This window comes from Frankia canadensis, assembly GCF_900197875.1.
In the GTDB taxonomy this organism is placed as follows: Bacteria; Actinomycetota; Actinomycetes; order Frankiales; family Frankiaceae; genus Frankia; species Frankia canadensis.
Window position 1 is genome coordinate 1 of the sequence record NZ_FZMO01000112.1, and the last position, 115,343, is coordinate 115,343.

A 115,343-nucleotide genomic window follows, 5' to 3' on the forward strand; every position below is an offset into this window, starting at 1 on the left:
TTTAGCCCTGGCCGCGCGGGTAGGTGGCGGGCGGCGAGGACGTTCCTGGCGTCAGAGAAACGTGCAGATGTCGTCGCATCCCCTCCGCCGGGTCTTCACCCGGCGGTTCACCGTCCTGTTCGCCGTCCCCGCGCTCCTGATCGCGGGCGCGGTCGCGCTCCTGCCGGGGACGGCCGCCGAGGCCGCCGGGACCACGCCGAGCACCCAGACCGCCGCCCGCCCGCCCGCGGGGCACCACCCCCCGATCCCAGCCCAGGGCATCTTCTTCGTGAAGGGCAAGGTCGCCCACCCTGCCCGCCTCACCGTCGCCGACCTGGCCCGGTACCCGCAGTACACCCAGCATGTGACCTTCCAGAGCGGCACCGGGCCCCAGACGCACACCTACACCGGGGCCAAGCTCATCGACATCCTGACCGCTGCCGGCCCGGCCTTCCGTGCCGACGTCAAGAACGACCTGCTCCGCTACGCGGTCCTCGTGCACGCCAGCGACGGCTACGAGGCGGTCCTGTCCTGGCCCGAGCTCGTCGACGGCTTCGGCGGCACCCAGGCGCTGCTCGCCTCCAGTGAGGACGGCCGCTCCCTGGCTACCGAGGGCCCACGGTTGACTGTGCCCGATGACACCAAGGGCGGCCGGTACGTCTCCGGGCTCACCTCAATCACTCTCGTCCGCGTGGGAGCCTGACCAGTCCCATCCCCCAGGGACTCGTGTACCGGCAGCTCCTGGGTGCCGGTACACGGGTCCCTCCACTGCCACTACCGCGGACGTTCGACCGCTGTCTCCGTCTCTGGGAGTGACCGACCAGGCGCAACAGGTGCGCGGCTTCGTCTCTCGCACTGATCAGCCAGGTGGACGAGCTGATGTTCCCCGAGGTCTACGCCCTCGGCGAGGCGTATGAGAAGGTCAACCACGAAGGCGACACGGGAAGCGACGCCGACACCTGACCGCCGGCACTGCCGACGCCCCGCCCAGTAGCCGGGCAGAGCCGGCGGAACTGTAGGCACCGCCAACGAGCCGCCTGCGGATGGTCTCGCGTAGCACGGCCAGGACGCATCGCGGTGCGAGTCGTCATCGAGGCGGGAACCGTCGCGTCGGATCGCGCCTCGGCCCGTGGGCTGCGGCGCGATCAGGCACCGGCGAGCCACGTGTGGCTGGTGTGGTGTCAGAGGCCGTTCACGCGCTCGGCCTCGTCACGGTCGGTGGTGTGTAGCTCCCAGTAGAGCGGAGTGATCTGCTCGGGTTGGGCTGTCGGGAGCCGGGGATGACGGCCATCGGCGTTGCCGGTGTCGATGCTGCGCACCTTGATCACGATCTGCGCGCTCGAGTTCGCCGGGATCTCCTCATCGAGGCGGACCGTGCCCGCGAACTCGGTGAACGAGCCGCGGACCTTCGTCCCTATATGGCGTGGCGAGCCACGAAGCCGATGCGAGTGCGGGCCGGGTCGATGACGTACTCGCCGATGAGATCGGAAATGGGCTGGGCGGTGTCGGACATCTGCCGCTCCTCGCGATGGTGGTGGAAAGTTGATTACTCAACCAACTTACGGCTGGTTAGATGATGCGTCAACCATCTGCAGGGCGCGGTCTTCTCGGACGGCGTGCAGTCCGCTCAGCGGTCCGCCGTCCACCTGCATCAGGCGTCCCATCTCAAGCGGGCCGAGGTCGACGGGCGCGAATCCGAAGTCCTCGACAACGGAGCGGAAGAGATCCTTCGAGGTCCCGTCGTCGCCGGCGTAGAAGAGGATCCGGCGGCCCGCGTCGGTGACGGGGTCGGCGGCGATGTAGGGGCCGTACATGTTGTCGAAGGCCTTGATGACGTGGGCGCCGGGGATCAGTGAGGCGACCAGTTCGCTGCCTCCGATCTCGAGGTGGTCGGCGACGAAGGTGGGGGTCAGGCTGGCCCACTGGTTCGTGGCGTCGATAACGATCCGGCCGTCGCGGGTGGGCAGGTTGCCTACCGCGTCGCGCACCCGTGTCCAGCGCACGGCGAGCACGACGAAGTCCGCGGCTCCCGCCTCGGCGACGGTGCCGGCCGACGCGCGGGGACCGAAGGCGTCGACGACGGCGTCGAGGGTGCCCGGACCGCGACTGTTGCTGAAGACCACGTCGTGACCGGCCTTGACCACGTGGCCGGCGATGGCGCGCGAGACCGTTCCCGCGCCGATCATTCCAAACTTCATGGGTCACTCCTGTTGAGCGGGGGCGTGGGAGCAGCCGGGATCCGGGCGTGCCCGGCGCGGGACGACCCCGCCGGATGGCGTCACGCGCCGGATGCGATGGAGATGTGGCTCTGGCTGTGCAGGCCGACGATGCTCACGATGTGTTTCCCGGAGCGCCGAGATCTTGGTTGACTCGTCGACCGTATTGGCTCTTGGTTGACGTGTCAACCAGCAGGTAATATCGCCGCATGCCGACGGAACCGACCTGGCTCAGCCCCCGTGAAGACCGCGCCTGGCGGGCCTTCATGCACGCGCACCACCAGCTCGCCGTCCGTCTGCGCCGGCACCTTCTGGAGGACTCCGGACTGACGGAGGCCGACTACGAAATCCTCGCTGTGCTCTCGGAGCACGCCACGGGCAGTCTGCCCGCTCGGGAACTGTGCGCCCTGCTGCAGTGGGAGAAGAGCCGCCTCTCCCACCAGACCCGGCGCATGCAGGAGCATGGGTTCATCGTCCGGGAAACCAACCCAGCCGATGCCCGCAGCTCCATGATCCGCCTCCTGCCCGCTGGACGCCGCGCCATCGAGGACGCCGCGCCCCAGCACGTGCGCAACGTCCGCCGGCACTTCATCGACCTGCTCACCCCCGCCGAACTCGACATCCTCACCGCCCTCAACGAACGGATCCTGGGCCACCTCGCCGAGGACCCGTTCCCCGAACACTCCACCCCAGACGAACCCGCGCTCTCGCCCTGAGCGGCGTGACCATTCCGGATCACCGCCACCGCATCCTCGCCAAACAATCAAGGACCGCAGTCAAGGAAGTAGGTCCGAGTTCCCGCGCGGGACTCCTCACAGCGCTGCTCGTGGTAGCGAACGAGTCGTCCTTCGCCGCCGGCCCAGCAGTCGGCCCGTACTTGTTCGGCGCCGCGGGAGTTCGCCTCGCGGATGACCGCGGCGAGCAGATGCCGGCCGACCTCACGGCCGGCATGCGGACGGGAGGTCGCGAATGCTTCGAGGTGGAGCTCAGTCCGGTCGGCGGCCGGCGCGTGAGCGATGCCGAAGCGGGCACGCGTGCTATCTGCGTCCCCGGGCGACGTGTTCGCGTACGGCGGGTATCGATTCGGCGGCGAAGCGTTCGAGCACGTCCGGGTCGTCGCTGGCCAGGATGAAGATGCTGACGCCGTCCTGGAGGGTCATCTGGGCCAGTGCTTCCGGGGTCTGCTGGTCCGGGAAGATGTTGAGCAGACGGGTGATCTCGCGGGGGTCGCGGCCCGCGGCCCGTGCGGCGTCGTCGATGATCGCGTTTCCCTTGGGCAGGCCGCCGGGCTCCATGACCGGCAGCGACGGCAGCCAGCCGTCGGCCTTGCGTCCCACCAGGTCCTGCATCCTCGGCTTGTGGGCGCCGAGCCAGATCGGGATCTCATGTGCGGGCGCGGGTCCGCGCTCGGCGCCGTGGACCTTGTAGAACTCGCCGTCGGCATTGAGGGTGCCGGGCACGTCGACGTCCCAGATCCCGCGGATCACGTCGATGGCCTCGCCGAGCGCCGCCACGCCCTGCAGCGGGGTCAGCCGCCGTCCGCCGGCCGCCTGTACGGCGTCCCAGTAGAAGCCGGCCCCGATCCCGAGGCTCGTCCGTCCACCGGAGAGCAGGTCGAGGCTGGCAGCCGCGCGGGCGAGCACGGCGGGGGGCTGGCGCAGAGGCAGGTTCAGCACGTTGGCGGACACGCCGATGCGCTCGGTCCGCGCTGCCACCCAGCTCAGCAGGGTCCAGGTATCGAGGAAACTCGACTGGTAGGGATGATCCTGGAAGGTGACGAAGTCGAAACCGAGCCGCTCACTGCGCTGCGCCAGCTCGACCGGACGGTCCGCCGGGGAGTTGGCGGGAGAGATGAACGTTGCGAAACGCAGAGGATGGCCGTAGTCAGGCACGGGTGTCTCCTTCAGTCTTTCGTGTGTGGCCAGCCACGATGAGATGTTGTCGCCGACCTGTTTGATGACGTCTTCGCCGGTGCCGGACGCGGGCAGTCCCGGGTCGTCAGAGTCGATTGCCTGCAGGTCGGATGGCACAGGGGCCGCCGACATCCCGGGCAGGCGGAACCCTGCCTGCCCGGGATGGCCGCCTGGTGCCAGTGCGCGGCGCTGGAACTGCAAGCGGGCTTCAGTCCGGGACGTTGACGCCGAGGCTGATGTTGAACCCTGCGCCATGGCTGGCCAGGCCCATCAGCAGCGGGCCCGCCGCCTCCAGCCAGTGCGCCGCCGCCAGGTCGCCGGCATCCAGCGGGCGCAGCCCGAGGCTCTCGATGAACGCCGACACGCTCGCCTTGGCGTCCGCGTCGTCGCCGGCTATGAGCACGTCCAGTGGGCCGCCCTGGGCCAGGACGTGGCCGAAGACGGTGTTGAACGCCTTCACGACATGCGCGCTGGCCGGGGCGGCCTTGGCGATCTCCTGCGCGCCGGACGAGCCGTCAGGGGTGACCAGCGCGGTGGCGTCGGCGTTGAAGGTGTTCGAGATATCGATGACGACCTTGCCGGCCAGTGCGTCCCCGTACTGGGCGAGGACCTGCGCGGCGCTGGTGTAGGGCACGGCGAGGATGACGATGTCGCCGGCCGGCACGGTGCCGAATGTCCCGGCCGTCGCGCCGCCGCCGAGTTCGGCGGCCAGGTCCTTGGCCTTGGCCTGGTCGCGGCCGATGACCTCGACGGCGTTGCCGCCCTCGACTGCGCGGGCGGCTATGGCGCGGGCCATGCCGCCCAGGCCGACGAAGCTGATGCCACTCATGGACGGGTACTCACTTTCTGTAGTCTGGGATGAACTTTTTGCTTTGAAGGGACCGGGGGTCAGCTGCCCGGCCGGATGGCTCAGACTTGACTGAACCCGCCATCGACGACCAGGTTTGCGCCGGTGATGAAGCCGGCGTCCGCAGAGGCGAGGAACAGCGCGGTGGCCGCGATCTCTTCACTGGTCCCCAGCCGTCCCAGGGGGATGGCGGAGGTGATCTGCTCCCGGAATTCCGGGGTGACGGTGCTGAAGAGCGCGGTGTCGATCGAGCCGGGACTGATGACGTTTACCCGGATGCCGCGGTCCTTCAGCTCCGCGGCCCAGGTGCGCGCGAGTGAGCGAACGGCTGCCTTGCTCGCCGAGTAAATCCCGGCGCCGGGGATGCCCTTGGTCGCGCTGGTCGTGCCGTTCAAGATGATCGACGCGCCGTCGCTCATCAACGGCAGCAGGTATTGAACGGTGAACACGGTGCCCCGGAAGTTGACGGCCACGAGCGTGTCGAACGAGTCCGGGGTGATGCTGCCCAGCGGGTCGGATACCGAGCCGATGCCGGCGCTGGCGAACAGGACGTCGACTCGTCCGTGATGCTCCCGCACGGTGTCGGCCAAGCGGGCGAGGTCGTTCAGGTTTCCTGAGTCCGCCTGCACGCCCGTTACGTTGTGGCCGATGGCGGTGACCGCCTCGTCCACTTTGTCTTTGCGTCGTCCGGTGATGAACACGTGGGCGCCTTCAGCCACGAACAGCTTGGCCGTTGCTAGCGCCATCCCAGACGTCGCTCCGGTGATCACTGCGACTTTGCCATCGAGCTTGGGCATGGTGAACTGGCCTTTCTGTTGGTTGTGGTTTGTGTTTTGGTGGTTGGCGCCGCGATCCGTCCTGCCACCGGGGCGCCGCCCGCCACGGGCTGTCAGATCAGTCCGCCGGCGATCTCGTCGAGGGGCTCGGGCTGGCCGGCCTCGTGATGGAGCCGGGTGCCGCCGCGGATCAGGGCACTGCAGAGGACGGCAGCGGCCCAGAAGATGCCAGCGGCCCACCAGTAGCCGACGGTGAACCCGTGCACGGTTGCGCCGACGACGGCAGTGCTGCCGTGGCGGGTCAGGTAGTGGCTGGTGGCGCTGGCGACGAAGGTGCTGATCAAGGCGACGCCGAGCGCCGAGCCGAGCTGCTGGGAGACGTTGTTGAGCGCCCCCGCCGTACCAGCGTCGCGCGGATCGACACCCTGCTGCCCAACCGCGACTGCCACGACGGCGGCAGACCCGATGCCGGTCCCGACCAGGACCAGCCCGGGCAGCACCCAGGCCGCGTACGGGCTGCCCACACCGGCCTGGGTCAGCAACGCGGCTCCGGCACCGGAGGCGATCAAGCCGGCGGCGACGATGACCCGCATGGTCAGGTGCCGCAGCAGCACGCCCTGGGTCAGCGTGGCGACTACGGCGATCGCCGCCATCATCGGCAGGAACGCGACGCCGGTCATGATCGGCGAGTAGCCCAGCACACCCTGGAAGTAATAGGTCAGGAACAGGAACAGCGCGAACACCGCCGCGTTCGCCAGGAAGAGCGTCAGGTAGGCGGCACCACGGTTGCGGTCGGCGACCACCCGCAGCGGGATGAGCGGGTGGCGGGCGACCTGCTGGAGCACGACGAAGCCGGCCAGTAGGAGACCGCCGGCGATGAGCGGGGTCAGTGTGACCGCCGAACCCCAGCCGTCGGTCTGGGCCTTGGCCGACCCGAAGACCAACCCGAAGACCGCCGCCGAGCCGACGACCGTGCTCGGCACGGAAAGCCTGGGCTTGTCGGGCTCGGCGGAGTTGTGCAGCAGTGTGAGGCCACCGATGATCCCGGCGACCGCGAGGACGATGTTGACGTACATGCACCAGCGCCAGTCCACGTAGTCGGTCAGCAGCCCGCCCAGCAGCAGGCCGACGGCGCCGGCGCTGCCGGACACCGCACCGAAGATCCCGAACGCCTTGTTCAGCTCCTTGAGGTCGGTGAAAATCACCGTGATCAGCGACAACGCCGCCGGCGCGAGAACTGCGGCGAACCCGCCCTGGGCGGCCCGGGCGGCGATCAGCGTGCCGATGTTCGGGGCCGCGCCGCCGGCAGCGGAGGCAATCGCGAACCCCAGCAGTCCCACGATGAACATGGTCCTGCGGCCGAGCACGTCGCCCAGCCGGCCTCCCAGCGGAAGCAAGCTGCCGAAGGCCAGCACGTAGGCGGTGATCACCCACTGGCGGCTGGCGTCGGAGAAGCCGAGGTCGGCCTGCGCCGAGGGCAGGGCAACGTTCACGACGGTCGCATCCAGCAGGATCATGATCTGGGCGATGACGAGGACACCCAGAGCCATCCAGCGCCGCTCGTCATCGGGATCGGGCGAAGCGGCCAGGCGCGCTCCGACGGCCTCCGCGGGCCGCGCAGGCGCCTGCGCCCCGGAGGCGGACGGCTCCATAGTGCTCATCTGCTTCGCTCCTCGTGCGGTCAGGTCAGAGCACCAAGATGAGGCACCCCTCCGGTCGTTGCTGTCTACCTGAACGGAGGGGTACCTCACCATATTCCGGAGGGGTGCCTCAAGTTGGCGGCAGTTTCGGGCCTCGACATCTGGCGGCACCAGAGGGATGAGGGGAGACGAGGTGCCCCTCGCCGCCTGGTCGCGGACGCTGCCCGCGACGGCGGGGACATCCAGGCCGGGTACCGCCCGGTCCCGGCAGCCACCCGGCCTGTTTCTCGGCCCTGCCGCCGCGCCCAGGGCGCCGAACGAACGTCATGCTCGCGGGATGGCCACCGGGATCGTCAGCCAGCTGGGCCGCCACGGTGCTGCCGCGCGCCGTCAGCCACGTCGCGCACGACCATGCCGACGAGCTCACCGAGGTCAACCGCGCTCGGCCGGGCTCCTGAGCGGCGCGGAAAGGGAGGTCGCCCTCACCATCGCTGGTAAACTGACGAAGTGAGCGGCCGCGACGTGGAGCAGATGCGACGGCCCCTGCGCCGCGACGCCCGGGAGCGCCGAGACAAGCTCCTCGCCGCGGCGCAGCGCGAATTCGCCGCACACGGCGTGGATGCCTCCCTGGAGAAGATCGCACGCGACGCCGGCGTAGCCATCGGCACCCTGTACCGCCACTTCCCAACCCGCCTGGACCTGCTCATGGCCGCCTTCCAGCCCCGGCTTCAGGAGTTCCTCGACGGGGCCAACAAGGCCCTGGAGATGAACGACCCGTGGGAAGGTTTCGTCTACTACCTGGAGCACCTGTTCGGCATGCAGGCGGGAGACCGGGGTTTCAACGACTTCCTCTCCCGCCGCTTCACCGACAGCGCCGAGACCGAGCGCATCCACGACGAGATGTGCCAACAGATCGTGGACATGCTCACCCGGGCCCAAGAAGCCGGCGAGGCTCGCTGCGATATCACCCTGGCCGACATCGTCAACCTCATCTGGTCGAACGGCAGGATCATCGAGGCCACCAGCGCCACGGCGCCCAACGCCTGGCGGCGTTACCTCTACCTCATGCTCGACGCCTACCGGGCCGAGCGGGCACATCCGATCCCCGAGCCGCCGATGACGTACGAGCAGTTGTACGACGCCATGGTCCATCTCAGCGAGGCGCAGTAGGCGCGGCCGGCACCAGAGCCCATAGCACCGTGTCGGCGCGCGCCGACACGGTCCTATGCTCGTCGACCGGCGCGGGCTAGGTTGAGGCCGCCTCTGGCGGCTGGTTGTCGAGTGTTGGATGCGTGTCGCTACGGATCTGCGCGACCAGGCCGCGGGCGGTGTCGGCGCCGACGTGCAGCCGTTTGCGCAACGTCTCAGCGGAGATTGGGCGTTGGCGGTGCTGCCAGTGCAGGACGTCCTCGGCGCGACCACCAGCGGCACCGTAACGGCCAGGAACACCGCCAGCAGCCCCAGTCCGCCGCCCGCCGCTGATCCGTCGCAACTACCGCTGGCGCCGCCTGCGTGCGGTCACGAGCACCGCGGCGCCTCCGATCGACGCGACGCCACCGACCAGCAGCGGTGTGCTGGCCGAGACGCCGTCAACGAGTACCCCACCGACGGTTGCGCCGACGGCGATCCCGATGTTGCAGACCGTCACGATGGCCCCACCGATCTGCTCGAGTCGTGCCGGCTCGGTCCGGGCGCCCCAGCTCAGGATCGTGGTCGGCACACCGCCGAACGCGAGACCCCACACCGCGGCGGCGATGAACAGGCCGACGACCGAGCCACCGGTCAGGCGCATGACGAGCATCCCTACCCCCAGCGCAGCAGGGAACAGGAACACGCCCACCAGGGGAGCGCGGTCGGCCAGAGGACCACTGAGCACCGTGCCGAGGAAGCTGGCGACACCGAACACGAGCAGCAGCACCGCGAAGCCGGCGTCGTCGATGCCGGACAGGTCCTGCACGGCCGTCCGGATATAGGTGAATCCGCTGAAATGCCCGCCGAAGATCAGCAGTATCGCGAACAGGCCGACCAGGACTATGCTGGAGCGCAGTACCGATCCGAGCGCCCGAAGCCCGCCTGCCGCTGCGGGAGTGACGTTCGGCAGTGTCGCCGCCTGCGCGATCACAGCGAGCACCGCAACGCCGGCGCCGAGCAAGAACACCCCCCGCCATCCCCAGACCCCGCCTAGCCAGGCGCCGAGCGGAACGGCTGCGACAGTGGCGCCCGAGACGCCGGAGTTGATGACGGTCAGCGCTCGACCGACGTGGTCGGTGGGCACCAGGTGCGCGGCCATCGCGGCGGCCATCGCCCAGAACCCGCCGAGCGCGACACCCAGCAGGAGCCGCGCGGCCAGCAGCACGTAGAGGTTGGGTGCGATCGCCACGATCAAGTCGGAGACGGCAGCAAGAACGGTGAGGACGATCATGACGTGGCGCCGATCGGCACGCGGCAGGACCACCGAGATGACCAGAGCCGCCAGGGCGGCAGCGAATGCGGTGACGCTGACGGCCTGCCCCGCCGCGCCGGCCGACACGCGGAGGTCCTCGGCGACGCGTGGCAGCAGACTCGCTGGCAGGAACTCCGACATGACGATCGCGAAGATCCCCAGGCTCAGCGAGACGACACCGGCCCAGGCCGGATTTCCGGCCGTCTCGCCGCGTCCGCCCGCCACGCGCAGGCGAGTATCGGCAAGCTCCAGTTGTTCGCAGGTGCTCACCAGGGCAGCTCTCCTGCCTCGTCCTGAAAGGTCCCGGTCGGGCCGGTCGGGTCCAGGGTGGCCAGACGCACGACGACTCGGGCGCTCTCCTCGACCGGTCGTCCGATGCCGAACGCGGCCGTCATGTCGGTGGCGGTGGTGCCCGGCTCGAGGGCGTTGAACTTGATGCCCGGCTGGGACTTGGCGTAGTGGACCGTGAGCATGGTGGCGGCGGACTTGGACGCCGAGTAAAGCGCCAGCGGCAGACCGAACTCCGGCCGCTCGGGATTGTTCACTGCCCAGAACGACCCGGCGCTGCTGGAGATGGTGACGACGGTGGGGTTCGACGACTTGCGAAGCAGGGGCAGCGCGGCTTCGGTGACGCGCACGATGCCCACCGCGTTCGTGTCGAAGGAGCGCAGAGCCGCGGGGCCGTCGAGCCCGGTCTCCAGCACACCTGCGTTGTGCACCAGGACGTCGAGACGGCCCTCGGCCGCGCCGATCGCCGTCAGCGCGCTGCTCACAGAGGCATCGTCGGTCACGTCGAGCTGGACGAAGCGCGCCCCGAGCGCCGCTGCGGCGGCCTCACCCCGCGCGACATCCCGCGCACCGATATAGACGTCGTGCCCCAGTTCCAGCAGCTGTCTGGCGGTCTCGTAACCGATGCCCTTGTTGGCTCCGGTGATCAGTGTGACGGTCATGTCTGTCCTCTCGAAATGCATGGCCCGACCAGGCCGTTGTGCACGCTATGCGCGGCACACCGACTCACCCAGAGCCCTCCGCAGCCTGGGGTGTGACACGACCCCCCCTGACCGCTGCGCAGCGGCTTAGGCTCGCCGCATGAGCGAGTCGACGAATGCCCTCGGGGGGTATCTGCGTGCCCGACGCGACCTGGTCATGCCGCAGCAGGCGGGCATCCCCGACGCCGGTGTGCGCCGTGTGCCGGGGCTGCGGCGGGAAGAAGTCGCCATGCTCGCCGGCGTCAGCGCCGACTACTACCTACGGCTGGAACGGGGCCGCGACCGCAACCCCTCCGTACACGTGCTCGAGTCGATCGCACGCGTGCTCCAGCTCGACGACGACCACTTCGCCCACCTGCTGGCACTAGTTGCAGAGGTTCCCCGACAGCGGAAACGCCGACCGCGCAAGGAGCCCCCACCCGCTGGCTCGCTGAAGCTCCTGGACTCCCTCATGCAGCCTGCCTTCATCGAAGACCGGTACTTCGACGTCCTCGCCGCGAACCGCATGGCCACCGCGCTCTCACCGGGCCTGGCCGTCGGGGGCAACCAGCTGCGAGACCTGTTCCTGGAGCCGGCCGAGCAGGCACTGTACCCGGAGTGGGAGAATGTCACCGAATGCTTCATCGCGAGTCTGCGGCAGGCCGTGGGCACCGACATCGACGATCCCCGCTTCATCGAACTCACCGGCGAGCTCTCCCTCGCAAGCCCGCGATTCCGTCAGCTCTGGGCCCGGCACGAAGTACGTGGACAGCGCGGAACCCCCCTCCGGATCAACCACCCGCAGGTCGGGGAGATGACGCTCAACCGAGAGCGACTGGCTATCAACGGCACCGAGGGCCTGATGCTCGTCGTATATCACCCGGACGCTGGCTCCAGCGATGCGGACAAGCTGGCTCTGCTGGCCTCCGCTGCCCTGCCCACCTCAAACACCGAGCACGAGTCCCTGAGGCACACATGACGACCATCGGAATCATCGGCGCAGGCGAGGTCGGAAGCCAGATCGCCCGCGCAGCGATCGCGAACGGCTACACCGTCGTCATCGCCAACTCCCGGGGACCGGAGACCCTGAAGGGTCTCATCGCCGACCTGGGACCATCCGCGCACGCCGCCCGTGCCGAAGATGCTGCGGCCGCCGGGGACTTCGCAGTCGTCGCAGTGCCCCTCAAAGTCGTCAACGACATGCCCGTCGAAGAGTTGGCCGGCAAGATCGTGCTCGACACGAACAACTACATGGTCTGGCGCGACGGCCAGATCCCCTTGATAGATTCAGGCACCAAGACTGTTCACGAGTTGCGGCAGGAACAGCTTCCGACGTCGAAGGTCACCAAGGCGTTCACCCACATCCAGGCTCCGAACCTGTTGCGGTTTGGCCGACCCGCCGGAGCCCCCGACCGCATGGCGTTGGCTGTTTCGAGCGACTACCCGGAAGCCGTCGAGCTCGTCACGCGACTGTACGACCAGTTCGGCTTCGACACCGTCGACAACAGCCCGCTGAGCGACTCCTGGCGCTCTGCCCCCGGCACGCCGATGTGGCGCTTTCACGATTCGGGGCAGCACCGCGAGGAGCTGGTCCGCAACCTAACAGCAGCAAAGCCCCCGCACGAGGTCGAACTTGGCGAGGCCTGACCGAACCCGAAGTGATGTCAGGGCCAGCAACCAAGATCAATCGGTTCGGATGCTGGTGCATATGGTCCACACCCCCTGACCTGCGCGTTTGCGGCGATCAGGCCGTTCGTAAGATCGACAACTCGCCCCGGTGGTGCCTGGTGGCGGACTGGCTGCTGGCTCCAACGCAGATCCTGGCCAGCCTCACGGGCGGCGTGGTCCTGCACGACCCGCTCGATCTGCTCACCGCGCGGCGCCATGCGCTGGCCTGGTACCCCGACGATGTCTGGCGTTATGTCCTGGCAGCCGGCTGGTTGCGTGCGAGCCAGGAAGAACCGTTCATCGGCCGCACCGGCGGCCGGGGCGACGACCTCGGCTCGCGCATGCTCGCCGCCCGCGGAGTGGTTCGCGCGGCAGTCGGATGTCGGCGGGCGCCGCACGTACGGCGGTGCCTGGGTCGTGCGGTCATCGTCGTCTGGAGGCGATAATGGTCGGGTGACCGTCGACCTGCGTGACAGCCGGATCGCCGAGGTGTGCCGGCGTTACGGCGTCGCCGAGCTGTCCGTCTTCGGCTCGGTGGCGCGCGGCGAGGACACCGACTCCTCGGATGTCGACCTGCTGTCGGAAGCGATGGAGGCGGCGAAGAGCGCCGCGGCCAGCCATCGGCCACTCGCGGCCAGCAGGGCCACGGCGAGGCCCGTCAGCGCCGCGCCCAGGTAGAACAGCGCATCGGTCCGCGTCGGCCCGGGTCGCGGCGCGCTGGACGGTGAAGGCGGAGCTTCCGGATCCCATGTGTCCGCCGCGTCCCGCGCGTACCTGAGGATCAGCCAGTCCAGTTGATCGGGCTCCACGCCCACCCCGACGTTTCCGTAGCGCCGCACGAGACGTTCTTCCAGATGCGCACGTAGCCCCGCCGTGTGGTCGGGCCAGTTCCCTGCCCGGTGCGGCCGCGCCGGGCTGAAGTGCATCTCGATGAGCCTATGGACGTCCTTGCGGAAGGAGGTCGGCGTCCAGGGGCGTGCCAGGCGCGGGTCGGGTAGCTCGGATTCGCGCCGCAACGCCTCGTCGCGCAGCGCGCTCGTCGCACGTTCCGGTCCGTAGCGCTGTAGGAGGTAGGCCGCCGCAGCCAGGCAGAACGTGGCAAATGCCGCAGCCAGCCCGAACGGCCCGACGGCAAGGGCGCTTACCCCGAGGACCAGCCCGCAGCCGCCCCCGACGGCGTGGGCCCACGCATGGCGCGACGCTGTCCACACGCGGGGCGTGGCTGCGGGGCCGGTTGCTGCTCGCGATCGACGGGTTCGATGTCGGCGTGCGCGATACCGAGAAGAACCCCGCCGAGTTCGGCTACGTCGGGTCGGGTGAGGAGCAGTCGGCCCCGAAGATCCGGGTCGTCGAGTTCTTCGCCGCGTCCCCGCAGGAGGCGCCGGCAGCGATCGGAAGCGGTCTGGACCGCGCTGGTCGGGGTTCACGTGTGGAAACCTCGACGCCTACGAAGCCCTGCTCGACTGGGAAGCCGCGGTCACCGAGTGCGCCTGGCGGGCACTCTTCGATGCCGGTCCGCCCACCCTGGTGGCTGGCGACGGAAACCCGCCCCATGGTCGTCCAGGTATCGCACCGGTTGCTGTCACCCACGAGGTGGTCGTTCGTACTGTAGCCGGATGAGGCGGCCATTTCGAAACAGCGAGATCGAGGACAGCAACTCGGCTTTGATGCCGCGTGCACGACGCGCCGCTGTGCGTTCGTCGTGAAGAATCCAGTCTTCAAGTAGCGCCGGTAGTGAGAACTGGAGCTGAAAGGCTCGTGAACTGTCGGCGGGCACGATCATCCAGTCGCCGGTGACCTCGCGTCTGGTCACGAACTGGATGTTCACGTCTACCTCGGGGCCACGGCGAGCGACGTAGGTATCGAGCGCGGAGAGATCGGAGGGCCGCAGAGCCAGCACAAAGGGCGCGGACGGGAAGGCGAAGACCAGATTCGCGTCAAGCCGTCCGGCAAGCTCGGCCGTGAGGGACTCCAATCGATCGAGGGGAAGTGTCTGAAACTCCCGCTGCGCCGGGTTCAGCTGGTTTGCCAATCGGGCTCGACTCGCGCGCCGCTGGAAGCTCACCGCGTCACCGGCGTCTACGTCATCGATGTCGTCGGATTCCCCGTTGGTCCAGGTGTCGAATGCCAGCCTGAGTGCGGTGCGGACCTGTCCGGTGGGAAATGGTGATACCTGTGCTTCTTCGGCCAGGTCATGAAGTCCCTGCGCGACGCGGTCGGCGGCGCCCAGCAGCCCGGCGAAACCCGGGCTCGACAGGTCCACAAGTGAGATCTGCTGGGCGAGCGCGAACTGCTGGGCCGGCTTGGTGAATCCGGAGGTGGAGAACAGCACGTACCGATAGTGGTAGCGCCGCATCGGGATCGCGCGGGCACCCGCTGAGGCTGTCGAGTGATGCTCGTTGACGTCGTGGATGACTCCATGCGCGTTCCGCACGTCACCGAGACCCGTCTTCGCGGCGCGATATTTCGCCTCGACGAACACGCGCAGAGGTAGCGAGAACGGCACGGGTAAGGTCAACTCGCCGAGCACGTCGGCCTGATGATCGGTGCCCCGGCCGCGAACGAGAAGCCCATGCGCGCCTTGCCTGAGGGCCTCAGGGTCCTGCGTCTCGGACACCAGCAACCGATACCCACTCTCATAAAGAAGACGAGCCAGTACCTCCTCGAGGACGTAGCCCCGCAGTTGCTCCAAACTTGTCATCGCACCACTTCCATGCGCGCCCCGCAGCGGCGCCCGAACCCTGCCGGCCATCCCGTGCGGCCATCCATTGCGCAGGGGCCGAACCAGCTACGACATCCCCCGTCCGCCATGGACACAGCGTCCCAGAACCTGTGCACGCAGCACAAACAAGCCGCAACCATGCCTGCGGCCAGCCCCTGCACCAGCCGGCCTGCGACCAACACCGCCGCGACCAGCGCCAGCGACGCGGTCGGTGGCGTTCGGCGGCTCATCACCGCCCTTCGGGTTCGTTCAGGAACGCCAGCAGCCAGGGCAGCGTCCGCCGCATCGCCGACGGGTCGCCCGCAGCGGCCATCCGCTCCCCGAGGTAGTCGCCGTGGACTCCCGGGACGATGAGCACGCGCGCGCCCGGCGTAATCGCCGCGAGGTTGACGGTGTGCTCGGTGCGGACGACGTCCTGATCGGCGCCGACGAACAACGTGGGCGCGGCCATCGCGGCCAGCTCCTCCGGTGCCCAGTCGGCGAAGTTCAGCATCTGCCGCTGGTCGAGTTCGAACAGCAGGCGCTCGTGGTCCGGGTCGTCGGGGTTGATCTCGCGGTCGGCCTCGCGATACGTGTCGGGCATCGCTGACACGTCCGCCCCGGCGGCGAGGCCGTCCCAGAACCCGTCGATCATGCCGTCGCGCCGGTACAGCGCCGACGCGACGATCTGCCGCCGGACGAGCTCCGGGTGGCGCATGGCCAGGCGCATCGCGGTGTTGCCGCCGTTGCTGAAGCCGAGGACGTCCACCGGGCCGATGTCGAGCCGGCGCAGCAACGCCGCCACGTCGTCGGCCGAGTGCTCGAAGCTGGCGGCCCGCTCCGGGTGGCTGGGGGTGTGCCCATGCCCCTGTAGCTCGACGGCGATCACCTGCCGGGTCGGGGCGACCTCCGGGATCAGCAGACCCCAGTTCGTCCCGATCGTGGAGCCGCCGCCGTGGATCAGCAGCAGCGGCGCCGTTCCGGGACGCGGGTCGCCGTGCACCTCGTGGTGGAGATCGATGGTCATCGGTGAGTTCCTTTTGTCGATTCCGTCGTCATGACAGAGTCGGAGCCGGCCTGCGAGCTTTGCGCCGGCCGCGAGCGCAAATCCCGCCGGCCGGCTCCGACCCCTGTGTGCGAGCCGCGACCGGCGCGGTAGCAGGAAAAGGAGTACGGACATGAAGTTCCTGTTGATGCTGCACAACAACCCGGCAGCCCTTGAGGCCCTCGACGCGGCCGGCCGGCAGGCGCTCCAGGACGGCCACGCGCGTTTCATCCAGGAGACGCAGCGATCCGGCGAGCTGATCGTGACCCAGGCGCTGCAGCACCCGTCCCGCAGCGCCGTCGTCCGGGTCCGTAACGGGCAGCCCGCGGTCACCGACGGCCCCTACCTGGAGACCAAGGAGTTCCTCGGCGGCTTCTACATGCTCGACGTCGCGGACCGCGAGCGTGCGCTCGAACTCGCCGCCGGCATCCCGGACGCCGCCATCGATGGCATGGGCGTCGAGGTGCGTGAGGTCATGTTCGAGGCCGGGCTGGACTGAGTGGTCACCCGCATCGAGGGGCTCCTGCGCGAGCTCGCCCCACACGTGCTGTCCGGCCTGGTCCGCCGGTACGGCCAGTTCGACGCGTGCGAGGACGCCGTACAGGAGGCCCTCGTCGCGGCCGCCACCTCGTGGACCGAGGACACCATGCCCGAGAACCCGAAAGGCTGGCTGCGTTCCGTCGCGTCGCGCCGGCTCATCGACGAGATCCGCAGCGACGCCGCCCGCCGGCGCCGCGAGGAGACCGCCGCCGCGCTGGCCGGCAACGCCCCCGAGGCGCCGTCGCCGGCCACCGAGACCGACGACACGCTGGCCGTGCTGTTCCTGTGCTGCCACCCCGCCGTCACACCCGCATCGCAGGTCGCGCTCACCCTGCGCGCGGTGGGCGGCCTGACCACCGAGGAGATCGCCGCGGCGTTCCTTGTTCCGCCCGCGACGATGGGGCCACGGATCAGTCGCGCGAAGGCGCAGATCAAGTCCGCCGGCGCGACGTTCGCGGTGCCGTCCGACGACGAGCGGGTTACCCGGCTCCCGGTCGTTTTGCAGGTGCTGTACCTGATCTTCAACGAGGGGTACACGAGCAGTGCCGGGCCGGCCCTGCACCGTCCCGATCTCGTGGACGAGGCGATCCGGCTGACCAGGCTGCTGCGCGCGGCGCTGCCCGGCGACGGCGAGGTCGCCGGCCTGCTCGCGCTGATGCTGTTCACCGACGCCCGCCGCGACACCCGGACCAGCGGGAGTGGCGACCTCGTCCTGCTCGCCGACCAGGACCGCGCCCGCTGGGACCGCACGAAGATTGACGAGGCGAACACGCTGATCAGCTCAGCGCTTTCGACCGCACCGCCGGGGCCTTATCAGCTGCAGGCAGCGATCGCAGGTGTCCACTGCGCGGCCGCGACGGTCGCAGACACCGACTGGGCGCAGATCGCCACGCTGTACACCGTCCTCGAGACGCTCGACCCGAGCCCGGTCGTGACGATGAACCGGGCGGTGGCAGTGGCCATGAGCGACGGCCCGGACGCCGGGCTGCGCCTGCTCGACACCGTCGGGTCGGACGCCAGGCTGCGGCGTGGCCACCGATACCGGGCGACCCGCGCGCATCTGCTGGACATGGCCGGCGACCGGCCCGGTGCGCGGGCGGAGTTCGCCGCGGCGGCCGCGACGGCGCAGAGCACCCCGGAGCGCGACTACCTGGAACGTCAGGCGGCCCGCCTTGGGTGATTGGTACGCGGCGACCAGCGCACGGCGGCCAACCAACCGCCTCGAACCCGTCGGGGCCGAGGCGCATGCGACTGAACCCGCTCGCCCCACGCGGGCGTGGCGGGCGCGGGAACCGGACGGTAACATCTGGCGACTGGCCAGTCACGGCCGGTCGCGCGACGATCGAACCGTCGTGGCGTCCAGCGAACGAGGCGGGGCTGCGTACCGATGGGCCACGGATCAACCGTTCACAGTGTGACGTACGACCTGCTCAGGTCGCTGGGCATGACGACCGTCTTCGGGAACCCGGGATCGACGGAGGAGCCGTTCCTGCAGAACTTCCCGGCCGACTTCACCTATGTCCTCGGCCTGCAGGAGGCCTCCGTCATCGCCATGGCAGATGCGTTCGCGCAGGTCACCCTGCGGCCAACGCTGGTGAACCTGCATTCCTCGGCGGGCGTGGGGAACGCCATCGGCAACCTGGTCACGGCTTACCATGGCCACACACCGCTGGTCGTCACCTCGGGCCAGCAGCACCGCGAGATGGTGATCGGCGAACCCTACCTGGGCAACCGCGACGCGACGACCCTGCCGAAGCCCTGGGTCAAGTGGGCCTATGAGCCGGCCCGCGCCGAGGATGTCCCCGCAGCCCTGATGCGGGCCTACGCGATGGCGGTGCAGCCCCCGGCCGGCCCCGTCTATCTCTCGATCCCGCTCGATGACTGGAACGTTCCGCTGGCCGGCCCGGCCGTCGTGCGTGGCGTGAGCACCCTCGTCGCGCCCGACGTCGAGAGGCTGCGGGGCTTCGCCGAGCGCATCTCCGCCAGCCGGCGACCGGCCCTGGTGTTCGGTCCCGACGTCGACCGGCGTGGCGGCTGGCACGCGGCCATCGCGCTCGCCGAGAAGCTGCGGGCATCCGTCTACGGGCCGCCGCTGCCGGATCGGATCTCGTTCCCGGAGGACCATCCTCTCTACCAGGGGCCGCTCGGGATCTCCCTGAAAGCCGTGAGCGACCGGCTCGGGGGGCACGACCTCGTGGTCGTTGCCGGCGCCGAGGTGTTCCGCTACTACCCCTATGTGCCCGGCGTCGTCCTGCCTCCTGGCACCGCGTTGCTGCACATCACGGACGACCCGGCGGTGGCCGCGTCCGCGCGCGCCGGCGACAGCGTGCTGGGCGACCCGCGGATCGCCCTCGAACTGCTCACCGAGCTGGTGGAGGAGGGCGCGCGACGCACACCCCCTGAGCCGGCGCGGCGCGCCAGGACCCTGCCCGAGGGGCCGAGCAGGCCGCTGACGGCGGCCGAGGTCCATGCGGCGCTGAACACGGCCCGCCCGCCGCACGCCGTCCTCGTCTACGAGTCGACCTCGACGATGGCCCTGCAGAACGAGTGGCTGCCGACGGTCGAGCCCGGCTCGTTCTTCGCGACGGCCAGCGGCGGCATCGGCTGGGCGGTGCCGGCCGCAGTCGGCGTGGCGCTCGGCGACCGGGCGCGCGGCGAACGCCGGCCAGTGATCGGGGTCATCGGTGACGGCTCCTTCCAGTACTCCGTGCAGGCCATCTGGACCGCCGCGCAGCACGAGTTGCCCATCGCGTACGTCGTCCTGCGTAACCGGGAGTACTCGGTGCTGAAGTCCTTCGCCGAACTGGAGAACGCCCCAGGCGTGCCAGGGCTCGACCTGCCGGGACTGGACATCGTGTCGCTGGCACGCGGCTTCGGCTGCCGGGGCGTCGACGTCGAGACCGTGGACGAGCTGGAGAAGGAACTCACCGCCGCGCTGGAGACCAACACCCCCACCGTGATCGTGGTCGAGACCAGGCCCCAGCACGCCGACCTCTGAGCCATGCCCCGCTCGCCAGGACCGTGTGCCAGCGGGCCCGGCCATCTTGAGGGGGTCGGGGCGACATCGAGCCGGCCGAGACGGAGCCGGATCTGTTTCCTGGGGCGCCGCCGGATGAGCCTGCCCGTCGAGCGCGTTGTGCGTGTCGGTTCTGAGCTGGGTGACCAAGCCGCGGGCGGTCGCGGTGCCGACTACCAGGTCTACGGAACGCCCGTTCGATTCGGCAGATGATCTAACGACCGGCGCCATCACTGGACATCATCCCTGGCCAAGGCCCGGGTAGCGACCGGCCGAACAGTGATTTCAGGGCCAGCCCAGGGCGGCCTGCGCGGTGTTCATTGCTGGCGCCGGTGGTCGCAACGGTGGAGGTCGGCCTCCAGCGCGCCCCGATCCCAGCCGGCCAGGTCGGCGGCTGCGGCGTAGGTGGTGTCCAGGAAGTCGGCGAGGACCTGGTCGGGGTTCGCGGCGGCGGCCACGGCTTCATACGGGAGCAGGAACTCGCCGCTGGGGCCGTAGTAGGCGGCGTCCGGGCGGACCGGATGGACAGCGTAGCCGGCCGGTTCGGGGTAGGCGTAGGCGTAGAATGCGCCTTCCTCGCCGCCGGGCCAGAATCCGCAACTGGCCAACTCGTGGGAGTAGCCCTCGCGCGTCACCCACACGGGGAGATTCGGGACTCCGCCGGGGTTGGGTGGGGCGGTGCGTCCGGAGAACCGGGTGCAGGCCATGTCCATGCCGCCCCAGAAGAAATGCACCGGGCTGGCCTTGCCGATGAACCGGGACCGGAACACCGTGATGACCCGGTTGGCCCGCAGGAGCTGGCGCCAGAATAGCTCGACCGCGTGCGGGTCGTAGGAGGCGTGCTGGTAGTCGTCGGCGAACGGGATGGCCGGATCGACCTCGTTGGGCCTGGCATGGATATGGGTTTGGATGCCCAGGTCATCCAGAGCCTGCATGGTTTCGGTGTAGAACTGGGCCACCGGTTTAGGCGCCAGCGCCACCTGCTGGCGGCGGCCGTCGCTGGTACGGATATGTAGCTGATGGTCGAGGAAGTCGAACTCGATGTCGAAATCCCCATTGCGGTACGGGATGGTCGAGGTGGTCAACCCGCGCGGGTTGACGTATAGGGTGACATGCCACCAGTGGTTGATCATCGGCGCATGCGCCATGCGGATCTTGCCGACGATCTGGGTCCACATGTGCAGCGTGTCCTTCGTGTCGCTCCAGTCCCGCAGCCGCAACCGCGGCCACACCTGCGTCTGCACTGTGCTCTGCTCGGTCATCGTTCCTCCCACGGATACCCGGCATCGTTCCTATTGATCAACGCCCACCGACGCGCACACGCCGGCCGGTAGGCGCGGTCGTCGCCGTGACGGGCGATCAGCCGGCGTCGACGCCTTGCCAGCCCGGTGAACATCCGCAGCGCGATGCGTTTGGGTATGAGCCGAACGCCACCCACCCCGTTAGGCGGGTCCGCATCGCGGCCATGATGAGCATCTGGGGGGTGCCGGGGGAGGAACCGGGCTCCCAATCCGGTGCATCCCGCCCCGGCCGGACTCCAGCCAGCGGGCCAGCGTGGAGTCCTGGCCGGGGCACTCTGGTGCGCGTCCGCGTCGGCGAGCGAGCGGGCCGGCCGGCCACACCGGCTGGGCGGGCGCCGAATGAGCTCAACGCCGCATCGACGAACAGGTCACGCAAGCATCTTTCCCACGGCTGCTGAACCCCGGCGCCGTCGAGGAATCCACCGTCCTGCCATTCCGACGCCCGGGTCGCCCCTTCCGTTCACCCCGACGTCACCAACCGGATCCGGGGAAATGAGAGGAGGATCAGGCGCGGGCGGCCGCAGCGTCGGCGCGGGCCAAGGTGGCGTCCAGGACGGCGTACTCGGCTTCTTCCACGGCGGAGATGGCGAAAGAGATCGCGCAGGCGGCGTCGTCCTCCGCGTACTCCGCACGCCGCTCGGCACGGTTGGCGTCGCGCTCCGCCTGCTTCTGTTGGACCTCGGCACGCACCTCGCTCACATGGTCCTTCCAGCGGTCCTGGATCTCGCTCCACCGACTGGAAGCCTCCTGGGTAACGTCCGCCGCCTTCTCGCGAAGCTCGCCCGCGCGCTGCTCGGCGTTGGCACGAGCCTGCTCGACTTTGGCCGCCAACTCCTCGCGGGTCTCGGCCTCGGCCGTGCCCGCGGCATCCTCGGCTGCCTTGGCGCGCCCTGAAAGGTAGGCCAGTTGCTCGGACAAACGGGCCATAGTGCTCACCCTTCCGCTGTCTTCCTGCACAATCACACGGCAGTTACGCTAACGCGGCTTCTCGGCTCACGCAGGTTGACCAACGACGGCGGCCGCCGCACCAGCATCCCCATTACCATGATATGGGGCCATCTATCGACCTCAACCGGCGGATGAGGGATTCGGCGTGGTCGGGGCGGCGTTCGTAGTCGCGGGCGTGCCGGCGGTGCCCGGTGATCCACGACGGAGTTCTCTCGACGACCCACCGGCGTGGCAGGACGGAGAAGCCCTTCTGTCCGGCGGGTTTACGCACCACCTGCACGGTGAGGGTCAGGATCCGGACAGCCCAGTCGACGAACGTGCCCGTGAAGCCGGCGTCGGCGAACACCAGCCGTAGCCGCCGGCCGGCGAAGAAACCGTCGAGCAGGAGCTGCCGGCCGCCGGCGGTGTCATGCGTGCTCGCCGGGACCACGAGCACGGCCAGCAGCAGGCCCATCGTGTCCACGACGACGAACCGCTTGCGGCCGTTGATTTTCTTGCCGGCGTCGTAGCCGCGGGAGGACGCCGGGACGGTGTCAGCGCCCTTCACCGACTGGGAATCGATGATCCCCGCGGTCGGTTCCGGGGCCCGGCCTTCCTGAGCGCGGGCCTGCTCCCGCAGCGCATCGTGAACACGTTCGGTCACACCCAGGTCGTGCCAGCGGGCGAAGTAGTAGTACACGGTCTGCCACGGCGGATAGTCCGACGGCAACGCCCGCCACGCACAGCCGTTACGCACCACGTACAGGATCGCGTCGACGACATCGCGCCGATCATGCTTCTCCCGGCGACCCACCACCGCCGGCGGCGGGAGCAACGGCCCGACCAACGCCCACTGCGAGTCCGACAGATCCGACGGATACCGATGACGAGGAGCACGCGCCATCCGTCCACCGTCAGCCCCCCGCCACCCCCAGCCGGCCATGATCCGACGAGTGCACCCCCATCGCACACCCCGCAAATCCAGCCGGATAGGCCAGGTCCAACGAGACACCAGATCGCTGTCCTCGCGCACCTCGACAGGCCCAGGTCATGAACGATGAGCAAGGTCCACTCTCCCTGGCTGCCCGGCTGGCCGTGGCTGAGCGCTCATCCTCGCGTCGAGGACCGAGTGACGGTGCTGGAGACCCGGCTCGTTGCGCCCGAAGACCAGTTCGGACCGCGCGCCCGAGGAAAGGTTCTTCTGGATTTCGACAGCGAGCTGATAGTCCTCGTCGCGGACTGTCGAGTGCGCGAAGTCGAACAGTCTTTCCGCGCCCGCCCGGGTGGTCTCGTCCGCAAGGTCCAGCTTTGAGGCGTTCTGGTGGCAGGTCACCGAGTGCCCGGGCCCGTTGCCGGGGTAGATCCGGAAGACCTCGCTGTTGGCGGCACTCGCCGAAACGACGATGTTGGGAAACAGCGCGTAGGCGATCGACAGGTTGTCCAGCGGCTGCCATTCTTCGGCGGACCGGTCCGCGAGGCCCGTGAGGTGCCGCAACGGAACGACCAGCCGATGGTGCGGGCCGAACGAGTCGAAAAGCGCGCAGTTTCCCAGGGCAAGCTGGGCGAACGTGTCGCGGTGCAGGGTGGAGAAGTGATAGCTCTCGGCGAAAGTGTCCAGAGCGAGCTTCCAGTTGATCGGGGAGTCGAGAACCCGCTCACCCACCGGCGACCAGTCGCCGATCCCCCACGAGGCAAGCTCCGGACCGAGCGGCCCCAGATGGGCCTCGATGTCCAGGGGCCCGTTCTCCGGCTGGAGGCCGACCCACAGAAACCCGGCATGCTCCGCGGCCGGCAGTTCCGTGAGGCCTGTTCCGCCGGCCGCCAGTGACGGGAAACCCTCACGGCCGGGCCCTCCGACGAAGCGGCCCGCAGCGTCGTACGTCCAGGCGTGGTACGGGCACACGAACCGTTCGGCTGTGCCGCAGCGCACCGCGACCGGTGCCTGGCGATGAGCGCAGATGTTGTGGAAGGCCCTGACGGTGCCGTCCTGACTCCGGGTCAGAAGCACGGGAACGTCCATCACCGTCTTCGTGCAGAAACTTCCGGCGGTCGGCAGCTCCGAGCGGTAGCCGACCAGCTGTGGCGAGCCGAAAAGGAGTTCGCGTTCACGTTCGAAACGTTGCTGGCTGGTGTAGGCATCGGCCGGCTGACGGCGTTCAGCCGGCTCCATGTCGGTTGTCCGGTCCATGGCGACTTTGAGCGCGCGCCGGGTGAGGTCCATGAGCTCGCTGCGGTCCATCGGTGGCTCCCTTGTACGGCGGCCGGGTCGTGGCCGGCCCGCCGGGTGATCGGTGGATTCTCCGGCCGATCGTGTCCGGGCCGGAGAGAAATCAGGACCTGTGGATCTTTTCGAGAACGTCGGCGGTATGGCTAGCCGCGTTCTCCGTCTTCAGCCGGGTGGCCAGCCGCGCTGCACGTTCCCGTGGTTCGGGGGCCAGCAGGGGGGCCGCGGCGGCGACGAGGGCCCGCTCGCTCATCTCGGGGAAGCGAAGGGATGCGCCGACACCGAGGCGTTCGAGCCGGGCGCCCCAGAAGGGCTGGTCGCCGATGACCGAGCACACGACGGTCGGCAGTCCGGCTGCGACGGAGGCCGCTGTGGTGCCGGCGCCGCCATGGTGCACGGCGATGCGGCAACGCGAGAGCACCGTGTCGTGGTCGAGGTCTCCGACGACGCACACTCGCCGGTCGGTGCTGACGCCGGTCGTGGCCCACGCCCCGCTCACCAGCGCGCGCAGCCCCAACCGGTCGGCGACCGTGCTGAGCAACTCGAGGATCCGGGGCGGATCCAGGACCGGCATGCTCCCGAATCCGAAGTACGCGGGTGGCTCACCCTCGTCCAGCCACTGGTCGACGGCGGGGTCGAGCTGGTGTTCCCCGAGCAGCCGGCGCTGCTCGGGCGACAGGGTGAGGAAACCGACCAGCGGGCGACGCTCACCCCAGTCGGCGAGTTCGGGCACCAGGAACCGGCTGTAGGCCTGGATCTCCGTCGAGCCGGCCCGCGCCAGCCGGCGTGGGGTGGGTTCCCGGGCCGGCCGCAGGCCCAGCCTCGCACGCAGCCGATTGACGTCGGCGGCGAGGACCCGCCACCCGGCGAGCTCGACCGCCGGATACATCAGGCGATTGACGACCCGCGGCAGCCGGCGGGTGCTGGCGATGAAGAAGGGGAAATCTCCGTTGGCCCGCATCGGCGCGTGGTGCAGACATGCCATCGGCACCCCCCGCCACTCCGCGATACAGGCCGCCTCGTCCTCGGTGGTGACACCGGACACGATGAGATCGGCGCCGGCGGAGATGTCCGCCATGGCGTCTGCGATACGTTCCGTCTGCTGGCGTTTGTACCGACTGAATCCGTTCATGATTTTCCACAGGTCACCTGAAGCCAGCCAGGCCCGTACCTCTTCCGAGCCCATGAACTCATGCGCGTCGATGCCGATCGACGCTGTGTCGAGTCCCATTCTGAGACCGAAACTGGCAAGGTCCCCGGGCACGCCCAACACCACCTCGTGACCGCGCCGGGCCAGTTCGGCGCCGATTATCGCCGCGGGTTGGGCATCCCCCCGGGTGCCCATCGCGAAGATTGCAACACGCACGGTGCAGCCTTTCCTCAGGAAATCCGACCAGCACGGTGGAGAGAAGGCCGGTACATGGGCCTGCGTCGCCGTTTTCGTGCTCTGAGGACATGGTGGCTTCGGTCGTGCTGTCCGGCGATCTCACCGGACGCATTCGCGCGGGGAACCGTCCGGAAACGCCGGTGCGGGCCCTTCGGCCGTGCAGGCGTGTCCGTGTCCGTGTCCGGTGCGGCCGGACGCCGGGCGCGCTGTCGCACGGAGAGTCTGCCCTCGCACGGCGGATCGGCTCAGGTGCGGATCGGCTCAGGTGCGGACCGTGTCAGGTGCGGACCGTGTCGTGTCTCATCAGGCCGGACAGCTGGGTTCGCGCCGTCACATCCAGCTTCCCGAACACGGCACGCAGACGGTGTTCGACGGTCTTCTCGCTGAGGACGAGCTCCCGGGCGACCTGACGGTTGGTGAGACCCGCGGCGACCAGCTTGGCGACGGCGAGCTCCGGGGTGGTCAGGCGGGATGCGTCCGGTTCCCGGCTGCGGCCTTGCCGAGGCGTCCATCCGCCGGCGACGAGCTCGTTCTCGCAGCGGTCCAGATAGGGGCGGGCGCCGAGCAGGCTGAAGGTGCCATGGGCGGCCCCGAGCTGCCTGACGGCGTCGGCGGGCCGGCCTGCCCTGCGCAGGAAGGCACCGTAGAAGTGGTGGAGCAGCGCCTGCTCGAACGGCAGGTCGACGTGTTCCCATTCGGCGAGGCCCGCACGAAAGGCCCTGTCGGCTGCGCTCGTGTTGTCTCGGCGTGCTTCCAGGTTGCCGCGGCTGCGGGCGGCGGCGGCCATCGTGGCGCGGCGCCCACGCTGTCTGGCTGCCGCCTCGAACCGGATCAGCACCTCCTCGGCCCGTCCGAGGTCACCGACCTCCACCAGCGCGTCGACCAGGGTGTCCTGCCACCCGGAGGTCCCGGGCTCGGCATCAAGGTCCAGCAGCCCGGACCGGACCGGCGGTTCGAGAGCCGCGACGATCTCGGCGGGTAGGCCACGGGCCCGTGCCAGGTGGGCCGTGGCGATGGCCGCGCTCGCGACCAGATAGGGAAACCCGCTTTCGGCGAAGGCCTGCGTCGTCCGGACGTGTTCCTCGGCCTGCACCCAGTGGCCACGAGCCGCGGGCACCAGGACGCCGACCTGATGGCAGTACGGGAGGAGAGCGCCGTCGTCGGAGTCGGCCATCAGCGACAACGCGTGATCGCAGTGGATCGCGGCATCGTCCCAGAGCCCCGCCCGGTACTCGGCCTGGGCGAGCGTGGTGGTGACCGACACCCGGAACAGGAGCGAGCGGCCCCGGCCGGCGGCCAGGACCCCGCCGAGGTCCCGGCGCGCGCCGGCGAAATCGTCGACGAGAGCGTGCAGGGAACCCCTGCCCGCGAGCATGTCCAGGTCAGCCATGGAGGCGACGGCGGGGTCCGGCAGGTCGGCGGCCGACTCGAGGACGGCGTCGAGATGCCCGCTCATCGCCAGCCCGCCCATCCGGATCTGCCCGATGAGGTCGAACGCCGCGTTGCCGGGGCTCAGCGCCAGCGCCCGCCCGGCCCACTCGGCGGACTCCGCGCCGAGGAGCTTCGTCTGGCAGAGGGCGGCGAGCCAGCCGGCGACCCGGGCTGCGAGCAGCGGGTCGGCGTCGGCACCACCGTCCGGGTCGCAGCGCTTCCAGGCGCTCCGTAGCCGGGTCTCGGCCTCGTCCGCGTCACCGCGCTGGAAGGCGAAGCGGCCCAGCAGGTAGTCACGCCAGGCGGTCGGCCGGAAACCGCGAACCTCACCGACCTTCCCGAGCGGATCAGGCACGTCACCCGCCAGCAGCTGGCAGTCCGCCGCTTCCAGCGTCAGCTGCTCGTAGTCGGTGCGCGACGGGGCGAGCCGGGCGGCGGCGGACAGCTGGTTCGCGGCGGCGGCCCACGCCCCCGCGGTCGCCTGCTCCCGGCCCAGCCTGGCCAGCTCCAGGGCCAGCCCGCCGTCCGGCCCGGTGGCGGCACGGGCCAGATGGTGCAGCCGCAGGGCCACCTCCTCAGCGAGAGCCGCCGCACGGATGTGCAGCTCGGCGCGGCGCGCCGGGCCGGCCTGCTCGTAGATCGCGGCGTGCACCAGCGGATGCGGGAACCGAAGACCCCACGCGACCGGCCGCTCCATCAACAGACCCGCCGCGATCGCCTGCTCCAGGGCGGGCAGCGGCTCGTCCACCCCGCCGACGGCGGCGGCCTGGGCCAGAGTGGGATGCGCCCCGAGGACGCTGGCCGCGGTGGCCAGCTCCCGGCCCCCGGCCGGCGCCGCCGCAAGCCTCGCCACGACGAGCATCGCGAACGAGCGCGGTACCGGCAGCGGCACGTCGAGATTGTCGAAGGCCTCCGCCGGGACCTCCTCGAGCAGCGCCCGGGCGTGCAGTGGATTGCCGCCAGTGTGGGCTCGCAGGCGGGCGCACGCCCGCCAGGACAGCGGCCCGGTGACGTGCGCGGAGCTCAGGGCCCGCAGCTCGGTGTCGTCCAGCCCCTCGAGCAGGAGGCGGACGGTCCGCTCGTCCATCAGCAGCCGGCGCAGCCCGTCCGGAAGCCGCGCGTCCACCAGATCCCGGACCATCATCAGGGCGAGCACCCGGTCGGCCCGCAACCGCCGCAGCGCGAACGTCAGCGCCTGCAGGGACGGCCGATCCGCCCAGTGCGCGTCGTCGACGACCAGCACGACCGGGCCGGACCGCTGCAGCTCGCCGAGCAGCTCGACCAGAGCCGCGCCGGCGACCAGCGGATCGGGCGACGGGCCGCGGATGGATCCCGCGGGGCCGGTCAGCTCACCCGGACCGCTCGGGGAGGGCTGGTCCGCTCGGAGGACCCGGGCCGCCTCGGCGGTCAGCTGGTCGAGCACCCCGAAACTGAGACCCGTCTCTTCCTCCTCGCCGCTCGCCCACAGCACGGCGCCGGCATCCGCCTCGCCGAGGAGATGACGGACCAGGGCCGTCTTGCCGATTCCCGCCGGGCCCTCCAGCAGCGCGACCCGCGGCCGCCCGCCGTGGACATCGGCGACCGCCCGGCGCAGCTGACGCAGCGCCTCCGGCCGCCCCACGAACGACGCCGGCCCACCATCCACCAGCAGTGCGTCCGGTATGGCGCCAGCCGCCAGGCCGGATCCCGGACCCGGCCGACCCGGCCGCAGGTCGGACACCGAGGCCGGTCCCGGGTCGGCGGCCTGCGGCTCGATCCGGGCCAACCGCCGGGCCGCCTCCGTCGCCGAGCGGTTGACGCTGCGCAGGCCGGCCATCCTGATCAGCAGGTCGCGGTAGGCGTCGTCCCAGCGCTGCCGGTCCCCCAGATCGTCAGGCAGCGGCCGACCGGACTCCTGCGCGACCCGGATACAGGTGTCGACGAACACCTCGAGGTGATCCTGCGTGGGCCGCACCGGCCGGCTTCTGCTGATCATTCCGTCGACGGTGCTGCGTTTCAGGCGCAACGGCGGTTCCCCGGGCCGCCGTCGGGGGGTCTTCGCACTGGCGGCCACCAGATCCCGGATCGACAGACCCGCGGCATCCCGCAGCGCCCGCAACCGCTCCGCGAACTCCGGCCGGGGATCCGGCGCACCACCCACCAAAACCCCCCGCCCGAGGCATCCCTCGGGTGTCCGGCGGCGCCGGACACCCGAGGGATCACGATAACTCGCACCGTGACCGAATGGCCGGGAGCCGTGACGAATGCAGCCGGCTCGGTGTGCCTACAGGTCCCGCAGTCGTCAGCCTCGGACAGTCACAGGCCCGCGGCGGCCGGGTGGGATGAACTGGTAGCCGGCTCGGCGAAGCCTGTTGATCACGGTGGAGCGCAGGGTCGCGATGTTGGTCGGGATGTTGCCGGTGCGCAGGGTGGAGGCGTCTTCGCCGAATGACACATCGCGGACGTAGTGGACCTTGTTCGTGTGCCCAGGAGACGGGAGGTGACGCCGTGTAAGTGGCCGATCTGACTGTCGTAAGCCTGTCGTCGCTTGCCGGTGAGAGTCCGGTCCGGGTAGCTGCCAGGAGGCCCGGTAGCAGGCTGGCGGCTTCGTCTGGAAACGGGCGGGGTCGAAGCCCAGCGTCGAAAGCCCTGTTAGGGGGAGCGACAGTGCGGTCCGTAGCATCACGCGAAGCCTGCGGCGTCGTTATTCACCTCGTCCTTTGGGTGGGGCAAGGGAGTGCCGAGCCTCTCGAACTCGAGGTGAAGGCCATGGAAGCGGTGAAGACCCTGGAGTCGCAGCCGTGAGGAACTCCCCGGCGTAAGGGGCGCGGAACGTACTGATAGTGGCGGCGGGAACTGGGGAGGCCCTCTCCGGCCCGGCAGACTGCGGAAATCTGCTGGAAAGCCGTGCCTTATAACCGGTGATCCCGGGAAGTGGGTGGCGGGCCGGGCGGGCGTCGGAGGCGGCCATAGTACCGATCGAGCCGACCGGACAACACAACCGGCGGTGAGGGAAGGGCCGCTGCTTCGTCGATGCGTGGAGTTGGAAAGGAGGGGCCCGGTGAGTGCCATGGTTGCTAGTCCCGCCGCCGGTGGATCCGATGTGGATTCGGTCCGTGCCTTGCAGCACACGCTTTACCGGACGGCCAAGGCCGATCCCGGACGGAAGTTTCATGCGCTCTGGGACAAGGTTCACCGCGGGGACGTCCTGGAGCGTGCGTGGGTCAAGGTGCGTGCCAACAGGGGCGCTCCTGGCATCGACCACACCACGGTGGCCCAGGTTGAGGAGTAGGGGGTGACCCGGCTGCTGGGCGAGCTGGCCACCGAGCTGCGGGAAGGGGCGTACCGGCCGATGCCGCTGCGGCGGGTCTGGATCCCCAAACCTGGGGGGAAAGACGAAATGCGGCCGTTGTCGATTCCCGCTGTTCGAGACCGCATCGTGCAGACGGCGCTCAGGATCGTGCTCGAGCCGGTCTTCGAGGCCGACATGGCCGGGTGTTCGTTCGGGTTCCGCCCGCGACGCTCGGCCCACGACGCCCTGCAGGTACTCGTCGACGAGTGCTATCGGGGCAGGCGGTGGGTGGTGGAGACGGACATCGCCGACTGTTTCACGGCGATCCCGTTCGACGGTTTGATGCGGGCGATCGAGGAACGGGTCTGCGACCAGTCGCTGCTCAGGCTCTTGCGTGCGGTCCTGCGCGCCGGGGTGATGGGTGGCAGTGAGGTGAGGCGGCCGGTTAGCGGGACTCCACAAGGGGGTCCGCTGTCGCCGTTGCTCTGCAACGTTTACCTGCACCGGCTTGACCGGGAGTGGGATGAGGGTGACGGGGCGCTGGTGAGGTTTGCCGACGATCTGCTGGTGATGTGCTGGTCGCGAGATCAGGCGGAGCGGGCGTTGGAGCGCCTGATCCGCCTGCTCGCCGATCTGGGCCTTACGCCCAAAGCGGCAAAGACCCGTATCGTGCACCTCCAGCCTGATGGTGGGGGCTTTGATTTTCTCGGCTTTCATCATCGGCTGGTGCGGTCCCGGGGAGTTCTCGGGAAGCCGAAGGTGACGTTTCTCGCGCGCTGGCCTTCGGACAGGGCGATGCGGCACGCTCGGGACCGGATACGGGAGATAACCGCCCGGTCTCAGCAGCTGCTGTCGCCGGAGGTGATCGTGGAACAGCTCAACGTCTTTCTTCGGGGCTGGGCTGGGTACTTCCGCTTCGGGCACTCTGCCCGGCGCCTTGTCGCTATCTGGTGGTTTGCGCGGGGGCGGCTGGCCCGGTTCGTCCGGGCTCGCTACCGGCGCAGCATGGGGTTCGGCTGGTGGGTTCTCGTGAGCTCACGGCCGGTTGACCTCGGACTGGTCAGCCTGTCTGGGATAACTGTCTCGCCCAGGGCTGGGAAGCCCTGGTGGGAGAAACCGAATGCCGGCGGTGAACGACGTCGGTAAGCCGTGTGAGGGAGAACCTCATGCACGGATTGACGGGGGGCGGCTGGAGACGGAGCATGCCAGGGACGGCCGGGATGAAAAACGTGCGGGAAACCGCGCGGACAAAGGTACCGGACCATGTGCCTAAAGCGAGATGCCACCGCGCCAGTCGCCCACCCTACTCGGTGACCTCCGTCGGCAACGCCCCAAACTCCCGCACCTGGCGCAGGAACTCCTCGTCCGACAGCTGGTCGACGGCTACCTCACCACCGCGGTGCGCGGCCGTGGACCAGCCCGAGACGGCGAGCAGACGCGGGGCGGGGCCGCCCTCGCGCTCCACCGCCACCGTGAGCCGGTAGGCGAGCAGAGCACCCATACTGTGCCCGAAGAAAGCGAACGGCCGGCCGTCCAGCTCATCCTCGACGGCGTCGTAGAGGGCCTCCACCAACGGCTCCCAGGCCGTGTACGGGGCCTCGGCCCGCCGGTTCTGCCGGCCCGGTAGTTGGCTACGGCCTGGCCTATGCGTCCGGGCTCATCATGGCCGGGCGGCTCGGCGACATCTTCGGCCGCAGACGGCTGTACGCCATCGGGCTGTTGCTGTTCACGGTGTCGTCGCTCCTGTGCGGGCTCGCCCCGGATCCCGTCGTGCTGATGCTCGCCCGGGTAGTGCAGGGCGTGGCCGCCGCCGTGCTGTCACCGCAGGTGCTGACCATCCTGGGTACCGCGTACACCGGGCTCGCCCGGCAGCGCGCCTTCACCGCGTACGGACTCGTGCTCGCGTCGGCGTCGGTGGGGGGCCAGCTGATCGGCGGGCTGCTGATCAAGGCCGATGTGGCCGGCCTGGGCTGGCGCAGCTGCTTCCTGATCAACGTGCCGATCGGCGTGCTGGCGCTGCTGCTGACCCCCCGGGTGGTGCCGGAGTCCCGAGCCGACGGCAGCGGCAGGCTCGACATTGTGGGCACGGTGCTGGTGACGCTCGGCCTGGCGGCCGTCGTGCTCCCACTCGTCGAGGGACGTGAGTAAGGGTTCTCAAAAGGCATGACAGTTTCCCAAAATGGATTTCGTCGATCTATGTCCTGGCTGAACTCCGCGAGCGTCCACCCGTTCTTCCGTTCCGTCCGAGACAACAACCCTGCCACATATGCCTGCGCCTGCGCACGAGGCTGCTCGGACCGGAAACAGCCCTTCAAGCGGGCGAACAGCTCTTCCAGCTCCGCATCCCACACCGCGACGTCCGTCTCGGATACGCTGCCCGGCGCGGCCGCCGTCGCATCCTCATGTGTATTCACAAGCCATGAAGATCACGCGGTGGCCGCCCCATGCCACCCGGCGCGCCGCACCCCCGAACAAGGACCACATGGCAGCCGCTGGGACTGTGTAGTACTAGAGCGTGGCGCCGTCGAAGAGCTGGTGGCGGTCTCGGCCCTGCCGTTTGGCTGTGTACATGGCGACGTCCGCGGCGCGTACGAGTTCGTCGGGAGTGGAGGTCGTGGGACCGGACAAGGCGATGCCGATACTTGCGGTCACAGTCCTCGCCGGTGTCTCGTGGGAGCTGAATGTCGAGACAGCCACGAGAATTCGTTTGGCGACCGCCTCGATCTCGTCTGTGGAGGTGATGTTCTGGCAGAGGACGGCGAACTCGTCACCGGCGAGCCTGGCGACGAAGTCGCCGGGACGGACGGCCCGGCGGATCCGATTCGCGACGGCGCACAGCAGATCATCCCCGGCCTGATGACCTAGCGAGTCGTTCACGGCCTTGAATCCGTCGAGGTCGACGAAGAGGAAACCGAGGCGCCGTGCGTGTTCCTGGGCTTCGACGATGACCTGTCCGAGGTGATCGAACAGTGCGGCCCTGTTCGGTAGTCCGGTCAGTGTGTCGTGCAGAGACTGATAGCGGGCCTCGGCGGTGTTGTGGGCCATCGACGCGGCGCTGGAGATCTGGGTGGCGGCCAACGTGAGGAAGGTGCGGTAGTCACCGTCCAGAGGAAGACGATCACTGATACCGGCCACGAGGAGTCCGATGGGAGGATCGTCCCCTCCTGCTGTGAGGGGGACGACGAGCGCGCGGTCAGCGGACGGGACGTCGGTGATGGGCTGGAGCTCGAGCCGGTCGAGGAGCCGTCTGGAGATCAGCATCCGGCCGGAGACCAGCGAGTCCCCGAACTCGGGCAGAAGGCCGTCGGGGTCGAGCGTGCCCGGGCGGGAGAACACGTCCGGCACCGCGGCCAGGCCGGCCGTCGCCACAGGCCGCAGCACCAGCCGAGGGGTGCGGGGATCCCGTAGGAGGATCACACAGTACGGGACGTCCGCCGAGGTATGGCTCAGCGCGCCGACCGCGTCCGTGAACACTTCCCCGGAGGTCTGTGCGTGGACGGTGACACCCGCGATCTCGCGCAGGCAGGAGAGTCGCCGCAGCCCCACGACGTGCCCTGTCGTTTCGTGTGCCGCCAAGAACACCCCCAGTACTTCGGCGGTCGGGATTCGCCGAATGGGGCTGAAGGAGAAGGTGAAGTGACTCTCCTGCAGGTACCCGTGTCGGTCGAGCAGGACCGGCAGATCCTGCGACCAGGTGGCCCCGCCGCCGGACATCACCTGGCCGAGTAGCGGCCCGACGACTGGCATTACCTCCGCAAAGACCTCATGATAGGGACGACCAATACACTCTGGGTATTTTTCCCCCATATACGGAGCTATTCCATCATTCTGAATAATGATGAGATCTGGCCCCCATAGGACCTGCATCGGAAAACGGGACTCCAGGCAGATACTCACTGCCATACGCAGCTCGGTGCACCAGCCGCGCAGCGGTCCGAGCGGCGTGGCGGACCAGTCCATGGCCGACATCAGTTGGCCCACCTCGCCGCCAGAGGCGAAAACCTGAGCCATCCCACGCGCACCACGCCCGGGGTCTGCCTCGTCCCGCCAGGCATCGCGAGGATCCGGGAAGACTCCGGCGCCGCCCTGCGGGTCCTTTCTGCCCATTTCGCACTTCGTTCATCGGCCCGCCGGACCGGCGGGCACTGTCGGATATACACAGTTCCGCATATTGCCACCAGTACTGCCGTTCCCTACTAAGCTGCCGATGAAACGGCCACCGGGCCGAGCCCACCATCGATGGGATCACCGGCGCCTTCGGTATCCCTTGCCCGACGATGTACCGCCACCTGGCCGCCCACATGGACGGCCGCGACCGCATCCTGGTCGTCTACCGCACGCCCGCCTCGGCAGGCTCTGTTGCACAGGGGCCTGGTCGTTCCCCGGCCACGTCGCCGACGTCTGCGGAAAGTCCGTCGTCTGGATGTTGGTGGGCCGGAGTCACCGTCCGGCGCTGGTGATCAGGGCGGTCTGGAGGTCCGTCACCGGATCGGTGGAGGAGGTCCGGCTGCGCCACGCGACATGCCCGTCGGGGCGGACGAGGACCGCCCCATCGGGCGCGACGCCATACAGGCTCGGCCAGTTCGGTTCGGTGATCGCATGGCTGTCGACCGGTGCCCCGGTGGCGTGATCGGCAGCTCCACCTTGCGTAGGTCCGGTTCGACGCCGCAGACGCGCAGGATCTCCATCGCCCGTGAGTGCACGCCACGGGCACGGGGCAGCGGTGACGCGTCGACGCAGCCTGGCGGCGAAACCAGCGGGACGACAAGCGGCGTTTCATCCAGGAGGCGGAGACGTGGGTGTCGCTCGGCGTGCATCCGCACCTGTGCGCCTGCCACTACCGGCAGGCGGACGCGGCCTGGCCGCGCATCGCCGGCGCGGACCGGCTCGCCGGCCCGGCGGCCGGCCCGGATGCCACGCCCGCCGCGCCGGCGGCCGCGGACACCGAGCCGGCCTAAGTCGGCGGCGTCCTCACACCCGGGCCGCAGCCTCCGGATCGCCGACGTCGGCGGCGCCCGCTGCGACCGGCGGGAGGTCCGGTCGAGCCGCCGCCGTGGGTCGAGAGTCCAGGCCGAACGAGGCGACGGCCGCCGCGACGAGCGCCCCGGCCGACACGTACCAGGCGTGCTGGAAGACCGCCTCGCTCGCCGCGCCGGAGGCGCGGCCCAGGATCGCCACCAGGAGGCTGATCCCGATGACCGAGCCGAGCTGGGTGGCCATCGTCACGATCGCGCTGCCGGTCGCGGAGTCCTCCGGCGGCAGGCCGACCGTCGCCCGGGTGATCGCGGTCGGCACCGCCAGGCCGTAACCCAGGCCGAGGACCACCCAGGTCGGCAGGAACGCGGCCAGAAACCGCGGCTCGTCGGTGACCAGGCCGGTCAGCATGAACGTACCGATGACGGCCAGCAGCGCGCCCGCGACCGCGATCCGTCCCGCCCGCAGCCGGGTACGCGCCTGGAGGGTTTCCGCGACCGCCGAGCCGACGGCGAACATCACCGGGCCAGGCGTGGAGGCCAGCCCGGTGCGGATCACCGAGTAGTGCCAGTGACCCTGGAGCCACAGGATCGTCGAGAGCAGCTCAATCCCGAAGGCCACGAAGGCGACGGTGGCCACCAGGTTGGCAGTGGTGAACACCCGGTTGCGGAACAGGGAGAGGGTGACGACCGGCGCCGGGTGGCGGGCGGAGCTGGCCAGGAACAACGCCAGCGCGACCGCCACGAGGACGAACGCGACGATCACCCGGCCGCTCGACCAGCCCCAGTCCGGCGCCTTGACCAGCCCCAGGGCCAGTGCGCCGATCGCGACGATGAGTAGCCCGCCGCCGCGCAGGTCGGGCAGGTGGTCGCCGGCGTCCCGGCTGCTGGGCAGGTAGCGGACGCCCAGCGCGATCGCGGCCGCCGCGACCGGGATGTTCACCAGGAACAGCCACCGCCAGGACGCCTCCACGAGCAGGCCGCCCAGCACCGGGCCGGAGGCGGCCGACAGCGCGCCGGTGGTGAACCAGATCTTCACGTACTTGCCGATCTTCGCCGCCGGCGCGGTCAGCAGCACCAGGCCGAGGCTGGCCGGGGTGAGCAGGGCCGCGCCGACGGCCTGCAGGACCCGGAACCCGACCAGCGCCCAGATGTCGCCGGACAGGCCTGCGCCGATGCTGGCGACGGCGAACACGGTCAGGCCGAGCAGGAAGCCACCCTTGCGGCCGAACCGGTCCACCAGGCGGCCGGCCGGCACCAGCAGCGCCGCGTAGACGATCGCGTAGCCGTTGAGCACCCAGCTCAGGTCGGCGAGGGAACCGGCGTGGGTGCCGCGCCCGATGGCGGGCAGGCCCACGTTGGTGACCCACACGTCGAGCTGGGCCAGGAAACTCGCGATCGACAGGATCGCCAGCAGCAGGGCCGGGGAGACGGGCCGGGCTTCGGCGCCCACACGGCGCTGGCTCGGGATGGACGGGACGGCGCCGGGGCTGGGACCGGCCCGGTCGGGCTGGGCGTCCTGCTGAGTCATGAGGTGGCTCGCATCTCGCGGTCGGGGGCCCGGCGTGTGCGCGCGGCGCCCGGTCGGCATGGAGGCCCAACGATCTGGACTGTTCAGTAAAGAACCCTGACGGTTCTGGACTATTCCGCCAACAACCAGATCCGTGGATACCATCGCCCGATGGGGCGCCCACCTGGCTTTGACCGGCGGGAGGTGCTGGCGGCCGTCGAGCGTGAGTTCCGCAAGAGCGGCTACGACGGGACGACTCTCGATGACATCTCGGCCGCGACGGGGCTCGGCCGCGGCAGCCTCTACGCCGCCTTCGGCGACAAGCACGCGCTGTTCCTGGCCGCGTTGGGGGACTACTGCGACCAGGACGAGGCGTCTGACGCGGCCGCGTTGGAAGGCCCGGACGAGACCGCGATGGAGCGCCTGCGGGCCTACCTCATCGACTCGGTCGACCGGCAGCTGAACGACCCCGAGCAGCTGGCCTGCATGGCCAGCCGCTTCACCGTCGAGCTGGCCGGGCGCGACCAGGAGGCCACGGCCCGGCTACGCCACGGCTTCGACGCACAGCGGGCGGCCCTGGCCGGCTGCCTGCGGGCCGCGCAGCGCAACGGCGACCTCGATCCAGCAGCCGAGCCGGTCACGCTGGCGACGTTGCTGGTCGTCGGCTTCCGGGGCATCAGCTCCCTGATCGGGATCGGGCTGGACCGGGCAGAACTCGTCGCTGTCATCGACGCGATCCTGGCCGGCCTGCCCCGGCCACCTGGGCCCCGGGTTCACCAGGCTGCCACACAGGAGCCGTATTCTCAGGTGTGACCGAGTCCGAAGATCAGCCGACGTTCCATGACCTCGGGCTTGGTACCCCGGTCCTGCGAGCCCTCACCGAACTCGGCTACGAGGTGCCGTCGCCGATCCAGGTCGGCACGATCCCCGCCCTGCTCGAGGGCCGCGACGTCGTCGGCCTCGCCCAGACCGGGACCGGCAAGACCGCCGCGTTCGCTCTCCCGATCCTGTCCAGGATCGACGCGCACAGCGCCGCCACCCAGGCGCTTGTGCTCGCCCCAACCCGGGAACTGGTCCTGCAGGTCGCCGAGGCGTTCGGCCGGTACGCCCACCACCTCACCGGCCTGCGTGTGCTGCCCGTCTACGGAGGGCAGGCCTACGCTCCCCAGCTGGCCGGGTTCCGCCGCGGCGCGCAGGTCGTCGTCGGCACTCCCGGGCGGGTTATCGACCACCTGGAACGCGGGACGCTCGACCTGGGCAGCCTGCGCACGCTGGTCCTCGATGAGGCCGACGAGATGCTCCGGATGGGCTTCCAGGAGGAGGTCGACCGGATCCTCGCCGACACCCCCGACGCCAAGCAGGTCGCGCTGTTCTCCGCGACGATGCCCGCGCCGATCCGCCGCATCTCCCGGCAGTACCTGCGCGACCCGGTCGAGATCACCGTCAGGGCGCGGACCGTCACCGCCGCGAACACCCGGCAGCGGTTCCTGACCGTCGCCGGGCCGCGCAAGATGGACGCGCTCACGCGGTTCCTCGAAGTCGAGCCGTTCGAAGCAATGATCATTTTCGTGCGGACGAAGTCGGCGACCGAGGACGTCGCCGAGCGGCTGCGCAGCCGCGGGTTCGCCACCGAGGCGATCAACGGCGACCTCAGCCAGCCGCAGCGCGAGAAGCTCATCGCCCAGCTCCGCGACGGCTCTCTCGACCTGCTCGTCGCCACGGACGTCGCCGCCCGCGGCCTCGACGTCGAACGGGTCACCCACGTCGTCAACTACGACATCCCCACCGACCCGGAGTCGTATGTCCATCGCATCGGCCGTACCGGCCGCGCCGGGCGCAGCGGTGAGGCGCTGCTGCTCGTCACCCCCAGGGAAAAGGGCCTGCTCGCCGCGATCGAGAAGGCGACCCGCCAGCCGCTCGCCGAGATGGAACTCCCCACCGCGGCGGATGTGAACGCCCGGCGGGTCGCGAAGTTCCACGGCGCGATCACCGCCGCGCTCGACGCGCCGGCCCACGCCGTGTTCAGGGACCTGATCCTTGGCTACACCCACGAGCACGACGTACCGCTCGCCGACATCGCCGCAGCGCTGGCCGTGATGACCCGCCAGGAACCGGGGGAGTTCCTCCTCCCGCCGGACACCGCCCCGCCTGCCCGCGAGAGGCCCGCCCGCGGCGCGGGCGGACCGCGGCCGGTCTATGCCACCTACCGGATCGGGGTCGGGCATCGCCAGCGGGTCACCCCGGGCCAGATCGTCGGGGCGCTCGCCAACGAGGGCGGCCTGGACCGGTCGGACTTCGGCCGGATCGACATCCGGGCCGAGCACAGCCTCGTCGAACTTCCCGCCGACCTGACCAGGGACACCCAGCGGGCGTTGACCCGCACCCGCATCGCTGGCCAGCCCCTCAACCTGCGCCCCGAACGGCCGAGCCGGGAGTCCGGCGCGCGGCCCGGCGCCAGCCGCCGAGGAAAACCCGCCCCCTCCGCCCGCAGGACGCGCCGCCTCGCCTAATCACGCCGTCGACAGGCGCGGGACACATCAGGAGCCTCACAGGGTTCCGCAACATCGCCGTGCACACGCACTTCGACCGCCCACGCACCCCGACGAAGGTCTGCAGGCGGCCGCCACACTCCACCAGACCCATCCCCGGGCTGGGCATCCTGCTGCTGTCCCAGTGGGTCCACGCTGGGTGCGCCCTCGACCTGTTCCGCGCCGGTGGCGCCGGTCTGGGATACCTCGGCCCGCCGTCGCCCGGCGCGGTGTCTGGTGGGAGGGGCCGACGGCAGGGGTATCAGGTGTGTCACCTCCGGACGATGATCCTCAACAGGAGATATACCCGCCGTCGGGATCCGCGGACACGGTCAGGCTGAAGTCGATGGGATCTGGTCCGAGCACATCGTCCGGCCCGCTGTCGATGTCGCCTGGAAACGACACCCTTAGAAAAGAAGTGACACCTTCGACGGATTTGGAAAAGCACAGAAGCGCCCTGTGGATTGGCTGATCAGGATTAATCTCGGCGAAGTGCTCCAGCTTCCAATCTGCTGCCGGCGCGGCCCGGCGGTAGAAATTCGCCACATCCTTGACCGTGTTGTCACCGGGACGGTAGGTCCGACCTGCGTATGGGAAGCCTGTGCTGTCCGTGCAACCAAAATAGGCGCCGTCGTCCTCCAGGGGAACGTCCGAAGGGCGCAATTCGAGTATGGGAAGGTTGTTCAGGGTTTTAGCAAAGCGTCGGTCTCTGGCGGTGCAATCCCCGTCTCGATCAGAGAGGACGGAGCAGCCGGCCACCAGGAGCGCACTCGCTGGCGCGCAGAAGAAAAGTATGATCAGCCCTGTGCGTCTACGGCCTCTGCGCGTCACGGAAAGAAGCATAGCCGGCATTTGACGGACGTGGCGCTGGCAGAGGTTCAGCGGCCGGTCAGATGTTCCATGAGGTCGTCGACTCCCTCGAGGCCGGCAGTGACCACGGTGCCACCGTCGACGACTCCGCGTCCTGGATCAAGGGGTTATCCGCCAGCGGCGCGACGGTGTCGAGGTAGCGGCCGGTGTCGAGGACCTCGCCGCGCAGCCAGCGGGCGCTCACGGACACGACGCAGAGAACGCAGCTGACGACGCAGAGCGCGATCGCGGCAATCTGCCGGCGGCGCCGCAGATACGGTCCCGTGCCCTTTGGCGTCCTCGACGTCCTCGACGTACGCAGTGGTGCGACGCCTGCAGGTGGTGCATCTTCCTGAGCCGCGCCGCCGGTGACCTCCGGCCCGGCCGATGCTGATCCGGAGTGTGCGTACCCGTTGTTCACCAGCCTGGCCCTTCTTTCTGAACGGTGTTCACGAGGTCCGTGGCGCGACGGCGAGGACCGATGTGAACGTGGCAGATTGAACGGGCACATCGCGCCAGGCCCGCGGATCGGTGTCGACTCTGGTCGGCTCGTCAGTCCACAAAGGTCGCGGGGCGTTCGATGGATACCGTGGGCAACTTTCGGGCGAGCGGTACGGGCAGCCACCATGACCACTTACCGAGCATCTGCAGGACGGCTGGGACAATGAGGCAACGAATGACCGCGGCATCCAGCAGGATCGCGACGGCCAGGCCGAGTTCGAACTGCTGAAGCATCCGGTCGGAGCTCAGCACGAAAGCGGCGAAGACCACGATCATGATGGCCGCGGCCGCGATGATTACGTTGCCGGTGGAGGCCAGCCCTTCGCGCATCGAAAGTGAGTGGTCCTTCGTCCGGATCCATTCCTCAGGGATGCGAGAGATCAGGAAGACCTCGTAGTCCATGGACAGCCCGAACACGATCGCGAAGATCAGTGCCGGGATGAACGCTTCGATCGGCCCTGGCTGCGCGCCGAACCACCCGTGCTGGAACACCAGCGTGATCACGCCGAGCGCGGCGGAGATCGACAGCAGGTTCAGGATGGCCGCCTTGACGGGGATCCAGATGGAGCGGAAGACCAAGGCAGACTAACCACGCGCGCCACGAGTCACCCCGTCGCCACGGGCCCCACCATGGCCGTCGGCTACTGACAGCGACATCGCTCGGCTTGGCTCATGGGGGACGAGAGCTGCGCGCTGCGGGTGCGCTGCGAGCGCATGCCCTCCTCTCGCCGACCTTTCTCGGCTCTGTGGGTGTCGCGGCCGAGGTCGTTCTACGGGTCGAGTCCTGGACCATCTGCCGTGAGATTGTCAGGAGGCGGTAGAGCGGGTGGGTCGGCCGGTGGCGGTGGCGGTGGCGCCGGCGGAAGGCGGCGGGGAACGACGTCGGCGGCGGCCTTGGCTGCGGCGCGGTCGGCTTCGTCCCGTTCGTGGGGCTGGTAGTTCTCGACGGCGCGGCCGACGTAGGCCAGCAGGTCCGGGGTCATCCGGTGCATCGCGCGGTGGTCGTACCAGCGGACGATCAGGGTGCCCGCGAGGAGCCAGCAGGCCAGGCCGATCGCGGCCGCCACGACGCCACGGGTCAGGCCCGCGTCGGCCTGCGCGTCGAAGTACAGGATGGCCCGGTCCCCGGTGAGGATCTGCCGCAGCGGCTCAGCCTCGCTGAGCAGCCGGAAGAACGGGGGTAGTGCCTCGATGGGCACGGTCCCGCCGGCTGAGGCGAGGCCGGCGTAGACGAAGAGCAGGAGGGCGGCCAGCTGCCCCGGGGTGCCGAGCGCCGCGAAGAGCACGATCGTCCCGGCCGCGACGCTGGCCGCGCACAGCCACGTGTACAGCCACAGCAGCAGCGGGTGGGGAGCGTCCATGCTCAGGCCGCCGGCTGCCACCGCGATCATGAAGCCGGTGACGACCGCGGTCAGGACCGCCACCATCGCCCATTTGATCAGGAGGGTCCGCCAGCGGCTGATCGCTTTCGGCTGGAGCTGGGTCCACCGGGGGCCGACCTCGGACGCGCCGTAGCCAAGTGCCGCGTCCACCGTGCCGTGCAGGATTGTTCCGGTCAGGAACCCGCACATGAGGGTCAGCAGCGCCAGGTAGAAGGCGCTCAGGCCCAGCGCGCTGTCGTCGGGCGGGGGGTGGAACTGGCTGGTCGTGACCGTCACAGGGTTGGCCAGGAACGCCGTCGTCGCGACGTCCTGGGTCCCCGCGCCGGCGGCCGCCGTCAGCTGGGCGCTGACCGCCCGCGAGGCGCGGGCGACCGCGGGTTGCAGGATGCCGGTGGCCAGGCTCACCGCCAGCGTGCCGGCACGCGGGTTGGTCAGCAGCTGGAGTGACCCGTCGCCGGTCGTCCCGGTCGTCGGCAGGCCGGCCTTCGCCAGGAGTGAGGCGGTGAAGTCGGGCGGAATCACGATGGTCGCGTACGCGTGCCCGCGGCTCATGGCTCGTTCGGCCTCGGGCAGGGTCACAAGCTCCAGGCGCAGCCGGTGGGACACCGCGGGGCTGGTCCGCAGGCCGTCCTCGATCAGTTTGCCGAGGTCGACGTGTTCTGTTCCCAGGGTGGCCCTGCGGTCGCCGTTGACCACCTCGACCGGCAGGCCGCGCACATGAACCTGCGGATCTACTGCCGACCCGAGGTACAGCGCGGTCATCGCGGCGACGACGACCGAGGCCAGGACCAGCGGTAGCACCCACACGGCCCGTTGCCGCAGCAGGTGGCGCGCACGGACCGGGAACTCGTCCCGCGGTTTCTCGTTCTCCGGGCTCATCAGACCTGCTCGTTTCACTTGGGCCCTGTGGGCCGCATGGTTCGTGTGCCCCGGACCGTTCAGGCAGGAATCAGAACGGGCGTTGTCTTCGCCCGGGCGATGGTCGCGGCGTACAGGAGCAGACCGGCGGTGGTAAGCACGACGCCAGCCCAGACGGTGGACAGGGTTCCCCAGCCGGCGTCGAGCGCGACGGCGCCGCCGATCGCGCCGAGGGAGTTGGCCAGGTTGAGTGCGGCCAGGTTGAGCGCCCCCATCAGGGTCGGGGCGTCCGGCGCGAAGCCGGTCAGCCGGACCTGGATGGTGGGAATCGCGGCCATCATGGTCGCGCCGACGCCGAACAGGCAGGGCAGCAGGACCACCAGGCTGTCGCCGGCCACTCCGATCGGCACGAGGAACGCCAGGACGCCGCCGTAGCCCCAGAGCAACCCGCGGTTCTCGTAGCGGTCGGCGAGATGGCCGCCGAAGTAGTTGCCCGCCGCCATGCCGAGGCCGAAGACGGCGAGCGCGATCGGGATGAGCGAGGCGTCGCGCCGTGCCGCGTCGGTGATGAACGGGCCGATGAAGGTGTAGACGGCGAAGATGCTGGAGATTCCGAGCGCCGCGGCGGTGACCATCAGCCAGACGTTGACACGGCGCAGGGCGCTCAGCTCGTTCGTGATGGAGCCGCCGCTCAGGTCGGCGGTGTGGGGCAGCCAGGCGACCAGGGCGGCGCCGGCGAGCAGCCCGACGCCGACCACGGTCCAGTACATGACCCGCCAGCCCGCGTGCTGGCCGACGAAGGTGGCCAGCGGTGAGCCGGCGATGGTGGCGATGGTGAGCCCCCCCATCACGGTGGCGAACGCCCTGCCGCCTTTGCCCGGGCCGTAGACGTACGCGGCGACGACGGCGCCGGCGCCGAAGAACCCGCCCTGCACGCTGCCGGCGACGAACCGGAAGAGGACGAGCAGCGTGATGTTCGGTGCCAGCGCGGACAGCCCGTTGCCGACCAGAAACAGCACGATCAGGCCGAGCAGTAGCGTGCGCCGGTTGACCCGGGCGGCAAGCAGGATGATCGCCGGGGAGCCGATCACCACTCCGAAGGCGTATGCGGTGATCGCATGGGTCGCGACGGGGATCGACACGGCCAGATCGAACGCGAACAGCTGGATGACACCGTTGCTACCAAACTCGCCGGTGCCGATCGCGAAGGTGCCGAGTGCCAGTGCGAACAACGTCATCCTGGGACTGCGGGCGGGTGAGCCGGCGTAGGCGTGTCGTTTCTCCTCGGCGCACTGGCCTTCATATGCACTCTGATGCATCGTCCATCCTTGACGGAAAGCGGTCGAATGTGTCACCGCGGCCGCGTAATTCGTCAGCCCGCGGCGCGTTTGATGAGCTCGGCGGTTACGGCGGGCTGCGCGATCATCGCGACGTGCGAGGCGTTGACCTCGGTGGTGCGTGCGCCGGCCCGCTGCGCCATGAACCGCTGCGCTGCGGCGGGCAGCACATTGTCGTTGCGGGCGACGAGATACCAGGAGGGAATGGCCTTCCAGGCCGGCGAGCCTGAGGCCGGCTCCTGCAGCGCGCGCACGTCGCTCGGCCGCTGGCCGGCCCACATCAGGTCGGTGGTCGGCCGCGGCAGGTCGCCGGCGAACACGTCGCGGAAGACGTCTTTCCTGATGTATCCGTCGACGCCCGCACCGTAGGCACGGATGTCCAGCGCCGTCTCGTTCAGCTTGCTTCCCGGGTACTTCGTCTGCAGACCCAACAGCGTCTCCCCCTGATCGGGGACGAACGCGGCCACGTAGACCAGCGCCTTCACGTTCGCGTTGCCGGCCGCGGCGTTCGTGACGACGATCCCGCCATACGAGTGCGCGGCCAGGACCAGCGGGCCGCTGAGGGTGGCGAGGATGCTCGCCAGGTAGGCGGAGTCGGTGGCCACGCCGCGCAGCGGGTTCGGTGGCGCGATGATCGGGTAGCCGTCGCGGACGAGCCGGGCGGCGACGCCGTTCCAGCCGGAGGCGTCGGCGAACGCGCCGTGCACGAGTACCACCGTGGGGCGCTGCCTTTTGGCGGGCTGGGTGAGTGCCTGCGCGGTGGGCGCGCCGGCCAGGGCGCCGGTCGCGACCGTGGCGGATCCAACCAGGATCGTCCGGCGAGTTGTCGTCATCGATATGGACCCTTCAATGCCCGTTGTTTTCGGTGGCGATCGAGATCCAAACATAGAGCCGGGTTCTTGACGGCCACTGAACGAGTCAGAGTGGACCTGAGCCGCCGATGAACTGGCGGTTCACTCGTCGTCAAGTTCGCCGATCTAACCTACGGGCATGAGGTCGACAAAGAGCGATACCGTGCTGAAGTGGGGCCTCTGGTCCCACGTTCTCTCCTACATCCTGGCCAATCTTGTCCAGGTCGCGCTGTGGGCTACCCTCACGCCGGACCACTTCTTCTGGCCGCTGTGGTCCATCGTGGCCTGGGGAATCGGCCTGGGATTCCATGTCTGGGCCTTCTACCGGCGGCCCGGCGTGAGGTCCACCCACTGAGCTGCCTCCTGCCGCGCCGAGCCCGGACGCGGACCGATGACCGTGCGTTCGCTGGCGGCAAGGGTCGTGGCGCCGCGATCAGCCGTCGTACGCCGCCCCCGCCAGGCTGGCCAGCAGTTCCTCCGCGCGGTGGGCGAACAGGTGGGCCTCGCGCTCGGTGGAAAGCGCGCGAGCCCGCTCGGCGGCGGCCCGGACGGCGGCGGTGGGCTCGCCGCGAACCCGCATGAGCCGCGCGCGCACCAGGAGTATGTGGCCTTCGGCGTAGCGTTCGCCGTAGGTGTCGAGGAGCTCCTGCGCCCGGTGGAGGGCGCCGGCGGCCTCGGCCGGCATCCCGGCCGCCAGCCACATCTCGGCGAGCAGGCCGTACCAGGAGGCCAGGCACGAGCGGGGCGGGTCAAGCAGGGTCGCTTCGATGATCTCCTCCGCGGCGGCTGCCGCGCCGGCCGCCGCCCTGCCGGCCGCCTCCTCGCCGGCCGTGGCCCGCGCCCAGCACCGGGCCAGCCGCGGGTAGCTGCCGAGGAAGGCGAAGGAGAGATCCCGGTCGACCGCGATCCCTCGCTCCGCCACGCGCAGCGCCCAGGCCGGGTCGCCGCCCAGCGCCGCTACGGTCGCGGCGAAGGCGGACCAGACCGCGACCGCATAGGGGTTGTCGCCCGCCGCAGCCTCCAGCTGGTCGAGTAGCGCCCGCGCACCGGCGACGTCACCGTGCAAGGCGGTCATCAACGCGAGCATCACCGGCGAGAGAAGCTGCAGGTCGTGCCGGAGCCGTTCCTCCTCATGCTGGGCCAGGCGCATAGCCAGGTTGGACTGGCTCAGGTACCGGAACGCCTCGCCGATGTTGCCGACACCCCACTGGTGGATTCCCCAGGCATGTCGGCCATACGCTTGTACGACCGAGTCGGCGGACGCTTCGCCCTGTTCGAGCAGCCGGCGCGCCAGCGGGCCGGCCTGGTCGAGCTGAATGCTTTGGGCGTAGGCGAGCCAGCGGGAGAAGAGGAAGTCGGCTGCCTCCCGCTCCCGGCCGAGGCCGCGCGCCAGGTCCTCGGCGCGCTCCAGCATTTCGGCCGGGGAGCCGGCGTACCCGGACCGCATTCCGACGACCGCGGTGAGCAGCGACAACGCGGACAGCTCCAGCTCCGCCAGACCCGCCGTCCGGGCCACCCGCGCGGCCGACTCCAGCTGCTGTGCGGCAGCCTCGAACGCGGCCTTGACCGCGGCACCATGGCCAGCGCGGATCAGCGCGGCCGCGGTCCTGGCCGGGTCCGCGAGCGGGCCGGCGGCCCACAGATGGTGGGCGAGGCGCTCGTCGACGGCCTCGCCGCCCACGACGGAGCGCTCCAGCGCGTCCGCGACGCGCAGGTGCAGCCGGGTGGCGCGGGGCGGCGGCGTCGTGCGGACAACCGACTCGCGGACCAGGTCGTGCGCGAAGCGGAACGAGAACGGGTCGCCGGGCGGGGGCGAGAGCAGGCCGAGCGCGTCCAGGGGCTCGAGACGGTCGATGCAGGTCTGCGTGTCCAGGCCGGCCGCGCCCGCGAGCAGGCCGACGTCGACGTCCCGGCCGATGAGCGCGGCGATCTGCACCAGGCCTCGCGTGTCCTCGTCGAGGCCGGCCATCCGATCGCGGACGACGTCCCGAACGGTGGATGGCACACCGGCCTGCGCGGCGGCCTTCTCGGTGAGCACCCTGCCGTCCGCGAGGAGCCGGGACAGTTCCCGGACGAAGAACGGGTTGCCGGCAGTGCGGATGTGGATCCGGTAGGCGGCCCGGGTGCCGGGGATGTGGCCGGTCTCGCGGCGAACGAGCTCCGCCACCTCGGTCAGGTCGAGCGGGCCGAGCCGAATCCGGCGGTGCCTGGGCAGGCGGCTGGCCGCGGCGAGCATCCGCGCCAGCTCGGAGCCGGGCGCGGGTGCGCGGTCGCGGAGGGCGCCGATGATCGCGGTGCCATGCGGCAGCCGGGCCGCCAGGTGGCTGAACATCTCCAGCGAGGCGACGTCGGCCCACTGGAGGTCGTCGACGACGAGTACCACCGGCCGCCGGGCCGAGATCTGGCCGAGAAGTGCGACGACCCACTCGAACAGGCGGAACTGGGCGCCGCCGTCCGGCAGCCCCGGTCCGGCGAGGAAGTCGCCACGCGGCGCTACGAGGTGGCCGAGTTCGCCGGCGCGCCACTTCTCCCGCTCCGCGGCGGGCAGGCCGTCGAGGACGGCGCCGACCGTCTGCACCCACGGCCACATCGACGGCGTCCCGTCGCCCTCCAGGCAGCGACCCCAGACGACGAGCGCGCCACGCCGATCTGCCTCGGCGCTCGCCTCCTCCAACAGGCGGGTCTTGCCCACCCCCGGCTCGCCCTCGACGATGACCAATCCCGTGCCGCCGGTGAACGCCGAGCCCACCGCGCGCCGCAGCACCTCGAGCTCCTCGGCTCGACCGATGAGGCCGCCGGCGCGCGACGCGACGACCGCGGAGGCCCGCGGCCGCTCGGATGGCCTCGCCTCGGCGGGTCCGGCGAACGTTGGTGGCCCGGGCGGCCGCCGGACGGGCACCGGCCCGGGAGCCGTTCCGCTCGGTTCGTCGCCGTCAGTGCCGGCCGGCTCGGTCGAAGGCTGGCTCAGCACCCGCAGATGCGCGGCCAGCAGAACGGGCCCGGGATCAAGGCCCAGCTCGTCGGCGAGCCGGGCGCGGATCGTCCCGAACACCGCCAGTGCCTCCGCCTGCCGACCGCCCGCGGCCAGGGTGCCGATGAAACTCGCCTGCACCGTCTCGTGCAACGGCGCCATCTCCGCGGCCAGGCGCAACGGCTGGAGCACACGCTCCGGTTGGCCCCGCGCGACCGCGAGGTCGGCCGCCGTCACACACGCAGCGAAGAACTCGTCGTTGAGCGCGGTGAACAGGGAGAGGGCGGCCGATCCGTGGAGCAACCCGTCGCCGGCGGGTCCGTGCCAGAGCTCCAGCGCCTGCGTGTAGCGGTCGAGCGCCGCGTCGAGGCGCCCCTGGACGACGTGCGTCCTGGCCTCGTCGACCAGCTCCCGGAATCTGACGAGGTCCAGCACCCCTGGGCCGACCGCGAACAGATATCCGCTGCCGCGCCGCCGCAGGTAGGAGCCGGTCTCGCGGGCTGCCAGCGTGGGCTCCAGCAGGCGCCGGAGCGCGCCGATGTACTTCTGGAGAATGTTGAGCGCCGAGGCCGGGACGTCGTCGTCCCAGATCAGATCGATCAGTTCGCTCGTGCTGATCGGTCGGCCCGCGCGAACGAGGAGCAGCGCGAGCAGGTACGCCTGTTGGCGGGGTCCGGCATCGAGCTCCACGCCGCCCCGCCAGAGCCGCAACGGACCGAGGACCTGGAGTGACAGGTGTCCGCTTGGAACGGGTTGTCTATGGCTACCAGGACGGACAGGCGGCGGTGACATGACCACGCCTGTTCTACTCCTGAGGTGCCGAGACCGATCGGCGAATCGCGCGTGATGGCCGGGCGGGCCGGCGCCGGCCCGCGCACCTGCGAATCGCGGGCACTGCCGACATCGCCCGCAGCATCTTCGCATGGCCACGCGGTATCGACCACAGGTTCCGCCAGGCAGGCTGTCCGCGTCACCCTTGTCACCCCGGCGCCGAACCGCGCACCCCCCGTCGCCAGGCCCAGCACCAACCGGCCGGTTGGTGGTGCTGGGCCTGGCCGGCGATCGTCAGTTGGATCGCGCACGTGCGGGCGCGGGAGGCGGCGGAAGTGCCGGCGGGGACGGGTCCTGCGCCTCGTGAAGGCCATGGCGGACGTAGAAGCGCCGCAGAGGCGTCGGTGCCCACCAGTTCAGGTTCCCGAGCAGCCGCATCGTGGCCGGGACGAGCAGTGCCCGGACTACGGTCGCGTCGACGAGGATCGCGATGATCATCGCTACGCCGATCAGCTTGATGAACGTGATGCCGGAGGTCGAGAACAGCCCGATCACGACCAGGATGAGGATCGCGGCGCTGGTGATGATCCTGCCGCTGCGCTGCAGGCCGACCGCGACGGCGGTGGTGTTGTCGCCGGTCCGGTCGTACGCCTCGCGGATCCGGGACATCAGGAAGACCTCGTAGTCCGTCGACAGCCCGAACACGATCGCGAGGACGAGGATCGGCTGGGTGGCCTCCAGCGTCCCGGTCGAGGTGAAGTCCAGCAGGCCGGACAGGTGGCCGTCCTGGAAGATCAGGACCAGCGCGCCGAACGACGCGCCGAGCGACAGCACGTTCATCACGATCGCCTTGATCGGCAGCACGACCGACCCGAAGGCGAGGAACAGCAGGATGAACGTCGCGCCGACAATGATCAGTGCCATCCACGGCAGCAACCGCGCGGTCGAGTGAAGCTGGTCGGCCAGCTCCGCGGTGAAGCCGCCGACGAGCACCTGGCCGCCGGGCGGCGCCGGTATGTCCCGGATCCGGCTCACCAGGTCCCGCGCCTGCGCCGAGATCGGGTCGCCCTCGTAGTTGACGGTGACCCGGGAGACGTCGCCGGACCGTGCGGTGACCGCCGCCGTGCTCACCCCGTCGATGCCCTGGACGGCGGCGACGTACCGCTCCAGGCCCGCCGGGTCGGGGGCAGTCACGATCGCCTCGATCGGCAGCTGGCTGTTCTGGACGAACTCCCGGTCGGAGATCTCGGAGACCACGCGGCTCTCGGTGCCCGCCGGCAGCGCCCGCGGGTCGATGCCGCCGAACTCGACGCGCAGGAACGGCGCGCCGGCGAGCAGCAGCACCGCGAGCACACCCAGCGCGTACCGAACCGGGCGGCGCATGATGCTGTGCGCCAGGCGGTACCAGAATCCGTGCTCCTCTCCGCCCGTCGAGGAAGCCGGCCGCGACGCGCGGCGGAGCCCTGGCACGGAGAGCGCGTTCACCCGCGGGCCGAGGACACCGAGCAGCGCGGGCAGCACGGTCAGCGCCGCCAGCATCGCGACCACGACGGCGGACAGGCCGCCAAAGCCCATCGAACGCAGGAAGCCCATCGGGAAAATCAACAGCGCGGCCAGCGACACCGCTACGGTCACGCCGGAGACCGCGACGGTATGGCCCGCGGTGGCCATGGTGCGCGCGACCGCGTCCTCGACGTCCAGACCGCGCGCGATCTCCTCCCGGAATCGTCCGACCATGAACAGGCCGTAGTCGATCGCCAGGCCGAGCCCGAGGATCGTGACCAGGTTGACCGAGAAGACCGAGACGTCCATCGCGTAGCTCAACCCGCGCAGCGCGGTGAACGCCCCGAGGATGGCCAGGCCGCCGATCGCGAGCGGCAGGCTCGCCGCGGCCACGCCACCGAAGACGATCACCAGCAGTACCAGGAGTACCGGCGTGGAGATGATCTCGGCCCGGGCGATGTCCGATCCCACCCGCTCCCGGATGTCGCGGCTGACCGCCGTGATCCCGCCGACCTGGGTCCGCAGGCCCGGGGCGGCGAGCATGCCCTCGATGTCCTCCAGTCCTTCGATGCGCTGCTGCTCGTCCCCGGCCAGGGTCAGCACCGCGTAGGTGGAGCGCCGGTCATGGCTGACCAGGGCAGGGCTGTTCGTAGCCCAGTAGGTGATCGTCCTGGTCACCACGTCGCGCGGGAGCGCGTCCAGCGCGTTGGTGACGGCCTGCCGGTACACCGGGTCGTCGACCGTCCGGCCCGGGCTGCGGTAGAGCACGACGAGGTCGTTGCCGGTCCGGCCGAGCGTCGTCTCGGCCCGGTCGAGGGCGCGGGAGCTCTCGCTGGCCGGATCGTCGAACCCTCCCGCGCCGACCAGGCCGAATATCTGGGTACCCCAGAGGCCGCCGAAGGTCAGGAAGGCCCCGGCCAGGCCCAGCACCCACCACCGCCGACGGAAAATGGCCCGTCCGAATCGTTCGAACATCGCTGCCCCCTCGGGAATGCCGCGCGACCCGGCCGCGCTGTGGAAACCAGGACCTGAAGGGCGGGCGGACCTGCGGGCGCCGCATTACTGGATGTCGTTTCTCCGCGCCGCCTCCGCGCTGCCATGGCGGGACGAGCCCATGGCGGGACGAGCCCATGGCGGGACGAGTCCATGGTGGGACGAGTCCATGGCGGGACGAATCAACGGCGGCGATCCAGGACCGGCCGCGTCCGCCTGCTTTCGGTCACCGTAGAGCGGCGCTCTTGACGGGAAGTGGACATCCAGTGGATTCGTCGCCGTACGCGGCCGGCGCGCGACTCCGGGCGGGCATTCGGTTTGCCGCGTCCCAACGGCGCTGCACAAATCGTCAACCGCCGGCTGTTGTACTCGGGCTCAGAACTTCGACCAAAAATCGACCAGGGGAGACCGATACACATGTCGCAGCCCACTGTTGTCCTCGTACATGGCGCCTTCGCCGACGCTTCCAGCTTCGCCATGGTGATTCCCGGCCTGCTCGCCGATGGCCTGCGGGTCGTGGCGCCGGCGGTACCGAACCGCTCCCTCGTAGGAGACGCCGAATACCTCGGAGCCGTTCTCGCGGCCATCGACGGCCCGGTCGTTCTCGTGGGCCATTCGTACGGCTGCGCGGTGGCCACCGTGGCCGGTGTCGCCGAGAACGTCGTGGCCCTGATCTATCTCGCCGGCTTCGTGCCGGAGGAGGGCGAGTCCCTCGGCGAGCTGCAGGGCCGCTTTCCCGACTCCGACCTCGGCCAGGCGCTGGAAGCCATCCCCTTCCAGGGCGGCGTCGAGCTGTCGGTTGACGTCGAGAAGTTCCCGACGGTCTTCGCCCACGACGTCGACCCGGCCGTGGCCGTGGTGCTCGCCGTGTCGCAGCGGCCGTTGTCCGCGGTGGCGTTCGGCGAGAAGGCGCCCGCCGCCGCCTGGCACGGCAGGCCGGCGTGGGGCGTCGTCGCCGCCGCGGACCACACCATCAATCCGGACGTCCAGCGTTTCGCCTATGGGCGCGCGGGGATCGAGACCGTCGAGGTGGACTCGTCACACCTGGTGATGTTCTCCCAGCCGGCGATGGTGACCGATCTGATCAGGACGGTCGTCAGGTCGGTGACCGGGTGACCCGGTGACGCTCGGCTCGCTGCCCGGTGGCGGGAACACCACAAGAACGGGGAAGCGCCATGTGCTCCCGTCGTCGCGCGACGGGCCCGCCCCAGCTTGGATAGAGTCGATGTGCTGCGGCCCGACGGAGACCGCGAGCGGACTACGTCGCGAGCAGGCAACATCGCCAGCTGACTGAGCTGTCAGATCATCCGGGAGTCAACAGGACGTGGCTGGGCGAGCCAATCCCGTTCGGCCCGACAACGGAGATCCAGCGACCGGTGTCGGTTCGTTGCACCTGCAGATTCTCGGCCCGTTGCGGCTTTGGCGGGGCGGCGCGGAGCTGGACATCGGCCCCCGTCAGCAGGCGCAGCTGTTGGCCCTGCTCCTGGCGCGCGTGGGCCGCCCGGTGAGCACGAGTGAACTGATCGACCTGATCTGGGCCGAGGACGTCCCTGTCAGCGCGCTCAACGTCATCCACAAGTACGTCGGGGGATTGCGCCGGGTGCTCGAACCGGCGCTCCCCGTCCGGGAATCTGGTGCGTACCTACACCGCCGCGGCAACGGCTATGTGTTCACCGCCGACCCCGGCACGCTGGACCTCGTCACGTTCCGGGAGCTCGTCAGCGCGGCGCGGGCCGCCGGCGCCGAGCAAGCCCGCGAGATGGCGCTCGACTACTACGTCGAGGCGCTCGGCCTCTGGCAGGGCCCCGCCGGCGACGGGGTCTTCCAGGCAACGACCTCCCCTCCGGTCCTGGCCGCCCTCGACAACGAGTTCCATACCGCCTGCGCGACAGCGGCCGAGCTGGCCGTGGCGTTGGTCCAGCCGGCACGGGTGATCCCGCCCTTGCAGCTGGCCGCGTCGATGGCACCTTTCCACGAACCCGTACAGGCCAGCCTCATCACCGCCCTCGGCGCCGCAGGACGGCAGGCGGAGGCGCTGTCGGTGTTTCACGCGGTCCGCGGCCGTCTCGCCGACGAGCTCGGCATCGACCCCGGCCCGGCGCTGCAAGCCGCGCACCTGCGGGTCCTGACGCAGAACCCGCCGTCGACGGTGGGGGCGAGCAAGGAAAGCGCGGGCGAGCGCGTACCGGCGCAACAGGCGGGCGGCCTCGTCGGCCGGGGCGAGGAACTCAACGTGCTGCGGCAGGCCGTCGAGGATGCGCTGGGCGGCGGCGGCGGGCTCGGCCTCGTCGAGGGCGAGCCGGGGGTGGGCAAGACGCGCCTGCTGGAGCAGGCCGCCGCCGCCGCGGACCAGCGTGGCGCGCTCGTCGTCTGGGCTTCCTGCCTGGAAGGCGCCGGAACACCCTCGATGTGGCCGTGGGAGCAGGCGCTCGCCGTCGTTCTCGACAGCCTGCCCGTGTCGGCGCGCGAGAAGTGGCTGGCCAGCGAGCTCGGTGGTCTTCTCGCGTCTCGTTACGAGGTCGCCTCGCCGCCGGTTTCCGGCGGCCGTGCCCAGTTCCGGCTGTTCGAGCAGGTCGTCACCGTCATCGGCCAGGCCTCGGCGGAGCGGCCGCTGCTGCTCGTCATGGACGATCTTCAATGGGCTGATGCCGCGTCGCTGCAGCTGTTCGGCCACCTGGTGGGCCGGCTGCCCGCCCGCACCGCCGTCATCGGGGCGCTGCGAGACCGCGCACCCACACCGGGCTCCGACCTTTCGCGGGTGCTGGCCGCCGCCAGCCGGCTGCCCAGCCACCGCCGTATCCGACTAGGCCCGCTCAGCCGGGCCGACGTGGCCGAACTCATCCGTCGCGAGACCGGGCACGAACCCGGCGCGGACGTCGCCCGCAACATTCACGTGCGCACCGCTGGCAATCCTTTCTTCGTCCGTGAGCTGTCGCGGCTCCTCCTCGACCACGACGCGCTCGGCGACGGCGACGCGTCGGCCCGCGCCGGGGTCCCGTCCACGGTGCGCGACGTCGTCCGCGAGCGGATGGCGGGTCTCGACGACGAAGGGCGCGACCTGCTGAGGATCGCCGCGCTCATCGGCCGTGACGTCGACCTCGGACTGCTCGCCCGTGCCGCCGGCGTCGACATCGGGGACTGCCTCGAACGCCTCGAACCGCCGCGCGCGCTCGGCCTGCTCGAATCGGGGCCGAACGCCCCGTTCTCCTGGCGCTTCGCGCACGACATAGTGCGCGAGTCGGTCACCGAGACGACGGCGTATCAGCAGGCCGTCCGGCTGCATCTGCGCGTCGCGGACGCACTCGAGGAAAGCCGGGCCGACGACGAGTCGATCACTGAACGCCTCGCCTACCACCTGATGGCCGCGGGTCCCCTCGCCGACCCGGTTCGCACCGTCGAGGCGCTCAAGCGCGCCGGCCGCCGCGCCGCGACCAAGCTCGCGTTCGCGGCGGCCGATCGGCATCTCGAACTGGCCGCCCAGATCGCGCGGACCGCGGGGCTCCCGGAGCTCGAGCTCTCCGCCCTCTCGCTGCTCGCGATCGCCCCGCGCAGGCAGGCCGGGTTCGGCGGCACAACGTTCGACCTGCTGGAACGCGCGGAGCACTTGGCGCGCCAGCTAGGCCGGGAGGTCGAGGCCGCCGGCCTCCTCTTCGCCCGGCTGTTCGGGGCGTTCACCTTCCTGGAGTGGGACCGCGAACGCCTGGTCCGCCGGCTGTTCGACCAGGGGGAGGCGTCCCGCGACCCGGTCGTCCGGGTGTACGGCCGGCAGGCCTGGGGCCTGCATCAGTGGGACTGTGGCAACATCGGCGAGGCATACCGATGCCTCAGCGCGAACGACCCCGCCCTTCTCGAAGGGGATGTCTCGTCGTACAGCGAGACCCCGATCCGACGGGACGTCTCAGGTGAGTGGCCCGGCTGGCTGGCCGTCGTGACCGCGCTCCACGGTGACGTCGCGACCGCGGGCTCCATGATCGACAAGTGGAACGGCCCTGAGGACCCGTACGCGGTCGCGACCTGGGCCTACTACATCACCATCGTCGCGTCGATGGTCGGTGACGCCGGCTGGGTGATGCGTACGATCGACCGGTGGATGGCCGTGGGTACCGGTCATGCCGCCATCCAGCAGGAGCACTACATCCGGCTGAACTGGTACTGGGCCCGGGCCCTCACCGGCGACGACCCGGCCGGCACGGCGGCGGAGGCCGCGCAGCTCCTGGCCGGGACCCTGGTCGATCCGCCGCGGTGGGGCGTCGCTTACCACCACGCGCTGATCGCCGACATGTGGCTGGCCGCCGGCAGGCCAGACGACGCGGGCGCCGCACTCGACCGAGCGGGCCAGGCCCTCGACACCCACGGCCAACGCTACGCCGAAGGACTCGTCCTGCTGCTGCGGGCGCGCCTGCTCCACGCCCGGGGCGAACCCGTGGGCGTCGTACGCGCCGCCGCCGAAAAGGCCCGCGAGCGGTCCGTCCAACGCGAGTCCTACCTCTTCGCCCGCCGCGCCGAGAGCTTCCTCGCGGAGCTTTGATCGTGCTGTTCGGCGCCGGGAAACGCCGGGTGCGCGCCCAGGCGAAGCACGTTCGGCTGCTGGCCCGCGGCGCTGCCACCGACCGTCACAGGGGAGGGGGTCAGCTGGGCTCGGCGGGTGGTGAACCAGCCGAACCCTGCGGCCGTGAAGAACATGACGATGCCGTACACCACGCCGGGGATGGCCATCTCGGCGCTGTTCAACAGCGCCGGGCTCAGCGCGACCGTGATGGCGAGCGCGGTGTTGTGGATGCCGATCTCGAACCCGGCCGCGACGGCCGTTCGGTGGTCGACGTCGGCCAGGCGCGGTACACCGTAGCCGACCAGCAGGCTCACGATGTTGAAGACCAGCGCGGCCAGCCCGACCGAAAGGAAGTTGTCGACGAGGTTTCCCCGCTGCCCGTACAGCACGGCGGAGATGACGCTGAGGAGGACCACGACCGAGAGCACCTGGACGGGTCGGTTGAGCCGCTGCGCCACCTTCGGCGCCCGCGCGCGCAGGAGCATCCCGATGGCGACCGGCACGAGCACGATCGTGAAGACCTGCAGCACCTTGTCGGGCCGCAGCCCGACCGCGGCCGCGTCGGTCAGGAAGTATCCGGCCGCGAGGTTCACCACGACCGGCAGGGTGATCACCACCAGCATCGAGTTGGCCGCGGTGAGTGTGATGTTGAGCGCGACGTTTCCGCCGAACAGGTGGCTGTACAGGTTGGCTGTCGGGCCGCCGGGCGACGCCGCGACCAGCATTAATCCGACCGCCAGCTCCGCTGGGAGCTGAAAGGCGAGCACCAGGCCGAAGCAGATCGCCGGCAGCAGCACGATCTGGCAGACAAGCGCGACGACGACCGTCTTCGGATGCCGGCTCACCCGCCGGAAGTCGTCCAGGGTCAGGCCGAGGCCCAGGCCGAGCATGACGACGCCGAGGGCCAAAGGCAGGCTGGCCAGGACCAATGTGAAATCCACGGCATACTCCTCAGATCTGCCGTGCCCGGATCACGCTGGGGTCGGCGCGTCCGCGGCCCGCCGCCGCGCCGGGTGAGCCGGGCGGCGGCCTCGTTCCGGTCGGAGGCACCGGCGAACACCCCGTGGACGAGTGCCAGGGCGAGCCTCTTCCCGCGGTCGCCCGGGGTGTGCGCCTGTCGGCCGGTACCGCCAGCACGGAGCCGGCCGCTACCGCCGGCGATCCGGCGAGCGGCGTCTGAGGGGTTGTCGTCATCCGATGTGAGTCCTTCCAGAGGGACTGGTCGGTGTCGGTTTCCCTTGGCCGTAACCAGGATCCAGCCTGGTGTCGCGTACTTGACGATCACTGAACTCCGCCCCGCGCCGGCAGGAACCGGTCCACAGATAATTCACTCGTCGTCAACCGCCGCGGCCTAGCCTCAATCTTTCGCGGGGTGGGATGCGTTGATCGTGGGCTGTTCTCGCCGCATTGTTGATGTTGATCTGCGGGCCTCGGTCGGGCGCTCTGCTGACCCTGGTCCCAGGTCGCCTGAGACTGGGCACAAGAAGGAACGCTGAAAGCTCGCCGGGTGCCATAATTCCGCCCAGCACGCCCACGAAAGACCGTACTCATTATCGCTCCGCACACTATCGCTCAGTGGTGGTACACGTCCCGACGGTGATCGATGTCAACGCCAGCGGTGTGACCGGCCCCTGCGCGGCGTCGTGAGTGGTCGGAGGCGGGCGTTTCCAGCTCAGGGGATCGTCACGACGACCTTGCCGCGGCCGTGGCCGTGCTCGACCTCGTGATGCGCCCGCGCCACCTGATCCAGGTCGAACGAGCCACGGACGTGGATGCGCAGGCGCCCGGCGGAGTGGAGATCGACCAGCTCGTTGAGTCGGCGCACCGAACGGTCTGGCTGGAGACGGCGCGCGCCGACCTTGTCGGCCAGCTCGACGTTGACCAGTGCCACGATCCGGTCGGCCGCCCGGACCAGGCCGACGGAGTCGAGCAGCGCCTGCCCGCCGGCGCCGTCGACGACGGCGTCGACGCCGTGCGGCGCGACCGCCCGTACGCGCTCGACCAGGCCCTCGCCGTAGGAGACCGGAATCGCGCCCAGGTCGGCGAGGTAGTCGTGGTTGGGTTCGCTCGCCGTTCCGATCACCACCGCGCCCCAGGCTTTCGCGAGCTGTACGGCCACCGTTCCCACTCCACCGGCCGCGGCATGGATCAGGACGGTGTCGCCCGGATGGACATCGAGGATGGTCAGCGCGGTGTGGGCTGTCTGCCCGGAGGCCGACAGCGCGCCCGCCACCTCCCAGGGCATGCCCGGTGGCTTCGGCGCGATCGCGTCGGCGTCCACGAGCAGGTACTCCGCGAGCGCGTTGAGATACGTCCAGCCCAGCACGTCGTCGCCGGCTGTGAAGCCGTCCACCCCGGGGCCCACTTCGTGCACCGTCCCGGCGAACTCGTTCCCGATTCCCGACGGAAGTGTCAGTGCCAGTCCCGGCCAGCCCTGGCGGACTCTCGTGTCGAAGGGTTGTACACCACCGGCCCTGACCCGGACGAGGACCTTGCCCGCACGCACCTTCGGCCGTTCGAGCTCAACGACGCGGAGTACGTCCGGTGGCCCGTGTTCCGCGAAGACGACTGCTTTCACCCGGCACTTCCCTCCCGGCGTGAATGAATGATTCCGGCACACCGTAGAACCTCAACATTGGTCGAGGTCAACCGTCCTGTCCGGCGCGTCGACCTGACATCGAGCGAACGTCGAGCGCATGCTCGCCGCCCGCGTGGCCCGCGACCTCGTCCGGATCGCGTTTCTCCTCGAACGCCGCTGGGCCCCGTACGGCAAGTGGCTGATGGCCGCGTTCACGCGGTTGGCCCTCGCGGACCTGGTCGGTCGGCACCTGCGCCACGCACTGCGTGCGGCGCATTGGCGGGAACGTGAAGCGGCGCTGTGCGCCGCGGCCAGCCACCTCGCCGCCGCCACGAACCGGCTTGGTCTGGCCGTGCCCGTCGACCCCGCGCCGCGCCGATTTTTCGCAGCGAGCGAGCTGATCCAGAGGGCCGTTCTGCAGAAGCTCCTGGTGATCGGTGAGGCGGCCTGACCCAGAACCGACACGCCGACACATCAAAGGTTAACGTGTGCTGAGCGGCACTGGGTCAGGAGTAGGTGTCGCCGGCCTCGGATTTCTGGACGAGCGAGAGCGGCGGTTGGAAGTGGTCGCCGTAGCGGTTCGCGAGTTCGCGGGCACGTACGACGAATCCGGGCAGGCCGCCTTCGTAGCCGTTGACGTACTGGATGACACCGCCGGTCCAGGTTGGGAACCCGATTCCGAGGAGTGAACCGATGTTCGCCTCGGCCACGGAACGAAGCACGCCCTCGTCGAGGCAGCGAACCGCCTCCAGCGCCTCTGCGAACAGCATGCGCTCCTTCATGTCCTCCAACGATAGCTCCGTCCGCTTCACGGTGATCTGCTCGCGCAGCCCGGGCCAGAGGCGATCGCGCCGGCCGTCCACATACTCGTAGAAGCCGCCGCCGCCGGCGCGGCCGGATCGGCCGTGCTGGTCGAGCATGCGGTCGATGACCGCCTCCGAGCCATGTGTCTGCCACTGCCGTCCGGCTGCCAGCACCGCGGCCTTCGTCTCCTCGCGGATTCGGCGTGGCAGGGTGAGCGTGAGCTCGTCCAGCAGCTGCAACGGCGGGGCCGGATAGCCGGCCTGCACGCCGGCCTGTTCGATCGACGCCGGGTCGACTCCTTCCCCCACCATCGCGACGGCTTCCTGCAGAAACGCGATGATGACGCGGCTGGTGAAGAATCCTCGGCTGTCGTTGACGACGATCGGGGTCTTGCGAAGCTGCCGGACGACGTCGAGTGCCCGGGCGAGCGTCGCGTCGCTGGTCTTCTCCCCGACGACGATCTCGACCAGCGGCATCTTCTCCACCGGCGAGAAGAAGTGCATGCCGATGAAGTCCTCCGGCCGCCGCACGGCCTGGGCGAGCTGGGTGATCGGCAGGGTGGAGGTGTTGGATGCCAGCAGTGCGTCCGGACTGACCACGGCCTCGGCCTCGCGGAAGACCTGGCCCTTGAGGCCCGGGCTTTCGAACACGGCCTCGATGACCAGATCGGCGTCGGCGAGATCGGCCACGTCCGCGGTGGGGTTGACCCGGGCCAGCAGGGCCGCGCCCGCCTCGGGCGTCATCGCCGCCCGTCCGATCGCCGCGGCGACGAGCCGTTCGGAGTACGCCCTACCCCGAGCGGCCGATTCCGCGGAGACGTCCTTGAGTACCACCTCCATACCGGCCTGCGCGCAGGAGTAGGCAATTCCGGCGCCCATCATCCCGGCGCCGAGCACGGCCGCTCTGCTCGCTCGGAACGTCGGATAGCCGGCTGGTCGGCTACCGCCGGAGCTGATGTACCGCATGTCGAAGAAGAACGCCTGGATCAGGTTCTTCGACACCTGTCCGGTGACAAGGTCGGCGAAGTAGCGGGACTCGATCGCGAAGGCCGTCTCGAGATCGGCCTGGGCGCCCTCGACCGCGGCCGCGAGAATGGCCCGGGGCGCCGGAAGGTTGACGTTGCGCAGCTGCCCGCGCAGCTTCGCCGGCAGCGCCGCGACGGTGGCCGTGAGCTCCGGGTCGGCGGGAGAGCCGCCCGGAATCGAGTAGCCGTCCTCGTCCCAGGGCTGCCGGGGATGCGGGTTGGCGCTGATCCACGCTTTCGCCGCCGGCAGCAACTCGTCGGCCGAACCGACCAGCTCGTGCACCAGACCCAGGCGGGCGGCCTCCACCGGGGCGTGCCGCTGCCCCGGGAGCAGCACGTTCGACAGGGCGTCCGTGATTCCGAGCAGCCGGACGGAGCGCACGACGCCGCCGCCGCCGGGCAGCAGCCCGAACGTGACCTCGGGCAGACCGATCCGCACGCCGGGGCCGTCGACGGCGATGCGATGGTGCGCCGCGAGGGCGAGTTCCAGGCCACCCCCGAGAGCCGCCCCGTTGATCGCCGCGACGACCGGGCGGCTGAGTGTCTCCAGGCGGCGAAGCTGGCGTTTCACCCTTGTCGAGAGGTCCATGACGGCCGGCCGATCCTCCGGCCCCACCCCGGCCAGATCGCGCAGGTCGCCACCGGCGAGGAACGTCTTCTTCGCCGACACCAGCACCACGCCCGTGATGGAGTCCGCCGCTTCCCTCAGCCGGTTGATCGTCGTGTCCAGTGCGTCGAGGAACCGTTCGTTCATGGTGTTGGCGGACTGCTCCGGGTCGTCCATCGTCAGGAGGACGACGCCATCAGCGTCCCGATCCCAGCGGATCACGGCGGGCGGATCGGTCATCTCGGTGTTCGCTCGCTTTCAGGTTGCGGGAGAAGCGCGGGGGCGCATCGTCCGGGAGGCCGGCCGGCGCGGGTCGTCACCGGCCGGCCCAGACCACCGGGCCTGCGACGATGGAGTGGCTGGTCAGCGGCCGGCCGAGGATGGACTGGGCGGCGCGGGCGGCGTCGATCAGCGCCGGCAGGTCGACGCCGGTCTCGACGCCCATCTCATGCAGCATGCTGACCAGGTCCTCGGTGGCGATGTTGCCGGTGGCGCCGGCCGGCACCGGGCAGCCGCCAAGCTCACCGAAGCTGGACTCGAAACTGGTGCATCCCGCTTCCAGCGCGGCGTAGGCGTTGGCCAGCCCCTGTCCGCGGGTGTTGTGGAAGTGTGCGGTCACCTCCACGCCCGGCAGTCGGTCGAGTGCCGCCGCGAAGAACCGTCCGGAGTAGGCCGGGTTGGCCATGCCCGTCGTGTCACCGAAACCGACCTCGACCGCGCCTGCGTCGACGAACCGCTCGGCCAGATCCAGCACGTGGTTCATCGGCACCGCACCCTCATACGGGCAGCCGAAGGCGGTGGACACGACCGCACAGAAGCGCAGACCTTCGGCGACGATGCGCCCGCCCATCACCGCGACCTCCGCCATCGTCTGCTCGATCGTGCGGTTGATGTTCTTCTTGTTGTGCGTCTCGGAGGCGCTGACGAACAGGGTGACGGCGTCGAACAGCGCCTGCCCGGTGAACAGCTCCCGCTGCCGCAGCGCGTTGTCCAACCCCCGGCCGTTCGGCACCAGGACCATGCGTTCCGTGCCGGCCGGCAGGTCGACGCCGCGCAGGACCTCGACGCCGTCGGCGAGCTGCGGGATGAGGTCGGGCCGCACGAAGCTGGCCAGCTCGATGCGGGTCAGCCCGGCGTGTCCCAGCGCGTTGATCAGCGCGATCTTGTCCGCGGTGGGTACCGTCTCCGCCTCGTTCTGGAACCCGTCACGGGGGCCGACCTCGCGGATGCGGACACTGCGCCGCTCGTCTCCGGAGGCGGTGGGGTGGATCATGTCAGCTCCTTCCGGGTGATGTGGCCACGAGCCCTGCTGTGCTCATCGCGGGTTCGCCAGCTGGGCGCGGATGTCCTCGACGGCATCCGGGTTCTCCGCGCTCGACAGGTCTCCCGGATCGGTGCCGAGGATGGCGGCGCGGACCGCTCGGCGCAGGATCTTCGCCGACCGCGTCTTCGGTAGCGCGGCGACGCGGACCACGCGGCTCGGCGCGAAAGGCCTGCCGAGATCTTCGGCGACCCGCGCGCGCAGCCGTCGCGACACCTCCTCCTCGAACCCGGCGCCCACTCGCGCCTCGTCGCCCGGGCGGGCCACCCAGAACGCCCAGATGGCCTCACCCCTGGCCGGGTCCGGCACGCCGACCACCGCGGACTCCGCCACTGCCGGGTCCGCCGCCAGCACCGACTCGATCTCCGCGGGGGCGACCCGCTTGCCCGCCACGTTCATGACGTCGTCCGACCGTCCGAGAACGAACCAGGCGCCCGACTCGTCGACGAGCGCGAAGTCGCCGTGGCGCCACATCCCGGGGAAGGTCGACCAGTACCCATCCAGGTAGCGGGCGTCATCCCGCCACACCCCGCGGGTCATGGACGGCCACGGTTGGCGGCACACCAGTTCACCGACCGTCCCACGCAGTGGCTGCCCGGCATCATCGACCACGTCCACGTCCATCCCGAGGGCGGGGCCGCCCAGCGAACAACTGGCGATCTCCTCGACGGGATAGGGGCACAGGAAGGAGCCGCCCACCTCGGTTCCGCCGGAGAAGTTGATGACTGGGACCCGTCCCTCGAAGACCACACCGGCCAGCCACTCGTAGGACTCCGGATCCCACGGCTCACCGGTCGAGCCGAGGACGCGCACCGACGAGAGGTCCTCGGCGGGCCGGTCCGGGCCGGTCGCGCGCAGCGCGCGGATCAACGTCGGCGACACACCGAGCGTGGTCACCTGGTGTCGGCGCACCATCGACCACAGCCGGGTCGCGTCCGGCCGGTCCGGCGCGCCCTCGTACAGCAGCAGCGTCCCGCCGCAGGCGTGGGTACCGACGATCGACAGCGGGCCCATGATCCAGCCCATGTCGGTGATCCAACAGAAGGTGCGCCCTGGCGCCAGATCAAAGCCGTAGGCGACCTCGCAGGCCGTCTTCACCAGGAATCCGGCGTGGGTGTGCACCGCACCCTTCGGCCGGCCGGTCGTCCCGGAGGTATAGGCCAGCAGCAGCACGTCCGACGAGCCGGTCGGCGCTACCACCGGGTCCGGCTCGCCGGCCAGCATCCGCCCCCACCCGACCACCTCGACGCCCACCGCCGGTTCGGCGGGTTCAGCGGGTTCAGCGGGTTCAGCGGGTTCGGCGGGTTCGGCGGGTTCGGCCCTGGTGGTCAGGTTGTCGACGACAACCATCAGACGCACGCTCGGGCACCGTGTCAGCGCGTCCTCGAGCTGGGCACGCATCGGGGTGGCCTGACCACGCCGGATCGTGCCGTCGGCGGTGATGACTGCCCTCACGTGGGCGTCCTGGAGCCGGGCGGCGATCGCCGTCGCCGCGAAACCGGAGAACAGGGGGACGACCATCGCCCCCAGACCGGCCGCGGCATAGAACGCCACCACCGCCTCCGGGACCATCGGCAGGTAGAGCGCCACGGCATCGCCGGCGCCGATCCCACGGGCCCGCAGTGCTCCACGCAGCCGGGAGACCTGATCGGCCAACTCGGCGAAGGTGAGCTCGCGCACCGCACCGCTCTCGTCCTCGTGAACCACGGCTCGTGCGTGCGGCGTCCGCGCCCCCCACCGGCCCAGGCAGGCGTCCACAATGTTGATCTCGCCGCCGGGGAACCACTCCGGGAACTCGATCCCGCGGGACAGGTCGACGACCCGCTCGTAGGACCGTCTGAACGTGATCTCCAGGTCGTCCACGACAGCCTGCCAGAACGCGTCGATGTCGGCGACCGAGATCGCCCGCAACTCGTCGGCCGTGGCCGCGCCGAGCCCACGCATGAGACGGGCGACGTTCGTGTGCTCCAGGTACTCGGGGCCAGGGCGCCAGGTGTAGGCCATGGTGGGCTCAGCTCCATGAGGAATCGCTGCCCAGGCGATGTCGCCGACAGGCAGCGTGCAGGTCCGTGAACCGGTTGTGGCCCTCTCCTGTGGGGCTCGTCCCAGAATGCCGACGCCGCCCGAACCCGCATACCCCTCGGAGGAAGGCACTCCCACACCCAGGGGAGGGAGATGTCTCTCCCCTCTCCCGTGAGCGGCCATAGAGTCCCTCGCGACAGGCCGGAATGGAACGGATCAGGGAGTCGTCTGTGACGGCGCAGCGAACAGTGGACGTGACGTGGCCGGAACCAGGCGTGGCGGTGGTGGTCCTCCGCCGGCCCGACCGCCTCAACGCGCTGACCCGGGAAATGCTCGCCGAGCTGCGGGCGGTCGCCGAGCAGCTGCGCGCGGACAGTTCGGTCAGTGTCGTGGTGCTCAGCGGAGACGGCCGTGCCTTCTGCTCCGGCTACGACCTCGGGGGTGCGGCGGAGTTCGCCGAGCTCGGTCCGGACGGCGCCCTCGCGCTGCAGGACCTGGGCAATCAGGCGCTGTTCGCGCTGTACTCGCTACCGCAGCCGATGATCGCGGCCGTCCGCGGTCCGGCGATCGGCGGCGGATTCAGCCTCGCCTTGGCCGCCGACATCCGGGTGGCTGCGTCTGATGCGCTGTTCCAGGCAGCCTTCGTCAGGATCGGGATGTCCGGCGCCGACCTGGGCGCGTCCTGGCTGCTTCCCAGGATCGTCGGGCGCGGCCTGGCCGGCGAGCTCCTGTATACCGCCCGCGCGGTGGATGCCACCGAGGCCGTGCGGATCGGACTGGCCAACCGCGTGGTGCCGGCCGAGTCGCTGCTCAGGCGGACACTCGACCTGGCCCGTGAGATCGTGGCTCACCCCAGGTCAGGGCTGGCGCTGACCAAGCGGGCGTTGCAGGCGAACACCGACGCGCCCTCGCTGTGGTCGGCGCTGGAGACCGAGGCCCGCGGTCAGGCCCTGTTGATGGGGCACCCGGAGACCAGCGCGGCCGTGGCACGCCTGCGCGACCGTCTCGCCTCCCGCCCGAAGTAAATCACCAGTAACCTAGTGGGTGATCGAAGTGGAGTCCGGGGCGTGGCCGGACCCGCTGGGAGCACGTGCAGGCAGGAGGAGCTCCCCGATGGCGACCCACGGCCGTGGGGCGGTCACCCGCACCTCTCGTCCGCGTGACCGCAGGGCGCAGATCCTGCTGGCCGCGAGCGGGCTGTTCTACAGGTCCGGCTATCCCAACGTGAGCACGGAGGAGATCGCCGCCTCGGTCGGGATCACCGCCGGGGCCCTCTACCGGCACTTCCGCAGCAAGGAGGAACTGCTCGCGCGGACCCTGTCGGAGAGCTTCGACCGGGCGGCGGTCGTCACCGGCCGTGGCGGCGCCGACCTCACGCAGGTGGTCGGCGACCTGGCCGCGATCTCGGCCCGGCGCCGCGAGCTGGGCGTGCTCTGGACCCGGGAGAGCCGCTATCTGAGCAGCGCGGTACGCGCGCCGATGAGGAAGCACTTCTTCCTCTTCCTCGACCGGCTCGTCGACGCGATCGCCGCCGACCGGCCGGAGGTGGGGCGCCGCCACGCGGAGGTGCTGGCCTGGTGCACGTTGGCGGTTCTGACCAGCCCGTCCTATCACGACGTCGCCATGTCCGAGGATGCGGCCGCGGCGCTGCTGACCGGCCTGGCCCTCGCGGTCTGTCGCACGCAGGTACCGACCGAGCGCGGACGGGACGCAGGGTCGGGCGGCGGCAGCGCACCAGGGCTGCCGCCCGGCAACCGCCGGGAGGCTCTGCTGGTGGCGGCGGCCCGGATGTTCGCCGAACGCGGGTATCAGGGCGTCACGACCGAGGAGATCGGTGCCGCCGTGGGAGTGAGCAGCGCCGCGCTGTACCGGCACTTCGCCACGAAGGCCGACCTGCTCGTCACCATCGTCACCCGGGCGACCACGGCGATGCAGCTGGCGATGTCGGGTTCCCTGGCCCGCGCCGGCACCCCCGAGGCCGGGCTCACCAACGCGGCCGGCGCCTACCTCGATTTCGTGATGTCCCATCCCGATCTGGTTACCGTGCTCGTCACCGAGTCCCCCAGCCTTCCCGAGGATCATCGTGGGCGGGTCCGCACCATCACGCAGACCTATGCGGGGGAATGGCTGCGCCTGCTGCGGGCGGTCCGGCCCGAGCTCGACCGGGCCACCGCGCTCTACCGGGTGCACGCCGTGCTCACGATGGTCAATGACGTAGCCCGGACAGCCCCGCTGCGTGAGGTGACCGGCCTGGTGGGCCTGGTCCACACCGCATGTATGGGCATACTGGACGATTCAGCCTTGATGCCTTGACCGGCATGACGCAGATCACTACGCTCCCCACAAGTAAATGGAGCTACACATAATCGGTCGGCGGGGAGCGGCCGTCGGTGGCCCGTGGAGCGAGAGAAGGGCGGACGCGTGGCGCCGGATCCGACCGCGGTTGAGGAGCCGATCGACGAGCGTCATCGGCGGCTGTTGGCGAAGTTGCGGATGTCTGCCCAGGCCGCCGGCCTCGCCCCCGGCATCGAGGCCGGCCTTCCGCTTCAGGACTGCGAGGGCCGCACGAATCCCGAGTCGCTGGCGGGCCTCGGGGCCACGGCCGCGGAGTTGCATGACCACCTGCTCCGCGCGCAGGCCGCGACGCAGGCGCGCGTCCGCGACGAACTCATGGCGCTGCGCGACGCTGGCAGCGCGTCCGAGATGCTCGCCGCGGCACCGCGTGCACTGTGCGTCGCCGGGGGCTTCGATCGGGCGCTGGTCTCCGCCGTCCGGGGCTCGACCTGGCTACCCATCGCGCTGCATGTCGAACACGGCGCGCAGGACCCGGTCAACATCGCCCTGGGCGAGTTCCTGCGCGACCGGGTGATCCCGCTGACCTCGGCGATGCCGGAGGCTGAGCTGCTGCGCCGGCGGGTGCCCGCGCTGGTGCTCGATGCCCAGGCCGAACCGCGCCTGTACCGGCCGTTGATGGAGGTGTCCGCCACCCGGGAGTACGTGGTGGCCGCCGTGCAGGCCGGCGACGCGGTGCTGGGGTATCTGCACGCCGACCGGCACGCCAGCCGGCGGCCGCTCACCACGGCGGACCGGGAACTGGTGCAGACCTTCGCCGACGGGCTCGGGCTCGTCATCGAGCGGGCGGTCGCGCTGAAGCGGCTGACGCTCCAGCGGGAACAGATCGCGGCGACGTTCTCGGCCCTGCGCACCACCGGCGCGGGGCTTGCGGCGTCGCCGCGCCTGGAGGACGCCATAGCGCCGCCTACCGGCGCCGGCAGGCCCTCGCGTCCCGCCGAGCGCGGCGGCGCCGCGGCGCTGGACGGGATCGCCGCGCTGGACGTTCCCCCGGCGCTGCCGCGGCCCTTTGACGGTCTCACCCCTCGCGAGCACGATGTCCTTCGGCTGCTGGCGAAAGGCGCGACGAATGCCGAAATCGCGAATCGACTGACGGTGTCGGAGACGACGGTGAAATCCCACGTAAAACATATCCTGCGCAAACTGCGCGCGGCGAACCGAGCCGAAGCGATCGTGCGCTATCTTGGTCTCCTTCGCAACCAGGCCCGGTCCTTATGACGGCGGAACCAGGACGGCGCACCGCCCGCACCGTTTTCCCGGCCGCCGCCGCGCAACGGAGCTGGCGACAGCGGGAAGTCGCCCTGGCGGCCCGAATCGATTCCGTGCGCGCGGCGGTTCATGAAGCACTGGGCGAACCACCGCCGGTCCACGGAACGCGAGAGCGTGCCATTCCCGCGTCCGGGGAGCGGATGTGGAGCACGGCCTGGTTGATGGTCACGGAACTGGCCGAGGAATGTGTGGACCGCCTGCGCGTCCGCGGTGACCCCGACGCCCCCGGTGCGCGGCGCCTCTGCGAGCTTGTCGTCGATCTCCACGAGCTTGGTGTCGAGCTGTGCGGCTACGAGGTGGAGCGCCGGGCCCGACGGCTGTCCGACTGTGCGACCGGGTTGCGCCGCCTGCGTGACCTGTCGGGCTCGGCCGACCTCGTCGACCACGCGTGCCAGGAGCTCGTCGGCCGATGCGGATTCGGGCGTGCGGTGCTCTCCCGGGTGGAACAGGACGTCTGGCGGCCCTGGACCGCCTGTTTCAGCGACGACCAGGAGTTCCAGTCGTGGTTCGCCGGGTGGATCGGCCGGCCCGTTCCGCTGGACGCCCAGGCGCCGGAGACCCTGCTGCTCACCGGACATCGTCCCGCCCTGGTCCATGACACCGAGCACGCGGCGGTCCATCGGCCCATCATCATCGAGTCGGGGCGATCCTCCTCCTACGTGGTGGCCCCCGTCATGCGCGGGATGGAGGTGGTCGGCCTGCTGCACGCCGACCACTTCCCCTCACCGAAGCGGGTGGACGACTTCGACCGGGAGGTGCTCTGGTCGTTCGCCGCCGGATTTGGTCACGTGTTCGAACGCGTCGCGCTGATGGAACGTCTGCGCGCCCACCGGGACCTGGTACGCGGCATCCTGTCGCTCACCGTGCGTTCGATGGACGAGATCTGCGAGGCGGGGATAGACATCCTGCCCGAGGCCTCCGTCGGCGCGGTGGCCGAGGGAGCCCGCGTCGACCCGAGCAGTATCACCCTGCCCGTGTCCCGGGTGGTGGGAAAGCTGACTGTCCGTGAGGCGGAGGTCTTCGAACTGCTGGTCGCCGGCGCGACGAACAGTGCGATCGCCGAGACTCTGATCATCACAGAGGAGACGGTGAAGTCCCATGTGAAGCACATCCTGCGCAAGCTCGGCGTCGCGAACCGGTCGCAGGCGATCGCGGCCAGTTTCGGCGCTCCCCGCCCGCCCGTCGCGGGCAGGCAGGCCCGTGCCTCGGCGTCGCCGCCCGCAGGACAGGGCCGGCCGGGGACGTCCGGGCGGTGGAATGCTCGTCAGTCGATCTGACCGGCATTCCCCGCCGAACCGAGGCCCCGCACCTGGCTACGGGGCGCCGAGCAGGCCCAGCTCGCTGCGGCCCAGCAGGTCGTATGCCTGGTCGGTGGTCAGAGGATGGAAGGGCCCGCCGCGCGCATCTCGGTAGAGGCGCTCCAGCACGTGACCGCGGCGGAACGAGGAGCCGCCGACGAGACGCAATGCCGTGTCGGTGACGCGGATCGCGGTCTCGGTCGTGGTGACCTTGGCGACGTCGAGGAACGCCGTCCGCGCCAGCGGGTTCCACTGGCCATCACGTCCGTCGATGAGGATGCGGGCTGTCGCCTCCAGCGTCCGGATGGCGGCCTCGGTCTCGAGACACATGCGGCCGAGTCCGTGCTGGATGTAGCCGACGCCCTTGAGCGCGACGTCGGAACCCTCCATCGTCGCACCGAGCGTCTTCTTCTTGAGGATCTCCCTGGTTTCGAGGTACGCCTTCTCGGCCAGCCCGCAGTAGACGCCCGCGAAGCTCATCGACGCCCATTCGAACTCGCCGAACAGTCCCTGGCGAAAGTTCCCGCCGTGGGACGCGGCCGGTGCGGGAACCTTGTCGAAGACGATGGTGTGCGTGCCCGTCGCGCGCATGCCCAACGTGTCCCAGGTCTCGATGATGCTGATTCCCGGGCTGTCCATGGGCAGGACGAACACGGCCTCGCGTGAGGCGTGCTCCTGGAAGTCGGTCGGCAGCGCGCCGTCGGGCTCGGTGATCGTCGCGTTGAAGGCGACGATGTCCGCACCCAGGCACAGTGTGGCCCACGTCTTCTTGCCCGAGATATGCCAGCCACCGTTTCCATCGGGCACCGCGATCGTGTCCGCGAGCCCGGACAGACCAGCCCGGTCCTCGCTGAACGGTCCACAGACGATCTTTTGTTCCTCGACGAGCTGCCCAAAGACCCGTGCGCGGGTCGGCTCGTCAAGCAGGCCGCGGAAGATACCCACCATCGTCTGGTGCATGTTGAAGGCCAGGGCGATGGCCGGGTCACCCTTCGCGAGCTCGCGGGAGACGAGCGCGGTGGTCCAGATGTCGGCTCCGAGACCCCCGTACTTCTTCGGCACGGCGAGCGGAACCAGCCCGCTCTCCTTGTACCGGGCAACGAGTTCGACGGGGAATCGGTTCTCCGCGTCGGCGGCCGGCCCGATCTCGGCGAACTCCTTCGCCAGCGACCTGGCGGCGTTCAACACCTCGGCCTGCTCGTCCGGGGTCATCTCCACATCGTGCTTTCCCATGTGCCGGATCACTCCTCGTCGTCTGGTCCGCGTCGGCTGCGGAAACGAAGCGTATTCGAGTCGAATCCGCACGGGATCTCCCCACAGGAGAGGTTTCGCCCTTCGACAGGGTGACGGTGGTGGGCCCGCGGCACGGCGGTCGGCCTGGGCCCCTCCCTGAGCAGGTGTCCGCGCGTTTCCCCCCAAAGGGAGGTGTTTTTGACCCCGAGGGGTGACGCGTCCGAGGTGGCGGCGATCTACGGTTCGGGGACAGGCCGGGCGGCCCGTCGCGGCTTTCACCGCCCAGCGGGGAGGAGAACCTGCATGTCCTCGTACCGATTCGCCGTACTCTGGTTGAAGGCCTTCCGGGAGAGCGCGGAGAAGGTCTGCGCTCTCTACGCCGACGACTTTCTCTTCGAGGATCTGATCCTGGATCAGTCCATCACCGACAAGGCGGAGCTGCATCGGGTCTTCGCTCCCTATGCGAACGCCGACCGGACCAACGGGATCGGCATCAACTGCTTCCGTATCGACGAGTACATCGGCGATTCCCGCAGCGGCATCATCCGGTGGACCTGGGAGCCCGACGGAGCCGCCGCGTTCCTCGGCGTCCCGACCGGCGGGAAGCCCTTCAGTACCTCCGGTCAGACCTTTCACGTCTACGACCCGGACGGGCGCATCCGGCGCGAGTCAACCTACTGGGACGCGGTCGCCCCGCTCGCCGCGATCGGCCTGCCGCTGTCCGTTCACGGCGGAGTCGCCGGGCCGCCGGCCCTCGCGGCTGCCGCGAGCAGTGGCTGAACCTCGCGTCGGTGTCCCGCCCCGCACGACGGCGGCCGTCGCGCGCGGGGGCGCCCGCGACCACGATCCGCCCGAACATGTCCCCATTTGCCGACCGTCTCAGGAACACCGGACGAACGCGGCCCGCGCCGACCAGATCCGACCAGGGAGCAGCACGCCGATGAGCAGAGGAACGGACCACGCCGAGCGGTGGACGAGGGCAATCACCAGCGACACCGAGGCGGCCCTCGCGCTGTACGCCGCAGACGTCCTCTACGACGACCGGCGCGCCCAGGACCACGTGTACGACACCGCGACCACCGTCGCCGAACTACGCGAGCGGCTCGTCATCTTCGCCAACCCCGACCCCACCAACGGCCTGGGAATTCACCACTTCGACATCCTCGACGCGATCGAGACCACCGGCGCCGCGGGGGCCTTCGCCGTGACGATCCTGTGGCGCTGGACGGGGGAGGGCCTCGCCAGCTTCCGGGGGGTACCGGCCGGCGGCCAGACGCTGAGTACACGGGGCCAGACGTGGCACCAGTTCGACGCCGACGGGCTCATCGACCGTGAGCTGACCAACTGGAATGACGTCCCGGTGCTCCAGCAGCTCCACCTGCAGGTTCTCACCCCCCACTACTGGGCCGCCGACTTCGACCCCAGCGCCGCGAGCTGACCCGACTGACCCGGCTCCACCCGGCTGACCTGGCCGGAGCGGCCGGCGGACCACCTGCCCGGACGGAGGGTGAACGGATGTGGGGCACTCTGCCCGAAGTCTTCGATCGAGCCTGCCTGCACCACGCCGACTCGACGGCGATCGTCGACGGCGAGTGGCGGCTGACCTACCGGCAGATGCGCCAACAGGCGAACCAGGTGGCGAACGGCCTGGTGGCGCTCGGTGTCGGCAAGGGGGAGCGGGTCGGCCTGCTCCTGCCGAACGTCGCCGAGTTCATCCCGACGCAGTATGGCATCTGGAAGGCAGGCGCGGTGCTCGTGCAGATGCCCGCGCGCGCCAGCGCGTCGGTGCACCACGCCAACCTGCGCCAGGCCGCCGCGACCACGCTGATCTACCACTCCCAGTTCGATCAGGTCATCGCCGATCTGCTCGACAACGAGCCGATCGGGATCAGGCACCTCGTGCGACTGCGGCCCCCGGGCGCGGACGCGACGACTTCCGGCCCCTCCAGCGCCGCGGGCACGGCGGGTGCCCTGATCGCCGCCGGTCGCGACTACCAGTGCTTCTTCGGTGCGCAGCCCGGCGACACCGCGCCGGAGGTGCCGCTCGACGAGCACGACGAGGCCTACGTTCTGTTCACCTCCGGCAGCACCGGGGAGCCCAAGGGGGTCATCAACTCCCATTTCACCTGGGCGCACTACAGCATCACCGCGGGGCTGGAGATCGGCGACATCCGCCCGGGTGAGATCTTCGCGCACGGCGCGCCGCTGACCCACTTCACGCAGATCTTCGTCATGCCGACGTTCCTGCGTGGCGGGACCAACGTGATGCTTCCCGGGCTCGATGTCGACAGGCTGCTGGCGACCATCGAACGCGAGAAGGTCACCGCCACGGCGGTCGTTCCGACCATCGTCTACCTGCTGCTGGACCATCCAGGCCGGGCCGCGTTCGACCTGTCGTCGCTACGGACGATGATCTACGCCGGTGCTCCGATCTCGCCGGAGCGGCTCCGGGAGGCGCTGGACGCGTTCGGGCCGATCTTCGTCCAGGCCTACGCCGGCACCGAGCCGGGCTACGTCTCCTGCCTGCGCAAGGAGGAGCACGTGCCGGCCGACCGCGCGGACGGCGCCCGGCTGGCCTCCGCTGGGCGACCGCTGCCCTTCGTTCGGGTAAGCATCCAGGACGACACGGACAAGCAGCTCCCGACCGGCGAGGTCGGGGAGATCTGCTCCCGCCAGCTCGGTCAGATGATCGGCTATCTGGACTCCTCCCGAGACGCCGAGACGCTGCGCGACGGCTGGGTGCACACCGGCGACGTCGGCTTTCTGGATGCGGACGGGTTCCTGCACCTGGTCGACCGCAAGAAGGACCTGATCGTCAGTGGCGGGTTCAACGTCTTCCCCCGACAGGTGGAGGACGTGCTGGCGACCCATCCGGCGGTGGCCCAGGCGGCGGTCATCGGAGTACCCCACCCGAAGTGGGGCGAGGCGGTGCACGCCGTGGTCGTGCTTCGTGGCGGCCGGCAGGCCGAGACGGCCGAGCTGATCGACCACGTCCGGCGTCAGCTCGGCGGTGTGCCCGCGCCGAAGACTGTCGAGCTGGTCGACGCGCTGCCGGTGAACCCGGCGGGCAAGGTCGACAAGAAGTCGCTGCGGTCGCCGTTCTGGGTGGGCCGCGCCCGGCGGATCAGCTGACGATCCCGCGGTCGCCGCCGCGGTCGGAGCCGCGGCCCACACGGAAGAACCCGGAAAGAAAAGAGCAGAGGCGGAAGAGAAGAATGACGACAGATTCGCGCCCGTACGTGGACGAGGCCTGCTTCCGTGACGTCGTGTCGCGTTTCGCGAGTGGAATCGTCGTCGTCACGGCCCAGGTCGACGGTCGGCCGGTGGGTCTGACCTGCCAGTCGTTCACGTCGCTGTCCCTCGTTCCGCCGATGGTGCTGTTCTGCCCGTCGAAGACCTCCACGTCGTGGCCGATGGTGGCGGCGGCCGAGGCGATCTGCATCAACATCCTGAGTGAGGGACAGGACCAGGTCAGCAACGGTTTCGCTCGCAGCGGCGCCAACAAGTTCGCCGGTGTCGACTGGTCCCTGCTCGCCAACGGAGCCCCTGCGCTGCACGAGGCCGCCGCACACCTGGGCGCCCGGGTCGCCGAGACCTATGACGGCGGCGACCACCATATCGTCACCTGCCACGTGGAGTTCCTGCGGGCTCGGGACGAGCGGGATCCGCTGCTGTACTACCGCAGCCGTTACCGGCGTCTGCATGCGGCCGAGTAGGCCGACCGAAAGCGACGGGAAAGCCATTACCGATCAGGACCGGCGTCGACGAAGGGGACATCATGTCCGTTCCGCACTACCGTTTCCATATCGCCGGGGAATGGGTCGACTCGTCGCGGCGACGCGAGATCCGCAACCCCGCCACCGGTGAGCTGGTCGCCACCGTGGCCATGGGAACCACCGAGAACGTCGACCAGGCCGTGGCCGCCGCGAAGGCCGCGCACGAGGCCGGCGAGTGGCGGCGCACCCCACCGGAGAAGAGAGCGGCCTTACTGCACGCCGTCGCGGACCGTGTTGAGGGGCGAGCGCAGGAACTGGCGATCCTGCAGACCCGGGAGAACGGCGCGACCATCCGCGTCACCTCGGCATTGCACCTCGGCCTGTCGCTCGGCCACCTGCGCTACCTCGCCGATCTGGCGCGGACCTACCGGTTCGAACGGCCTGGGCCCGCGATCGGCCCGATCCCGGCCGAGGGCGTGCTGCGGCGTGAGCCGCTGGGCGTGGTCGCCGCGATCGTGCCGTGGAACATCCCGCTGCTGGTGACGGTGTGGAAGGTCGCCCCGGCGCTCGCCGCGGGCAACACGGTGGTACTCAAGCCGGACGAGCAGGCCCCTCTGATCGCCCTCGAGCTGGCGCGGGAGTTCGAGGCGGCCGGGCTGCCGCCGGGGGTGCTCAACGTGGTGACCGGCGACGGCGACCCGGTCGGTGCGCATCTGTGCTGCCACCCCGACGTCCGCAAGGTGGCGTTCACCGGCTCGACCGAGGTCGGCAGGTCCATTCTCGCCGCGTCCGCCGACACGGTGAAGCGGGTGACACTCGAACTCGGCGGCAAGGGACCCAACATCATCCTGGCGGACGCCGACCTCGACCTCGCGGTCGACGGCGCGCTGTTCGCGGCGCTCGCCAACAACGGCCAGGCCTGCGAGGCGGGGACTCGGCTACTGGTGCCGAGCGCGTTGCAGGACGAGATCGTGCGGCGCCTCGTCGCGCGCGCCGCCACGCTGCGCCTCGGTGACCCGCTTGATCCGGCCACCGACGTCGGCCCCGTCATCAGCGAGCGTCAGCGTGACCGCATCGTGGGCTATCTGGAATCGGCACGTGCGGACGGGGCGACGATCGCGTGCGGCGGAGGCGTACCGAGCGGCCCGCCCTTCCGCAGCGGTCACTGGGTCGAGCCGACGGTGGTCACCGGCGTGTCCCACCAGTCCGCGATCGCGCGGGAGGAGGTCTTCGGTCCCGTGCTGACCGTGCTGCCCTACGAGTCGACGGAGCAGGCCGTGGCGATCGCGAACGACAGCGACTACGGGCTGTCCGCCGGGGTCTGGAGCCGCGACGAGGAACGCGCCCTCGACATCGCCCGTCAGCTCGAGGCCGGGATGGTCTACGTCAACGACTGGCACGTGATCCCCCCGGCGTACCCGTTCGGCGGCTTCAAACAGAGCGGGCTCGGTCGTGAGGGCGGCCCGGACGCACTCGACGAGTACACCGAGGCCAAGTTCATCTCCCTCGACCGGTCCGGCGGACTGGAGAACCGCGCCGCGTTCGCGCTCGTGCTCGGCACTCCACCGACCGGTGGGGCCTGAGTGCACCTGCGGACGAGCGTCCCAGCATCGGGTGACGGGAGACGACATGGATTTCGGTGAGAGCACGGAGCTCGCCGCGCTGCGCGAGGCGGTCGCGGCCATCATGAAGCCCTACGGCGGCGCGTACTACACGCGGCGGGCGTCGGCTGGTCAGCCCACGGACGAGGCGTGGGGCGCCCTCGCCGCGGCTGGGTTCCTCGGCGTCAACCTGCCCGAGGAACACGGCGGCGGCGGCGGGGGGATCGTCGAGCTCGCGGCGGTGTGTGAGGAGGCGGCGGCAGCCGGATGCCCGCTGTTGTTGCTGCTTGTGTCGGCCGCGATCTCGGGCGAGGTGATCTCCCGGTTCGGTGATGACGACCAGCGGCGCCGGTGGCTGCCCGGGCTCGCCGACGGCAGCCACAAGATCGCCTTCGCGATCACGGAACCGGACGCCGGTTCGAACACCCACCGGCTCGCGACCCGCGCGGTGCGTGACGGGTCCGACTGGGTCGTCGATGGACAGAAGTACTACATCTCCGGTTTCGACGAGGCCGCGGCGGTCCTCGTCGTGGCCCGCACCGGCCACGGTGGGGACAGCCGTCACGGCGGCAGTCCTCCCGGCGGTGGCAGTCCTCCCGGCGGCGCCGGCGGGCCGGCGGGGGCGGCCGCCGACCGGCCCCGGCTGTCGCTGTTCCTGGTGCCCACAGACGCGCGCGGACTCGTCGCGCATCCGCTGCCGGTGTCGGCCGGGCTGCCGGAGAAACAGTTCACCCTGTTCTTCGACGGTGTGCGGGTGCCGGCCGACGCCCTGATCGGCGAGGAGGGCGATGGTTTCCGGCAGGTCTTCCACGGGCTCAATCCGGAGCGCATCACCGGCGCGGCGCTGTGCGTGGGCATCGGTCGCAACGCGCTGCGGCGGGCGGCGGAGTACGCCTCGTCGCGGCGGGTCTGGGACACGCCCATCGGCGCGCACCAGGGCGTGTCGCATCCGCTCGCCGCCGCGCGGATCGAGGTCGCGCTCGCCGGGCTGATGACCCAGAAGGCCGCCTGGCAGCACGACCACGGTGTCGCGGCCGCCGAGGCGTCCAACATGGCCAAATACGCCGCCGCCGAGGCGGCGGTGGGCGCCGTCAACCAGGCCATCCAGACCCACGGTGGCAACGGCATGGCCACCGAGTTCGGCCTGGTGCCGCTGTGGGGGCTGGCCCGGCTGCTGCGCATCGCGCCGGTCAGCCGGGAGATGATCCTCAACTACGTCGCCCAGCACAGCCTCGGACTTCCCCGGTCGTACTGATGAGGACGGCGGACATGGACCACCCGACGACCGGCCCGCACCCGGCGCGCATCGGCGCCGCCGGGCCGACCGACCAGCATCGCTGGCACGCGCGCGTAGCGGAGGCCTCGGTGCTGACCTCGCGCCTGGACACCCGCGCGGAGCAGTACCGCGCGAACCGTCGTGCCCAGACGGCGAACCTGGCCCAGCTCGACGCCCAGCTCGCGATCGCGCTCGGCGGCGGCGGCGCGCGCTACCGGGAGCGCCACCATGCTCGCGGCCGGCTGCTGGTGCGGGAACGCATCGAGCTGCTGGTCGACCAGGACGCGCCCTTTCTCGAACTGTCCTCGCTGGCCGCGTGGGGCAGCGAGTTCACCGTGGGTGGCAGCGTGGTCACCGGAGTCGGCCAGGTGGCTGGCGTCGAGGTGGTGATCATTGCCCATGACCCGACGGTGCGCGGCGGCACGATGAACCCCTTCTCGCTGCGCAAGACCCTGCGGGCCCTGGAGATCGCTCGGCGCAACCGGCTGCCGGTCATCAACCTGGTCGAGTCGGGCGGCGCGGACCTCCCCAGCCAGGCGGATCTCTTCGTGCAGGCCGGCAGGATCTTCCATGACCTCTCCGAGCTGTCCGCCCAGGGCGTGCCGACGATCGCGCTGGTGTTCGGCAACGCCACCGCCGGCGGCGCCTACGTCCCGGGCATGTGCGACTACGCGGTGCTGGTGGACGGCCAGGCCAAGGTGTTCCTCGGCGGGCCGCCGCTGGTGCGGATGGCGACCGGAGAGGACGCCGACGCGGAGCGGCTCGGAGGCGCCGCCATGCACGCGCGGGTCTCGGGGCTGGCCGATCACTTCGCCCGCGACGAGCGTGACGCGCTGCGCATCGGCCGTCGCATCGTCTCCGAGCTGAACTGGCGCAAGGCGGGACCCGGGCCGAGCCTGCCGGTCGAGCAGCCCCGCTACGACCCGGACGAGCTGCTCGGCATCGCTCCGGCGGACTTCCGGGTCCCGTTCGATCCCCGCGAGGTGCTGGCCCGCGTCGTCGACGGATCCCGGTTCGGGGAGTACAAGCCCGACTACGGAACCAGCCTGCTGACCGGTTGGGCGGCCGTGCACGGCTTCCCGGTAGGCGTGCTGGCCAATGTCAACGGCGTGCTGTTCAGCGAGGAGGCCCGCAAGGCCGCCGAGTTCATCCAGCTGGCGAACCAGGTGGACACCCCGCTGCTGTTCCTGCAGAACACCACCGGCTACATGGTCGGCACCGCGTTCGAGCAGGGCGGCATCATCAAGGACGGCGCAAAGATGATCAATGCTGTCACGAACAGCACGGTGCCGCATGTGACGATCAACATGGCGGCCTCGTTCGGCGCCGGCAACTACGGGATGTCCGGCCGTGCCTACGACCCGCGTTTCATGTTCTCCTGGGTCGGCGCGCGCTGCGCGGTCATGGGCGCCGCCCAGCTCGCCGGCGTGCTGTCGATCGTCGGGCGGGCCGGGGCCGAGGCCGCCGGGCGCCCGTTCGACGAGGCCGCCGACGCCGCCCGCCGGGAGGCGATCGAGCGCCAGATCGACGCGGAGTCGCACGCGTTCGCGATGAGCGGCCGCGTCTACGACGACGGCGTCCTCGACCCCCGGGACACCCGCACGGTGCTCGCGATCGCGCTGTCCGCCGCGCACTGCGCACCTGTCGAGGGACGCCGTGGCTACGGCGTCTTCCGGATGTGAGCCGACCTATGACCACGATCAGGAAACTGCTGGTGGCGAACCGCGGGGAGATCGTCTCCCGGGTCTTTCGCACCGCCCGTGAGCTGGATGTCGCGACGGTCGCGGTGTACTCCGACCCGGACGCCGAGGCGCCCTTCGTGGCCGAGGCCGACGAGGCGGTGCGCCTGCCCGGAGCGACGCCGGCCGAGACCTACCTGCGGGCCGACCTGGTGATCGACGCCGCGCGACGGACCGGCGCCGACGCCGTGCATCCCGGCTACGGCTTCCTGTCCGAGAACGCCGCCTTCGCCCGGCAGTGCCGCCAGGCCGGGATCGTCTTTGTCGGACCGCCGCCCGAAGCGGTCGAGGCGATGGGATCCAAGACCACCGCGAAGAAGATCATGGCCGAGGCCGGGGTGCCGGTGCTTCCCGGCCTGCTGGTGGACGCCGAGCTGCGCGCCGACGACGCCCGGCTGAGCGCCGCGGCCACAGCGCTGGGCTTCCCCGTACTGGTGAAGGCCGTCTATGGCGGCGGCGGCCGGGGGATGCGCATCGTCACCGGCCCGGACGAGCTGGCCGGCACGGTCGCCAGCGCCTGCCGGGAGGCCGAGTCCGCCTTCGGTGACGGTGCCGTGTTCCTGGAGCGCTACGTCGAACGGCCCCGCCACGTCGAGGTCCAGATCTTCGCCGACACTCAGGGGGAGGTGGTGCACCTGTTCGAGCGGGAGTGCTCGGTTCAGCGGCGCTACCAGAAGATCATCGAGGAGGCGCCGTCCCCGGCGGTCGATGACGGCCTGCGGGCGAGGCTGGGTGCCGCGGCCGTGACGGCGGCACGGGCCGTCGACTACGTCGGCGCCGGAACCGTCGAGTTCGTCCTGGACCAGGCCGGCGACTTCTACTTCCTGGAGATGAACACGCGCCTGCAGGTCGAGCATCCGGTCACGGAGATGATCACGGGGTTGGACCTGGTCCGCGCCCAGATCCAGGTCGCTGAGGGGGCGCCGCTGCCGGCGGAGCTACGCGCCGCGCACATCGGCGGGCACGCCGTCGAGGCCCGGCTCTACGCCGAGGATCCAGCTGCCGGCTTCCTGCCGTCGGCCGGCACGCTCGTCCGATTCGACGTGCCTGATCTGCCGGGAGTCCGGGTCGACACCGGCGTGCGGGCCGGGACGCCCGTCCAGGTGTATTACGATCCGATGCTCGCGAAGGTGATCGCCCATGGCCCCACCCGCGAGCTCGCCGTGCGCCGCCTCGCCGCCGCCCTGGCCCGCAGCCACGTCGACGGCCTGGCGACCAACCGGGACCTGCTGGTCGCGATTCTGCGCGAGGAGCAGTTCCTGGCCGGCGAGATCGACACCGGCTACCTGGACCGGCATGACCCGGCCAAGCTCGGCGCGCCGCCCGCGGACGAGGACCGCACGGTGGCGCACCTGGCGGCGGTGGTCCTGGCCGAGGCCGAGACGAGGCGTGCCCGCCGCGCGCTGCTGCCGACGCTTCCCTCCGGCTGGCGCAACGTCGGGAGCAGCCCACAACTGGTCACGGTCGAGGTGGCCGGCACGACGCTCGAGATCGGCTATCGCCACGTCCACCACCGACCCCCAGAGGCCGACAGCGCCGCGCACAGGGCGGCCGACGGCTTCGACGTGTGGGTGGACGGCCGGCGGGCCCGGGTCGCGCTGCATCGGGTGGCGGCGAGGGCGGATGGGTCCACGACCGTCGACCTCACGGTAGCCGGTGTCCGTTGTGTGCTGCTGGTGGCCCGGGACGGCCCGGTCGCCCACGTCCATGGCCGCGGCGGCACGACGGTCGCGCGGATCCTGCCTCGGTTCGTCGAGCCCGGCGCGGTCGTCGAGCCCGGCTCGTTGGTGGCGCCGATGCCGGGCACCGTCGTGCGGGTAGCGGTCGAGGTCGGCGAGCGCGTGTCGGCCGGCGATGCCGTGCTCGTCCTGGAGGCGATGAAGATGGAGCACACCGTGACCGCCCCCGGCCCGGGGGTCGTGCGGGAACTGGCGGCGACTGTCGGGAGCGTCGTGGACGGCGGCCGGGTGCTCGCCGTCCTCGAACCCGACCCGGAACCGACGCAACGCGCCCCGGCATCGACGCCCGGGGTGACCCGGTGAGCGGCGACCCGGTGACCACCGCTCGAGAGGGCGCGCTGGTGCGCTACGAGGTGAGCCCGAGTGGCGTCGCGACGGTGACTCTCGACGACCCGGCGACCCGCAACGCGCTGCGCGACCCGCTACTCGACGACCTGCTGGCCCGCCTGGAGCACGCCCGGGCCGACCCCGCCGTCCGGGTCGTCGTGCTCGCGTCGGCGGATGATCGGGTCTTCTCCAGCGGCGGCGACCTGAAGTCGTTCGCGAGCGACACGCCCCTGATCGAGAAGTACGCGGGCATCGACCGCTTCCCCCGGCTGTTCCGGCTGCTCGGCGGGCTGGGCAAGCCGACCATCTGCGCGGCGAGCGGCGATGTGCTCGCGGGCGCGTTCGGACTGGCGCTTGCCTGTGATCTGGTGGTCGCTCGCGAGGACACACGGTTCGGCTGCCCGGAGATCAAGGTGGGCGTGTTTCCCTTCATGATCTCGGCCCTCCTCTACCGCAGCGTACCGCGGGCGGTGGCGAACGAACTGATGATGACCGGCCGGATGATCTCCGCGGTGCAGGCCGCCGAGCTGCACATCGTGAACGCGGTGGTGCCCGCCGCCGACTTCGACGAGGAGGTCGGCCGATGGGCCGGCCTCGTCGCATCCCGTTCGCCGCTGCTGATGCGGATGGGAAAGCAGGCCCTGGACGCCACCCGCGACCTTCCGCTCGACGCCGCCCTGGACTATCTGCGGGCACAGCTGGCCCTGGCGTTCGGTACCGAGGACCTCCGCGAGGGAGTCTCCGCGTTCCGGGACAAACGGGAACCTCGCTGGACGGGGCGGTGACAGCGCACTCGTCATCCCGCGATCCGCTGGTCCACGGCCGCCGGAAACATGTGAGTGCGTGCTAATTCCTCAGCTGGGCGTACATGGCTTCCAGGTCGGCGGACAGCTGCGACTTGACCCATCGGGTGGTGTCGTCGGCCAGCACCTCGTGCGCCCCCGCCTCGATGCCGTCGAGCGCGGCCACGGCGACGTCGCGGGGGTCGGACTTGGGCGCGTCGATACTCGACGTCATATCGGTGTCAACGTAGGCCACGTGAAGCCCGGTCACCGCGATGCCGCGCGGCCGCAGCTCCAGGCGCAGAGAGTTGGTCTGCGACCACAGCGCGGCCTTGGAGGCGCTGTAGGGCGTGCCGTTGGCCAGCCAGGACAGGACGGAGTGGACGTTGAGGATGTGACCTCCGCCGTTGCGCTCGATGATCGGCGCGAAGACCCGGGTGATCAGCAGCGGCCCGTAGAAGTTGGTCTCCAGGTCCCGGCGCACGTCCTCCATCGGGGAGTTGAGGTACGAAGCGCCGACGGAGGCGCCGGCGTTGTTGATCAGGATGGTGACGTCCTGGGCCTGCGCGGCGGCGGCTGCCACGGATGCCGGGTCGGTGACCTCGAGCTCCAGCGCAACGGCCTCGGGGTGCGTCACCGAGCGCGGGTCACGGGCCGTGGCGTAGACCGTGCCGGCACCGCGCGCGTAGAGCTCCTCGACCAGCGCCTTGCCGATACCCCGGCTGCCTCCGGTGACGAAGACGCTGGCGCCCTTGATCGCTGTCATGACTACCTCCAGGAAGCGGGAAACCGATAGGTTTCCGCCACCGTAAACCGATCGGTTTTCTCGTGCAAGTCGGTTGAGACCTTCCTCGAGACCCATAGCGATCATGTGGGTTCGAGGCTTCCGGCGGAGCACGTCCTCGGCGCGCGCTCGGAAGCCCAGCGCCCCTGTCGCGCTCGGGTCCTCCGCGCGGACGCCACCCGGAAACCGGTCGGTTTTCATCCACTCCCCGTTCGGTTAGCCTCGCGGTATGACCACCAGGGCGAAACCAAGCCCCAGGGAGCGGCTGCTGGAGGCGGCGGCCACGCTCACCTACCGGGACGGCGTCGGCGTCGGCGTCGAGGCGCTGTGCAAGGCGGCGAGAGTCTCGAAGCGCTCCATGTACCAGCTGTTCGACAGCAAGGACGAACTGCTCGCGGCGAGTCTGGAGCGGCGCACCTCCGCCTACGCGGCGGCACTCCTGCCCGCGGCGGACGACGGTCGTTCCCCCCGGGAGCGGATTCTGCATGTCTTCGAGCAGGTGGAAGCGCAGTCGGGTGCGCCCGAGTTCTACGGCTGCCCCTTCCTGGCCGCGCAGATCGAGCTCAAGGACCAGAGCCACCCCGCGAGCCGGGTCGCCCATGGGGCCAAGGAGAACCTGACCGCCTTCTTCCGTGCCGAGGCGGAGCAGGGCGGGGCGAGCGATCCCGGTCTGCTGGCCCGACAGCTCAGTCTGGTCTTCGACGGTGGCAGCGCCCGCGCGGGCATCGGCGCGGACCGACTGACGGGACTCCTCGCGCCCATGGTGATCATCCTGCTCGACGCGGCGGGCGTGCGCTGACGATTCGTCCCTCCAGAACGCCTCCTACCGCACTGTGTTCGGGGTCAGCCCCATGGCCTGCGCTGACCCTGCCCATGCCGCCGTCCTCCCCGTCAGACCGACAACCAGGTCCGCCGGCCAGCACACGCGACCGTGGCTGGATGCCCGCGCGGAGATCGCGCGGCTTGTGCGCCCATTGGTGGGTACGACCTGAGGCGGCCTGCCGGTACGTGGACGGCACCTCCTGGCGATCCCGTCCGCGCGCCGACGACCACCGCACCAGCCGCCACCGGCCGCGGCCCCGGTCCCCGGCTGTCTGGCGAACGGCTGGATCGTCCACAGGAGGAGCGTCATGACCACCGCACGCGACATCATGCACCGGGACGCCACCTGCATCGGATCGAGCGAAACCCTGCTCGACGCCGCCCGGATGATGAAGGACCTCGGCGTCGGCGCGCTGCCGATCTGCGGCGAGGACGACCGGTTGCAGGGCATCATCACCGACCGCGACATCGTCATCCGCTGTCTGGCCGCCGGGGGCGACCCGGCGACCACCCCGGCAAGCGCGCTCGCCCAGGGCACTCCGTTCTACGTCGACGCCGACGCCCACGTCGACCAGGTGCTGCACAGCATGAGCCAGCACCGGGTGAAGCGAGTACCGGTGATCGAGAACCACCGTCTCGTCGGAATGATCAGCGAGGCGGACCTGGCCTCCAGCGGCCAGCTGAGCGAAACGCAGCTCGGCCAGCTCGTCGAGGCCGTCAAGTCCGGCCCCGCCGACCAGGTCGCCTGACCAGCACAGCGGCACGGCCCCGAGGCCGCCCGGGACACGGGCGGCCTCGGCGACGGCTGCGGCGGCGACCCTGGTCCACGGCGGTCGCGAGGCCTGCGCCAGGTATGCAGCTTGCGTGGCTCGGTGGTAGGACTGCGGTTCTGATCGTTTCTCAGCCGCCACCTTTGAGTATCTCGTAGAGAACGGTCCAGTTCTCGGTGCCGCAGCCCGCGGTGACGGCCTGGTCGTAGTGCGCCTTGACGGCTTTGGGTAGCCGTGTGTCGATGCCGGCCTTCTCGCTCGTCCACACGATGTGGTTCGCTGTGGCGCCCATCATCCGCGCCGTGCTGAGGGCCCCGGGGTGTTCGCCGGCCTCCAGACGTCTGGCCAGGTCCCGTCCGTCTCCGATCATCGTCGGGATGTCGGTGAGGGTGTTCAGCGCGCCGGGTAGGAAGTCGGCGGCCGGGATACCCGCGGCGGTGACGAGCGCGGTGGCGTGGAGCAGACCTGACAGGGCGGTGAGGAAGACGTCGAGGTGGGCCTGGTAGAAGAGTTGGGCCAAGCCTGGGTCCTCCCCGAGGTACCTGGGCTCGCCGATCAGTCTGAGCATCGGTTCGTGGACGTCGAACACCGTGCGGGGTCCGCTGTAGAACACATATGCCCCTGACCCTCCCACGGCGGGAGCGGGCACCATCACGCCTCCGGTCACGAAGCTCGCTCCGTGTCTGGCCGCCCACTCCGTCGCATCCCGGGAGGCGTCGGGCGTATCCGAACTGAGATTGACCAGGACCTTGCCGGCAAGAGCACCGGAGGGTCGCGAACTCTCGGCTACCGGGCCGAGGATGTCGTACATCGCCTGGTAGTCGGTGAGGCTGAGGATGGTCAGCTCGCTGGCGGCAACCGCGGCTGTCGGTGTGGGCGCCAGCGTGGCGCCCCTGGCGATGAGGTCGTCGGCGCGCCCCGCGGTGCGGTTCCACACCGTCACTGGATGGTCGGACCGCAGGAGGGACGCGGCCATCGCTCGACCCATCGGGCCAAGGCCGATGACCGTCACGGGAGCCTCACCGCCCTCGCCGCTCATCGGGACTTCCTGAGCTCTTCGACGATGCGGGCGGTGCCCTGCCTGCCGTACCCGGCGGCGATCTGCCGGCGCACGATGTCAAGTACGGGCCGCAGCACCTCGACACTGACGCCCTGGTCGAGGCTGGCCGTCACCAGCGAGTCCAGCGCGACCTCAGTGAACTCAAGGCTCTGCTGACCCACCCCGGCGTAGTCCTTGGCGTCTACGGTGGCGGCGAGCCCGACCAGCTGGCCGGTCATGGCGGCGAGGAAAGGCGCCTGCCGTCGAGCGAACTCGACTGCCGACACGCCTTCGGCACCGACCATCGCCGCGCCGTGGAGGAAGCCGGTGAACATCGTGTACATCCCGACGAGCATCGCCATGTCGCAGAGCGAGGCGATACCGGGGTCGATCCCGAGGTAGTCGCTCTGCCCCCACAGATCGAGCAGTTCCCGGTTCTTGTCGAAGGCGGCCTCGGGGCCGCTGTAGAAGATCGCCGTACCCGGGCGGCCGATCGTCGCGGGGACGGCCATGATCGCGCCGTCAAGGTAGGTGACGCCGTGCTTCGCCGCCCAGGTCGCGAGCCCGCGAGCCTGGTTCGGTGTCGTCGTCGTCAGATTGATCATGGTGCGTCCGGCCAGGTTGGCGGCGACCGGATCGACCACAGCGCGCACCGACTGATGGTCGAACAGGCACACGACGATCACTCCGTCCCCGCTGATCGCCTCCTCGACGGTCTCGGCAACGGTGGCGCCACGCTCGCCGAGAGTCCGTGCTCTGCTCGGAGTGCGGTTCCACACCACGGATGGTCGGCCGGCGTCGAGAGTCGCGGCGGCGAGCGCGCTGCCCATCGCGCCCAAGCCCAGGAAGGTGGTACGGCTCGTCATGAATTGTCCCTTGCTCTCGCTCGGTGGTCTGGCTGGCGTGCCGTCAGGACACTCCGTCCGAACCTTCCTCTCCGGCAAGTACCTACTATTTTGTTCAATACTCACCAGGAAGTAAGTGCCCAGCTGGGGCGAGGTGGAGGGTCTGATGGCGACGAGCGTGAGGCGAGGTCCCTACGTCTGCGGCATAGACGCCGGTATGGACGTGGTGTCAGGCAAGTGGAAGTCGCTGATCCTTTGGGAGCTGAACAACCACGGCACCCGGCGGTTCGGAGAGCTGCGGCGCGGCCTTCCCGGTGTCAGCGAGAAGATGCTCATCCAGCACCTGCGCGAGATGGAGGAGGACGGCCTGGTCCACCGTGAGGTGTATCGGGAGGTCCCACCCCGGGTCGAGTACTCCCTCACCGAGCACGGCACATCACTCAACGAGGCCCTCCGCCCGCTGGGTGAGTGGGGGAAACAACGTTGCGGGCGTCTCGCCGCCGCGGACGCGCTCGAATCCGCGTAACCAGCGGCGCCTCGCTACTCACGATCCATGTGGCGCGGGCGGTGTACGATGTCGTGATCCGCGGCGGCGCCGAGTGCCGGCCGCCCACCGGCGGCTTCTACGTCTACCCGGACTTCGAGCCGCTGCGCGAGACGCTGGCCGGCAAGTCCGTCGTCGGCGGGGAGTCGCTGCAGCGGCACCTGCTGGACAACTGCGGGATCGCGGTGCTGGCCGGTGTCCATTTCGGCGACGCCGCCCGCGCGCTGCGATTCCGCACGGCGACCAGCATTCTCTACGGCGCGACGCGGGCCGAGCAGCAGGCCGCCCTGGACGCCCCGGACCCGCTGGCGGTTGGCCACGTGCGCGCCGCGCTCGACGCCATCGAGGCCGGATTCGCCGAACTCGCGGGGCCTTAGCCGATGCCACCCTGCGCCCCGGTCACCCGCCCTGAGGGGCACACCACGCTGAAGGGTCAACATGTGAAACCGAAAGGAGGCTGGATGAACGTGTCCGGGTACAGAACGCTCGCGTCGATCTGCATCTTGAGCTTCGTGCTCGCGCTCGATGTCACCATCGTCAACGTCGCCCTGCCCCGGATTCAGGACGCCTTCGCCGTGTCGACCGGGTCACTCGGCTGGGTCGTCGTCACGTATTCGCTGACCTTCGCGACGTTGATGTTGTCCGGCGGTGCCTGGTCGGACAGGTTCGGTCACGCGCGGGTATTCATGTACGGCATCCTCGTCTTCGGCGCCGGCTCGCTGATCGACGCGGTCGCGCCGAACTTCTGGCTGCTGGTGCTCGGCCGCGCGGTGCAGGGCGTCGGAGCCGCGATGTGCGCACCGGCGGGCCTCGCGGTGCTGCGTTCCAGCGTTCCGCCGCAGCAACTGGGGCGCGCTATCGCGCTGTGGACCTTCTCCCAGTCGGTGGCCGTGTCCGCCGGGCCGATCCTGAGCGGTGCCCTCGTCCAGTTCCTGACCTGGCGCAGCGTGTTCGTGATCAACGTCGTGGTCGTTGCGCTGATCACGTGGTTGATGCTGCCGGACGTGCGAGACAAAGCGAGCGAAGCTCCAGCGAAGCAACGGAAGTGGGACGCCTACGGGCAGGCTCTCTACGCGGTGTCGTCGGGCTTGTTCGTCGGCAGCTTCATCTTTCTGCGGCACCCGTCCGGCACCTTCGAATGGTCACTTCTCGCCGTCCTCCTGGCGGTGTCCGGAGCTGGCCTGTACGCGTTCTTCCGGCACGAGCGGCGGTTCGTCGACCCGGTGCTCCCGGCCTCCTTGCTCAAGAACAAGGAATTCCAGGCAGCCGTGATCATCGGAGGCTTCATCGTCTTTGTCAACTTCGGACTGGTCTACTGCCTCGGCCTGTACTACGGGGCCGATCACGGATTCACGCCGCTCGAGGTGGGTGTCATGTTCCTGCCGATGATGCTTGCCTGCGCCGTGTCGACCACCCTCGTGGAGCGGATCCGGCGCGCGATCGGTACCCGCGTGACGATCGCCGCCGGAATCGCGTCGAATCTCGTGGGCTCGATGTTCATCTGCGTTCGGCCCGACAACGTCGGTTGGGTCGTCGCGAACGCCGCGTTCCTGGGATTCGGAGTCGGCCTCGCGATTCCTCCGCTGGGCGCCCGCCTGCTCGGGTCGGTGGACGTGAAGATATCCGGTGTGGCCGGTGGCATGCTCAACTCCACGCGCAACTTCGCTATCGCCCTCGGGGTCGCTGTCCTGGGGACCATGGTGGAGGGTTCCAGGACATCGGTCCATGTGGAGCTCCGCGCGATCAGCGCGGTCTGCGCGCTGATCATGCTCGTCGCGCTCGCCGCGTACCTGGCTACCACCAGAGCGGAAAGCCGGACCGAGAACCCACCGAAAGACGCCGCCACCGAGATGTTGCCCGCCGGCTGCGGCAAAGGAGGTAGTACGCGGTGGACGACGCCCGCCCGGTGGCCCGTCTGGTCGAGGAGACCGTAGGCGAAGACGTCGTGGTCCACCTCCCCGGGACGACGCCTGGGGGAGGTGCGGGAGTTCGATTCTCCCGCGGTGCACGCCTGGTTGAGGCAGGTCGGGGCCCCGCATCGTCCACACGAGCGGGGCCCCGATGTTTGTGGCCTGGCCGCGTCGCCTCTCGCGGATTCGGGCCGCAAGCCGCGGTCAGACCGTGTGCCGGCGCCGGCACAGTCTCCCTCGCGGTCCGCGGGCGGCAGCAGGATCTCCGCCTGCAGGGCCGAGTAGCCGTCGCCCCACGGCACGCGGAGCGCGTCGACAGGCCGACAGCGTGTCTAATACGGCCGGCGTGCGTTGATCCAGTCGATGGCATCCTGCACGGTGTTGATCTCCTCGGCGTCCTCGTCGGAGATGCCGATGGCGAACTCCTCTTCCAGGGCCATGCCCAGCTCGACAAGGTCCAGGGAGTCCGCTCCCAGGTCGTCGACGAACGACGCGTTGCTCGTCACCTTCTCCGGCGTGACTTTCAGCTGCTCCACGACGACGCCTTTTACGCGCTCCTCGACGGTGGACACTCCGCGGCCTCCTGCTCCGGTGTGCATGGGAACGGATACGACCCGCATATTCTCTGATCGGCCCACCCGGCGAGCTCCGCCGGCCACTTCTGGTAGGTGATGCTCGCCACGTGGTCTCTGTCCCGCCTCACGCCATCTGCGCGCTGCCCGGGCCCCGTCAACGAGACAGCGAGGACGTCGTCGTGGACAGGCGCGGGGAGACGGTGCGTGCCCCCCCGACAACATCGTGTGAGAGTCTCATGTCGGCTTGGAGGCGCTGTAGGGCGTGCGGTCGGCCGGCCAGGACAGGGCGGAGCGGGCGTTGAGGATGTGACCTCCGCCGTTGGGCTGGGTGATCGACGCGAAGGCCCGGGTGACCAGCAGCGGCCCGGAGAAGTTGGTCTCCGCCACTCCGAGGTTCCGTTGGTGCGATATGTCCGTTTTTTTGGTCTGTCCATTGACAGAATGGGCGTGTTCGGACGATCGTTATGCCTATGCTGTCGTTCGCGTTCAGTGAAGAGCAGGAAGCCTTTCGGGCGACTCTTGAGGACTACGCGCGCTCCGCTCTCGCGCCGGCCTACCGCGAACGCGCCGCGTCCGCCGAGTTCCCGTTCGAGGCCCTCGGTCAGCTCGGCGAGCTCGGGCTACTGGGTATCGGTCTGCCCAAGGAGTACGGCGGTACCGAGGAGGAGGATCCGATCATGCTCGGCCTCGCCGCCGAGACCCTTGCGTACGGGGACGTGAACGTCGCCGCGGCGCCTGTCCAGGTGGGTCTGACCGGATCGCAGCTCGCCCTCGCGGGGGAGGAGGTCAGGGAGCGATACCTGCCGCCGCTGATCGAGGGGCGGGAGACCGTGGCGATCGCGCTGACCGAGCCGGGCTCCGGCTCCGACGCCTCCGCGATGCGCACGGTGGCGAACCCGGTGGGGGATGGCTGGCGGCTGAGCGGGGAGAAGACCGCCATCACCTGGGCGATGAACGCCAGCAGTGTTGTGGTGTACGCGCGCGAGCCCGGTACGACCGGTGCGCGCGGGGTGAGCGCCTACCTGGTGCCGATGGACGCCGAGGGTCTTACACGCCATCACCTCGCTGGCATGGGCTGCCTTCCGCTCGGGTGGGGCACGCTGCACTTCGACGACGTCTTCGTCCCGTCGACGTACCGTATCGGCGAGCATGGCGCGGGTTTCCGCGCCGTGATGAGCCATTTCGACTTCAGTCGTGCGGCGCTCGGCCTGCTCTGCCTCGGTGCCGCCAGGGCCAGTCTCGACGAGGCGCTCGCCCACTCGCAGCAGCGCCGCGCCTTCGGCCGGCCGATCGCCGACTTCCAGGGCATCTCGTTCCTGCTTGCCGAGCAGGCCACCTACGTCGAGGCGGCCCGATGGATGTGCTACCGGGCGCTGTGGCTGCGCGCGAGTGGGCAGCCGCACACGGCGCAGGCCTCGATGAGCAAGTGGTGGCCACCGGTGGTGGCGAAGAACGCCATCGAGGCGGCCATCCGGGTGCACGGCAACCTCGGGTACGCCGTCGAGTTCCCGCTGCAGCAGCGCTATCGGGACGTGTTCGCCTACCTGATCGCCGACGGCACCGCCGAGATCCAGAAGAAGATCATCGCCAGGGAGGCCTACCGGCGCGGCGCCATCGTCTGGTGACACGGCTGACGGCTGACGGTCGATGCCCGGGTGGGACCTGTGGTCGCAGCGATGCTGTCTGTAGCTCCTGGCCTCCAGCCCCTCTGACCAGCGATGGCGACGAACATGGCGGACGTTGTGTGGAGAGTGCGTCTTGCGAAAATGGTCTAACCATTCTATTTTCGGCTGTGATCCGTGCCACGAGGAGGTCTCAGTGTCCGATACTCTCCCGACCGTCCACAGCCGCTATACCGACGAGCAGATAGCCGCCTTCTACGCGTCCGGGCACTGGCAGGCATCGAGCTTCTTCAGCGTGGCCACGGACAAGGCCCGCTCCGGTCACAGCCGCACCTTCGTCTTTGACGGGACAACCAGCCTCACCTACGGCGAGTTCCACGAGCGGACTGTGCGGCTGGCCGCGGGGCTTGCCGCCATCGGCATCGGACGAGGTGACCGGGTGGCCGTCCAGTTACCCAACTGGACGGAGTTCCCGCTGGTGGCCGCGGCGCTGTCCCGGATCGGCGCGATCACCGTGCCGATCATGCCGATCTACCGCGACGACGAGGTCGGCTATGTCCTCGACCACAGCGGTGCGGTCGCCGCGGTCACCGCCGACACCTTCCGGGGCTTCGACCACCGGGCGATGTTCCAGTCCCTGCAGGCCGGACGGGACCACCTCAAGCGGATCATAGTCGCCCGCGGGGAGGGTGGTGACCTCGCCGGGGCGACAGCGCTGGAGTCCCTCTTCGCCGAGGGTGACCCGTCCGATCTCGATGAGGCGCTCGGCCCGGACAGCTCACCGGATGACGGGTTCCTGATCGTCTACACCTCGGGTACCACCGCGCGCCCGAAGGGCTGCTTCCACACCTTCAACACCCTGCGGGCCAGTGCGGCGGCGATCGGTGCGAGCCTGCGCTACACCGCCGAGGACGTCCAGTTCGGCCCATCGCCCATCACACATAGCACCGGGCTGGTCACCAGTGTGGTGCTCCCCCTGCTGGCCGGAGCGAGCTCGCACCTCATGGAGGCGTGGGACCCGCAGGAGGGGCTGGCGCGGATCGAACGCCACGGCTGCACTGTGGCCGTCACGGCCACGCCGTTCCTGCAGATGCTGATGGCGGCCTACGACCCCGCCAAGCACGACCCCGCCAGCATGCGCGCCTGGGTCTGTGCCGGGTCACCGATACCGGGGGCCGTCGTGGAACAGGCCAGACAGGTGCTGCCGTGCTGCCGCACGCTGAGCCTCTACGGACGCTCCGAGAACTTCCTCACGACGATGTGCACGATCGAGGACCCGCCGGAGCGTGCCGTCCTCTCGGACGGCTCCGCGCTTGCCGGGGCCCGGGTCAGGGTCGTGGGGCCCGACGGTCTGGAGCTTCCTCGCGGCGAGGAGGGTGACCTCGCCTACAGGGGCCCCAGTCACATGATCGAGTATTTCCGTGACGAGGAGCAGACGGCCGCCCTGTTCACACCTGACGGCTTCTCCCGCAGCGGAGACCTGGGGCGTATGGACGCCGACGGCTTCGTCCGGGTCACCGGCAGAATCAAGGACATCATCATCCGTGGCGGGATGAACATCAGCGCCCGGGAGATCGAGGATCACCTGCTTACCCACCCGGCCATCGCGAGCGTGGCCGTCGTCGGCATGCCCGACGAGCGGCTCGGGGAGAAGGCCTGCGCGTTCGTCGTGCTGGCCCCGGGTGCCGACTCGCTCGCTCTCGACGACGTCACCGACTACCTGCGCGCACAGCGCGTGGCCGTCCAGAAGGTGCCCGAGCGGCTCGAGATCGTTTCGGCGTTGCCGATGACCGCCACGGGCAAGGTGCGGAAGCACGTCCTGCGCGCCGAGATCAGGCGAAGGCTTGTGGCGTGAGCGCGTCCGTCACCACGGGACGCACATGCGTTCGCTGCTGCGTGCGAGCGGCGGCTGTGAGCGCCCTGGACGGGACGTCGGCGCCCGTGCCTGCCGACGAGCTACGGCGTCGCTACGAGGAACTCGCCCGTCGGCACTCGGTCGAACTGCGGCTGTCCGCCGTGGTCGCCAGGGGAGGCGGAATCTCGGGCCTGATCGGCTCCGCCGCGGAACTCACCGCGAATCCGCTCTGGCTGATCGACCCGAGACGTCGACTGGTGTCCAGGTCCGTCGTCGCGCGCGGCTCCGACTTGCGGCCGCCTGACCTGGACCTGCTCCTCGGACCGTGCGGACCGGTCGACGTCGCCTCGGCGAAGCCGGTACTGATCCCCGCCCAGCCCGCCCGCGGCCTCGCCCGGCGGCACCTTCTGGTCCCGGTCGCCCGCGACCGGCGACTGTTCGCCTGGCTGGTCATGGCGGAGGTGGCGGCACGACTCGGTGCCGACGAAGCGAACCTGACCCAGCGGACCGCGTTCCATCTCGCGACGGAGTACGCGGTGCAGCGCCGGGTGGCGCGCGCGTCCTGGAACGCGCGCGCCGCGTTCGCCCGCCAACTGGTGCGCGGGTCCCAGACCGACGCCGACCTGCTCGCCTCAGCGGACTATCTCGGAGTACGCGCCGACGCCGGCCGCGTGCTCGTCTACATCGGCGACCATCCTTCGGACGAGCTCCGTGACGACGAGGTCCTCTCCGATCTGGTCGCCCGGGAGCTCGGCGTGGAGATACTGGCGGCCCGGGGCCGTGAGGGCACCATCCTGCTCGTCGAGGTTCCCGAAGGCGCCGCGAGCGTCGCGTTCGTGCACCAGGTGAAGCGCGTGATGTGGCACGCCATGGCCCGGTTGGGCGAGCCAGAGGCCATTGTCGGAGTGTCCGCCGTGTCCAGGCCCGACGGCCTCCAGCGGGCGTACCGCGAGACCCGTGAGGTCGTGCTGTGTATTGACCGCTTCGGGCGTCCACCCAACACGGTGATCGCCGTCGATGACCTCGGCCCCGCGCGCCTGTTCGTCGCGAACAGTGACATCGGGTCCGTGCGACGGTATGTGCACGACGTGCTGGGCGCGCTGCTGGGCGACGCCCCTGGCCTGGCCGACCTGCTGCGGACTCTTCAGTGCTTCTTCGCCACCGGCCGATCGGTGCGTGAGTCCGCCGCCCGCCTGGGGATCCACGAGAACACCGTCCGACTGCGGATGGCGAAGGTGCACGACCTCACCGGGCTCGACGTGGCCGCGAACGCGAACGATCAGCTCAGCGCCCAGACCGCGTTGCTGGTGCTGCGGCTGGAAGGCTGTCCGGCGCTCCCGCCGTTCGTCGAGTGCCAGGCGGACGCCGACCCGGAGCAGCCGGTCCGGGTGAAGAAGGACACCGCCTGATGCTCAGCGCCGCACGCCCATCGACCCGCACACCGGCGCCGTCCAGCGCAGTGCCCTGGACTCACTGAGCAGCCGGTCCCAGCCGGCGCTGACGTTCGCGGGGAAGGGCCGAGGCCTCCGCTCCTCCAGGCCCACGTGCACGAGCACGATCTCCACCGTGCAGGCCAGTCGCTCGCGGGACTGATCGACCAGAAACGACATGAGGTGGACCACCTTGTCCGAGAGATCCAGCACCCGCGTGTGCCCGGAGAAGGCGTCGCCGGTCTGCAGCTCCGACAGGTAACGCAGGTGGTGCTCAGCGGTGAACAGGGTCATTCTCCGGTCGAGCCGGTAGGCCTGGTCGATCCCGACGGCATGGCAGAGCCGATCGGCGCTCTGGGCGCCGGCGTCAAGGTAGTGGCGGATGTTCATGTGCCCGTTGAAGTCGATGAACTCCGGCTCGACCTTCGCCTCGACCAGCGCCGGGAGCTGCGTGACCTGATCCCAGGTGGGTGCCTGCGTCGTCGGAGACATCATGGTCCGACTCTATGGTCGGCCGGCACCGGGGCGGATCGCGGCGACTGTCGGTTTCCACAGCGCGTGGGTCGCGTCCGGGCGTCCCCGCTGGACCAACCACCAGTATTTGGTCATTCCATTGGTCGAAAGTGTGCCCGGTCTGCGAGACGATGCGGCGGTGAACTCCGACCTCACTCTTGGCGTCGCCGTCAACGACGAGCTCCTCGCGGCCGCTCCGGCGGCGCGCCGGGCCATCCTCGACCACCTGGCCGACGCCGGCCTCGACCATCTCACAGTCGGTGACCACATCAGTTTCCATGGCGGCACGGGCTTCGACGGGATCGTCGCCGCGACGACCGCGCTCGCGTCGCATGACACCCTCAAGGTGCTGATCGGCGTCTACCTGGCGGGCCTGCGCCATCCGATGGCCACAGCCCGCTCGCTCGCGACGCTGACCCAGGTCGCGCCCGGCCGGCTGATCCTGGGAGTCGGAGTCGCCGGGGAGGACCGCGCCGAGGTCAGCAACATGGGCGTCGACCCGGCGACCCGCGGTCGCCGCATGGACGAGACCCTCGGGCTGCTGCGCCGGCTGGCGACAGGTGAGGCTGTCGACCATCGGGGGCGGTTCTTCCAGCTTGAGAACGCGCGGATCCTTCCTGCCCTTGAGCCCAGGGTTCCGATCCTCATCGGAGGCGCGGGGGAGGTGGCGGTGCGGCGGACGGCCGCGGACGGCGACGGCTGGCTCGGGATGTGGTGCTCGGCCCGCAGATATGCCGCCACCCACCAGCAAATCCTGGCTGCGTGTTCCGCGGCCGGCCGGCCCGCGCCCACCTTCGCGGGGCTCAACGTCTGGGTCGGTTTCGGCCGTGACGCCGCGACCGCGAGGGCGGCGCTGGGGGAGCGGATGTCACACCTCTACAACCTGCCCGCCGAGAAGTTCGCGCACATCAGCGCGGCCGGCACGCCGCGGGACGTCGCCGGGTTCCTCACTCCCTACGTTCAGGCGGGTGCGCGGACGCTGACCCTGATACCCGTCGCCGACACGGTGCACGCGGCGATCGAGCAGGCCGCCGAAGTCCGGGATCTGCTCCGCGGCCAGGCGGTCGAAGCCCCGTGACCAACCGGCAAGGCCGCGACCGAAACCGCGCGACATCGGTCGCTTCGCCCCGGCTCGCTGGGAACGAAGAACGCCGGAAATCGGGCCCGTCACGGTCCGTCCGGGGTCAGGCCTGACGGGAGAACGGCCGTCAGCGTCCGGCTGGAACGCCGGCCAGGCGGCCTGCCTTCTCGGCGATGTCCTTCCGGAGCACATGCTTCTGGATCTTCCCGGTCGCCGTCATCGGCATCGCTTCGAGTATCTCCAGATGCTCCGGTGTCTTCTGGAGCGCGATTCCCCGCTCCTGGAGGTACTCCTTCAGCGATGCCAGGGTGGGCGGGCTCCCGGGGTCAGCGGGGACGATGTAGCAGCACGCGCGCTCACCGAGTCGTTCGTCGGGCATCGCGACCACCGCGACGGAGTGGATTGCCGGGTGCGCGGCGAGGAGATCCTCGATCTCCCGGACGCTGATGTTCATCCCACCGCGGATGACGATGTCCTTGGTCCGGCCGGTGACGCGCACGAACCCGTCGGCGTCCATGACTCCGAGGTCGCCCGAGCGGGAGAACCCGTCGGGAGTGAACAGCGCGGCGGTGTCATCGGGTCGGCCGAGGTAGCCGAGCATGTGTGACGGGCCCTTGTAGGCGATGTCGCCCTCGGTACCCGCCGGGACTGGTTCGCCAACCAGGTCGACGATCCTGACCTCACTGAACGGCAGTGCCGACCCGTCGGAGGTCAGTGCCCGCTCCGGGTCGTCGTCCACCGTGCAGGTGGTGGTCGTGAGGTTCTCGCTGCGTCCGTACAGGCTCAGGACTCGTGTGTCCGGGAACAGCGTCCGGGCGCGCTCGACGATCGAGCGGGGGATCGGGGCGCCCGCGGACACCCAGACGCGCAGGCACGAGGCGTCGTGGCGGTCCGGATCGTAGGCGTCAAGCGCCATCTGGAGGAAGGTCGTGGCGGCGACCGTCACCGAGCACCGGTACCTGGCGATCTCGGCCAGGCCCCGTACCGGTTCCCATTCGGGCATGACGTGTGTGGCTCCGCCGTGCAGGAGGGGGAGCAGCACACTGGTGACGAGGCCGGTCGTGTGGGTGATCGGCGACGGGCCGAACTGTACGTCCCGCTCGGTGTAGCCGAACGCCTCGCCGAGCGCGCGGGCACCCGACGCATAGGTGTTGAACGTGTGCAGGCAGCCCTTGGGGCGGGCGGTGGTTCCGGATGTGTAGACGATGACGAACGGGTCGTCCGGGCCCACCGGTGAGCCCAGCCGGGCCTCCGCGAGCGACGGCTCGATGTCGGCGCTGACCGCGCTCAGCGGAAGCACGTCGGCACCTGAACCTGGGCGGTGATCTTCCGACGCGAGTGCGGCGGTGTCGTCGCGAAGCACCACGATCGAATGCAGCGCGGGTCGCTCGGCCGCGAGATTCCGGAACATTCCCAGATGGTCGAATCCCTTGAAGGTGGAGGCTGTGAACACCACCTTCACGTCCGCGTCATCGAGTACATGACCGACCTCGTCGCGGCGGTAGATCGGCATGATGGGCACCGCTACGGCGCCCAGTCGGGCGATCGCCGCGACGATGACGGCGAATTCGGCCCAGCTGGGCATCTGAACCGCCACCCGGTCGCCGGCCCGCACCCCGCGTGCCCGCAGACCGACAGCGAGGCGAAGCGAGATCTCGTGGGCTTCGCGGTAGGTCATCGAGACCTTGCCGTCGGTGATGAAGGTCTTGCCCCCTAATGCGCCCGCCTGCCGAGCGAGCACGTCCCCTAAGGTCTCCTTTCCCCAGTAGCCCGAGGCGTAGAAGCGTTCTACCTCAAGTTGATCATAGCGGTCGCTGACGGTGGGAATGCCCATGGGAGTCATCGAGTCATCCTGGAAGGTCGCGATCGGGCGCGGTGGATGGGGTACTGGCGCTGGCGCCGGAGGACGGATTGGTGCTGGCCGGGCCGTGTGGTCGCAAGTTATAATGGTCTGGCCAAATGTGCAATCGTCTTCCTCCGGCGGGGTGCGCCAGCCTGTCCCGTCTGGCGCGAGGGGTGCCCGCGACGGCCAGGGAAGGGGTCGGGTGGCGTGGCTGGCGGGAAGGAGCACGCTCCGCGTTGCCGCCGTTGCCATAAGTGACCGCCGGCGGGTGAGGGTTCGCCGGTGACGGTGAGGTGTCGGATGTCGCGAGCAGAAGCTGCCGCCCTGGCCGCCCGTCGCCACCTTGACGTTAAGGTCATACCATTTTATCGTTCCGAAACTCCAGGTGGGGGCATGATCGGAGGGATGTCAAAGTGCGGCGCATCGGGTACGAACAGACATTTGTCGCCGCGGAGAGCGCACTCCGCTCAGCGACGTCCGTTTTTCGCATTAATGTCCCTTTACCTCGCTTTGGCGTGTCTGACCCCGAGCAGGTCCTGCAGGCGCTGACCGAGGCGTCCGCCGCGGTGCGGGCCTCCACCGGCTCGCGGCCGGGACTGACCGAGGCGGCCGAGATCGCCGAGAACGAGCTCGCCTCGGCGCGGCTGGAGCTCATCAGCTGGATGGCCCTTCGCGGCCGCGCGATCCATGCTCTTCTCGCTCGGTCGCTGCATCGGCTCCGTACGGCGACGACGGTCGCCGAGCTCACCGACCTCATTCCGAACCTCACCGCCGAGCTTGGCTACGACCGAGTCCTGTTCTCCTGGATCCGGGATGGCCGGTGGGTTCCCTGCGCCGCCTTCACCCGCACGGACCCGGGTGAGGCGGCCGCCATTGTCACCGCCGGTGGCAGCCCGGCCTTCCGGCGTGTTCACGGCCTGCTTGAGGAAGAAGTCGTGCGGACTTGTTCGACAATTCTGGTCCACGATGTCCAGGGCAACCCGCGTGTGCACGCTCAGTTGCTCGCGGTCACGCACTCGCGGTCCTACGTCGCCGCGCCGCTGGTTTTCCACGAACAGGTCGTGGGATTGCTGCATGTGGACCGCAACACCGAGACGGGCGCGATGGACGGGTTCGATCGCGACCTGCTCGCTCTGCTGTCCTCAGGACTCGGACTCGCTTTGGAGCGGGTCCGGACGCTGCGGGATCTGGAAACCGTCCGCGAGACTGTAGAAGGCCACACCGCGATGCTGCATGATCTGATGGGGCGACTCGGCCGCGAGCAGGACCACTTTGTGAGTGACCCCTGTGGGGCGACGCGTCCCGCATCGCTGGCGGACGGATACTCCAGGTCGCCGCACGACCAGGACGGGCGTGAGGCCGTGAGCGTCTCGCGCCCGTATCCGTGTCTGTCGGAGCCGCCGGACGCCGATGCCTGGCGCGCCGAGTTGACCCGCAGGGAGGAGCAGGTCCTGCGCCTGGTCGCGGAAGGATTGACCAACGCCCAGATCGGCGAGCGGCTTTTCGTCACCGAGGCCACCGTCAAAACGCATGTCAAGAGCGTTCTGCGCAAGCTCGGTGTGGCAACCCGCTCCGAGGCCGGGGCCACCTACCATCGCGGTCGGGGCCGGTCTCTCGAGCTCGCGGTGACCGGCCACCTAGCGGGGCAGAAATCCCACCCCTTCGGGTGATGTGGACCACGTTCCACAGGGTCATCATGGGTGGCGCTGGCTCTGGGGTTTCCTCCCCGTCCAGCTTTCGAAGATGACGGCTTCGCTGCCTTCCTGGGGTGGAGGGGGCGCGCTCGATCTCATTCCGCGTGCATGTCACCCAGTCGTTCCCACAATCACGAACTGAGGGAGTCCTCTTGCGTGTCCGCCGTTCTTCGATCGTGGTCGGTCTGGTCGGCCTTGTCCTCCTGGTGGTCGCCGTGCTCACCAGGTTCGTGGTGTTACCCGCCGGGCAGAAGTTACCGAAGAGCACCGATGTGTCTGTCCAGTACACCGGAACCGGAACGTTCCTCGACGCGAACGCGCTCGCGGCCGGGGACATGGAGCACGCGCTCGCGAAGGACGTCCCCGTCAGTATCGATCGGCGTACCTACGTGAAATCGGTACACGGGGACCATGCGATTGTCGGCGACGATGTCACGGTTCGGGCGGGTGGCCCCCCGCAGACGAATCGGCACACCTATGCGCTGGACCGCACGAGCCTGGCCGGCGTCGCGTCCCCGGACGGGACCGTCGTCGAGCCGACGAGCGGTTCGCTCCCGGTCGCCTGGCCGATCGGGCCGAGCCCCTCAGCGCAGTACCAGTTGTACGACACCGCCACGCAGCGGGGCTGGCCCGGGAAATACCTTGGCGCAGGCTCCACAGACGGCCGTTCCACCTACCGTTTCACCTATGTCGCCGATGCCGCGTTGAAGGATCCCACGGTGGTGAAGTCGCTGCCCGCGGCGCTGCCCAAGGGTCTGTTGTCCTCGCTCTCGCCGCTGCTGGCCACGGAGACCGCCGGCAGGCTCACCGCCGCGCTGCCGTCACTGCCCGCGAACGTACCGATCAGCTACACCGCGCGGACGACAGTGGTGGCGGTGGTCGACCAGCAGACCGGGCTGGTCGTGGACACCACCCAGGATCAGCGGATCATCGCCAGCGTCGCCGACGCCGGCAGGGCCATCCAGTTGCTGCCGGTGATGTCGGTGAAGGTGAAGCTGACGTCCGCCTCGGTCACGGAGCTCGCGGACAAGGCGGCCTCGGGCGGGAGACTTCTGATCCTCATCGGTGTCGTCGCGCCTCTCGCCCTCGCGGCTGTCGGGCTCCTGCTCATCATCGTGGCTGTCATCCGCCGCACCAGGACCGCCGCGAACCCGTCGGCCGCGGGCGCCGCGTCCGACCGGCCCACGGCGCCCGCGGTGAAGGAAAGCGTGCGCGCCGAGGCGGATCGGGACTGAGGTGTCGCCCGCCCGGGTCGCGAGCGCGACCGCGTCCGCGGGCGAGGGACCAGGCGGCCCGTCCGCCGTGGCGGGACCAGGTGCCGTGCCCGCCGGTGACGGGCCGCGGGCCTGGTCCACCGACCGGCGGTCAGGCACCGGCGAGCCCGTTCGCCGTCCGCACGATGTTCACGATGCCGCGCATGATCTCGGTGAGGCCGTAGTCCTTCGGAGTGAAGACCGCGGCGACGCCCAGCGCCGTCAGCGCCTGCGCGTCGGCGGGCGGAATGATGCCGCCGACCACCACCGGCACGTCGGCGAGCCCGGCGTCCCGCAGCCCGTCGAGCACCTCGGGGACCAGGTTCATGTGCGACCCGGACAGCACCGACAGCCCGACCACGTGGACGTCCTCCTCGACCGCCGCGGTGACGATCTGCGCCGGCGTGAGACGGATGCCCTGGTAGACCACCTCGAAGCCCACGTCGCGCGCCCGCACCGCGATCTGCTCGGCGCCGTTCGAATGTCCGTCCAGGCCGGGCTTGCCGACCAGCAGCCGCAGGCGACGTCCAAGCCTCTCGCCGGTGCGGCTGACCAGGCCGCGCACCTCGGCCAGGTCGTCACCGCCCGAGGCGGTGGACACCCCGGAGACACCGGTGGGGGCGCGGTACTCGCCGAACACCTCCCGCAGGACGCCGGCCCACTCCCCGGTCGTCACCCCGGCGCGGGCGCAGGTCAGCGTCGCCGGCATCAGGTTGACGTCGGACTTCGCGGCCTCCCGCAGGCCCAGCAGCGCCTCGTCGACCCGCACCGCGTCCCGGCCCGCGCGCCAGGCCGCGACCTGCTCCCGGGCCGCCTGCTCCCCCGCCGGGTCGACCGTCTGGACCGCCGCGTCCATGTCGGCGAGCAGCGGGTTCGGCTCGGTCTCGGTGAAGCGGTTCACCCCGACCACGACGTCCTCGCCGGACTCGATCCGGGCCCGCCGGGTCGCCTGCGAGGCCACCAGCCGCGACTTCATGTAGCCGCTCTCGACCGCCGCGATGGCCCCGCCCATCGCCTGCACCCGGTCGATCTCCTCCGTCGCCGCGGCGACGAGCTCGTCCACCCGTGCCCTGACGACCACCGAGCCCTCGAACAGGTCCGGGTACTCCAGCAGGTCCGTCTCGTGGGCGAGGATCTGCTGGATGCGCAGCGACCACTGCTGGTCCCAGGGGCGCGGCAGGCCCAGCGCCTCGTTCCACGCCGGCAGCTGCAGGGCCCGGCAGCGGGCGTCCTTCGACAGGGTGACGCCGAGCGCCTCCAGCACGATCCGGATCACGTTGTTCTCCGGCTGCGCCTCCGTCAGCCCGAGGGAGTTGACCTGCACGCCGTAGCGGAACCGCCGGTGCTTCGGGTCCGTCACGCCGTAGCGGGTGCGCAGCAGGTCGTCCCACAGCGCGACGAACGCGCGCATCTTGCACAGCTCCTCGACGAAGCGGACACCCGCGTTCACGAAGAACGACATCCGGGCGCACACCTCGCCCATCCGCTCCGGCGGCACCTGGCCGGAGGCGACGACCGCGTCCAGCACCGCGATCACGGTGCACAGCGAGTACGCCAGCTCCTGCACCGGCGTCGCGCCGGCCTCCTGCAGGTGGTAGCTGCAGATGTTGATCGGGTTCCAGCGCGGGACCTCGGTCACCGTGTAGGCCACGACGTCCGTGATCAGCCGCAGCGACGGGCCGGGCGGGAAGACGTACGTCCCGCGCGACAGGTACTCCTTGATGATGTCGTTCTGCGTCGTGCCGGTCAGCTCCGCGGGCTGCGCGCCCTGCTCCTCGGCCACCACCTGGTAGAGCGCGAGCAGCCACATCGCGGTGGCGTTGATCGTCATGGACGTGTTCATCCGACCCAGCGGAATCTGGTCGAACAGCGCCCGCATGTCACCCAGATGTGCGACGGGCACGCCGACCTTGCCGACCTCGCCGCGCGCGAGGACGTCGTCGGGGTCGTACCCGGTCTGCGTCGGCAGGTCGAAGGCCACAGACAGACCCGTCTGTCCCTTGGCCAGGTTGCGGCGGTACAGAGCGTTGCTCTCGGCCGGGCTGGAATGTCCCGCGTAGGTCCGGATGATCCATGGCCGATCCCGCTCGCATCTCGCGGATGGCGCCACAGTGACCCGCGAGGGCGGATCGGTGGGCGGCGGCTCCGTGGTGGACGGCTCTGTGAGCGACGGCTCTGTGGGCGACGGCTCTGTGGGCGACGGCTCGGGCATGTCAGCCGCTGTTCCGCTGCGTTGTGCGCTGTGCCGCGCTCGTGGCGGAGGCGGCCGTGCTCTGCGCGCGGATCTCTGTCCAGTCCGCGTCGGTCAGTGTCGCGAGTTCCGCGAAAGTGCCCGGGCCGGCGAGCATCTGGCCGCCGTCCATCGCGATCGTCTGGCCGGTCAGGTAGTCGCAGGCATCCGACAGCAGGAAGATGACAAGGTGGGCCAGTTCCGCGACGGTGCCGGGGCGTCCCGCCGGGATCCGGTCGGTCTGGGTCGCCCCGCCCGAGCTCCTGTCCGTGGGATTGAGCATCGCCCAGGCGTAGTCGGTCGGGATCGGCCCGGGCGCGATGGCGTTCACCCGGATGCGGTGCCGGGCCCACTCCGCCGCCAGCGACATCGTCATCGCGTGGACGGCGGCCTTGGCCATCGCGGCCGGCACGACGAACGCCGAACCCGACCAGACCCAGGTCGTCAGGTTGGACAGGACGCTGCCGGGCAGGCCGCCCGCGATCCAGCGCCGGGCCGCGGCCGTGGTGGTGAAGTACGACCCGTCCATGATCGTGCTGGTCACGGCCTCGAAGGCGCGCGGGCTGAGATCTTCGGTGCGGGCGATGAAGTTCGCCCCCGCGTTGTTGAGGACGCTGGTGAGAGGCCCGTGCTCGGCCCAGAGGGCCCCCATCGCCTCGTCCACCCGGTCGAAGCGGCGGATGTCGACGACGTCCACGTGCACCCTGTCGGGCTTCCCGGCGGACGCCTCCTCGGCGGCCTCCCGCAACACGCTTTCGCGCCGTCCCCACAGGTGGACGTCCGCGCCGTGCGCGACGAGATGACCGGCGAGGCCCCGGCCGAGTCCGGTACCGCCGCCGGTGATGAGGACGCGCTTGCCGGCCAGCGCGTCGCTGGCGAACGGTGACGGCGACGGCGGTGCCGACTGACCTGTCATCCCGCTTCCCTCAGTTGCCGCGGTAGGTGGAGAAGTCGGGAGCGCGCTTCTCGTTGAAGGCGGTGATGCCCTCCTTGGCCTCCGCGGTCTCGCCGAACATCCGCAGGCTGGAGTAGGCCATCTGGCCGATGCCGGCGAAGTGCTCGGTGTCGGTGTTGAAGGACTGCTTGAGGACCTTCAGGGCGGTGGGGGAGAGGCGCAGGATCTCGTCCGCCCACGACCGGACTTCCTTGCGGAGCTGGTCGGCCGGGACGACCTTGTTGACCAGACCCCACTCGTACGCCTGCTGTGCCGAGTACTGCCGGCAGAGGAACCAGATCTCTCGCGCGCGCTTCTCCCCGATCGCCCGGGCCATCAGGCCGGTGCCGAAGCCGGCGTCGAAGGAGCCGACACGCGGGCCGTTCTGGCCGAACTTGGCGGTCTCCGCGGCGAGAGTCAGATCGCAGAGCAGGTGCAGCACGTGGCCACCGCCGATGGCGAAGCCATTGACGGCCGCGATCACCGGCTTGGGCACGTCGCGGATGACCCGGTGCAGGGAGTCGACCTCGAACAGCCCGCTGGCCGACGGGCCGTAGTCGCCGGTCTCCATGCGCTGCTTCTGGTCGCCGCCGGTGCAGAACGCCTTCTCCCCGGCGCCGGTGAGGGCGATCACGCCCACGTCGTCGCTGCCCCAGGCCCGCTTGAAACCGAGAACCAGTTCGTCGACCGTGCGGGCCCGAAAGGAGTTGTAGCGATCCGGCCGGTTGATCGTGATCCAGGCGAGGCCGTTCTCGACCTCGTACGTGACGTCAGTGAAGTCGTCCATCGACCATGGGTCCTCTCTCGCGGTTGCCGCGCTGGCCGCGGCCCGGACCCTCGCGCGCGGCGCGGGGATGAGGGTGGGCCGGTGGCATCGGCAGATGATCGTTAAGGTCAACTTTTAGGACTGACCATTGGCAGACTTTACGCAGGAGGGCCAGGCCCAATCAACTGGTCGCACTGGGCCTCGAAGCGTTGCCTGGTAGACGTACGACGGGCTGCGGCTGTGGGCGAACTCGAAGATCCCCGTGCCCGCTGTGCCGTCCCAGCTGAAGGCGGTCAGCCGGTCGGTCAGCGCCGTGTCCAGAGTGCGGGGGGAGACGGTCCCGTCGAGCGGATAGACGTCGTGCTCGACATGGTCCCGCCCGCGTGGCCGGCCGTGCTGGCCGCCGTAGCCGCCACCGGCCAGGAAGCCGCCGCCGGCCGACGCGTCGCAGTCGATGAGACAGGTCCGCCCGGAAGCCGTCGTCACCTCGACGGTGCCCGAACGCAGGTCGAGCTCGCCGTTGAACCGCAGGTCGTGACGTACGTCCACGATCGGGTCGAGGCCGCCGGCACCGCCGCCCGCGCCGGTCCCGCCGGCGTGCATCACCGAGCCCTCGAGCAGGATGCGCCCGCCACGACGGTCCTCGACCAGCAGGAAACCGACGGAGCGGTCGGGGAACTGGGCCTGGAACCAGAGGTGCAGACCCTGCCCCCCCGACATGGTGCGTACGCCACGGGACCGGTCACGCTGGCCGTACCAGCCGTCGACCTGGGTCCTCACGCCGCCGACGGTCAGCCAGCCGTGGTGCAGACCGGACTGGACGAGGTGCTCGAACCTGGTCGGCGTGGAGTCGTCGCTGTTGTGCACCTCGACGTCACCGACCCAGGCCGGCGTACGTGCCCGCCAGGTGAGGTCGAACGCCAGCCCGCTCGGGTTGTCGTCGAGAACGAGCCGCCAGGCGCGGTTCGCCTCGAGCATCTCGAAACGAAACGGCCCGCCGCCGCGCCAGTCCGTCGCGTCCAGCTCGGTCGACCAGCGCAGGTTGTGCTGCTCGGCTCCGGCCACGACGACCGTGAAACCGTCGATCACGTTGCGGGTGGGGTAGAGCCCGCAGCCGAGCACGATCGACGGGCCGGTGCGGTCCACCGGGTGGGCGTTGAACATGAAACGGTCGAAGAACCGGTCGGGCAGGTCGTTCGCCGCGGCTGTCCGCGGCGTGACGAGATCGTCGTGGAACTCGGTGTCGCTCACTGTGCCTCCTTCGATCCGGGACGGGCCTGCTGGAGAGGAGGCAGCCCGGCGGTGCGGTGCGCCGCGTCGAGGAAGGAGCGGACCAGCGCGGGGTCGGTGTAGTAGGGGTCGCCGGAGCCCGTCCCGGCCCGCCGGCGGCTGTACTCGTACAGCGCGGCCAGCTTCCACAGCGCGAGCGTGGTGTACCAGGTCAGCCTCGACAGGCTGGGCCCGCCGAGGTCGCGGCCGGTGCGTTCGGCGTAGCGGGCGCCGAGTTCGGCGCGGCTGGGGTATCCGCCCTCGAGCTGCGCCGTCCCGAGCAGCTGGGTGGGGGTGAGCGGCTCGCCCGGCTCCGGCACGGACGCGAGGAAATAGCCGACGTCGAACAGAGGGTCGCCGATGGTCGCGAGTTCCCAGTCGAGCACGGCCGCGACCCGGCCCGGCGGGCCCGGCTCGATGATCACATTGCCGATGCGGTAGTCGTTGTGCACGATCGAGGCGCCTGACTCGGCCGGCGCGTGGTCGCGAAGCCACGCCTCGGCCACGGTGAACTCCGGCGGCAGCGCGCCGTGCGCGTCCGCGACCAGCCGGCCGAGCCGCCGGACATGGCGCGCGTTGAACCCCTCGGGCCGGCCGAGATCGTCCAGGTGCCTGGCACGCCAGTCGACCGCGTGGAGTTCGGCCAGAGTGTCGATGAGTGCTTCGCCTATCTCCCGGCGGGTGGCGGGGGTGTCCAGCGGGGTGGGGGTCGACGTGGTGACGACCGGCCCGCCGGTGAAGCTCATGGCGTAGAAGGGCACGTCGAGCACCTCGCCCGCCCGCGCGGTCGCGAGGACCGCGGGCACCGGGACCGGCGAGTCGCGCAACGCGGCCACCAGCCGGGCCTCGCGCAGGACATCGTGTCCGCCGGGCGGCACCGGGGGCGGCGGCGGGCGGCGGATGACGAGCTGGCGGGCGCCGTGGGAGACCAGGTAGGTGAGGTTGGAGTGGCCGTCGCCGATGCGCCGGGTGCTCACCGGCCCGTCGCAGAGGCCACGCTCAGCGAGGAAACGCTCGAGCCGCGAGCGGGTGGCCGCGTCCCAGTCCCATTCCGGTGCGGTGACGTCACCCGCCGCGGCGGCGCCCGGGTGCAGGTCTCGTGGCGGGCTCGTCGCCGCCGCGAGCTCGCTCATCGGCCGGTGAAGACGGCCGGGCGCTTCTCCTTGAACGCCGCGAGCGCTTCGGGCATGTCCTCGGTGCGGGTCAGCAGCGCCTGGCCGCGGTTCTCCAGCTCCAGAGCCGCGGCATAGGAGGTGATCTCCAGGTTGCGCTGGATGGCCCGCTTGGACAGTCGGACTCCGCCCGGTGAGTTCGCGGCGATCAGCCGGGCTGTCGCCAGGGTCTCCGCGAGCAGTGACTCGCTGGGCACGACCCGGTTCGCCAGCCCGATGCGCGCGGCCTCCTCGGCCCCGACCAGTCGACCCGTGTACCCGATCTCGGCCGCCCGGCCCGGCCCGATCAGCCGCACAAGATTGAAGGAGGTGCCGAGCTCGCCGATGGACAGGCCGACCCGCACGAACGCGGCGCTGAACTTCGCGGTGGGCGCCGCGTAGCGGATGTCGGCGGCCAGCGCCAGGGCGAGGCCACCACCGGTGGCGGGGCCGTGGACCGCGGCGAGGACGGGGAAGGGCAGATGCCGGATGGCCTGGATGCCCCCGGTGGCGGTCTCCTGGAACGCGAGGAACTCGCGCACGCCCATCCTGGTGATGACGTCGATCTCGTCGAGGTCGAAGCCGGCGCAGAAGGCCCGGGTTCCCGCGCCGGTGAGGACGAGGGCCCGCAGACCGCTGTCCCGCAGCGCCAGAGCGGCCGCACCGAACTCGTGGAACATCGTGACGGTCTGGGAGTTCATCCGCTCCGGGCGGTTGACGCGCAGGACCGCGATGGCGCCGTCGAGCACCTCGATGGCGAGTGTCTCGAACTCGGGCAGCGCCAGGGCGGCGACGCTCGGCGCCGCCTCCCTCGGCGCCGCCTCCCCCGGTAAAGCTGTCCCGTTCACTGTGCTGGCCACGGTGTCAATCTCCTCTGAAGACAGGCGTGCGCTTTTCACGGAAGGCGGCCAGTGCCTCGGGCATGTCCTGGCTGCGGGTCAGCAGCGCCTGACCACGGTTCTCGAGCTCGAGCGCGGCCGCGTAGGAACCGACCTCGAGGTTGGCCTGCAACGCCCGCTTGGACAACTGCACGCCGCCGGGCGAGTTCGCGACGATCTGCTCGGTGAGGCGGAAGACGTCGTCCAGCAGGCCGCCGGACTCGCTCACCTGGTTGACGAGCCCGATGTGCTCGGCTTCGCGCGCGTCGACCAGGCGGCCCGTGAAGCAGATCTCGCTGGCGACAGCCGGCCCGACCAGCCGGGTGAGCAGCCAGGAAACCCCCAGGTCCCCGGCCGACAGCCCGATGCGCACGAACGCCGCGTTGAACTTCGCCTCCGGCGACGCCAGCCGGATGTCCGCCGCGAGCGCGAGCGAGAGCCCGCCGCCGGCGGCCGGACCGTTGACGGCCGCGACGACCGGCACCTTCAGTGATCGGATCGCCAGCAGCGCCCGCGCCGCGCGCTCCTGCTGGTCGAGCATGCCCAACGCGCCCAGACCGGGTAGTCCGTCGGCGGCGGCCAGGTCGAAGCCCGCGCAGAAGGCACGGCCGGCACCGGTGATGACCAGGACCCGCGCGCGGCTGTCCGCGTCGAGCCGCCGGGCGAACGCCTCCAGCTCGACGAACATCGTGTCGGTCATGGCGTTGTAGCGGTCCGGCCGGTTCAGCGTGAGCAGCACGACGCCCGGCCGCGGTTCGTCGGTCAGGAAGGTCTCGTAGGTCGGCGTCGTCATCTGTCCGCCTCCTGTCATCGGTGACGAGCGGTTCGTCGAAGGTGAGTGGCCCAGTGGCCTAGTGGCCCCGGGAGCGCGGCCGGGGCGGGACATCTGGCGGATCCGCTCAGGCGAAGCGGGGCCGCCGCTTGTCGACGAACGCCCGGATGCCCTCGGCCGCCTCGCCGGTCTCGAACAGTTCCTGCTCCTGTTCGACCTCGTAGCGGAACCCCTCGGCGAGGGGGAGGTCGCCGGCGGCGTCCACGGTGCGCACGACCGCGAGCTGTGCGGGCAGCGACGGGCCGATCAGCTCCGCCGCCAGGGCCAGCGCGCCGCGCTCGCCGCCGCCGTCCTCGTCGACGAACCGGTCGACAAGCCCGATCGCCTGGGCCTCGCTGGCCGGCACCCGGCGAGCGGTCAGCATGATGTCGAGCGCGTGCGAACGTCCGACGAGGCGGGTCAGCCGTTGGGTGCCGCCGGCTCCGGGGATCAGTCCGATCTTCACCTCGGGCAGGCCGAGCGCGGCCCGGGGGCCGGCGACCCGCAGCGTGCAGGCCATCGCGAGTTCGAGCCCGCCGCCCAGCGCCAGTCCGTCGATCGCGGCGATCGACAGGAACGGAGCCGCCGCGAACCGGTCGTTGACGGCGCGCATCAGGTCGCCGTAGGCGGTGAACGACGCGGCGTCGATCGTGGCGAGGTGCTTGATGTCGGCGCCCGCGGCGAAGAAGCCGCGCAGGGCGGAGGTGACGACCACGACCTTGATGTCGCCCGCCGCTTCGGCGTGGTCGATGGCGCGGTGCAGACCCTCGAGCAGCGGCACGCCCAGAGCGTTGGCGGGTGGGCGGGCCATCGTGACGACCTGGATGCCCGGCGCGTGCGTCCGCCACGTCACGACCTGGTCCGCCGCGTCGTTCATCCCGGCTGGCTGGGCGGACGCCGTCGCCGCTGGTGAGGTGGGTACGGCTGGTGTGGTGGGCATTGTCATCAAGCCATCGTCAGGCCGCCGGAGACCGACAGCGTCTGCCCGGTGACGAAGCCGGCGCCGTCGGAGGCGAGGAACGCCACGGCGGGTCCGACATCCTCGGGGGTGCCCAGTCGCCGCATCGGCACCGCGCGCGTCATGCCGGCGATCACCTTCTCGGCGTCGGCACCTCCCTGGCCCCGCTGCGCGAAGGCACGCAGCGCCGGTGTGTCGGTCGGACCGGGGCAGACGGTGTTGACCGTGACGCCCTTGGTCGCGACCTCGCGGGCCAGCGTCTTGGTGAACGCGATGATCCCGCCCTTGGCGCCGGAGTAGACGGCCTCCAGGGAGGAACCCACCCGGCCGGCGTCAGAGCCGATGTTGATGACCCGGCCGAAACGGCGCTCGATCATCCCCGGCAGGACGGCCTGGATGACCCGCAGCGCACCCTTGAAGTTGATGTCGAGGATCTTGTCCCAGAACTCCTCGGTGGTCGCCACGAACGGCATGAAGTCGTCCCACCCGGCGTTGTTGACGACAACCTCGACGGGCCCGAGACCGGCCTCGACCGTCTCGACCGCCGCGTGCACGGAACCTGTGTCGGTGACGTTGATCTCGACGGGGATCGCGGTTCCACTCACCGCGGTGATCTCCTTCGCGGTGCGGGCCGCGACGTCGGCGTTCAGGTCGGCGACAGCGACCTGGAACCCGGCCTCGACCAGCGAGGCCGCGATGCCCCGGCCGATTCCCTGCGCTGCACCGGTGACGAGGGCAACACGGTTGGTCATGAACAACTCCTGTGAGTCCTGGGGAGTGGTGTGGTCGGTGGGCCGTCGGGAGCAGGGGTGACGCTCAGCAGACGACGCGGTGGTCGGCGGGCAGCGCGTGCCACGGGATCGGGCCGGCGACGATCGAGTGACTGGTGAGCCGGCGGCCCAGGGTGGCCTGGGCGTCCCGCGCCGCGTCGACCAGCGCGGGCAGGTCGACGCCGGTCTCCACGCCCATCTCGTGGAACATGCTGACCAGATCCTCGGTGGCGATGTTGCCGGTGGAACCGGCCGGGACCGGGCAGCCGCCGAGCTCGCCGAAGCTGGACTCGAAGCTGCCGCAGCCTGCTTCCAGCGCGGCGTAGGCGTTGGCCAGGCCCTGGCCGCGGGTGTTGTGGAAGTGCGCGGTGACCTCGACACCGGGTAGCCGGTCGAGCGCCGCGGCGAAGAACCGCCCGGCGTAGGCTGGGTTCGCCATCCCGGTCGTGTCGCCGAACCCCACCTCGACCGCGCCGGCCTGCGCGAACTGCTCGGCGAGGTCCAGCACCCGCTCCATCGGGACCGGCCCCTCGTAGGGGCAGCCGAAGGCGGTGGCGATGACGGCGCACAGCCGCAGGCCCTCGGTGCGGATCCGGGCGGCCATCACAGCCACGTCCGCCATCGTCTGCTCGACGGTCCGGTTGATGTTGCGCTGGTTGTGGGTCTGGGAGGCACTGACGAACAGCGCGACGGACTCGAACAGCCCACGGTGGCGCAGAGCGTTGTCGAGCCCGCGGCTGTTCGGGATCAGCACCATGCGCTCCACACCCGCGGGCAGATCGACTCCGCGCAGCACCTCGACCCCGTCGGCGAGCTGTGGGATGATGTCCGGTCGCACGAAGCTGGCGATCTCGATCCGGGCCAGCCCGGCGCGGCCCAGAGCGTTGATCAGTCTGATCTTGTCGGCGGTGGGGACGGTCTCCGGCTCGTTCTGGAAACCGTCGCGCGGGCCGACCTCGCGGATGTGTACCCGGCGCTGCTCGCCCGGGGTGGCGTTCGGGTAGACGGTCATCGGAGATCCTCCTGCTCCGTGAGGCTTCTGTGTAGCGACTCCTGATGCTGGGGCGCGGCGATCCGGATCAGGCGCCGAGCGCGTTCGGTCACCGTCTGCCCGGTCAGGAGGGCGACCCCGTGTTCGGTGACGACCGCGTCCACGTCGACGCGGGCGGTCGTGACCACCCGCCCGTGCAGCACGGGCGTGATCGTCGACTCGCCGCCCGACTCCGAGCGCAGCGCGATCACCGAGCGTGCCCCGGTCAGCGACGCCGCCCGGCTGAAGTCGACCTGGCCCCCGACCGCTCCGATGTGGACGCCGCGGCGGATCTCCGCGCCGACCTGGCCGAGCAGGTCAACCTCGATGGCGGAGTTGACCGAGACCAGCGACCGCAGACGGGAGAGCACCTCCGGGGCGTGGGTGTAGCTGGCCGCCCGGAACTCGACCGGGAAGTCGGCGAGCCGGTCGTAGAGGGACGTCGACCCGAGCGCCGCTCCGGTGACGACCAGACCTCGGTCGATCTCCTTGCGGGCGCCGGTCACCACGCCCTTCTCGACCAGGTCGAGCACGCCGTCCGTGATCATGCCGCTGTGGATGCCCAGGTCGGTGTGGGTGGCGAGGGCTTCGAGCACCGCCGCGGGAAGCGTTCCGACGCCGATCTGCACCGTGTCTGCGTCGCGGATGAGACCGGCGACATGTTCGGCGATGGCCCTGTCGACGGTGTCCGGTTCCCGGGGGACCGCCTCGAGCAGCGGGCGATCCGTCTCGACTGTCGCCGCGAACGCGTCGAGCGCGAGTCTGGGCGCGCCTCGGGTCGCGGGCATCCGGTGATTGATCTCGGCCAGCAGGAGCCGGGCGTGCGGCAGCGCGTCGGCGATGTACTCGACACCGATCCCCAGTGACACCATCCCGTCGGCATCCGGTGCCGAGACCTGCAGCAGGCCGACGTCGCAGGGCAGCATGCGGGTGGCGAACATCCGCGGGAGCGAGGAGTAGTGGCACGGCACGACATCGAGGCGACCGTGGCGGCTCAGGGACCGAAGCTCACCGAGCCCGCCGTAGGACAGGACTGTCAGCTCGTCTGGCAGCTCCCGGGTCAACCGCCCGTTCCAGGTCAGGCCGCAGAAGGCCCGCACGGGACCGATCGAGGCGATCTGGTCGAGCAGCGCGTCGACCAGCACCGATGGCTCCGCGCCCGCCTGTCCCCACCAGACGCCGTCGTCAGGCCGCAGGTATGACGTGAAGTCGATCATCCCGCGACCCGCTGGATCAGCGTCGCGGTGCCCAGGCCGCCGCCGCAGCACATCGTGACCAGCCCCAGCTCGACGTCGCGCCGCTCCATCTCGGCGAGCAGCGTGGCGAACAGGCGCGCTCCGGTCGCGCCGACCGGATGGCCGAGCGCGATCGCCCCGCCATTGACGTTGACCCGGTCCATGTCCGGCCGCAGCTCGGCTTCCCAGGCCAGCACCACAGAGCTGAAAGCCTCGTTGATCTCGATCAGGTCGATGTCGTCGATGGTCAGGCCGTTGCGTTCGAGCAGTTTGCGGGTGGCGGGGATCGGCCCGGTGAGCATGATGACCGGGTCGACGCCGACGGTCGTCTGATCAAGGACGCGGGCGCGAGGGGCCAGACCGTGCTCGGTGGCCGCGCGGGGCGACGCCAGCAGCACGCCGGCAGCCCCGTCGCAGATCGGTGACGATGACCCGGCGGTCACCCGGCCCTGCGCCGGGGGCCGGAAGACCGGCTTCAGGCCGGCCAGGATCTCGGTCGTCGTGCCGGGCCGGATCGTCTGGTCGCTCGCCCGGCGGGTGCCGTCCAGGTCGAGCGGAATCATCTCTCGCTCGAAGTGCCCGGCCTCGACCGCGGTGGCCGCCAGCGCGTGCGAGCGTGCCGCGAACTCGTCCATCTCGGCCCGCGAGATGCTCCAGCGGTCGGCGATCAGCTCGGCGCTCTCACCCTGCGGCACGAAGTCGTAGCGGTCGCGCAGCGCGGGCGGCCACGGGTCGCCGTAGAGCTCGGAGATCCGGGCGGGCGAGTCCATCGGAACGTGGTGCATGTGCTCGACCCCGCCGGCGAGGACGATGTCGTGCGTGCCGGACGAGACGAGGGCGGCGGCCATCTCCACCGCGGTCTGCGCGCTGCCGCAGCGCCGGTCGAGCACGGTGGCGGGCACCCGCGGCGGGTAGCCGGCCTGCAGCCAGGCGTTGCGGGCGATGTTGCGTGACTGTTCCCCGAAGGGGGCCGTGCAGCCGACCACGAGGTCCTCGACCACGTCCGGGGCGAGCCCGGCGGCGGTGAGCAGGGACGAGTAGACCGTGCCGAGCATCTCGTTCGGGTGGACGTCGCGGTACCAGCCGCGCTTGGGGTGGGAGCGGCCGATCGGTGTACGCAGTGCCTCGACGATCAGCGCGTCCCGCCCGGTCGAGGCGAAGGGGGAGTCGCCGTGCGCGCGAGAGGTCGGCATCTCACATCACCGTCCCGCCGTCGACGGCGAGCACCTGACCGGTGATGTAGGAGGCCGCGTCGGAGGCGAAGAACACGAAGCTGGCGGCGATTTCCGCGGGCTCGGCCCAGCGTCCGAGGGGCACCCGGGCCAGCGTGAGCGCGGCGAGCTTCTCGTTGCCCCGGATGTTCGCTGTCATCGAGGTCGCCGCGAGCGGCGCGAGCGCGTTCACGGTGATACGCCGCCGGGCGAGCTCACGGGCGAGTGACTTGGTGACTCCCAGGACACCGGCCTTGGCGGCACTGTAGTTGACCTGTCCGATCGTGCCGACCAGGCCGGCGGCGGAGGTGACGTTGATGATCCGCCCGGTCCCGTCATCGGGCAGGAACGGCAGCGCGGCCTGGCTGACCGTGAAGGTCCCGCCCAGGTGGATGGCGACCACCCGCTCGAACTGGCCGGGCTCCATCTTGTCGAACATCGCCGGCGCGATGGCGCCCGCGTTGTTCACGACGATGTTGAGGGTGCCGCCGCCGAGGTCGGCGGCCTGTTCGGCCGCGGCCCGGGCCGCGTCGGCGTCACGGACGTCGAGCACGGCCGACCCGGCACGGCCGCCAGCGGTGACGATGCCGGCCGCGACGGCCGCCGCGGCGTCCTTGTCGACATCGGTTACCAGTACCGCCGAGCCGGCCCGCGCGAACGCGTGGGCGACGGCGGCACCGATGCCGTTGCCCGCGCCGGTGACGAGGGCTGACCGGCCCGCCAGGGAGAACGATGACGTCGATGGCCCCGGTGTCGGTGTGGGGCTGGCGGCCGGCATCAGTAGCTCCTCGGCAGTCCGAGGACGTGGGAGCCCAGGAAGTTGAGGACCATCTCCTGGCTGAGCGGTGCGATGCGCAGCAGCCGGGCCTCGCGGAAGTACCGGGAGACGTGGTACTCCTCGGCGTAGCCCATGCCTCCGTGTGTCTGCAACGCGCGGTCGGCGGCGTGGAAGCCGGCATCGGCGCACAGGTACTTGGCCGTGTTCGCCTCGCGGCCGCACGGCTTGCCGTTGTCGTAGAGCCAGGTCGCCTTGCGCAGGACCAGCTCGGCGGCGTCCAGTTGGGCCAGGGAGTCCGCCAGGGGGAACTGCAGACCCTGGTTCATCCCGATGGGCCGGCCGAAGACCTCACGCTCGTTGGCGTAGCGCACCGCGCGTCGAAGCGCGGCGCGGCCGAGGCCGAGAGCCTCCGCGGCGATCAGCATCCGTTCGGGATTGAGTCCGTCGAGCAGGTAGGTGAAGCCCTTGCCCTCCTCACCGACGCGATGCTCTGCCGGCACTCGCAGATCGTCGATGAACAGCTCGTTCGAGCTGACCGCGTTGCGGCCCATCTTCCTGATGGGGCGGATGTCGACGTGATCCCGGTCGAGATCGGTGAGGAACAGGGTCATGCCGTCGGTCTTGCGGGCCGAGTCCTCGAACCGGGTGGTGCGGGTGAGCAGCAGGACCTTCTCGGACTCAAGTGCCTTCGAGATCCAGACCTTGCGGCCGTTGATGACGTAGTCGGAGCCGTCGCGCCGGGCGAAGGTCGTGATCCGGGTGGTGTCGAGGCCCGCGCCCGGTTCGGTGACGCCGAAGCAGACATGCAGGTCGCCGTTGACGATGCGGGGAAGGGTCTCCTGCTTGAGCTCCTCGGAGCCATGCACGACGACCGGGTGCATGCCGAAGATCGACAGATGCATCGAGCTCGCCGCGTTCATACCGCCGCCGGAAGCGGAGACCTCCTCCAGCAGCAGCGACGCCTCCGTGATGCCGAAGCCGTGCCCGCCGTGTTCCTCCGGGATCGTGATCCCGAGCCAGCCGCCGTCGGCGAACGCCCGGTAGAAGTCGGTCGGGAAGTCGTGCTCTTCGTCCCGCTTCATCCAGTACTCGTCGTCGAACTTCGCCGCGAGCTCGGCCACCGCCCTGCGGATCGTCGCCTGCTCGTCGGTGAGATCGAAGTCCATGCCGGCCTCCCTTCACTAT

Annotated in this window: 101 protein-coding genes and 3 pseudogenes; 45 read left to right on the top strand and 59 right to left on the bottom strand. The window is 70.1% G+C overall.

From position 1 onward, the window contains the following. Positions 1-67: 67 nt before the first annotated feature. Positions 68-682: a molybdopterin-dependent oxidoreductase gene (locus tag C1A33_RS11055; protein ID WP_101831427.1), complete on the top strand. Its 615-nt coding sequence runs from the start codon at positions 68-70 to the stop codon at positions 680-682. A gap of 478 nt (positions 683-1,160) precedes the next feature. On the opposite strand, the gene C1A33_RS35675 is transcribed toward C1A33_RS11055, so the two are convergent. From C1A33_RS35675 to C1A33_RS11065, 3 genes and pseudogenes are all read right to left on the bottom strand, one after another. Continuing rightward, positions 1,161-1,307: a hypothetical protein gene (locus C1A33_RS35675; RefSeq protein WP_243407424.1), complete on the bottom strand. Its 147-nt coding sequence runs from the start codon at positions 1,305-1,307 to the stop codon at positions 1,161-1,163. Positions 1,308-1,328: 21 nt separating this feature from the next. After that, positions 1,329-1,397 (bottom strand): annotated as a pseudogene (locus C1A33_RS37885) (hypothetical protein); the annotation flags it as partial. Positions 1,398-1,538: 141 nt separating this feature from the next. Then, the gene (locus tag C1A33_RS11065) at positions 1,539-2,177 is read right to left on the bottom strand and encodes an NADPH-dependent F420 reductase (protein WP_101831428.1); all 639 of its coding nucleotides are present in this window, start codon (positions 2,175-2,177) and stop codon (positions 1,539-1,541) included. Positions 2,178-2,404: 227 nt separating this feature from the next. Here C1A33_RS11065 and C1A33_RS11070 point away from each other — a divergent pair, with 227 nt between their 5' ends. Next, positions 2,405-2,911, top strand: coding sequence for a MarR family winged helix-turn-helix transcriptional regulator (locus C1A33_RS11070; RefSeq protein ID WP_101831429.1), 507 nt, complete (start codon positions 2,405-2,407; stop codon positions 2,909-2,911). Between the two features lie 47 nt (positions 2,912-2,958). Here the strand turns inward: C1A33_RS11070 and C1A33_RS37890 are convergent, their stop codons facing one another. The 5 genes from C1A33_RS37890 to C1A33_RS11090 form a co-directional block, all read right to left on the bottom strand. Continuing rightward, the gene (locus C1A33_RS37890; RefSeq protein WP_423748062.1) at positions 2,959-3,213 is read right to left on the bottom strand and encodes a GNAT family N-acetyltransferase; all 255 of its coding nucleotides are present in this window, start codon (positions 3,211-3,213) and stop codon (positions 2,959-2,961) included. Positions 3,214-3,232: 19 nt separating this feature from the next. After that, positions 3,233-4,087, bottom strand: a complete 855-nt coding sequence (locus C1A33_RS11075; RefSeq protein WP_243407425.1) for an LLM class flavin-dependent oxidoreductase — start codon at positions 4,085-4,087, stop codon at positions 3,233-3,235. 229 nt (positions 4,088-4,316) lie between these two features. Beyond that, positions 4,317-4,937, bottom strand: coding sequence for an NADPH-dependent F420 reductase (locus C1A33_RS11080; protein WP_101831431.1), 621 nt, complete (start codon positions 4,935-4,937; stop codon positions 4,317-4,319). Between the two features lie 80 nt (positions 4,938-5,017). Continuing rightward, complete coding sequence (locus C1A33_RS11085) at positions 5,018-5,752, bottom strand: SDR family NAD(P)-dependent oxidoreductase (protein WP_101831432.1); 735 nt, start codon at positions 5,750-5,752, stop codon at positions 5,018-5,020. A gap of 92 nt (positions 5,753-5,844) precedes the next feature. Next, the gene (locus C1A33_RS11090; RefSeq protein ID WP_101831433.1) at positions 5,845-7,392 is read right to left on the bottom strand and encodes an MFS transporter; all 1,548 of its coding nucleotides are present in this window, start codon (positions 7,390-7,392) and stop codon (positions 5,845-5,847) included. A gap of 305 nt (positions 7,393-7,697) precedes the next feature. Here C1A33_RS11090 and C1A33_RS37410 point away from each other — a divergent pair, with 305 nt between their 5' ends. Both C1A33_RS37410 and C1A33_RS11095 read left to right on the top strand, forming a co-directional pair. After that, positions 7,698-7,829 (top strand): hypothetical protein, encoded by a 132-nt coding sequence (locus C1A33_RS37410; protein WP_279354613.1) that lies wholly within the window; start codon positions 7,698-7,700, stop codon positions 7,827-7,829. Between the two features lie 73 nt (positions 7,830-7,902). Then, positions 7,903-8,541, top strand: a complete 639-nt coding sequence (locus C1A33_RS11095; RefSeq protein ID WP_101831539.1) for a TetR/AcrR family transcriptional regulator — start codon at positions 7,903-7,905, stop codon at positions 8,539-8,541. A gap of 322 nt (positions 8,542-8,863) precedes the next feature. Here the strand turns inward: C1A33_RS11095 and C1A33_RS11105 are convergent, their stop codons facing one another. After that, a complete protein-coding gene (locus tag C1A33_RS11105) occupies positions 8,864-10,084 on the bottom strand; it encodes an MFS transporter (protein WP_243407426.1) in 1,221 nt (406 codons plus the stop codon). Further along, positions 10,081-10,764, bottom strand: a complete 684-nt coding sequence (locus C1A33_RS11110) for an SDR family NAD(P)-dependent oxidoreductase (protein ID WP_101831436.1) — start codon at positions 10,762-10,764, stop codon at positions 10,081-10,083. The genes C1A33_RS11105 and C1A33_RS11110 overlap by 4 nt, the downstream gene beginning before the upstream one ends. Before the next feature lie 139 nt (positions 10,765-10,903). Between C1A33_RS11110 and C1A33_RS11115 the strand changes: the two genes are divergently transcribed. The 4 genes from C1A33_RS11115 (at position 10,904) to C1A33_RS36510 (ending at position 13,128) form a co-directional block, all read left to right on the top strand. Further along, positions 10,904-11,761: a helix-turn-helix domain-containing protein gene (locus C1A33_RS11115; RefSeq protein WP_101831437.1), complete on the top strand. Its 858-nt coding sequence runs from the start codon at positions 10,904-10,906 to the stop codon at positions 11,759-11,761. Further along, the gene (locus C1A33_RS11120; RefSeq protein ID WP_101831438.1) at positions 11,758-12,429 is read left to right on the top strand and encodes an NADPH-dependent F420 reductase; all 672 of its coding nucleotides are present in this window, start codon (positions 11,758-11,760) and stop codon (positions 12,427-12,429) included. The genes C1A33_RS11115 and C1A33_RS11120 overlap by 4 nt, the downstream gene beginning before the upstream one ends. Before the next feature lie 140 nt (positions 12,430-12,569). Continuing rightward, a complete protein-coding gene (locus C1A33_RS11125; RefSeq protein ID WP_243407427.1) occupies positions 12,570-12,896 on the top strand; it encodes a DUF4037 domain-containing protein in 327 nt (108 codons plus the stop codon). Between the two features lie 43 nt (positions 12,897-12,939). After that, positions 12,940-13,128, top strand: a complete 189-nt coding sequence (locus C1A33_RS36510) for a nucleotidyltransferase family protein (protein WP_243407447.1) — start codon at positions 12,940-12,942, stop codon at positions 13,126-13,128. A gap of 904 nt (positions 13,129-14,032) precedes the next feature. Here C1A33_RS36510 and C1A33_RS11140 read toward each other — a convergent pair. Both C1A33_RS11140 and C1A33_RS11145 read right to left on the bottom strand, forming a co-directional pair. Beyond that, entirely contained in the window at positions 14,033-15,151 is a 1,119-nt protein-coding gene (locus tag C1A33_RS11140) for a restriction endonuclease (RefSeq protein ID WP_165818332.1), read from the bottom strand. A 250-nt stretch (positions 15,152-15,401) separates the two neighbouring features. After that, complete coding sequence (locus C1A33_RS11145; RefSeq protein ID WP_101831440.1) at positions 15,402-16,178, bottom strand: alpha/beta fold hydrolase; 777 nt, start codon at positions 16,176-16,178, stop codon at positions 15,402-15,404. Positions 16,179-16,329: 151 nt separating this feature from the next. On the opposite strand from C1A33_RS11145, the gene C1A33_RS11150 reads away from it, so the two are divergent. The 3 genes from C1A33_RS11150 to mdlC all read left to right on the top strand — a co-directional run bounded on the left by C1A33_RS11150 (position 16,330) and on the right by mdlC (position 19,734). After that, entirely contained in the window at positions 16,330-16,695 is a 366-nt protein-coding gene (locus C1A33_RS11150) for a YciI family protein (RefSeq protein ID WP_101831441.1), read from the top strand. Then, positions 16,696-17,916 carry an RNA polymerase sigma factor gene (locus C1A33_RS11155; RefSeq protein ID WP_101831442.1) on the top strand — a complete coding sequence of 407 codons (1,221 nt, stop codon included), beginning with the start codon at positions 16,696-16,698 and terminating at the stop codon, positions 17,914-17,916. It begins immediately after the preceding gene. A gap of 207 nt (positions 17,917-18,123) precedes the next feature. Beyond that, positions 18,124-19,734, top strand: a complete 1,611-nt coding sequence (mdlC, locus tag C1A33_RS11160; protein ID WP_101831443.1) for a benzoylformate decarboxylase — start codon at positions 18,124-18,126, stop codon at positions 19,732-19,734. A gap of 335 nt (positions 19,735-20,069) precedes the next feature. Here mdlC and C1A33_RS11165 read toward each other — a convergent pair whose 3' ends face one another. The 7 genes and pseudogenes from C1A33_RS11165 to C1A33_RS34790 form a co-directional block, all read right to left on the bottom strand. Then, a complete protein-coding gene (locus tag C1A33_RS11165; RefSeq protein WP_101831444.1) occupies positions 20,070-21,014 on the bottom strand; it encodes a DUF5996 family protein in 945 nt (314 codons plus the stop codon). 543 nt (positions 21,015-21,557) lie between these two features. Further along, positions 21,558-21,980 (bottom strand): hypothetical protein, encoded by a 423-nt coding sequence (locus tag C1A33_RS11170; protein ID WP_101831540.1) that lies wholly within the window; start codon positions 21,978-21,980, stop codon positions 21,558-21,560. 148 nt (positions 21,981-22,128) lie between these two features. Next, positions 22,129-22,860: pseudogene (locus C1A33_RS11175) on the bottom strand (IS5 family transposase); the annotation flags it as partial. 168 nt (positions 22,861-23,028) lie between these two features. Then, the gene (locus C1A33_RS11180) at positions 23,029-24,219 is read right to left on the bottom strand and encodes an aromatic ring-hydroxylating oxygenase subunit alpha (protein ID WP_207770257.1); all 1,191 of its coding nucleotides are present in this window, start codon (positions 24,217-24,219) and stop codon (positions 23,029-23,031) included. 91 nt (positions 24,220-24,310) lie between these two features. Then, the gene (locus tag C1A33_RS11185; protein WP_101831446.1) at positions 24,311-25,570 is read right to left on the bottom strand and encodes a glycosyltransferase; all 1,260 of its coding nucleotides are present in this window, start codon (positions 25,568-25,570) and stop codon (positions 24,311-24,313) included. Between the two features lie 298 nt (positions 25,571-25,868). Next, positions 25,869-29,162, bottom strand: coding sequence for an ATP-binding protein (locus tag C1A33_RS11190; protein WP_101831447.1), 3,294 nt, complete (start codon positions 29,160-29,162; stop codon positions 25,869-25,871). Between the two features lie 141 nt (positions 29,163-29,303). Then, on the bottom strand, positions 29,304-29,456 hold the full coding sequence (locus C1A33_RS34790) for a hypothetical protein (protein ID WP_165818333.1): 153 nt from the start codon (positions 29,454-29,456) through the stop codon (positions 29,304-29,306). 606 nt (positions 29,457-30,062) lie between these two features. Between C1A33_RS34790 and C1A33_RS35685 the strand changes: the two genes are divergently transcribed. Continuing rightward, positions 30,063-30,293, top strand: a complete 231-nt coding sequence (locus C1A33_RS35685; protein ID WP_207770258.1) for a hypothetical protein — start codon at positions 30,063-30,065, stop codon at positions 30,291-30,293. A gap of 3 nt (positions 30,294-30,296) precedes the next feature. After that, a complete protein-coding gene (gene ltrA, locus C1A33_RS11195) occupies positions 30,297-31,439 on the top strand; it encodes a group II intron reverse transcriptase/maturase (RefSeq protein WP_207770259.1) in 1,143 nt (380 codons plus the stop codon). A gap of 157 nt (positions 31,440-31,596) precedes the next feature. Here the strand turns inward: ltrA and C1A33_RS11200 are convergent, their stop codons facing one another. Next, the gene (locus C1A33_RS11200; RefSeq protein WP_243407429.1) at positions 31,597-31,863 is read right to left on the bottom strand and encodes a thioesterase II family protein; all 267 of its coding nucleotides are present in this window, start codon (positions 31,861-31,863) and stop codon (positions 31,597-31,599) included. An 89-nt stretch (positions 31,864-31,952) separates the two neighbouring features. Between C1A33_RS11200 and C1A33_RS11205 the strand changes: the two genes are divergently transcribed. Beyond that, entirely contained in the window at positions 31,953-32,441 is a 489-nt protein-coding gene (locus C1A33_RS11205; protein ID WP_279354616.1) for an MFS transporter, read from the top strand. 50 nt (positions 32,442-32,491) lie between these two features. On the opposite strand, the pseudogene C1A33_RS11210 reads toward C1A33_RS11205, so the two are convergent. The 3 genes and pseudogenes from C1A33_RS11210 to C1A33_RS37705 all read right to left on the bottom strand — a co-directional run. Further along, positions 32,492-32,707: pseudogene (locus tag C1A33_RS11210) on the bottom strand (hypothetical protein); the annotation flags it as partial. 94 nt (positions 32,708-32,801) lie between these two features. After that, positions 32,802-34,040 carry a GGDEF domain-containing protein gene (locus C1A33_RS11215; RefSeq protein WP_243407430.1) on the bottom strand — a complete coding sequence of 413 codons (1,239 nt, stop codon included), beginning with the start codon at positions 34,038-34,040 and terminating at the stop codon, positions 32,802-32,804. Positions 34,041-34,733: 693 nt separating this feature from the next. Continuing rightward, entirely contained in the window at positions 34,734-35,033 is a 300-nt protein-coding gene (locus tag C1A33_RS37705; RefSeq protein ID WP_341477215.1) for an aromatic-ring hydroxylase C-terminal domain-containing protein, read from the bottom strand. A gap of 59 nt (positions 35,034-35,092) precedes the next feature. Between C1A33_RS37705 and C1A33_RS34795 the strand changes: the two genes are divergently transcribed. Then, positions 35,093-35,251, top strand: a complete 159-nt coding sequence (locus tag C1A33_RS34795) for a hypothetical protein (RefSeq protein ID WP_165818334.1) — start codon at positions 35,093-35,095, stop codon at positions 35,249-35,251. Positions 35,252-35,264: 13 nt separating this feature from the next. Here C1A33_RS34795 and C1A33_RS11225 read toward each other — a convergent pair whose 3' ends face one another. Then, entirely contained in the window at positions 35,265-36,797 is a 1,533-nt protein-coding gene (locus tag C1A33_RS11225) for an MFS transporter (RefSeq protein WP_101831450.1), read from the bottom strand. A 150-nt stretch (positions 36,798-36,947) separates the two neighbouring features. On the opposite strand from C1A33_RS11225, the gene C1A33_RS11230 reads away from it, so the two are divergent. Together C1A33_RS11230 and C1A33_RS11235 are read left to right on the top strand one after the other, a co-directional pair. Further along, on the top strand, positions 36,948-37,589 hold the full coding sequence (locus C1A33_RS11230; RefSeq protein ID WP_101831451.1) for a TetR/AcrR family transcriptional regulator: 642 nt from the start codon (positions 36,948-36,950) through the stop codon (positions 37,587-37,589). Continuing rightward, positions 37,586-39,286 (top strand): DEAD/DEAH box helicase, encoded by a 1,701-nt coding sequence (locus C1A33_RS11235; protein ID WP_101831452.1) that lies wholly within the window; start codon positions 37,586-37,588, stop codon positions 39,284-39,286. The genes C1A33_RS11230 and C1A33_RS11235 overlap by 4 nt, the downstream gene beginning before the upstream one ends. A 309-nt stretch (positions 39,287-39,595) precedes the next feature. Here the strand turns inward: C1A33_RS11235 and C1A33_RS11240 are convergent, their stop codons facing one another. The 6 genes from C1A33_RS11240 to C1A33_RS11260 all read right to left on the bottom strand — a co-directional run bounded on the left by C1A33_RS11240 (position 39,596) and on the right by C1A33_RS11260 (position 45,064). Next, the gene (locus tag C1A33_RS11240; protein ID WP_243407431.1) at positions 39,596-40,063 is read right to left on the bottom strand and encodes a hypothetical protein; all 468 of its coding nucleotides are present in this window, start codon (positions 40,061-40,063) and stop codon (positions 39,596-39,598) included. Positions 40,064-40,193: 130 nt separating this feature from the next. Then, positions 40,194-40,358, bottom strand: coding sequence for a hypothetical protein (locus C1A33_RS34800; protein ID WP_165818335.1), 165 nt, complete (start codon positions 40,356-40,358; stop codon positions 40,194-40,196). Between the two features lie 347 nt (positions 40,359-40,705). Then, positions 40,706-41,233, bottom strand: a complete 528-nt coding sequence (locus tag C1A33_RS11245; protein WP_207770260.1) for an MMPL family transporter — start codon at positions 41,231-41,233, stop codon at positions 40,706-40,708. A 191-nt stretch (positions 41,234-41,424) separates the two neighbouring features. Continuing rightward, the gene (locus tag C1A33_RS11250; RefSeq protein ID WP_101831453.1) at positions 41,425-42,915 is read right to left on the bottom strand and encodes a YhgE/Pip domain-containing protein; all 1,491 of its coding nucleotides are present in this window, start codon (positions 42,913-42,915) and stop codon (positions 41,425-41,427) included. Positions 42,916-42,974: 59 nt separating this feature from the next. Further along, positions 42,975-44,213 carry an MFS transporter gene (locus C1A33_RS11255; protein WP_101831454.1) on the bottom strand — a complete coding sequence of 413 codons (1,239 nt, stop codon included), beginning with the start codon at positions 44,211-44,213 and terminating at the stop codon, positions 42,975-42,977. Between the two features lie 53 nt (positions 44,214-44,266). Continuing rightward, positions 44,267-45,064, bottom strand: coding sequence for an alpha/beta fold hydrolase (locus C1A33_RS11260; RefSeq protein ID WP_101831455.1), 798 nt, complete (start codon positions 45,062-45,064; stop codon positions 44,267-44,269). 181 nt (positions 45,065-45,245) lie between these two features. Here C1A33_RS11260 and C1A33_RS11265 point away from each other — a divergent pair, with 181 nt between their 5' ends. Then, entirely contained in the window at positions 45,246-45,437 is a 192-nt protein-coding gene (locus C1A33_RS11265) for a 2TM domain-containing protein (protein ID WP_243407432.1), read from the top strand. A gap of 78 nt (positions 45,438-45,515) precedes the next feature. On the opposite strand, the gene C1A33_RS11270 is transcribed toward C1A33_RS11265, so the two are convergent. Further along, positions 45,516-48,845, bottom strand: a complete 3,330-nt coding sequence (locus tag C1A33_RS11270) for an ATP-binding protein (protein WP_101831543.1) — start codon at positions 48,843-48,845, stop codon at positions 45,516-45,518. Positions 48,846-49,118: 273 nt separating this feature from the next. Then, positions 49,119-51,302 (bottom strand): MMPL family transporter, encoded by a 2,184-nt coding sequence (locus C1A33_RS11275; RefSeq protein ID WP_101831457.1) that lies wholly within the window; start codon positions 51,300-51,302, stop codon positions 49,119-49,121. 435 nt (positions 51,303-51,737) lie between these two features. Here C1A33_RS11275 and C1A33_RS11280 point away from each other — a divergent pair, with 435 nt between their 5' ends. Together C1A33_RS11280 and C1A33_RS11285 are read left to right on the top strand one after the other, a co-directional pair. Further along, positions 51,738-52,436 carry an alpha/beta fold hydrolase gene (locus tag C1A33_RS11280; protein WP_101831458.1) on the top strand — a complete coding sequence of 233 codons (699 nt, stop codon included), beginning with the start codon at positions 51,738-51,740 and terminating at the stop codon, positions 52,434-52,436. 295 nt (positions 52,437-52,731) lie between these two features. After that, on the top strand, positions 52,732-55,848 hold the full coding sequence (locus C1A33_RS11285) for a BTAD domain-containing putative transcriptional regulator (protein ID WP_243407433.1): 3,117 nt from the start codon (positions 52,732-52,734) through the stop codon (positions 55,846-55,848). Here C1A33_RS11285 and C1A33_RS11290 read toward each other — a convergent pair. Both C1A33_RS11290 and C1A33_RS11295 read right to left on the bottom strand, forming a co-directional pair. Then, entirely contained in the window at positions 55,803-56,810 is a 1,008-nt protein-coding gene (locus tag C1A33_RS11290; protein ID WP_101831460.1) for a bile acid:sodium symporter family protein, read from the bottom strand. The two genes, C1A33_RS11285 and C1A33_RS11290, sit on opposite strands and share 46 nt — an antisense overlap. A 731-nt stretch (positions 56,811-57,541) precedes the next feature. Then, complete coding sequence (locus C1A33_RS11295) at positions 57,542-58,447, bottom strand: NADP-dependent oxidoreductase (RefSeq protein ID WP_101831461.1); 906 nt, start codon at positions 58,445-58,447, stop codon at positions 57,542-57,544. A gap of 118 nt (positions 58,448-58,565) precedes the next feature. Between C1A33_RS11295 and C1A33_RS11300 the strand changes: the two genes are divergently transcribed. Further along, a complete protein-coding gene (locus C1A33_RS11300) occupies positions 58,566-58,898 on the top strand; it encodes a DUF4037 domain-containing protein (protein ID WP_243407434.1) in 333 nt (110 codons plus the stop codon). A gap of 55 nt (positions 58,899-58,953) precedes the next feature. Here C1A33_RS11300 and C1A33_RS11305 read toward each other — a convergent pair whose 3' ends face one another. The 3 genes from C1A33_RS11305 to C1A33_RS11315 form a co-directional block, all read right to left on the bottom strand. Next, a complete protein-coding gene (locus C1A33_RS11305) occupies positions 58,954-61,122 on the bottom strand; it encodes a 3-hydroxyacyl-CoA dehydrogenase NAD-binding domain-containing protein (protein WP_101831462.1) in 2,169 nt (722 codons plus the stop codon). Between the two features lie 76 nt (positions 61,123-61,198). Continuing rightward, positions 61,199-62,155 carry a hydroxymethylglutaryl-CoA lyase gene (locus tag C1A33_RS11310; protein WP_101831463.1) on the bottom strand — a complete coding sequence of 319 codons (957 nt, stop codon included), beginning with the start codon at positions 62,153-62,155 and terminating at the stop codon, positions 61,199-61,201. A gap of 42 nt (positions 62,156-62,197) precedes the next feature. Further along, positions 62,198-64,207 (bottom strand): AMP-binding protein, encoded by a 2,010-nt coding sequence (locus C1A33_RS11315; RefSeq protein WP_101831464.1) that lies wholly within the window; start codon positions 64,205-64,207, stop codon positions 62,198-62,200. Positions 64,208-64,455: 248 nt separating this feature from the next. Between C1A33_RS11315 and C1A33_RS11320 the strand changes: the two genes are divergently transcribed. The 4 genes from C1A33_RS11320 (at position 64,456) to C1A33_RS37415 (ending at position 69,123) form a co-directional block, all read left to right on the top strand. Further along, the gene (locus tag C1A33_RS11320) at positions 64,456-65,250 is read left to right on the top strand and encodes an enoyl-CoA hydratase/isomerase family protein (protein WP_243407435.1); all 795 of its coding nucleotides are present in this window, start codon (positions 64,456-64,458) and stop codon (positions 65,248-65,250) included. An 88-nt stretch (positions 65,251-65,338) separates the two neighbouring features. Further along, a complete protein-coding gene (locus tag C1A33_RS11325; RefSeq protein WP_101831466.1) occupies positions 65,339-66,538 on the top strand; it encodes a TetR/AcrR family transcriptional regulator in 1,200 nt (399 codons plus the stop codon). 108 nt (positions 66,539-66,646) lie between these two features. Next, complete coding sequence (locus tag C1A33_RS11330) at positions 66,647-67,795, top strand: helix-turn-helix transcriptional regulator (RefSeq protein WP_243407436.1); 1,149 nt, start codon at positions 66,647-66,649, stop codon at positions 67,793-67,795. A gap of 212 nt (positions 67,796-68,007) precedes the next feature. Further along, entirely contained in the window at positions 68,008-69,123 is a 1,116-nt protein-coding gene (locus C1A33_RS37415; RefSeq protein WP_279354614.1) for a helix-turn-helix transcriptional regulator, read from the top strand. A gap of 36 nt (positions 69,124-69,159) precedes the next feature. Here C1A33_RS37415 and C1A33_RS11340 read toward each other — a convergent pair whose 3' ends face one another. After that, a complete protein-coding gene (locus C1A33_RS11340; protein WP_101831545.1) occupies positions 69,160-70,377 on the bottom strand; it encodes an acyl-CoA dehydrogenase family protein in 1,218 nt (405 codons plus the stop codon). A gap of 303 nt (positions 70,378-70,680) precedes the next feature. Between C1A33_RS11340 and C1A33_RS11345 the strand changes: the two genes are divergently transcribed. From C1A33_RS11345 to C1A33_RS11385, 9 genes are all read left to right on the top strand, one after another. Further along, positions 70,681-71,157, top strand: coding sequence for a ketosteroid isomerase-related protein (locus C1A33_RS11345; protein ID WP_101831468.1), 477 nt, complete (start codon positions 70,681-70,683; stop codon positions 71,155-71,157). Positions 71,158-71,317: 160 nt separating this feature from the next. Further along, positions 71,318-71,815: a ketosteroid isomerase-related protein gene (locus tag C1A33_RS11350; RefSeq protein WP_101831469.1), complete on the top strand. Its 498-nt coding sequence runs from the start codon at positions 71,318-71,320 to the stop codon at positions 71,813-71,815. A 77-nt stretch (positions 71,816-71,892) separates the two neighbouring features. Continuing rightward, a complete protein-coding gene (locus C1A33_RS11355; RefSeq protein WP_101831470.1) occupies positions 71,893-73,509 on the top strand; it encodes an AMP-binding protein in 1,617 nt (538 codons plus the stop codon). 83 nt (positions 73,510-73,592) lie between these two features. Next, entirely contained in the window at positions 73,593-74,093 is a 501-nt protein-coding gene (locus C1A33_RS11360; RefSeq protein WP_101831471.1) for a flavin reductase family protein, read from the top strand. Between the two features lie 62 nt (positions 74,094-74,155). Continuing rightward, positions 74,156-75,676 carry an aldehyde dehydrogenase family protein gene (locus C1A33_RS11365; protein ID WP_101831472.1) on the top strand — a complete coding sequence of 507 codons (1,521 nt, stop codon included), beginning with the start codon at positions 74,156-74,158 and terminating at the stop codon, positions 75,674-75,676. Positions 75,677-75,722: 46 nt separating this feature from the next. Then, positions 75,723-76,949, top strand: coding sequence for an acyl-CoA dehydrogenase family protein (locus tag C1A33_RS11370; protein WP_101831473.1), 1,227 nt, complete (start codon positions 75,723-75,725; stop codon positions 76,947-76,949). A 14-nt stretch (positions 76,950-76,963) separates the two neighbouring features. Then, the gene (locus C1A33_RS11375) at positions 76,964-78,652 is read left to right on the top strand and encodes an acyl-CoA carboxylase subunit beta (RefSeq protein WP_101831474.1); all 1,689 of its coding nucleotides are present in this window, start codon (positions 76,964-76,966) and stop codon (positions 78,650-78,652) included. A gap of 8 nt (positions 78,653-78,660) precedes the next feature. Next, positions 78,661-80,751, top strand: a complete 2,091-nt coding sequence (locus tag C1A33_RS11380; RefSeq protein WP_101831475.1) for an ATP-binding protein — start codon at positions 78,661-78,663, stop codon at positions 80,749-80,751. 11 nt (positions 80,752-80,762) lie between these two features. Beyond that, complete coding sequence (locus C1A33_RS11385; protein ID WP_207770261.1) at positions 80,763-81,560, top strand: enoyl-CoA hydratase/isomerase family protein; 798 nt, start codon at positions 80,763-80,765, stop codon at positions 81,558-81,560. A 61-nt stretch (positions 81,561-81,621) separates the two neighbouring features. Here C1A33_RS11385 and C1A33_RS11390 read toward each other — a convergent pair whose 3' ends face one another. Next, positions 81,622-82,542: an SDR family oxidoreductase gene (locus C1A33_RS11390; RefSeq protein ID WP_243407437.1), complete on the bottom strand. Its 921-nt coding sequence runs from the start codon at positions 82,540-82,542 to the stop codon at positions 81,622-81,624. 28 nt (positions 82,543-82,570) lie between these two features. On the opposite strand from C1A33_RS11390, the gene C1A33_RS11395 reads away from it, so the two are divergent. After that, positions 82,571-83,140 (top strand): TetR/AcrR family transcriptional regulator, encoded by a 570-nt coding sequence (locus C1A33_RS11395; RefSeq protein ID WP_101831477.1) that lies wholly within the window; start codon positions 82,571-82,573, stop codon positions 83,138-83,140. A gap of 331 nt (positions 83,141-83,471) precedes the next feature. After that, entirely contained in the window at positions 83,472-83,912 is a 441-nt protein-coding gene (locus tag C1A33_RS11400) for a CBS domain-containing protein (protein WP_101831478.1), read from the top strand. A gap of 151 nt (positions 83,913-84,063) precedes the next feature. Here C1A33_RS11400 and C1A33_RS11405 read toward each other — a convergent pair whose 3' ends face one another. Both C1A33_RS11405 and C1A33_RS11410 read right to left on the bottom strand, forming a co-directional pair. After that, on the bottom strand, positions 84,064-84,972 hold the full coding sequence (locus C1A33_RS11405) for an NAD(P)-dependent oxidoreductase (RefSeq protein WP_101831479.1): 909 nt from the start codon (positions 84,970-84,972) through the stop codon (positions 84,064-84,066). Beyond that, entirely contained in the window at positions 84,969-85,838 is an 870-nt protein-coding gene (locus C1A33_RS11410; protein WP_101831480.1) for an NAD(P)-dependent oxidoreductase, read from the bottom strand. The genes C1A33_RS11405 and C1A33_RS11410 overlap by 4 nt, the downstream gene beginning before the upstream one ends. A gap of 145 nt (positions 85,839-85,983) precedes the next feature. Here C1A33_RS11410 and C1A33_RS11415 point away from each other — a divergent pair, with 145 nt between their 5' ends. The 3 genes from C1A33_RS11415 (at position 85,984) to C1A33_RS11425 (ending at position 88,295) form a co-directional block, all read left to right on the top strand. Then, the gene (locus C1A33_RS11415; protein ID WP_101831547.1) at positions 85,984-86,343 is read left to right on the top strand and encodes a winged helix-turn-helix transcriptional regulator; all 360 of its coding nucleotides are present in this window, start codon (positions 85,984-85,986) and stop codon (positions 86,341-86,343) included. 41 nt (positions 86,344-86,384) lie between these two features. Continuing rightward, the gene (locus C1A33_RS11420; RefSeq protein ID WP_133150642.1) at positions 86,385-86,738 is read left to right on the top strand and encodes a hypothetical protein; all 354 of its coding nucleotides are present in this window, start codon (positions 86,385-86,387) and stop codon (positions 86,736-86,738) included. Positions 86,739-86,822: 84 nt separating this feature from the next. Beyond that, positions 86,823-88,295, top strand: coding sequence for an MFS transporter (locus C1A33_RS11425; protein ID WP_165818336.1), 1,473 nt, complete (start codon positions 86,823-86,825; stop codon positions 88,293-88,295). A 308-nt stretch (positions 88,296-88,603) separates the two neighbouring features. Here the strand turns inward: C1A33_RS11425 and acpP are convergent, their stop codons facing one another. Continuing rightward, positions 88,604-88,843, bottom strand: a complete 240-nt coding sequence (gene acpP, locus C1A33_RS11430; protein WP_101831483.1) for an acyl carrier protein — start codon at positions 88,841-88,843, stop codon at positions 88,604-88,606. Between the two features lie 237 nt (positions 88,844-89,080). Further along, complete coding sequence (locus C1A33_RS11435) at positions 89,081-89,233, bottom strand: hypothetical protein (protein ID WP_207770262.1); 153 nt, start codon at positions 89,231-89,233, stop codon at positions 89,081-89,083. A 77-nt stretch (positions 89,234-89,310) separates the two neighbouring features. Here C1A33_RS11435 and C1A33_RS11440 point away from each other — a divergent pair, with 77 nt between their 5' ends. From C1A33_RS11440 to C1A33_RS11450, 3 genes are all read left to right on the top strand, one after another. Continuing rightward, entirely contained in the window at positions 89,311-90,471 is a 1,161-nt protein-coding gene (locus C1A33_RS11440) for an acyl-CoA dehydrogenase family protein (protein WP_243407438.1), read from the top strand. A gap of 193 nt (positions 90,472-90,664) precedes the next feature. Beyond that, positions 90,665-92,323, top strand: coding sequence for an AMP-binding protein (locus C1A33_RS11445; RefSeq protein ID WP_101831485.1), 1,659 nt, complete (start codon positions 90,665-90,667; stop codon positions 92,321-92,323). 56 nt (positions 92,324-92,379) lie between these two features. Beyond that, entirely contained in the window at positions 92,380-93,732 is a 1,353-nt protein-coding gene (locus tag C1A33_RS11450) for a PucR family transcriptional regulator (protein ID WP_133150643.1), read from the top strand. Between the two features lie 3 nt (positions 93,733-93,735). Here the strand turns inward: C1A33_RS11450 and C1A33_RS11455 are convergent, their stop codons facing one another. Continuing rightward, positions 93,736-94,248 carry a thioesterase family protein gene (locus C1A33_RS11455; RefSeq protein ID WP_207770263.1) on the bottom strand — a complete coding sequence of 171 codons (513 nt, stop codon included), beginning with the start codon at positions 94,246-94,248 and terminating at the stop codon, positions 93,736-93,738. A gap of 157 nt (positions 94,249-94,405) precedes the next feature. On the opposite strand from C1A33_RS11455, the gene C1A33_RS11460 reads away from it, so the two are divergent. Then, positions 94,406-95,344 (top strand): LLM class flavin-dependent oxidoreductase, encoded by a 939-nt coding sequence (locus C1A33_RS11460; RefSeq protein WP_243407439.1) that lies wholly within the window; start codon positions 94,406-94,408, stop codon positions 95,342-95,344. Positions 95,345-95,474: 130 nt separating this feature from the next. Here C1A33_RS11460 and C1A33_RS11465 read toward each other — a convergent pair whose 3' ends face one another. Beyond that, positions 95,475-97,190, bottom strand: a complete 1,716-nt coding sequence (locus C1A33_RS11465) for an AMP-binding protein (RefSeq protein WP_243407440.1) — start codon at positions 97,188-97,190, stop codon at positions 95,475-95,477. 413 nt (positions 97,191-97,603) lie between these two features. Between C1A33_RS11465 and C1A33_RS36520 the strand changes: the two genes are divergently transcribed. Both C1A33_RS36520 and C1A33_RS11475 read left to right on the top strand, forming a co-directional pair. Then, entirely contained in the window at positions 97,604-98,860 is a 1,257-nt protein-coding gene (locus C1A33_RS36520) for a LuxR C-terminal-related transcriptional regulator (RefSeq protein ID WP_133150644.1), read from the top strand. 200 nt (positions 98,861-99,060) lie between these two features. Continuing rightward, on the top strand, positions 99,061-100,119 hold the full coding sequence (locus C1A33_RS11475) for a porin PorA family protein (protein WP_207770264.1): 1,059 nt from the start codon (positions 99,061-99,063) through the stop codon (positions 100,117-100,119). Positions 100,120-100,249: 130 nt separating this feature from the next. Here the strand turns inward: C1A33_RS11475 and C1A33_RS11480 are convergent, their stop codons facing one another. From C1A33_RS11480 to C1A33_RS11545, 14 genes are all read right to left on the bottom strand, one after another. Beyond that, positions 100,250-102,349: a protein meaA gene (locus tag C1A33_RS11480; protein ID WP_423748061.1), complete on the bottom strand. Its 2,100-nt coding sequence runs from the start codon at positions 102,347-102,349 to the stop codon at positions 100,250-100,252. Between the two features lies 1 nt (position 102,350). Continuing rightward, positions 102,351-103,283 carry an SDR family oxidoreductase gene (locus tag C1A33_RS11485; protein WP_101831492.1) on the bottom strand — a complete coding sequence of 311 codons (933 nt, stop codon included), beginning with the start codon at positions 103,281-103,283 and terminating at the stop codon, positions 102,351-102,353. Positions 103,284-103,293: 10 nt separating this feature from the next. Continuing rightward, positions 103,294-104,088 carry an enoyl-CoA hydratase-related protein gene (locus C1A33_RS11490; protein WP_101831493.1) on the bottom strand — a complete coding sequence of 265 codons (795 nt, stop codon included), beginning with the start codon at positions 104,086-104,088 and terminating at the stop codon, positions 103,294-103,296. A 114-nt stretch (positions 104,089-104,202) separates the two neighbouring features. Next, positions 104,203-105,318 carry an Rv3169 family protein gene (locus tag C1A33_RS11495; protein WP_207770265.1) on the bottom strand — a complete coding sequence of 372 codons (1,116 nt, stop codon included), beginning with the start codon at positions 105,316-105,318 and terminating at the stop codon, positions 104,203-104,205. Beyond that, entirely contained in the window at positions 105,315-106,469 is a 1,155-nt protein-coding gene (locus tag C1A33_RS11500) for a phosphotransferase family protein (RefSeq protein ID WP_101831494.1), read from the bottom strand. The genes C1A33_RS11495 and C1A33_RS11500 overlap by 4 nt, the downstream gene beginning before the upstream one ends. Continuing rightward, positions 106,466-107,347, bottom strand: a complete 882-nt coding sequence (locus C1A33_RS11505) for an enoyl-CoA hydratase/isomerase family protein (RefSeq protein WP_207770266.1) — start codon at positions 107,345-107,347, stop codon at positions 106,466-106,468. The genes C1A33_RS11500 and C1A33_RS11505 overlap by 4 nt, the downstream gene beginning before the upstream one ends. A gap of 4 nt (positions 107,348-107,351) precedes the next feature. Further along, positions 107,352-108,158: an enoyl-CoA hydratase/isomerase family protein gene (locus C1A33_RS11510; RefSeq protein ID WP_101831495.1), complete on the bottom strand. Its 807-nt coding sequence runs from the start codon at positions 108,156-108,158 to the stop codon at positions 107,352-107,354. Positions 108,159-108,264: 106 nt separating this feature from the next. Beyond that, positions 108,265-109,122, bottom strand: a complete 858-nt coding sequence (locus tag C1A33_RS11515; protein WP_243407441.1) for an enoyl-CoA hydratase-related protein — start codon at positions 109,120-109,122, stop codon at positions 108,265-108,267. Next, complete coding sequence (locus tag C1A33_RS11520; RefSeq protein WP_101831497.1) at positions 109,122-109,886, bottom strand: SDR family NAD(P)-dependent oxidoreductase; 765 nt, start codon at positions 109,884-109,886, stop codon at positions 109,122-109,124. Before C1A33_RS11520 ends, C1A33_RS11515 begins: the two co-directional genes overlap by 1 nt. Positions 109,887-109,950: 64 nt before the next feature. Beyond that, a complete protein-coding gene (locus C1A33_RS11525; protein ID WP_101831498.1) occupies positions 109,951-110,916 on the bottom strand; it encodes a hydroxymethylglutaryl-CoA lyase in 966 nt (321 codons plus the stop codon). After that, positions 110,913-112,151, bottom strand: coding sequence for an acetyl-CoA hydrolase/transferase family protein (locus C1A33_RS11530; protein ID WP_101831550.1), 1,239 nt, complete (start codon positions 112,149-112,151; stop codon positions 110,913-110,915). The genes C1A33_RS11525 and C1A33_RS11530 overlap by 4 nt, the downstream gene beginning before the upstream one ends. Next, positions 112,148-113,362 (bottom strand): thiolase family protein, encoded by a 1,215-nt coding sequence (locus C1A33_RS11535; protein WP_101831499.1) that lies wholly within the window; start codon positions 113,360-113,362, stop codon positions 112,148-112,150. Before C1A33_RS11535 ends, C1A33_RS11530 begins: the two co-directional genes overlap by 4 nt. A 1-nt stretch (position 113,363) precedes the next feature. Next, positions 113,364-114,158 carry an SDR family oxidoreductase gene (locus C1A33_RS11540; RefSeq protein WP_101831500.1) on the bottom strand — a complete coding sequence of 265 codons (795 nt, stop codon included), beginning with the start codon at positions 114,156-114,158 and terminating at the stop codon, positions 113,364-113,366. Beyond that, positions 114,158-115,324 (bottom strand): acyl-CoA dehydrogenase family protein, encoded by a 1,167-nt coding sequence (locus C1A33_RS11545; protein ID WP_101831501.1) that lies wholly within the window; start codon positions 115,322-115,324, stop codon positions 114,158-114,160. The genes C1A33_RS11540 and C1A33_RS11545 overlap by 1 nt, the downstream gene beginning before the upstream one ends. Positions 115,325-115,343: the final 19 nt, after the last annotated feature.

What these genes read in the sequence shown, in the direction of transcription:
- C1A33_RS11055 (WP_101831427.1), top strand. Translation starts at nt 68, where the DNA reads ATGTCGTCGCATCCCCTCCGCCGGGTCTTCACCCGGCGGTTCACCGTC.
- C1A33_RS11065 (WP_101831428.1), bottom strand. Translation starts at nt 2,177, where the DNA reads ATGAAGTTTGGAATGATCGGCGCGGGAACGGTCTCGCGCGCCATCGCC.
- C1A33_RS11070 (WP_101831429.1), top strand. Translation starts at nt 2,405, where the DNA reads ATGCCGACGGAACCGACCTGGCTCAGCCCCCGTGAAGACCGCGCCTGG.
- C1A33_RS11080 (WP_101831431.1), bottom strand. Translation starts at nt 4,937, where the DNA reads ATGAGTGGCATCAGCTTCGTCGGCCTGGGCGGCATGGCCCGCGCCATA.
- C1A33_RS11085 (WP_101831432.1), bottom strand. Translation starts at nt 5,752, where the DNA reads ATGCCCAAGCTCGATGGCAAAGTCGCAGTGATCACCGGAGCGACGTCT.
- C1A33_RS11090 (WP_101831433.1), bottom strand. Translation starts at nt 7,392, where the DNA reads ATGAGCACTATGGAGCCGTCCGCCTCCGGGGCGCAGGCGCCTGCGCGG.
- C1A33_RS37410 (WP_279354613.1), top strand. Translation starts at nt 7,698, where the DNA reads ATGCTCGCGGGATGGCCACCGGGATCGTCAGCCAGCTGGGCCGCCACG.
- C1A33_RS11095 (WP_101831539.1), top strand. Translation starts at nt 7,903, where the DNA reads ATGCGACGGCCCCTGCGCCGCGACGCCCGGGAGCGCCGAGACAAGCTC.
- C1A33_RS11110 (WP_101831436.1), bottom strand. Translation starts at nt 10,764, where the DNA reads ATGACCGTCACACTGATCACCGGAGCCAACAAGGGCATCGGTTACGAG.
- C1A33_RS11115 (WP_101831437.1), top strand. Translation starts at nt 10,904, where the DNA reads ATGAGCGAGTCGACGAATGCCCTCGGGGGGTATCTGCGTGCCCGACGC.
- C1A33_RS11120 (WP_101831438.1), top strand. Translation starts at nt 11,758, where the DNA reads ATGACGACCATCGGAATCATCGGCGCAGGCGAGGTCGGAAGCCAGATC.
- C1A33_RS11140 (WP_165818332.1), bottom strand. Translation starts at nt 15,151, where the DNA reads ATGACAAGTTTGGAGCAACTGCGGGGCTACGTCCTCGAGGAGGTACTG.
- C1A33_RS11145 (WP_101831440.1), bottom strand. Translation starts at nt 16,178, where the DNA reads ATGACCATCGATCTCCACCACGAGGTGCACGGCGACCCGCGTCCCGGA.
- C1A33_RS11150 (WP_101831441.1), top strand. Translation starts at nt 16,330, where the DNA reads ATGAAGTTCCTGTTGATGCTGCACAACAACCCGGCAGCCCTTGAGGCC.
- mdlC (WP_101831443.1), top strand. Translation starts at nt 18,124, where the DNA reads ATGGGCCACGGATCAACCGTTCACAGTGTGACGTACGACCTGCTCAGG.
- C1A33_RS11165 (WP_101831444.1), bottom strand. Translation starts at nt 21,014, where the DNA reads ATGACCGAGCAGAGCACAGTGCAGACGCAGGTGTGGCCGCGGTTGCGG.
- C1A33_RS11170 (WP_101831540.1), bottom strand. Translation starts at nt 21,980, where the DNA reads ATGGCCCGTTTGTCCGAGCAACTGGCCTACCTTTCAGGGCGCGCCAAG.
- C1A33_RS11180 (WP_207770257.1), bottom strand. Translation starts at nt 24,219, where the DNA reads ATGGACCGCAGCGAGCTCATGGACCTCACCCGGCGCGCGCTCAAAGTC.
- C1A33_RS11215 (WP_243407430.1), bottom strand. Translation starts at nt 34,040, where the DNA reads ATGCCAGTCGTCGGGCCGCTACTCGGCCAGGTGATGTCCGGCGGCGGG.
- C1A33_RS11225 (WP_101831450.1), bottom strand. Translation starts at nt 36,797, where the DNA reads ATGACTCAGCAGGACGCCCAGCCCGACCGGGCCGGTCCCAGCCCCGGC.
- C1A33_RS11230 (WP_101831451.1), top strand. Translation starts at nt 36,948, where the DNA reads ATGGGGCGCCCACCTGGCTTTGACCGGCGGGAGGTGCTGGCGGCCGTC.
- C1A33_RS11250 (WP_101831453.1), bottom strand. Translation starts at nt 42,915, where the DNA reads ATGAGCCCGGAGAACGAGAAACCGCGGGACGAGTTCCCGGTCCGTGCG.
- C1A33_RS11255 (WP_101831454.1), bottom strand. Translation starts at nt 44,213, where the DNA reads ATGCATCAGAGTGCATATGAAGGCCAGTGCGCCGAGGAGAAACGACAC.
- C1A33_RS11260 (WP_101831455.1), bottom strand. Translation starts at nt 45,064, where the DNA reads ATGACGACAACTCGCCGGACGATCCTGGTTGGATCCGCCACGGTCGCG.
- C1A33_RS11270 (WP_101831543.1), bottom strand. Translation starts at nt 48,845, where the DNA reads ATGTCACCGCCGCCTGTCCGTCCTGGTAGCCATAGACAACCCGTTCCA.
- C1A33_RS11275 (WP_101831457.1), bottom strand. Translation starts at nt 51,302, where the DNA reads ATGTTCGAACGATTCGGACGGGCCATTTTCCGTCGGCGGTGGTGGGTG.
- C1A33_RS11280 (WP_101831458.1), top strand. Translation starts at nt 51,738, where the DNA reads ATGTCGCAGCCCACTGTTGTCCTCGTACATGGCGCCTTCGCCGACGCT.
- C1A33_RS11300 (WP_243407434.1), top strand. Translation starts at nt 58,566, where the DNA reads ATGCTCGCCGCCCGCGTGGCCCGCGACCTCGTCCGGATCGCGTTTCTC.
- C1A33_RS11305 (WP_101831462.1), bottom strand. Translation starts at nt 61,122, where the DNA reads ATGACCGATCCGCCCGCCGTGATCCGCTGGGATCGGGACGCTGATGGC.
- C1A33_RS11310 (WP_101831463.1), bottom strand. Translation starts at nt 62,155, where the DNA reads ATGATCCACCCCACCGCCTCCGGAGACGAGCGGCGCAGTGTCCGCATC.
- C1A33_RS11315 (WP_101831464.1), bottom strand. Translation starts at nt 64,207, where the DNA reads ATGGCCTACACCTGGCGCCCTGGCCCCGAGTACCTGGAGCACACGAAC.
- C1A33_RS11325 (WP_101831466.1), top strand. Translation starts at nt 65,339, where the DNA reads ATGGCGACCCACGGCCGTGGGGCGGTCACCCGCACCTCTCGTCCGCGT.
- C1A33_RS37415 (WP_279354614.1), top strand. Translation starts at nt 68,008, where the DNA reads ATGGTCACGGAACTGGCCGAGGAATGTGTGGACCGCCTGCGCGTCCGC.
- C1A33_RS11340 (WP_101831545.1), bottom strand. Translation starts at nt 70,377, where the DNA reads ATGGGAAAGCACGATGTGGAGATGACCCCGGACGAGCAGGCCGAGGTG.
- C1A33_RS11345 (WP_101831468.1), top strand. Translation starts at nt 70,681, where the DNA reads ATGTCCTCGTACCGATTCGCCGTACTCTGGTTGAAGGCCTTCCGGGAG.
- C1A33_RS11350 (WP_101831469.1), top strand. Translation starts at nt 71,318, where the DNA reads ATGAGCAGAGGAACGGACCACGCCGAGCGGTGGACGAGGGCAATCACC.
- C1A33_RS11355 (WP_101831470.1), top strand. Translation starts at nt 71,893, where the DNA reads ATGTGGGGCACTCTGCCCGAAGTCTTCGATCGAGCCTGCCTGCACCAC.
- C1A33_RS11360 (WP_101831471.1), top strand. Translation starts at nt 73,593, where the DNA reads ATGACGACAGATTCGCGCCCGTACGTGGACGAGGCCTGCTTCCGTGAC.
- C1A33_RS11365 (WP_101831472.1), top strand. Translation starts at nt 74,156, where the DNA reads ATGTCCGTTCCGCACTACCGTTTCCATATCGCCGGGGAATGGGTCGAC.
- C1A33_RS11370 (WP_101831473.1), top strand. Translation starts at nt 75,723, where the DNA reads ATGGATTTCGGTGAGAGCACGGAGCTCGCCGCGCTGCGCGAGGCGGTC.
- C1A33_RS11375 (WP_101831474.1), top strand. Translation starts at nt 76,964, where the DNA reads ATGGACCACCCGACGACCGGCCCGCACCCGGCGCGCATCGGCGCCGCC.
- C1A33_RS11380 (WP_101831475.1), top strand. Translation starts at nt 78,661, where the DNA reads ATGACCACGATCAGGAAACTGCTGGTGGCGAACCGCGGGGAGATCGTC.
- C1A33_RS11390 (WP_243407437.1), bottom strand. Translation starts at nt 82,542, where the DNA reads ATGAAAACCGACCGGTTTCCGGGTGGCGTCCGCGCGGAGGACCCGAGC.
- C1A33_RS11395 (WP_101831477.1), top strand. Translation starts at nt 82,571, where the DNA reads ATGACCACCAGGGCGAAACCAAGCCCCAGGGAGCGGCTGCTGGAGGCG.
- C1A33_RS11400 (WP_101831478.1), top strand. Translation starts at nt 83,472, where the DNA reads ATGACCACCGCACGCGACATCATGCACCGGGACGCCACCTGCATCGGA.
- C1A33_RS11405 (WP_101831479.1), bottom strand. Translation starts at nt 84,972, where the DNA reads ATGAGCGGCGAGGGCGGTGAGGCTCCCGTGACGGTCATCGGCCTTGGC.
- C1A33_RS11410 (WP_101831480.1), bottom strand. Translation starts at nt 85,838, where the DNA reads ATGACGAGCCGTACCACCTTCCTGGGCTTGGGCGCGATGGGCAGCGCG.
- C1A33_RS11415 (WP_101831547.1), top strand. Translation starts at nt 85,984, where the DNA reads ATGGCGACGAGCGTGAGGCGAGGTCCCTACGTCTGCGGCATAGACGCC.
- C1A33_RS11425 (WP_165818336.1), top strand. Translation starts at nt 86,823, where the DNA reads ATGAACGTGTCCGGGTACAGAACGCTCGCGTCGATCTGCATCTTGAGC.
- C1A33_RS11440 (WP_243407438.1), top strand. Translation starts at nt 89,311, where the DNA reads ATGCCTATGCTGTCGTTCGCGTTCAGTGAAGAGCAGGAAGCCTTTCGG.
- C1A33_RS11455 (WP_207770263.1), bottom strand. Translation starts at nt 94,248, where the DNA reads ATGATGTCTCCGACGACGCAGGCACCCACCTGGGATCAGGTCACGCAG.
- C1A33_RS11465 (WP_243407440.1), bottom strand. Translation starts at nt 97,190, where the DNA reads ATGACTCCCATGGGCATTCCCACCGTCAGCGACCGCTATGATCAACTT.
- C1A33_RS11480 (WP_423748061.1), bottom strand. Translation starts at nt 102,349, where the DNA reads ATGCCCGAGCCGTCGCCCACAGAGCCGTCGCCCACAGAGCCGTCGCTC.
- C1A33_RS11485 (WP_101831492.1), bottom strand. Translation starts at nt 103,283, where the DNA reads ATGACAGGTCAGTCGGCACCGCCGTCGCCGTCACCGTTCGCCAGCGAC.
- C1A33_RS11490 (WP_101831493.1), bottom strand. Translation starts at nt 104,088, where the DNA reads ATGGACGACTTCACTGACGTCACGTACGAGGTCGAGAACGGCCTCGCC.
- C1A33_RS11500 (WP_101831494.1), bottom strand. Translation starts at nt 106,469, where the DNA reads ATGAGCGAGCTCGCGGCGGCGACGAGCCCGCCACGAGACCTGCACCCG.
- C1A33_RS11510 (WP_101831495.1), bottom strand. Translation starts at nt 108,158, where the DNA reads ATGACGACGCCGACCTACGAGACCTTCCTGACCGACGAACCGCGGCCG.
- C1A33_RS11515 (WP_243407441.1), bottom strand. Translation starts at nt 109,122, where the DNA reads ATGACAATGCCCACCACACCAGCCGTACCCACCTCACCAGCGGCGACG.
- C1A33_RS11520 (WP_101831497.1), bottom strand. Translation starts at nt 109,886, where the DNA reads ATGACCAACCGTGTTGCCCTCGTCACCGGTGCAGCGCAGGGAATCGGC.
- C1A33_RS11525 (WP_101831498.1), bottom strand. Translation starts at nt 110,916, where the DNA reads ATGACCGTCTACCCGAACGCCACCCCGGGCGAGCAGCGCCGGGTACAC.
- C1A33_RS11530 (WP_101831550.1), bottom strand. Translation starts at nt 112,151, where the DNA reads ATGATCGACTTCACGTCATACCTGCGGCCTGACGACGGCGTCTGGTGG.
- C1A33_RS11535 (WP_101831499.1), bottom strand. Translation starts at nt 113,362, where the DNA reads ATGCCGACCTCTCGCGCGCACGGCGACTCCCCCTTCGCCTCGACCGGG.
- C1A33_RS11540 (WP_101831500.1), bottom strand. Translation starts at nt 114,158, where the DNA reads ATGCCGGCCGCCAGCCCCACACCGACACCGGGGCCATCGACGTCATCG.
- C1A33_RS11545 (WP_101831501.1), bottom strand. Translation starts at nt 115,324, where the DNA reads ATGGACTTCGATCTCACCGACGAGCAGGCGACGATCCGCAGGGCGGTG.